Source organism: Bacillus sp. BK450, from assembly GCF_004364885.1.
Classification (GTDB): domain Bacteria; phylum Bacillota; class Bacilli; order Bacillales; family Bacillaceae; genus Bacillus; species Bacillus safensis.
The window spans coordinates 57,672-173,014 of record NZ_SOBQ01000002.1 but is presented as its reverse complement, the minus strand read 5'-3'; the positions used below and the strand labels follow the sequence as shown (position 1 = coordinate 173,014).

115 protein-coding genes and 1 other RNA gene (1 of these 116 only partly in view) are annotated in these 115,343 nt (G+C 41.6%); 82 read left to right on the top strand and 34 right to left on the bottom strand.

Annotated features, from left to right (window positions below):
• Window positions 1-211 precede the first annotated feature (211 nt).
• On the bottom strand, window positions 212-1,120 hold the full coding sequence (gene metA / locus EV579_RS05935; protein ID WP_024428133.1) for a homoserine O-acetyltransferase MetA: 909 nt from the start codon (window positions 1,118-1,120) through the stop codon (window positions 212-214).
• 138 nt (window positions 1,121-1,258) lie between these two features.
• Here metA and EV579_RS05930 point away from each other — a divergent pair, with 138 nt between their 5' ends.
• The 12 genes from EV579_RS05930 to EV579_RS05875 all read left to right on the top strand — a co-directional run bounded on the left by EV579_RS05930 (window position 1,259) and on the right by EV579_RS05875 (window position 12,130).
• A complete protein-coding gene (locus EV579_RS05930; protein ID WP_133744127.1) occupies window positions 1,259-2,941 on the top strand; it encodes a formate--tetrahydrofolate ligase in 1,683 nt (560 codons plus the stop codon).
• A gap of 74 nt (window positions 2,942-3,015) precedes the next feature.
• Window positions 3,016-3,498, top strand: a complete 483-nt coding sequence (locus EV579_RS05925; RefSeq protein ID WP_103132017.1) for a glutathione peroxidase — start codon at window positions 3,016-3,018, stop codon at window positions 3,496-3,498.
• 13 nt (window positions 3,499-3,511) lie between these two features.
• Window positions 3,512-4,123, top strand: coding sequence for an HD domain-containing protein (locus EV579_RS05920; RefSeq protein ID WP_225315528.1), 612 nt, complete (start codon window positions 3,512-3,514; stop codon window positions 4,121-4,123).
• Between the two features lie 30 nt (window positions 4,124-4,153).
• Window positions 4,154-5,290 carry a conserved virulence factor C family protein gene (locus EV579_RS05915; RefSeq protein WP_122631014.1) on the top strand — a complete coding sequence of 379 codons (1,137 nt, stop codon included), beginning with the start codon at window positions 4,154-4,156 and terminating at the stop codon, window positions 5,288-5,290.
• Between the two features lie 306 nt (window positions 5,291-5,596).
• A complete protein-coding gene (ilvD, locus tag EV579_RS05910) occupies window positions 5,597-7,273 on the top strand; it encodes a dihydroxy-acid dehydratase (RefSeq protein ID WP_024422739.1) in 1,677 nt (558 codons plus the stop codon).
• 82 nt (window positions 7,274-7,355) lie between these two features.
• Window positions 7,356-7,790, top strand: coding sequence for a BrxA/BrxB family bacilliredoxin (locus EV579_RS05905; RefSeq protein WP_133744126.1), 435 nt, complete (start codon window positions 7,356-7,358; stop codon window positions 7,788-7,790).
• A gap of 66 nt (window positions 7,791-7,856) precedes the next feature.
• Window positions 7,857-8,645, top strand: a complete 789-nt coding sequence (locus tag EV579_RS05900) for a class I SAM-dependent methyltransferase (protein ID WP_133744125.1) — start codon at window positions 7,857-7,859, stop codon at window positions 8,643-8,645.
• A 298-nt stretch (window positions 8,646-8,943) separates the two neighbouring features.
• Window positions 8,944-9,561 carry a YpjP family protein gene (locus tag EV579_RS05895; protein WP_122631012.1) on the top strand — a complete coding sequence of 206 codons (618 nt, stop codon included), beginning with the start codon at window positions 8,944-8,946 and terminating at the stop codon, window positions 9,559-9,561.
• An 18-nt stretch (window positions 9,562-9,579) separates the two neighbouring features.
• Window positions 9,580-10,107, top strand: coding sequence for a phosphatidylglycerophosphatase A family protein (locus EV579_RS05890; RefSeq protein ID WP_024428140.1), 528 nt, complete (start codon window positions 9,580-9,582; stop codon window positions 10,105-10,107).
• Between the two features lie 103 nt (window positions 10,108-10,210).
• The gene (locus EV579_RS05885) at window positions 10,211-11,005 is read left to right on the top strand and encodes a thymidylate synthase (RefSeq protein WP_024422734.1); all 795 of its coding nucleotides are present in this window, start codon (window positions 10,211-10,213) and stop codon (window positions 11,003-11,005) included.
• Window positions 11,002-11,487 (top strand): dihydrofolate reductase, encoded by a 486-nt coding sequence (locus EV579_RS05880; RefSeq protein ID WP_133744124.1) that lies wholly within the window; start codon window positions 11,002-11,004, stop codon window positions 11,485-11,487. Before EV579_RS05885 ends, EV579_RS05880 begins: the two co-directional genes overlap by 4 nt.
• Window positions 11,488-11,506: 19 nt before the next feature.
• Window positions 11,507-12,130 carry a lysophospholipid acyltransferase family protein gene (locus tag EV579_RS05875; protein ID WP_133744123.1) on the top strand — a complete coding sequence of 208 codons (624 nt, stop codon included), beginning with the start codon at window positions 11,507-11,509 and terminating at the stop codon, window positions 12,128-12,130.
• Between the two features lie 37 nt (window positions 12,131-12,167).
• On the opposite strand, the gene trhA is transcribed toward EV579_RS05875, so the two are convergent.
• On the bottom strand, window positions 12,168-12,806 hold the full coding sequence (gene trhA / locus EV579_RS05870; protein WP_133744122.1) for a PAQR family membrane homeostasis protein TrhA: 639 nt from the start codon (window positions 12,804-12,806) through the stop codon (window positions 12,168-12,170).
• Window positions 12,807-12,820: 14 nt separating this feature from the next.
• A complete protein-coding gene (locus EV579_RS05865) occupies window positions 12,821-13,789 on the bottom strand; it encodes an AAA-type ATPase lid domain-containing protein (RefSeq protein ID WP_133744121.1) in 969 nt (322 codons plus the stop codon).
• A 181-nt stretch (window positions 13,790-13,970) separates the two neighbouring features.
• Between EV579_RS05865 and ilvA the strand changes: the two genes are divergently transcribed.
• The 7 genes from ilvA (at window position 13,971) to ypmT (ending at window position 18,801) form a co-directional block, all read left to right on the top strand.
• A complete protein-coding gene (gene ilvA / locus EV579_RS05860; protein ID WP_044335204.1) occupies window positions 13,971-15,239 on the top strand; it encodes a threonine ammonia-lyase IlvA in 1,269 nt (422 codons plus the stop codon).
• Between the two features lie 36 nt (window positions 15,240-15,275).
• Window positions 15,276-15,527: a YpmP family protein gene (locus EV579_RS05855; protein ID WP_024422728.1), complete on the top strand. Its 252-nt coding sequence runs from the start codon at window positions 15,276-15,278 to the stop codon at window positions 15,525-15,527.
• Between the two features lie 187 nt (window positions 15,528-15,714).
• Window positions 15,715-16,557: a DegV family protein gene (locus EV579_RS05850; protein ID WP_044335180.1), complete on the top strand. Its 843-nt coding sequence runs from the start codon at window positions 15,715-15,717 to the stop codon at window positions 16,555-16,557.
• A 23-nt stretch (window positions 16,558-16,580) separates the two neighbouring features.
• A complete protein-coding gene (locus EV579_RS05845; protein WP_044335178.1) occupies window positions 16,581-17,171 on the top strand; it encodes an SCO family protein in 591 nt (196 codons plus the stop codon).
• A gap of 69 nt (window positions 17,172-17,240) precedes the next feature.
• A complete protein-coding gene (locus tag EV579_RS05840) occupies window positions 17,241-18,002 on the top strand; it encodes an SGNH/GDSL hydrolase family protein (RefSeq protein ID WP_024422725.1) in 762 nt (253 codons plus the stop codon).
• 10 nt (window positions 18,003-18,012) lie between these two features.
• Complete coding sequence (locus EV579_RS05835; protein WP_024422724.1) at window positions 18,013-18,579, top strand: YpmS family protein; 567 nt, start codon at window positions 18,013-18,015, stop codon at window positions 18,577-18,579.
• 24 nt (window positions 18,580-18,603) lie between these two features.
• The gene (gene ypmT / locus EV579_RS05830; RefSeq protein WP_024422723.1) at window positions 18,604-18,801 is read left to right on the top strand and encodes a protein YpmT; all 198 of its coding nucleotides are present in this window, start codon (window positions 18,604-18,606) and stop codon (window positions 18,799-18,801) included.
• 32 nt (window positions 18,802-18,833) lie between these two features.
• Here ypmT and EV579_RS05825 read toward each other — a convergent pair whose 3' ends face one another.
• The 3 genes from EV579_RS05825 to EV579_RS05815 form a co-directional block, all read right to left on the bottom strand.
• Window positions 18,834-19,550, bottom strand: coding sequence for a DUF4397 domain-containing protein (locus EV579_RS05825; protein WP_235356883.1), 717 nt, complete (start codon window positions 19,548-19,550; stop codon window positions 18,834-18,836).
• 69 nt (window positions 19,551-19,619) lie between these two features.
• The gene (locus tag EV579_RS05820) at window positions 19,620-19,880 is read right to left on the bottom strand and encodes a hypothetical protein (protein WP_024422721.1); all 261 of its coding nucleotides are present in this window, start codon (window positions 19,878-19,880) and stop codon (window positions 19,620-19,622) included.
• 55 nt (window positions 19,881-19,935) lie between these two features.
• Window positions 19,936-20,367, bottom strand: coding sequence for a MarR family transcriptional regulator (locus EV579_RS05815; RefSeq protein ID WP_007500780.1), 432 nt, complete (start codon window positions 20,365-20,367; stop codon window positions 19,936-19,938).
• Window positions 20,368-20,504: 137 nt separating this feature from the next.
• Between EV579_RS05815 and msrA the strand changes: the two genes are divergently transcribed.
• Together msrA and msrB are read left to right on the top strand one after the other, a co-directional pair.
• The gene (msrA, locus tag EV579_RS05810) at window positions 20,505-21,038 is read left to right on the top strand and encodes a peptide-methionine (S)-S-oxide reductase MsrA (protein ID WP_024422720.1); all 534 of its coding nucleotides are present in this window, start codon (window positions 20,505-20,507) and stop codon (window positions 21,036-21,038) included.
• Window positions 21,038-21,469, top strand: a complete 432-nt coding sequence (gene msrB, locus EV579_RS05805; RefSeq protein ID WP_073205983.1) for a peptide-methionine (R)-S-oxide reductase MsrB — start codon at window positions 21,038-21,040, stop codon at window positions 21,467-21,469. The genes msrA and msrB overlap by 1 nt, the downstream gene beginning before the upstream one ends.
• Window positions 21,470-21,520: 51 nt before the next feature.
• Here msrB and EV579_RS05800 read toward each other — a convergent pair whose 3' ends face one another.
• Window positions 21,521-22,549 carry an SDR family NAD(P)-dependent oxidoreductase gene (locus EV579_RS05800; protein WP_034623517.1) on the bottom strand — a complete coding sequence of 343 codons (1,029 nt, stop codon included), beginning with the start codon at window positions 22,547-22,549 and terminating at the stop codon, window positions 21,521-21,523.
• A gap of 250 nt (window positions 22,550-22,799) precedes the next feature.
• Between EV579_RS05800 and EV579_RS05795 the strand changes: the two genes are divergently transcribed.
• Entirely contained in the window at window positions 22,800-23,522 is a 723-nt protein-coding gene (locus EV579_RS05795) for an acylneuraminate cytidylyltransferase family protein (protein WP_073205981.1), read from the top strand.
• Window positions 23,523-23,551: 29 nt separating this feature from the next.
• On the opposite strand, the gene EV579_RS05790 is transcribed toward EV579_RS05795, so the two are convergent.
• Both EV579_RS05790 and EV579_RS05785 read right to left on the bottom strand, forming a co-directional pair.
• A complete protein-coding gene (locus EV579_RS05790) occupies window positions 23,552-24,514 on the bottom strand; it encodes a CgeB family protein (RefSeq protein WP_073205979.1) in 963 nt (320 codons plus the stop codon).
• A gap of 15 nt (window positions 24,515-24,529) precedes the next feature.
• Entirely contained in the window at window positions 24,530-24,931 is a 402-nt protein-coding gene (locus EV579_RS05785; RefSeq protein ID WP_024422714.1) for a hypothetical protein, read from the bottom strand.
• Window positions 24,932-25,137: 206 nt separating this feature from the next.
• Between EV579_RS05785 and cgeC the strand changes: the two genes are divergently transcribed.
• From cgeC to EV579_RS05725, 12 genes are all read left to right on the top strand, one after another.
• Complete coding sequence (gene cgeC, locus EV579_RS05780) at window positions 25,138-25,458, top strand: spore maturation protein CgeC (protein WP_024422713.1); 321 nt, start codon at window positions 25,138-25,140, stop codon at window positions 25,456-25,458.
• Window positions 25,459-25,475: 17 nt separating this feature from the next.
• On the top strand, window positions 25,476-26,771 hold the full coding sequence (locus EV579_RS05775) for a glycosyltransferase family 2 protein (protein WP_073205976.1): 1,296 nt from the start codon (window positions 25,476-25,478) through the stop codon (window positions 26,769-26,771).
• Window positions 26,772-26,917: 146 nt separating this feature from the next.
• The gene (locus EV579_RS05770) at window positions 26,918-28,294 is read left to right on the top strand and encodes a sigma-54 interaction domain-containing protein (protein ID WP_073205973.1); all 1,377 of its coding nucleotides are present in this window, start codon (window positions 26,918-26,920) and stop codon (window positions 28,292-28,294) included.
• A 118-nt stretch (window positions 28,295-28,412) separates the two neighbouring features.
• The gene (gene kamA / locus EV579_RS05765) at window positions 28,413-29,813 is read left to right on the top strand and encodes a lysine 2,3-aminomutase (protein ID WP_024428317.1); all 1,401 of its coding nucleotides are present in this window, start codon (window positions 28,413-28,415) and stop codon (window positions 29,811-29,813) included.
• 2 nt (window positions 29,814-29,815) lie between these two features.
• Window positions 29,816-30,097, top strand: coding sequence for a YokU family protein (locus EV579_RS05760; RefSeq protein ID WP_024422710.1), 282 nt, complete (start codon window positions 29,816-29,818; stop codon window positions 30,095-30,097).
• Window positions 30,098-30,176: 79 nt separating this feature from the next.
• Window positions 30,177-30,401: a YozE family protein gene (locus EV579_RS05755; RefSeq protein ID WP_024422709.1), complete on the top strand. Its 225-nt coding sequence runs from the start codon at window positions 30,177-30,179 to the stop codon at window positions 30,399-30,401.
• Window positions 30,402-30,543: 142 nt separating this feature from the next.
• Window positions 30,544-31,224, top strand: a complete 681-nt coding sequence (locus tag EV579_RS05750) for a hypothetical protein (protein ID WP_024422708.1) — start codon at window positions 30,544-30,546, stop codon at window positions 31,222-31,224.
• A 250-nt stretch (window positions 31,225-31,474) separates the two neighbouring features.
• Window positions 31,475-31,645, top strand: a complete 171-nt coding sequence (locus EV579_RS05745) for a YozD family protein (RefSeq protein WP_065214722.1) — start codon at window positions 31,475-31,477, stop codon at window positions 31,643-31,645.
• A gap of 50 nt (window positions 31,646-31,695) precedes the next feature.
• Entirely contained in the window at window positions 31,696-32,304 is a 609-nt protein-coding gene (locus EV579_RS05740) for a phosphatase PAP2 family protein (protein WP_073205971.1), read from the top strand.
• Window positions 32,305-32,358: 54 nt separating this feature from the next.
• Window positions 32,359-32,676, top strand: coding sequence for a hypothetical protein (locus tag EV579_RS05735; RefSeq protein ID WP_024422706.1), 318 nt, complete (start codon window positions 32,359-32,361; stop codon window positions 32,674-32,676).
• Between the two features lie 112 nt (window positions 32,677-32,788).
• Window positions 32,789-33,484 (top strand): purine-nucleoside phosphorylase, encoded by a 696-nt coding sequence (gene deoD, locus EV579_RS05730; protein ID WP_012010274.1) that lies wholly within the window; start codon window positions 32,789-32,791, stop codon window positions 33,482-33,484.
• A 68-nt stretch (window positions 33,485-33,552) separates the two neighbouring features.
• On the top strand, window positions 33,553-34,383 hold the full coding sequence (locus EV579_RS05725; protein WP_024422705.1) for a M15 family metallopeptidase: 831 nt from the start codon (window positions 33,553-33,555) through the stop codon (window positions 34,381-34,383).
• 50 nt (window positions 34,384-34,433) lie between these two features.
• Here the strand turns inward: EV579_RS05725 and EV579_RS05720 are convergent, their stop codons facing one another.
• Both EV579_RS05720 and EV579_RS05715 read right to left on the bottom strand, forming a co-directional pair.
• Window positions 34,434-34,685, bottom strand: coding sequence for a hypothetical protein (locus tag EV579_RS05720; protein ID WP_024422704.1), 252 nt, complete (start codon window positions 34,683-34,685; stop codon window positions 34,434-34,436).
• A 93-nt stretch (window positions 34,686-34,778) separates the two neighbouring features.
• Complete coding sequence (locus EV579_RS05715; RefSeq protein ID WP_073205969.1) at window positions 34,779-35,477, bottom strand: class I SAM-dependent methyltransferase; 699 nt, start codon at window positions 35,475-35,477, stop codon at window positions 34,779-34,781.
• Window positions 35,478-35,627: 150 nt separating this feature from the next.
• On the opposite strand from EV579_RS05715, the gene EV579_RS05710 reads away from it, so the two are divergent.
• On the top strand, window positions 35,628-37,013 hold the full coding sequence (locus EV579_RS05710; protein WP_073205967.1) for a S41 family peptidase: 1,386 nt from the start codon (window positions 35,628-35,630) through the stop codon (window positions 37,011-37,013).
• A gap of 39 nt (window positions 37,014-37,052) precedes the next feature.
• Here EV579_RS05710 and EV579_RS05705 read toward each other — a convergent pair whose 3' ends face one another.
• The 3 genes from EV579_RS05705 to EV579_RS05695 form a co-directional block, all read right to left on the bottom strand.
• Entirely contained in the window at window positions 37,053-38,546 is a 1,494-nt protein-coding gene (locus EV579_RS05705; protein WP_133744120.1) for a sodium:solute symporter family protein, read from the bottom strand.
• Window positions 38,546-38,749, bottom strand: coding sequence for a DUF3311 domain-containing protein (locus EV579_RS05700; RefSeq protein ID WP_024422700.1), 204 nt, complete (start codon window positions 38,747-38,749; stop codon window positions 38,546-38,548). The genes EV579_RS05705 and EV579_RS05700 overlap by 1 nt, the downstream gene beginning before the upstream one ends.
• 238 nt (window positions 38,750-38,987) lie before the next feature.
• Entirely contained in the window at window positions 38,988-39,605 is a 618-nt protein-coding gene (locus EV579_RS05695) for a nitroreductase family protein (RefSeq protein WP_024428323.1), read from the bottom strand.
• 138 nt (window positions 39,606-39,743) lie between these two features.
• Here EV579_RS05695 and EV579_RS05690 point away from each other — a divergent pair, with 138 nt between their 5' ends.
• Together EV579_RS05690 and EV579_RS05685 are read left to right on the top strand one after the other, a co-directional pair.
• Window positions 39,744-40,076, top strand: coding sequence for a winged helix-turn-helix transcriptional regulator (locus tag EV579_RS05690; RefSeq protein ID WP_024428324.1), 333 nt, complete (start codon window positions 39,744-39,746; stop codon window positions 40,074-40,076).
• Between the two features lie 75 nt (window positions 40,077-40,151).
• The gene (locus EV579_RS05685; RefSeq protein WP_024422697.1) at window positions 40,152-40,370 is read left to right on the top strand and encodes a hypothetical protein; all 219 of its coding nucleotides are present in this window, start codon (window positions 40,152-40,154) and stop codon (window positions 40,368-40,370) included.
• Window positions 40,371-40,411: 41 nt separating this feature from the next.
• Here EV579_RS05685 and EV579_RS05680 read toward each other — a convergent pair whose 3' ends face one another.
• Window positions 40,412-40,885: an Hsp20/alpha crystallin family protein gene (locus EV579_RS05680; RefSeq protein ID WP_076841072.1), complete on the bottom strand. Its 474-nt coding sequence runs from the start codon at window positions 40,883-40,885 to the stop codon at window positions 40,412-40,414.
• An 86-nt stretch (window positions 40,886-40,971) separates the two neighbouring features.
• On the opposite strand from EV579_RS05680, the gene rarD reads away from it, so the two are divergent.
• The 4 genes from rarD to bshB2 all read left to right on the top strand — a co-directional run bounded on the left by rarD (window position 40,972) and on the right by bshB2 (window position 43,274).
• Complete coding sequence (rarD, locus tag EV579_RS05675; RefSeq protein ID WP_048239421.1) at window positions 40,972-41,883, top strand: EamA family transporter RarD; 912 nt, start codon at window positions 40,972-40,974, stop codon at window positions 41,881-41,883.
• A 78-nt stretch (window positions 41,884-41,961) separates the two neighbouring features.
• Window positions 41,962-42,243, top strand: coding sequence for a hypothetical protein (locus EV579_RS05670; RefSeq protein ID WP_133744119.1), 282 nt, complete (start codon window positions 41,962-41,964; stop codon window positions 42,241-42,243).
• Window positions 42,240-42,590, top strand: coding sequence for a YojF family protein (locus EV579_RS05665; RefSeq protein ID WP_008359999.1), 351 nt, complete (start codon window positions 42,240-42,242; stop codon window positions 42,588-42,590). Before EV579_RS05670 ends, EV579_RS05665 begins: the two co-directional genes overlap by 4 nt.
• Before the next feature lie 18 nt (window positions 42,591-42,608).
• Entirely contained in the window at window positions 42,609-43,274 is a 666-nt protein-coding gene (gene bshB2, locus EV579_RS05660; RefSeq protein ID WP_024422693.1) for a bacillithiol biosynthesis deacetylase BshB2, read from the top strand.
• Window positions 43,275-43,318: 44 nt separating this feature from the next.
• On the opposite strand, the gene EV579_RS05655 is transcribed toward bshB2, so the two are convergent.
• Complete coding sequence (locus tag EV579_RS05655; protein WP_024422692.1) at window positions 43,319-44,680, bottom strand: MATE family efflux transporter; 1,362 nt, start codon at window positions 44,678-44,680, stop codon at window positions 43,319-43,321.
• 59 nt (window positions 44,681-44,739) lie between these two features.
• Window positions 44,740-44,865 carry a hypothetical protein gene (locus EV579_RS19255; protein WP_008359993.1) on the bottom strand — a complete coding sequence of 42 codons (126 nt, stop codon included), beginning with the start codon at window positions 44,863-44,865 and terminating at the stop codon, window positions 44,740-44,742.
• 82 nt (window positions 44,866-44,947) lie between these two features.
• Here EV579_RS19255 and cdaS point away from each other — a divergent pair, with 82 nt between their 5' ends.
• From cdaS to odhB, 7 genes are all read left to right on the top strand, one after another.
• The gene (gene cdaS / locus EV579_RS05650) at window positions 44,948-45,574 is read left to right on the top strand and encodes a sporulation-specific diadenylate cyclase CdaS (protein ID WP_024422691.1); all 627 of its coding nucleotides are present in this window, start codon (window positions 44,948-44,950) and stop codon (window positions 45,572-45,574) included.
• Between the two features lie 404 nt (window positions 45,575-45,978).
• A complete protein-coding gene (locus EV579_RS05645) occupies window positions 45,979-47,304 on the top strand; it encodes a C40 family peptidase (protein ID WP_133744118.1) in 1,326 nt (441 codons plus the stop codon).
• Between the two features lie 78 nt (window positions 47,305-47,382).
• A complete protein-coding gene (locus tag EV579_RS05640) occupies window positions 47,383-47,961 on the top strand; it encodes a superoxide dismutase family protein (protein WP_122631000.1) in 579 nt (192 codons plus the stop codon).
• A gap of 89 nt (window positions 47,962-48,050) precedes the next feature.
• Entirely contained in the window at window positions 48,051-48,929 is an 879-nt protein-coding gene (locus EV579_RS05635) for an ATP-binding protein (RefSeq protein ID WP_044332903.1), read from the top strand.
• An 11-nt stretch (window positions 48,930-48,940) separates the two neighbouring features.
• On the top strand, window positions 48,941-50,857 hold the full coding sequence (locus EV579_RS05630) for a vWA domain-containing protein (RefSeq protein ID WP_133744117.1): 1,917 nt from the start codon (window positions 48,941-48,943) through the stop codon (window positions 50,855-50,857).
• Window positions 50,858-51,081: 224 nt separating this feature from the next.
• Window positions 51,082-53,916, top strand: coding sequence for a 2-oxoglutarate dehydrogenase E1 component (gene sucA / locus EV579_RS05625; RefSeq protein WP_034280582.1), 2,835 nt, complete (start codon window positions 51,082-51,084; stop codon window positions 53,914-53,916).
• A gap of 14 nt (window positions 53,917-53,930) precedes the next feature.
• Window positions 53,931-55,187, top strand: a complete 1,257-nt coding sequence (gene odhB, locus EV579_RS05620; protein WP_024422686.1) for a 2-oxoglutarate dehydrogenase complex dihydrolipoyllysine-residue succinyltransferase — start codon at window positions 53,931-53,933, stop codon at window positions 55,185-55,187.
• Between the two features lie 35 nt (window positions 55,188-55,222).
• Here the strand turns inward: odhB and EV579_RS05615 are convergent, their stop codons facing one another.
• The 4 genes from EV579_RS05615 to EV579_RS05595 all read right to left on the bottom strand — a co-directional run bounded on the left by EV579_RS05615 (window position 55,223) and on the right by EV579_RS05595 (window position 60,795).
• The gene (locus EV579_RS05615; RefSeq protein ID WP_024422685.1) at window positions 55,223-56,173 is read right to left on the bottom strand and encodes a bile acid:sodium symporter family protein; all 951 of its coding nucleotides are present in this window, start codon (window positions 56,171-56,173) and stop codon (window positions 55,223-55,225) included.
• Between the two features lie 149 nt (window positions 56,174-56,322).
• Complete coding sequence (locus tag EV579_RS05610; protein ID WP_025093123.1) at window positions 56,323-57,144, bottom strand: superoxide dismutase; 822 nt, start codon at window positions 57,142-57,144, stop codon at window positions 56,323-56,325.
• Window positions 57,137-59,011, bottom strand: a complete 1,875-nt coding sequence (locus EV579_RS05605; RefSeq protein WP_133744116.1) for a terpene cyclase/mutase family protein — start codon at window positions 59,009-59,011, stop codon at window positions 57,137-57,139. The genes EV579_RS05610 and EV579_RS05605 overlap by 8 nt, the downstream gene beginning before the upstream one ends.
• 299 nt (window positions 59,012-59,310) lie before the next feature.
• Window positions 59,311-60,795, bottom strand: coding sequence for an aldehyde dehydrogenase family protein (locus tag EV579_RS05595; protein WP_133744115.1), 1,485 nt, complete (start codon window positions 60,793-60,795; stop codon window positions 59,311-59,313).
• 213 nt (window positions 60,796-61,008) lie between these two features.
• Between EV579_RS05595 and EV579_RS05590 the strand changes: the two genes are divergently transcribed.
• The 8 genes from EV579_RS05590 (at window position 61,009) to EV579_RS05550 (ending at window position 66,750) form a co-directional block, all read left to right on the top strand.
• Entirely contained in the window at window positions 61,009-61,221 is a 213-nt protein-coding gene (locus EV579_RS05590) for a DUF6501 family protein (RefSeq protein ID WP_024422683.1), read from the top strand.
• A gap of 49 nt (window positions 61,222-61,270) precedes the next feature.
• Complete coding sequence (locus tag EV579_RS05585; RefSeq protein WP_075611524.1) at window positions 61,271-61,408, top strand: DUF4025 domain-containing protein; 138 nt, start codon at window positions 61,271-61,273, stop codon at window positions 61,406-61,408.
• 278 nt (window positions 61,409-61,686) lie between these two features.
• Window positions 61,687-62,025 carry a PH domain-containing protein gene (locus EV579_RS05580; RefSeq protein WP_024422682.1) on the top strand — a complete coding sequence of 113 codons (339 nt, stop codon included), beginning with the start codon at window positions 61,687-61,689 and terminating at the stop codon, window positions 62,023-62,025.
• Window positions 62,026-62,200: 175 nt separating this feature from the next.
• Window positions 62,201-62,848 (top strand): SDR family oxidoreductase, encoded by a 648-nt coding sequence (locus tag EV579_RS05575; RefSeq protein WP_041109476.1) that lies wholly within the window; start codon window positions 62,201-62,203, stop codon window positions 62,846-62,848.
• A 91-nt stretch (window positions 62,849-62,939) separates the two neighbouring features.
• Complete coding sequence (locus tag EV579_RS05570) at window positions 62,940-63,440, top strand: TraR/DksA family transcriptional regulator (protein WP_024422680.1); 501 nt, start codon at window positions 62,940-62,942, stop codon at window positions 63,438-63,440.
• A gap of 132 nt (window positions 63,441-63,572) precedes the next feature.
• A non-coding RNA gene (ssrS, locus tag EV579_RS05565) (6S RNA) lies at window positions 63,573-63,758 on the top strand.
• Window positions 63,759-63,891: 133 nt separating this feature from the next.
• A complete protein-coding gene (gene recQ, locus EV579_RS05560; RefSeq protein ID WP_133744114.1) occupies window positions 63,892-65,694 on the top strand; it encodes a DNA helicase RecQ in 1,803 nt (600 codons plus the stop codon).
• 234 nt (window positions 65,695-65,928) lie between these two features.
• Window positions 65,929-66,750, top strand: a complete 822-nt coding sequence (locus EV579_RS05550) for a LysM peptidoglycan-binding and 3D domain-containing protein (protein WP_024422678.1) — start codon at window positions 65,929-65,931, stop codon at window positions 66,748-66,750.
• Window positions 66,751-66,903: 153 nt separating this feature from the next.
• Here the strand turns inward: EV579_RS05550 and EV579_RS05545 are convergent, their stop codons facing one another.
• Window positions 66,904-67,416 carry a GNAT family N-acetyltransferase gene (locus EV579_RS05545; RefSeq protein WP_243837392.1) on the bottom strand — a complete coding sequence of 171 codons (513 nt, stop codon included), beginning with the start codon at window positions 67,414-67,416 and terminating at the stop codon, window positions 66,904-66,906.
• A 198-nt stretch (window positions 67,417-67,614) separates the two neighbouring features.
• On the opposite strand from EV579_RS05545, the gene EV579_RS05540 reads away from it, so the two are divergent.
• From EV579_RS05540 to prpB, 4 genes are all read left to right on the top strand, one after another.
• The gene (locus EV579_RS05540; RefSeq protein WP_024422676.1) at window positions 67,615-68,154 is read left to right on the top strand and encodes a DUF420 domain-containing protein; all 540 of its coding nucleotides are present in this window, start codon (window positions 67,615-67,617) and stop codon (window positions 68,152-68,154) included.
• 168 nt (window positions 68,155-68,322) lie between these two features.
• The gene (mmgD, locus tag EV579_RS05535; RefSeq protein ID WP_073205944.1) at window positions 68,323-69,465 is read left to right on the top strand and encodes a citrate synthase; all 1,143 of its coding nucleotides are present in this window, start codon (window positions 68,323-68,325) and stop codon (window positions 69,463-69,465) included.
• A gap of 2 nt (window positions 69,466-69,467) precedes the next feature.
• Complete coding sequence (locus EV579_RS05530; RefSeq protein WP_133744111.1) at window positions 69,468-70,904, top strand: bifunctional 2-methylcitrate dehydratase/aconitate hydratase; 1,437 nt, start codon at window positions 69,468-69,470, stop codon at window positions 70,902-70,904.
• 12 nt (window positions 70,905-70,916) lie between these two features.
• Window positions 70,917-71,834, top strand: a complete 918-nt coding sequence (gene prpB / locus EV579_RS05525) for a methylisocitrate lyase (protein ID WP_044332931.1) — start codon at window positions 70,917-70,919, stop codon at window positions 71,832-71,834.
• Between the two features lie 34 nt (window positions 71,835-71,868).
• On the opposite strand, the gene EV579_RS05520 is transcribed toward prpB, so the two are convergent.
• Both EV579_RS05520 and EV579_RS05515 read right to left on the bottom strand, forming a co-directional pair.
• The gene (locus tag EV579_RS05520; protein WP_024422672.1) at window positions 71,869-72,531 is read right to left on the bottom strand and encodes a lysozyme family protein; all 663 of its coding nucleotides are present in this window, start codon (window positions 72,529-72,531) and stop codon (window positions 71,869-71,871) included.
• Window positions 72,532-72,628: 97 nt separating this feature from the next.
• Window positions 72,629-73,954, bottom strand: coding sequence for an APC family permease (locus EV579_RS05515; protein WP_073208355.1), 1,326 nt, complete (start codon window positions 73,952-73,954; stop codon window positions 72,629-72,631).
• 184 nt (window positions 73,955-74,138) lie between these two features.
• Between EV579_RS05515 and czrA the strand changes: the two genes are divergently transcribed.
• Window positions 74,139-74,468, top strand: a complete 330-nt coding sequence (gene czrA, locus EV579_RS05510; protein WP_024422670.1) for a Zn(II)-responsive metalloregulatory transcriptional repressor CzrA — start codon at window positions 74,139-74,141, stop codon at window positions 74,466-74,468.
• 31 nt (window positions 74,469-74,499) lie between these two features.
• On the opposite strand, the gene EV579_RS05505 is transcribed toward czrA, so the two are convergent.
• The gene (locus tag EV579_RS05505; protein ID WP_024428348.1) at window positions 74,500-75,024 is read right to left on the bottom strand and encodes a CcdC protein domain-containing protein; all 525 of its coding nucleotides are present in this window, start codon (window positions 75,022-75,024) and stop codon (window positions 74,500-74,502) included.
• Window positions 75,025-75,141: 117 nt separating this feature from the next.
• On the opposite strand from EV579_RS05505, the gene EV579_RS05500 reads away from it, so the two are divergent.
• The 7 genes from EV579_RS05500 (at window position 75,142) to EV579_RS05470 (ending at window position 81,152) form a co-directional block, all read left to right on the top strand.
• A complete protein-coding gene (locus tag EV579_RS05500) occupies window positions 75,142-76,074 on the top strand; it encodes a helix-turn-helix transcriptional regulator (RefSeq protein ID WP_133744110.1) in 933 nt (310 codons plus the stop codon).
• Window positions 76,075-76,128: 54 nt separating this feature from the next.
• On the top strand, window positions 76,129-76,602 hold the full coding sequence (locus tag EV579_RS05495; protein WP_073205936.1) for a GyrI-like domain-containing protein: 474 nt from the start codon (window positions 76,129-76,131) through the stop codon (window positions 76,600-76,602).
• Between the two features lie 36 nt (window positions 76,603-76,638).
• Window positions 76,639-77,358 carry an MBL fold metallo-hydrolase gene (locus tag EV579_RS05490; RefSeq protein WP_024422666.1) on the top strand — a complete coding sequence of 240 codons (720 nt, stop codon included), beginning with the start codon at window positions 76,639-76,641 and terminating at the stop codon, window positions 77,356-77,358.
• 3 nt (window positions 77,359-77,361) lie between these two features.
• A complete protein-coding gene (locus tag EV579_RS05485) occupies window positions 77,362-77,934 on the top strand; it encodes a TetR/AcrR family transcriptional regulator (protein ID WP_024422665.1) in 573 nt (190 codons plus the stop codon).
• Window positions 77,935-78,081: 147 nt separating this feature from the next.
• Window positions 78,082-78,963 (top strand): hypothetical protein, encoded by an 882-nt coding sequence (locus EV579_RS05480; RefSeq protein WP_073205933.1) that lies wholly within the window; start codon window positions 78,082-78,084, stop codon window positions 78,961-78,963.
• Window positions 78,926-79,534, top strand: a complete 609-nt coding sequence (locus EV579_RS05475) for a DUF4166 domain-containing protein (RefSeq protein WP_073205930.1) — start codon at window positions 78,926-78,928, stop codon at window positions 79,532-79,534. Before EV579_RS05480 ends, EV579_RS05475 begins: the two co-directional genes overlap by 38 nt.
• The gene (locus tag EV579_RS05470) at window positions 79,527-81,152 is read left to right on the top strand and encodes a YndJ family transporter (protein ID WP_133744344.1); all 1,626 of its coding nucleotides are present in this window, start codon (window positions 79,527-79,529) and stop codon (window positions 81,150-81,152) included. The genes EV579_RS05475 and EV579_RS05470 overlap by 8 nt, the downstream gene beginning before the upstream one ends.
• Here the strand turns inward: EV579_RS05470 and EV579_RS05465 are convergent.
• Window positions 81,149-81,628 carry a hypothetical protein gene (locus EV579_RS05465; RefSeq protein WP_024422662.1) on the bottom strand — a complete coding sequence of 160 codons (480 nt, stop codon included), beginning with the start codon at window positions 81,626-81,628 and terminating at the stop codon, window positions 81,149-81,151. The two genes, EV579_RS05470 and EV579_RS05465, sit on opposite strands and share 4 nt — an antisense overlap.
• Before the next feature lie 246 nt (window positions 81,629-81,874).
• Between EV579_RS05465 and csaA the strand changes: the two genes are divergently transcribed.
• The 3 genes from csaA to EV579_RS05450 all read left to right on the top strand — a co-directional run bounded on the left by csaA (window position 81,875) and on the right by EV579_RS05450 (window position 85,744).
• Entirely contained in the window at window positions 81,875-82,207 is a 333-nt protein-coding gene (gene csaA, locus EV579_RS05460) for a chaperone CsaA (RefSeq protein ID WP_034621362.1), read from the top strand.
• Between the two features lie 513 nt (window positions 82,208-82,720).
• Window positions 82,721-84,112 carry an MFS transporter gene (locus EV579_RS05455; protein ID WP_133744109.1) on the top strand — a complete coding sequence of 464 codons (1,392 nt, stop codon included), beginning with the start codon at window positions 82,721-82,723 and terminating at the stop codon, window positions 84,110-84,112.
• 24 nt (window positions 84,113-84,136) lie between these two features.
• Entirely contained in the window at window positions 84,137-85,744 is a 1,608-nt protein-coding gene (locus EV579_RS05450) for a glycoside hydrolase family 43 protein (RefSeq protein ID WP_133744108.1), read from the top strand.
• A gap of 46 nt (window positions 85,745-85,790) precedes the next feature.
• Here the strand turns inward: EV579_RS05450 and xylR are convergent, their stop codons facing one another.
• Window positions 85,791-86,951, bottom strand: a complete 1,161-nt coding sequence (gene xylR, locus EV579_RS05445) for a transcriptional repressor XylR (RefSeq protein WP_133744107.1) — start codon at window positions 86,949-86,951, stop codon at window positions 85,791-85,793.
• 210 nt (window positions 86,952-87,161) lie between these two features.
• On the opposite strand from xylR, the gene xylA reads away from it, so the two are divergent.
• The 3 genes from xylA to EV579_RS05430 all read left to right on the top strand — a co-directional run bounded on the left by xylA (window position 87,162) and on the right by EV579_RS05430 (window position 90,805).
• The gene (gene xylA / locus EV579_RS05440) at window positions 87,162-88,499 is read left to right on the top strand and encodes a xylose isomerase (RefSeq protein ID WP_024422658.1); all 1,338 of its coding nucleotides are present in this window, start codon (window positions 87,162-87,164) and stop codon (window positions 88,497-88,499) included.
• Between the two features lie 35 nt (window positions 88,500-88,534).
• A complete protein-coding gene (xylB, locus tag EV579_RS05435; protein ID WP_024422657.1) occupies window positions 88,535-90,034 on the top strand; it encodes a xylulokinase in 1,500 nt (499 codons plus the stop codon).
• Window positions 90,035-90,121: 87 nt separating this feature from the next.
• On the top strand, window positions 90,122-90,805 hold the full coding sequence (locus tag EV579_RS05430; RefSeq protein ID WP_024422656.1) for a glycoside hydrolase family 11 protein: 684 nt from the start codon (window positions 90,122-90,124) through the stop codon (window positions 90,803-90,805).
• A 41-nt stretch (window positions 90,806-90,846) separates the two neighbouring features.
• Here EV579_RS05430 and EV579_RS05425 read toward each other — a convergent pair whose 3' ends face one another.
• Both EV579_RS05425 and EV579_RS05420 read right to left on the bottom strand, forming a co-directional pair.
• Window positions 90,847-92,889, bottom strand: coding sequence for a molybdopterin oxidoreductase family protein (locus EV579_RS05425; RefSeq protein ID WP_133744106.1), 2,043 nt, complete (start codon window positions 92,887-92,889; stop codon window positions 90,847-90,849).
• A 130-nt stretch (window positions 92,890-93,019) separates the two neighbouring features.
• Complete coding sequence (locus EV579_RS05420; RefSeq protein ID WP_133744105.1) at window positions 93,020-94,216, bottom strand: cytochrome P450; 1,197 nt, start codon at window positions 94,214-94,216, stop codon at window positions 93,020-93,022.
• 470 nt (window positions 94,217-94,686) lie between these two features.
• On the opposite strand from EV579_RS05420, the gene proC reads away from it, so the two are divergent.
• Genes proC through EV579_RS05405 form a run of 3 tightly spaced genes read left to right on the top strand, consistent with a single transcriptional unit; the run spans window position 94,687 to window position 97,917 of the window.
• Window positions 94,687-95,484, top strand: a complete 798-nt coding sequence (proC, locus tag EV579_RS05415; protein ID WP_243837390.1) for a pyrroline-5-carboxylate reductase — start codon at window positions 94,687-94,689, stop codon at window positions 95,482-95,484.
• A gap of 27 nt (window positions 95,485-95,511) precedes the next feature.
• Window positions 95,512-96,630 (top strand): glutamate 5-kinase, encoded by a 1,119-nt coding sequence (gene proB / locus EV579_RS05410; RefSeq protein WP_133744103.1) that lies wholly within the window; start codon window positions 95,512-95,514, stop codon window positions 96,628-96,630.
• Between the two features lie 18 nt (window positions 96,631-96,648).
• Window positions 96,649-97,917, top strand: a complete 1,269-nt coding sequence (locus EV579_RS05405) for a glutamate-5-semialdehyde dehydrogenase (protein ID WP_133744102.1) — start codon at window positions 96,649-96,651, stop codon at window positions 97,915-97,917.
• A gap of 67 nt (window positions 97,918-97,984) precedes the next feature.
• Here the strand turns inward: EV579_RS05405 and EV579_RS05400 are convergent, their stop codons facing one another.
• Window positions 97,985-98,557: a GNAT family N-acetyltransferase gene (locus EV579_RS05400; RefSeq protein ID WP_133744101.1), complete on the bottom strand. Its 573-nt coding sequence runs from the start codon at window positions 98,555-98,557 to the stop codon at window positions 97,985-97,987.
• Between the two features lie 87 nt (window positions 98,558-98,644).
• Here EV579_RS05400 and EV579_RS05395 point away from each other — a divergent pair, with 87 nt between their 5' ends.
• The gene (locus tag EV579_RS05395) at window positions 98,645-99,472 is read left to right on the top strand and encodes a MerR family transcriptional regulator (RefSeq protein ID WP_133744100.1); all 828 of its coding nucleotides are present in this window, start codon (window positions 98,645-98,647) and stop codon (window positions 99,470-99,472) included.
• Window positions 99,473-99,522: 50 nt separating this feature from the next.
• Here the strand turns inward: EV579_RS05395 and EV579_RS05390 are convergent, their stop codons facing one another.
• From EV579_RS05390 to gltC, 3 genes are all read right to left on the bottom strand, one after another.
• Window positions 99,523-101,352, bottom strand: coding sequence for an ABC transporter ATP-binding protein (locus tag EV579_RS05390; protein WP_025093146.1), 1,830 nt, complete (start codon window positions 101,350-101,352; stop codon window positions 99,523-99,525).
• On the bottom strand, window positions 101,345-103,081 hold the full coding sequence (locus EV579_RS05385; protein WP_133744099.1) for an ABC transporter ATP-binding protein: 1,737 nt from the start codon (window positions 103,079-103,081) through the stop codon (window positions 101,345-101,347). Before EV579_RS05385 ends, EV579_RS05390 begins: the two co-directional genes overlap by 8 nt.
• A 94-nt stretch (window positions 103,082-103,175) precedes the next feature.
• The gene (gene gltC / locus EV579_RS05380; protein ID WP_133744098.1) at window positions 103,176-104,078 is read right to left on the bottom strand and encodes a glutamate biosynthesis transcriptional regulator GltC; all 903 of its coding nucleotides are present in this window, start codon (window positions 104,076-104,078) and stop codon (window positions 103,176-103,178) included.
• Between the two features lie 153 nt (window positions 104,079-104,231).
• On the opposite strand from gltC, the gene gltB reads away from it, so the two are divergent.
• Together gltB and gltD are read left to right on the top strand one after the other, a co-directional pair.
• Window positions 104,232-108,803: a glutamate synthase large subunit gene (gene gltB / locus EV579_RS05375; RefSeq protein WP_133744097.1), complete on the top strand. Its 4,572-nt coding sequence runs from the start codon at window positions 104,232-104,234 to the stop codon at window positions 108,801-108,803.
• 16 nt (window positions 108,804-108,819) lie between these two features.
• Window positions 108,820-110,304 carry a glutamate synthase small subunit gene (gene gltD / locus EV579_RS05370; protein ID WP_024428371.1) on the top strand — a complete coding sequence of 495 codons (1,485 nt, stop codon included), beginning with the start codon at window positions 108,820-108,822 and terminating at the stop codon, window positions 110,302-110,304.
• Between the two features lie 60 nt (window positions 110,305-110,364).
• On the opposite strand, the gene EV579_RS05365 is transcribed toward gltD, so the two are convergent.
• Window positions 110,365-111,567, bottom strand: a complete 1,203-nt coding sequence (locus tag EV579_RS05365) for a nitrate/nitrite transporter (RefSeq protein WP_034621383.1) — start codon at window positions 111,565-111,567, stop codon at window positions 110,365-110,367.
• A 170-nt stretch (window positions 111,568-111,737) separates the two neighbouring features.
• Between EV579_RS05365 and EV579_RS05360 the strand changes: the two genes are divergently transcribed.
• Both EV579_RS05360 and nasC read left to right on the top strand, forming a co-directional pair.
• Entirely contained in the window at window positions 111,738-113,987 is a 2,250-nt protein-coding gene (locus EV579_RS05360) for an FAD-dependent oxidoreductase (RefSeq protein WP_133744096.1), read from the top strand.
• Window positions 113,984-115,343, top strand: partial view of an assimilatory nitrate reductase catalytic subunit NasC gene (gene nasC / locus EV579_RS05355; protein ID WP_044332985.1) — the 5' portion only. 800 nt of this gene lie beyond the right edge of the window; 1,360 of the gene's 2,160 nt are visible here — the first part of the coding sequence; the start codon lies at window positions 113,984-113,986; the stop codon falls past the right edge of the window. The genes EV579_RS05360 and nasC overlap by 4 nt, the downstream gene beginning before the upstream one ends.

Genomic DNA, 115,343 nt, shown 5'->3' with positions numbered 1-115,343 from the left:
GTAATCAACAACAACAAAACTTCGTACGAAAACTATTAATCTCATAGGTCTACATATACATAAAGATAACATATAAACAGTTAGAGCATATCATTCGTTACGAAAGAATTAAACTAATTTTAAAAAACAAACAGGTTCAATTGATAATGGAAGACAGAGCCATTTGTATTTTAACACATTTTGACGATTTATCATCAGACCACAGTCTATTTTATTCCCAAACGTATGGTGTTTCTTGATAAACATAATAATTAAGCCAATTCATAAACAATAAGGTTGCATGGGCTTTCCAGCGATTTACTGGGATTAATGTGTCACCATCTTCTATAAAATAGTGGACAGGTTTTTGGACTGTATCATGTTTCAACAAATCTCTTTCATATTCCTGCATCAATGTATCTGTATCATATTCAGGATGTCCAGTTAAAAATACTTGTTTATCATCATCTGAAACAATTAAACAAACACCCGCTTCTTCAGACATACTCAAGACTTTCAAATTCGGCGTGTTTTTTAATTGTTCTGTATTAATATCTGTATGCCTAGAATGTGGGACATAGTATACTTCATCAAAACCTCTGACTAATCTTTCTTTTTTCTCTTTCACAATATGCTCAAATACGCCAAATTTTTTCTCGGGAAGCTTGATTTTTTCAATCCCGTAATGGTGATATAAACCTGCCTGTGCACCCCAGCAAATATGAAGGGTAGACGTCACATTGGTTTTACTCCAGTCCAAAATGTCCTGCAGCTCTTTCCAATAAGAGACTTCTTCAAAAGGTAAGTGCTCGATTGGTGCGCCAGTGATGATCATTCCATCAAATTTTTTATGGCGAATCGATTCAAAGGTCGTATAAAATTCATCTAGATGCTCTCTCGACGTATTCTTCGGTGTATGTGTACTTGGAATCAAAAACGTAAAGTACACTTGTAAAGGAGAATTTCCGAGCATTCTCAGCAGCTGCGTTTCAGTTTGTATTTTTTTTGGCATTAAATTTAAGATCACGATATTCAAAGGACGGATATCTTGCTTGAATGCCCTTGTCTCATCCATGACGAAAATATTTTCGCTCTCTAGTATTTGTTTTGCCGGCAGATGAACTGGTATGTTAATAGGCAACTCGCCACCCCCTGAACCAAAGCTAATTTCACTTCATTATAGGAACTTTCTGGCGATATTTCAATGTTTCAATTATGTTACAATGAAAAATAGAGCAAAAAAAATGCTGTTTCTGTAAAAAAAGGAGGCCATTTTGTTATGATCACAAAGCATTTATCAGATATTGACATTGCCCAAAAGGCTAAGCTGAGACCGATTCAAGACATCGCAGCAAAGCTGCAAATACATGACGAAGAATTAGAATGCTATGGTTTCACAAAAGCGAAAATATCTTTGACTATTTTTGACCGTTTAAAGAAACAAAAAGAAGGACACGTGATTCTTGTCACTTCGATTAACCCTACGCCAGCAGGTGAGGGGAAATCCACCGTAACTGTCGGCCTTGGTCAAGCCTTCGAAAAAATTGGCAAAAAAGCGATCATTGCGATGCGTGAGCCATCATTAGGTCCTACAATGGGGATTAAAGGCGGAGCAGCGGGCGGAGGATATTCACAGGTGCTGCCAATGGAAGAAATCAATCTTCATTTCACAGGAGATTTTCATGCCATTACATCTGCACATAACGCCTTATCTGCATTTATTGATAACCATATCCATCACGGAAATGAACTCGGCATCGACACGCGGCGCATTGTGTGGAAGCGGGTGCTTGATTTAAACGATCGTGCATTACGACAGGTCGTTGTCGGACTTGGCGGTCAGTTAAATGGGTATCCTAGAGAAGACGGATTTGATATTACAGTGGCTTCCGAAATGATGGCGATCCTCTGTTTAGCAGAAGACTTAAACGACTTAAAAAAACGTCTTTCTTCTATTGTTGTTGCCTATAATCAAGAAGGCGAGCCAGTCACAGTGGGAGCACTTGGATATGAAGGTGTTCTGACGCTACTTTTAAAAGACGCACTCAAACCGAACCTTGTTCAAACGATTGAAGGAACCCCAGCCCTTGTCCATGGCGGTCCTTTTGCTAATATTGCACATGGATGCAATAGTTTAATTGCAACCAAAATGGCAGCAAAATTAGCTGATTATGTCGTTACAGAAGCTGGATTTGGTGCAGACCTTGGAGCAGAAAAGTTCCTGCACATTAAAACAAGAGCTGGTGATTTCAAACCTAGTGCAGTTGTCATTGTCGCAACAGTGAGAGCATTAAAGATGCATGGCGGAATGAAGAAAACCGAACTCAAAGAAGAGAATGCACACGCCGTATTAGAAGGTATACATAATTTAGAAAAGCATATTGAAACCGTGCAAGCTTTTGGTCTTCCATATATTGTGGCGGTAAACCGGTTTATAACGGATACAAAAGAAGAGATTCAAGCGATAGAAGATTGGTGCGGCAAACATGGCCATCCAGTCAAAGCCGTGAATGTATGGGAAGAAGGAGGAGATGGCGGGACAGCTCTTGCCGAGGAACTAGCAGCACTCATTGAAAAGAAAAAGAACAACTTTACCTATTTGTATGAAGAGAACGATTCCATCGAAGAAAAGTTATCTAAAGTGGCCAAAGTGGTTTACGGGGCAGATGGGGTCACGCTCACAACTAAAGCAAGAAAGCAGCTGGCTGCCATTGAGGAAAACGGCTGGGCTCAATTGCCGGTTTGTATGGCAAAAACACAATATTCTCTTTCAGATGATCCAGCTTTAATCGGCAGACCTAAAGGCTTTACCATTACGATTCGAGAGTTAAAGCCATCTGTAGGAGCAGGGTTTATTGTAGCCTTAACCGGAAGCATTTTGACAATGCCTGGCTTACCTAAAAAACCTGCGGCTCTCGAAATGGATTTATTAGAAGACGGCAGTGTGACAGGACTCTTTTAAACGGGAGCATAAAAAGCGATTTTCTAAAAGAAGCATGTTACGATAGGAAAAAGTGAATCCTAGGAGGCTATGAGATGTCAATTTATGATATTCAGGTCAAGACCATTAACGGTCAGGAAAAATCGATGGCAGATTACAAAGGAAAAGTGCTCATTATTGTAAACACAGCAAGCAAATGTGGACTGACTCCTCAATTTAAACAATTACAAGAGCTATATGATCAATATCATGAAAAGGGCCTTGAAATTTTAGGATTTCCGTGTAACCAATTTATGAACCAAGAGCCAGAAGGAGAAGAAGCCATTCAAGAGTTCTGTTCTTTGAATTATGGAGTGACCTTTCCTATGTTTGCGAAAGTAGATGTCAATGGCGAAGAGGCGCACCCGCTGTTCAAACATTTAACAAGTGAAGCGAAAGGTGTGCTTGGGACAAAAACAGTGAAATGGAATTTCACCAAATTTATCGTGGACCAAAACGGAGAAGTCACTGAACGTTTCTCTCCGAAAACACCACCAAAAGAATTAGAAAGCTCAATCATCACTCTGCTTAACAAATAAGATGGTGACAGTCATGCAGCGAAAACAATTGGAGGCAGCAGCCTCCTTTGTTTCAGACAGGCTGAAGAATGAACCGACTGGACACGATGCGGCTCATGTTTCTCGTGTGCGCCAGCTTGCCGTTCGTATTGCAAATCAGGAAGGCGGCTCTCTTTTTATCATCGAAATGGCGGCGATTGTACATGATGTCATTGATGAAAAGCTGTCAAGTGAATGGAAGGTCACTGAAAAGCAGCTTGAGCATCAGCTCCTTTTGTGGGAATTGGACACGCGGGATATCCGCTATATCATGGACATTATTACAACGATGTCTTTTCGACATCGGCATAAGCAGTTTAGGCCAATGACGTTAGAAGGGGCCATTGTTCAAGATGCGGATAGGCTGGATGCGATAGGAGCAAGCGGTATCGCTAGAGTGTTTACGTATGCTGGCGCTACAGGTGAGCCCCATTATACAGAGGACACGCAGCAGGGCTCTGTGCTAAAGCATATGGAAGAAAAACTGCTCAAATTAAAAGACTTGATGAACTCTCATGCAGGAAAGCAGCTTGCTGATGAGCGGCATGAATTGATGAGTTTATTTATCAAGAAGTGGAAAGAAGAATGCGGCCTTACAGATGAGTAGGGTCTTTATGTGTGTAAGGAGGATATATCAATGAAAATAACAGCAATAGAACCAACGCCAAGTCCGAATACCATGAAGGTGATTTTGACAGAAGCACTTGCCGGCGGTAAAAGCAACAACTACAAAAAGGAACAAAAAGACGAAGCGCCAGAAATGATCAAGCGTATTTTAAGCATTGAAGGTGTAAAAGGGGTTTATCATGTTGCAGATTTCTTAGCGGTTGAGCGAAATGCAAAGTTTGACTGGCAGGGTATTTTACAACAGGTCAGAGAAGCCTTTGGGCAAGAAACAGAAGGTCTTCAGGAAGGATCTCAGTCAGGCGATGACACATTTGGGGAAGTGAAAGTGTTTGTCCAAATGTTTAATGGGATTCCAATGCAGGTCAAACTGTCAGACGGTGAAAGAGAAGAACGGTTTGGCATGCCTGAACGTTTTCAAGCTGCCATTTTAAAGCTTAGAAGCAGCTCAGACAATGTCGTGTTTGAACGTGTGTGGAAAGAACACGGCGTTCGTTTTGGAGAATTTGCTGATATCGGTCAGGAAGTCACAGAGGAGCTGCAAGCAGCCTATGATGACGAGCGTTTAGCCCGATTAACAGAGGCGGTTAAAGAAGGTCAGGAAGCTGTAGATAGACAGGTGAACCGAAAGGCATATGATGTAACAGAAGAGATGCTGCAAGAGGAAGATTGGAAAAAACGTTTTGCCCATTTAGAGCAAATGCAGCCAGAGCTAAAGGACATACCTGTTTTAATGAAAGCAATGGAGGATCCAAAAACGTCTATTCGCAGACAAGCCGTTGTGAATGCTGGCATGATTGAAGATCCTGCCATTCTGCCTATTTTATATAAGGGGCTCGAAGACAAAACAGTGACGGTCCGCAGAACGGCTGGCGACTGTATTTCTGACCTTGGTGACCCAAGTGCTATCGAAGCCATGATCGCAGCACTAAAGGACCCGAGTAAGCTCGTTCGCTGGCGTGCAGCTATGTTCCTTTATGAAGAAGGGGACGAAACGGCACTTGAAGCATTAAAAGAAGCAGAGCAAGACCCTGAGTTTGAAGTCAGTCTTCAAGTCAAAATGGCGATTGAACGCATTGAGCATGGAGAAGAAGCAAAAGGCTCAGTATGGAAGCAAATGACAGAAAGTAGAAAGAATGCATCAGAATGATGAGAAAGATGAACAAGCTGCCAATGAAAGCAGCTTGTTTTTCTAAAAACGATAGACAGAAAAATTTTTTTAGAAAAATTATTTTGAATATTGTTGAAATATGAGAAAAAACTCTATATAGTAGTACCAATATAGAATATTGGAGGTCAGATTTTATGACACGAACCTTGCTGAGCGCTTGCTTCAGCAGCCATGTTAGTCATCAGTCATTCATAGGTGGCTAAATAAACAGAAAATTTGTAAAATAAAATCAACTCAAAATCATGCAGTCAACAAGACTTGTAGTATAGGAGGCTTTTTAAACAGATGGCAGAACTACGCAGTAATATGATTAAACAAGGAATCGACAGAGCACCTCACCGAAGCTTACTAAGAGCGGCGGGGGTAAAGGATGAGGATTTCGGCAAGCCATTTATTGCCGTATGTAATTCCTATATTGATATTGTCCCAGGACATGTCCATCTTCAGGAATTCGGGAAGATTGTGAAGGAAGCCATTCGTGAAGCTGGCGGGGTTCCATTTGAATTCAATACGATTGGCGTCGATGATGGAATTGCCATGGGTCATATCGGGATGAGATATTCATTGCCAAGCCGTGAAATCATTGCGGACTCTGTGGAAACCGTTGTATCTGCTCATTGGTTTGATGGAATGGTTTGTATTCCTAACTGCGATAAAATCACACCAGGAATGATGATGGCAGCGATGCGCGTGAATATCCCGACTGTCTTTGTGAGCGGGGGACCGATGGAAGCGGGTAGAACAAGTGATGGCAGAAAAATTTCTCTTTCTTCTGTATTTGAAGGCGTTGGTGCATACCAGTCAGGTAAAATCAATGAAGAGGAATTAAATGAATTAGAGCAGTTTGGCTGTCCAACCTGCGGATCTTGTTCAGGAATGTTTACAGCTAACTCAATGAACTGTTTAGCGGAAGCACTCGGGATCGCTCTTCCTGGAAATGGAACGATTTTGGCGACATCACCAGAACGAAGAGAATTTGCGAAGAAGTCTGCAAAACAACTCATGGAGCTCATCAAAAAAGATATTAAACCACGGGATATTGTCACTGAAAAAGCAATTGATAATGCATTTGCATTAGATATGGCACTTGGTGGTTCAACCAATACCGTTCTTCACACATTGGCGATTGCGAATGAAGCAGGTGTTGAATATTCACTTGAACGTATCAATGAAGTAGCAGAACGTGTGCCTCATTTATCAAAACTTGCTCCAGCTTCAGACGTTTATATTGAGGATTTACATGAAGCAGGCGGCGTTACAGCAGCACTAAATGAATTGTCTAAAAAAGAAGGAGCTCTTCATTTAGATACAATGACTGTCACTGCGAAAACGCTTGGCGAGAACATTGCGGGGCATGAGGTAAAAGATTATAACGTCATTTATCCAATTGACAAGCCATTTACTGAAAAAGGCGGCTTAGCCGTTTTATTTGGAAACCTTGCGCCAGATGGAGCCATCATTAAAACGGGCGGGGTACAAGACGGGATCACACGCCACGAGGGACCTGCCATCGTATTTGAATCCCAAGAAGAAGCCCTTGAAGGTATCATTAATAGAAAAGTAGAAGCAGGACATGTTGTCATCATTCGCTACGAAGGACCTAAGGGCGGACCTGGCATGCCTGAAATGCTTGCACCTACTTCACAAATCGTCGGCATGGGACTTGGACCAAAGGTTGCTTTAATTACAGACGGACGTTTTTCCGGCGCTTCTCGCGGATTGTCTATTGGACACGTCTCTCCAGAGGCAGCTGAGGGCGGCCCGCTTGCCTTTGTTGAAAATGGTGACCATGTCGTTGTCGATATCGAGCAGCGCATTTTAAGCGTAGATGTTCCAGAGGAAGAATGGGAAAGAAGAAAAGCAAACTGGAAAGGCTTTGAGCCAAAAGTAAAAACGGGTTATCTTGCTAGATATTCAAAACTTGTGACATCAGCCAATACAGGCGGCATCATGAAAATTTAATCTGATATCGAACATTTGAAAATTGGCTCTCTCTATAGTATCCTTTATTCACAACATAAGGATTATAGAGGGGGGCTTTTTTATGTCAATGGCATATGAAGAATATATGCGCCAGCTCGTTGTACCGATGCGTCAAGAGCTGACAAGTGCAGGATTTCAAGAACTAACAACGGAAGAAGAAGTAAAACAAACGATGCAAGAAGCAGAAGGAACGACATTTGTCGTTGTCAATTCTGTATGCGGGTGCGCTGCCGGCTTAGCACGCCCAGCTGCTACACAAGCTGTGATGAAGGCAGAAAAAACACCAGATCGAATTGTCACAGTTTTTGCTGGTCAGGACAGGGAAGCAACGGCAAAAATGAGAGAATACTTCACAGGGGAAGAGCCATCGTCTCCATCTATGGCACTTTTAAAAGGAAATGAACTCGTTCATTTTATTCCGCGTGACGAAATTGAAGGTCATGAAATGGAAGACATCATGAACAACGTCTTATCTGCATTCGAAAAACATTGCTAATACACATGTTGAAATGTCCTGTAAACAAATCAGGGCATTTTTTCTTGATCATGATGGAGGAACCGCATGCTTATCACAACAAGCTTTAGAGCAAATGAACAAACAATTGAAATAGCAAAAGCCCTTGCAGAGGATTTACATGGTGAGTATGTAGAAAGGCGCAAACAATCCGTCAAGCAGCTTGCGATGAAACGAGGAGACGTCCTTGTTGTGGGGAAGGAAAGATTCGAATGGTATCAGCCAAATGGTGAAAAGTTCTTCTTCCATCCAAGCTCAGCGATGTTCAGGGTGAAGCGGCTCATGCGCGGAGAAAAGGATCCTTTAATCGAAGCCACGGAGCTTCGGCCAGGCGATTCCTTTTTAGATTGTACGCTTGGCCTAGGATCAGATGCCATTACAGCCAGCATGCGAGTAGGTCCGAATGGAAAGGTCATTGGAATCGAAAAGAATCCCATGACAGCATTGCTAGTCCGAGAAGGATTAAACACATGGGAGACAGGGGTAAGAGAGGCAGATGAAGCGATGAAACGGATATCTGTTGTAAGTGGAGACAGTATCGAGCAACTAAAAAAGCTCTCTGATGAATCAATTGATGTCGTCTATTTTGACCCGATGTTTGAGGAGACGATTCAAGAATCTGCAAGTATCGCCCCGCTCCGTCATGCGGCAGAGCACTACTTTGACCACGAAACAGCCGTCCAAGAAGCGCTGAGAGTGGCGAGAAAAAGAGTGGTTTTAAAAGATCATTGGAAAAGCACCCGATTTCTAGCAGACTCTTATCAATTTCACGTTTTAAAACGAAAAACAGCCCAATTTCATTATGGATATATTGAGAAAGAAAAAAGCCCTCGCTAAAGGTTCAGCTATGCAGACAATTCTTTTTAATTCCTTGTCGAGCAACTAAAAAAGCCCTTATTCAGGGCTTTTAATCTGTAATCTCCATATAGACAAAATAAAATAATGTCAGCAAGGAAGCCGTAATAAAAAAACCTTCAAGCATACCCATTCCTCCCAAATTTTAGTCGCCTTTACTGCCATTGTAAACGTTTTATTATAAAAAAGAAAGTCTTAAATCGGTGACCAAATTGAATGACTGAAAATTCATTATATGCTAGAATAGCAGTATGATAACTTATGGAAGGAATTAGATATCATGAAGATGTGGATGAGAAAAACGCTTGTTGTGCTCTTTACGATTGCAACTTTTGGTTTAGTCTCTCCTCCGCCGGCTTTGATGACAGACAAGCCCTCTGAACTTTCTTCATCTGATAAAACGCCTTATACAGCTGTTTATGATACATCAGATGAATTGCGCAGCTGGGAACTAACGCAAGAGGAAAGCAAAGAGCAGATAGACTCCTTTGAGCAATATAAGCAAGAGGTGCTGTCAAGTGCAGAAAATCAATCCTTTCTCAAATTTGGCCGTAAAATCACACCTGTCATTGAGGACGAGTACAGAGAAGAAATTCAGCCGAAGATTGAACAAGTGTTAACCGACTATTTAACAAATTTCAAAGATGACGAAAAATTTCAAGATGTTGTGATAACTGATCAGCCTTCAAGCGGAAATGGCGAAAAAATCTTCCACATTTACAACCGCAAGACCGGAGAAGATTTGCTCCGTTTTCATGTCAGAAGAGATCAGCCGCCTCACAGCGGATATTGGTTTAACTTTCATTACCATACAGCAGAAGATGGATTCCAGACGCATCATGAACTCGGTAATATTTACTGGGATAAAAACACCCCGCCGAGCTGGATGAGCCACTAGAAGGAGATGTCATGCCAATTGAAAAAATATACAATGAACGAAATGGTGCAGATTACAAAACAAATGTTAAACGATCGCGGAGTGAAAATTGAAGATATCGCACACATTGTGCTGAAGCTCCAAGAAAAATATCATCCAAACCTTCCACTTAGTGTCTGTATTGAAAATGTTGAAAAAGTGCTGAATAAAAGAGAAATTGTCCATGCAGTTTTAACAGGACTTGCCCTTGATCAGCTTGCAGAAAAAAAGCTTTTGCCAGAACCTTTACAGCACTTAGTTGAAACAGATGAGCCGCTATATGGAATTGATGAGATTATTCCGCTTTCCATTGTCAATGTATATGGATCAATCGGTTTGACCAACTTCGGTTATTTAGATAAAGAGAAATTTGGTATTATTCGTGAATTAGATGAAGGCCGTCCAGGTGAAGTGCATACTTTCCTTGATGACCTAGTCGCTGCACTTGCCGCAGCAGCTGCAAGCCGCATTGCTCACTCACACCAAGATATTAAGGATGAAGAGCAGGAACGAGTGAATCAAGCATAAAAAGAAAAACATGTCTGCTCATCATGCAGGCGTGTTTTTTTGGTTTCAAGAAATGCTGAAATAAGGTAAACTACAACAAGAACATAAATAAAGGATGAAAAAAATGAAACAATACAAAGAGTTATGCCGTCATGTATTACAGCACGGGGATGAAAAAGGTGACAGAACGGGTACAGGTACAATCAGCACGTTCGGTTATCAGATGAGATTTGATTTACAGGAAGGGTTTCCTCTTTTAACCACAAAGAAATTACACCTGAAATCAATCATTCATGAGTTGCTTTGGTTTTTAAAAGGTGATACAAATGTCAAATATCTTCAAGAAAATGGTGTCCGGATTTGGAACGAATGGGCAGATGAAAATGGAGAGCTGGGCCGTGTGTACGGTGCACAGTGGAGATCATGGGCGAGCGGAGACGGCGAGACAGTGGATCAGATCGCAAAGCTGATTCATGATATTGAGCACAACCCGAATTCAAGACGACTGATCGTCAGTGCTTGGAACCCGGGGGAAATTGATCAAATGGCGCTGCCTCCTTGTCATTGTCTGTTTCAATTTTACGTATCAAACGGGAAGCTTTCCTGTCAGCTATATCAAAGATCGGCAGATATCTTTTTAGGCGTGCCATTTAATATCGCTTCATATGCTCTTCTAACGATGATGATTGCCAAAGTCACAAATCTTGAGCCAGGAGAGTTTATTCATACACTCGGAGATGCTCATATTTACCAAAATCATCTTCCACAGGTGAAAATGCAGCTAGAGCGCGAGGAACGCACGCTTCCTACACTTCGTATTACAAGAGATGTAAAGAGCATTTTTGATTTTACGTTCGATGATTTTGTGCTTGAGAACTATGATCCGCATCCGCATATTAAAGGAGAAGTCAGTGTATGATTTCCATGATTGTGGCGACAGGTAAAGATAGAGTCATTGGTCAAGATAATCAAATGCCTTGGCATTTACCAGCAGATTTAGCGTATTTTAAAAAAGTCACAGGCGGTCATACGATTGTCATGGGCAGAAAAACCTTTGAATCGATTGGACGAGCGCTGCCTAACCGCCGAAACATTGTGCTGACCACAAGTTCTTCTTTTAAAGCAGAAGGATGCGAGGTTGTTCATTCAATTGCTGACATTTTGGCAATTGCGGAAAGTGAGGCAGAGCTATTTATCATTGGCGGGTCTAAGCTGTATGAAGAAATGATGTCATATGCGGATCGTCTCTATATCACGCACATTCACCATGCGTTTGAAGGAGACCGCTATTTCCCGTATTACAATGAAGATGAATGGACGATTGTATCACGCGTAAAAGGCCATCGTGACGAAAAGAACCCCTACAATTATGAATTTGTCGTCTATGACAAAAAAGGATAAGTGAGTAGGAGGAGTACGGTTGTTTCGTTATTGGTTTTTAACGATTTATGTTGTTGTATCCTTTTTAAAAAGTATGAGGCATTTGTACGATCATGAATTAACGGATCCACGCATTTCCTATACGAAACGAATGCATCTCATTCATGAGCATGCAAAAAGGTTTGCCCGGGGATGTATTGATCAATCAGGATCAGTCATGACCATTCATCAGCAAAAGAAGCTGCCAGATGGCCCGGTTATTTATGTCACAAAAGAGCTGAATCCAGTCACGACGACATTATTGATCGGCCACCTTGAGAAGCCATTTGCTTTTATGGCAAAGCCGAAGCTCTTTCGGTATCCGATTTTAAAACAATGGCTCAAAAAAATGGCGGTCATTCATCAGAATCAAACGGATGAGGCCTTATTAGAAGAAGCAAAGGAAAGAATCATGTCTGGGCAGAGTCTATTGCTCTCAGAAGCGTATCGTCATATTGCAGAGGCGCTTGCTGAAGAATACGATTGTCCGCTTGTACCAATTGAAACAAGCGGAACGGATCGTCTTTTAACGGGGAAGTTCGTGAAAAGACTGCGTCCTGTTAATGTCGATATTCATATTAAAGCACCTGTCATGATCAGTGATTACGCACAAAAACGTGCATAGAAAAAACCAGCATCCAAATAGTGGATGCTGGTTTTTTTCATGCAGCAGGAATGTTTACGCAATAGAATAAAATACAGAAGAACATCGATGCACTGCCGCCGAGAACAAAGCTGTGCCAAATCGCATGATGATAAGGGATTTTCCGCCAAATATAAAAGATGGTTCCGACCGAATATAATATACCGCCTAACAGCAAGAGTCCAAATCCTGCACCTGTTAATTGGATATAAAGCGGTTTGATGGCAATGATGATCATCCAGCCCATTAATAAATAGACAAGGGTAGATACGATAATAAAGCGTTTGACGAAAAAGATTTTAAAGACAATCCCACCAGCAGCAAGCGCCCATACAATCACAAGGAGTGTATAACCCAGTGCACCTTTTAGTGGTCCAAGTAAAAAGGGTGTATATGTACCAGCAATCAATACATAAATAGCCGAATGGTCGAGAATTTCAAAAATATCTTTTGTTTTTTTGTGCCGAATGCTATGAAGCAGGGTTGAGCTTAAATAGAGCAGCAGCATGGATGCACCAAATATCGAAAAGCTGATAATGTCTGTGACGGTGCCGTATTGAACAGCGAATAAGACGAGAAACACAATAGCTGGGATGGATAAAATAACACCAATGCCATGTGTAATGGCGTTTGCAATTTCTTCTTTTACAGTAAACAATGGATGTCCTCCTTTTATTGAACCGGTATATAACCATCAAGCGACTTCAGGAATGAAAGACCTTCAAGTGTAATCTTCGTTCCGGCCCTGCCTTTTCCTTTTGTCACGTATGCTTTTTTCTCAAGATCATCTAAGCGGTTTCTCACCTGCTGAGGGGTCAGCGGGATGTCTCCTTGTTTGCTTAATTCAGACAAGATGCGCCTGCTGGCTGCTTCTCCTTTTTCATTGAGAGATTTAATGGCTTCCAGCAAGAAAACAAACTCTTGTTTTTCCATTAGTGTGAGCTGGTGCTCTTCCTTTTTTCCTTTTACGGCTGAGGGAAGAGGTGCTAACACAAAGGGCGGTAAATGATGTAAAAATACCGTTTGGCCCTCGAGTATGGACGCAGCGTAATGAACAATATTTTTGAGTTCTTGGACATTTCCTTCAAATGGATACTGCTGCAAGGCTTCCCAAACACTTGGATCAATATCAGGTGCCATGTTCAGCTTTTGAAAGAAAGCATTTGTTAACACAGGAATATCTGTTTTTCGTTCGGCTAGAGCTGGAAGGGCCAAATGAAGAACATTCAGACGATAAAACAGCTCGGGTAAAAAGGTAGAAGAAACCCTGAGTGCCTCTATTGATAAAGACGAAGAAGCGATTACTTTTGTTGCAGGTGACGTTTCTAGAAAGTGAATGACCTGGTGCTGCATAGAAATACTTAATGCACCGATTTCATCTAAATAAAGAATATGATTGTTTTTTTCTGTGAAGGCTTTCTGTAAGGTTTCTTCATTCAAGATGGGGCAATACATGTGTGTCAGTGATGCGTGTGGAACAGATACGTTCGCCATTTCTTGGGCGAATAGCGTTTTGCCTGTGCCGATGTCTCCTGTTATCAAGACCGGCTGTTCGTTTTTCGAAAATTGTTTTGCCAGATGAATTGCATGCTTGATATCTTGATGATCTCCATAGATAGATGCGAATGATTGAGTGGCCATTGGGTGATTCCTTTCTTTGTGGTTCTAATTGGTTCAATTGTAACACCCAATTAAAACAAATGTACAGGAAAACGAAAAAGTTTATAAAATTTATGATGGATCGGTGATCTATTGGTTTATTTTTTGAATATTCATGTTATAATGACAAATTAAATAAGGTTAAAGAGAAAGGATCTTGTACATGAAACCGTTGCTCAAAGAAAATACGCTAATTCAAGTGAAAGACATCTTAAAAGCCCATCAAAATTTGAAGGATGTAGTCATTCATACACCACTTCAAAAAAATGAGCGACTTTCTGAACGATATGAATGCAATGTCTACTTAAAAAGAGAGGATCTTCAAGTAGTTCGTTCCTTTAAATTAAGAGGCGCTTTTAATAAAATGAGCCAGCTTCCAAAAGATAAACTAGAAAATGGCATTGTCTGTGCAAGTGCTGGAAATCACGCGCAGGGTGTTGCCTATTCTTGTAAATATTTAGGCATCCACGGGAAAATCTTTATGCCTGCTACGACGCCAAGGCAAAAAGTATCACAAGTGGAGCTGTTCGGAAAAGAATATGTTGAAATTATCTTAACCGGAGATACGTTTGATGATTCGTATCATGAAGCCGTAAAATGCGGAGATGAAGAGAAGCGCGAATTTATCCATCCGTTTGATGATCTGGATGTGATGGCAGGACAAGGAACGACTGCTGTCGAAATCTTAAATGATATCGAGGTGGAGCCTCACTTTTTATTTGCAAGTGTCGGAGGTGGAGGTCTGTTATCTGGTGTTGGTACATATATCAAAAATATCTCACCAGAAACCGAAATCATTGCAGTCGAACCGCTTGGCGCAGCTTCACTGCATGCCTCGCATGAGAAGGGCGAGGTTGTGACACTTGATTCGATTGATAAGTTTGTAGACGGAGCAGCGGTTCAGCGGATTGGCGAAAAGACGTTTACATCGCTTCAGTCTGTTGTCGATAAAATCAGTCTTGTACCAGAAGGGAAAGTATGTACAACGATTTTAGAGCTGTATAATCAATGTGCGATTGTAGCAGAACCGGCTGGCGCATTGCCGATCGCAGCATTAGATGCTCATCGCGAGGAGATCAAAGGGAAAAATGTTGTCTGTATTGTCAGTGGAGGAAATAATGACATCGGCAGAATGCAGGAAATCAAAGAACGCTCGATGATCTATGAAGGGCTTCAACATTACTTTATTGTCAATTTTCCGCAAAGAGCAGGAGCGCTTCGTGAATTTTTAGATGAAGTGTTAGGGCCAAATGATGATATCTCACGCTTTGAATATACGAAAAAGAATAACCGAAGCAAAGGTCCTGCGCTAGTCGGCATCGAATTGAAAGAAAAAGATGACTATGCAGCGCTGATTGAGCGGATGGATAAAAAAGGCTTCCACTATGTTGAAGTGAATAAAGATCAAGATTTATTCCACCTATTTATTTAGGCTTAACAGATAATTGGAAAAGAGGATTGATCGTTTGTGCTGCTCAAAACAATATGTTTTAGACGGATGGATGGAGCTCAGATCAAGGTAACAGAAGTCCCTGTTCTAAAGGGAGATGAGACGTATCGTTTCATGCTCACCTTTAGACTTGAAGCTTTCTTGAAAAAAGTCTATGTATCTAAAGGAAAGAGAGCTGTGTACTCTTTCAGAGAGGATGTGAAACGTAACGTCAAGTGGAGCACATATGAACAGATCTATCAGGAGCCTACACTGAAACACAATGCGTAAGCAGAAATCTTTGTCAAAAGGGGGAGGTAGCCATTTTGAAATGGCAGCTGCTCAGTTTGGCAAGGATTTTTTTCATGACAAGAAGAAAATGTGACAATTTCAAAAACGTTAGGTCAGTTGTTTTCAAGTGTGCAGGAAATAAGGTAATATCATAAGTAAAGACTAAGACAGCAAGGATGAGACGATAGTGAAACAAATTAAAATTGTAACAGATTCAACTGTGGACCTTCCGCAAGAAAAAATCAATGATCTTTCCATTCACGTGATTCCGCTCAATATCTCCATTTCTGGAGTTGATTATATTGACCGAGTGAATATACAGCCAGATGAATTTATTGAAAAAATGGAGGCCGCTGAGGAACTGCCGAAAACGTCTCAACCTGCGATCGGTCAATTCGTCGAATTATATGAAAAGCTGACGGTAGATGGAAGTGAAGTGATCAGTATCCATTTAACTGGTGGAATGAGTGGTACTGTTCAAACTGCTGAAAGCGCTTCGAAAATGGTAGATGGAAATATCACGGTAATTGATTCGAATTTTATTTCCTATGGATTAGGATTTCAAGTCATCAAAGCAGCAGAACTAGCCAAAAAGGGTGCAAGCCGTGAAGATATTATCACAGAATTAGATAAAATCCGTCATCAAACAAAGCTATATGTCACGATCGATACATTAGAAAATCTCGTCAAAGGCGGCAGAATTGGAAGAGGAAAGGCGCTCATCGGCTCACTTCTTCACATCAAACCTATTGCCAGCTTAACAGACGGGGTATATACGCCAGAAGCGAATGTGAGAAGCTACTCTGCGCTTGTCCGCCATCTGACAAAACAGTATGTACAGGCGGTGAAGGGAAAAACAGTTCAAGCCATTGGGATCGCACATGCAGATGCATTAGAACTCGCTGAAAAGCTAAAAAAAGCGCTGCTTGATCACACACCTGAAGCACTGATTGACATCGCCTACACAACACCGATTATTTCGTGTCATACTGGAAAGGGCGCAATAGGCTTTACTTTTTATACCGATTGATAGAAAAAGGGGATGGACATATCATGTATAGAAAAAGGGGAGCCTTACTTGGTGCGCTTATGATGGTAAGCGTGCTTCTTTTAGTCTCATGTTCAAATGGACAAATCAAGGATGCTTTAAATTATCAAATAGAGCCGTTTGAGTTTGAAAACCAAGATGGCCAAAAGGTGTCATTGGATGATTTGAAGGGGAAAGTATGGGTCGCTGATTTTATTTTCACAAGCTGTGAAACGATTTGTCCGCCGATGACTGCTCATATGACAGAGCTGCAAAAACGGTTAAAAGAAGAAAAATTGGAAGCGCATATCATTTCCTTTAGCGTGGACCCAGAGGTCGATTCACCGAAAAAGCTAAAGGAATTTGCAAAAGCCTATCCATTGTCCTTTAAAAATTGGGATTTTCTCACTGGGTATTCACAGTCAGAAATTGAAAAATTCGCAATGAAAAGTTTTAAAACCATTGTAAAAAAACCTGAAGATGAAGACCAAGTGATTCATCAGTCCCTGTTTTTCCTTGTCAATCAAGATGGGAAAGTGATGAAAAACTATGATGGGGTGCAAAACACACCTTATGATGACATCATCAAGGACATCAAAACGCTGAACCGAAGCTAGCATAAGGATGTTCAAATGGGCGAAAACATGATACACTTTTTTAATCAGAAAAAGGAGGGACATCATCGTTTGAAGGCTCGTTTGATTTTGATTGTGATGTCTCTAGCTTTTGTTCTTTCTGCATGTTCCGCGCAAGAGGCTGGCATAAAGGATAAACTAGAAGACACACCAAAAGTAAAAGAACATATTACCATCGCAGCGGTTGGAGATTCCTTAACAGAAGGAATCGGAGATCAAGATAAAAAAGGCTATGCAGGTATGACCCGTGACAAGATAGAAGCAGTGGACGGCGTGCAGTCTGTCACATTAAAAAACTATGCCATTAAAGGCAGTAGAACAGTAGATTTATTAAAAAGATTAAAAGAAAAAAAGGTGCAGGACGGACTGAAAGACGCTGACTATATTTTCTTTACGATCGGCGGGAATGATCTCATGCATGTTGTCCGTCAAAATGTGCTTAATTTGACGTTTGCTCCTTTTCAAAAAGAGCAGGGTCCTTTTGAAGAGCGCTTTAAAACCATTCTTGCTCAACTGAGAGAACAGAATGACCATGCGAAAATCATGTATGTCAGCATGTACAATCCTTTTAAATTCAGTTTGTCTGAGCTGCGAGATATTGATGAAGTCGTTCAAGACTGGAATGCCGCTGCCAAAAAGGAACTCAAAAAAGACGGCAATGCGGATATGGTCAATGTAGCAGATTTATTTGAAGAAGGTTCTGATGAAAAATTACTGGCAGAAGATGATTTCCACCCAAACCAAAAGGGGTACTCTCTTATGGCAAATCGTTTATTCTCCGAAGTGAAAAAAGAAGGACTGCCGAAGGAATAGGGTGAAACAGATGAAAAAATGGAAAAGCTTATTTTTTATTTTACTTGCAATCAATCTATTGATTGTGATTGGCTGCGGTATTTTGATGCTGCTGCCAGGCGGTCAATCCGCTTCAACCAAAGAAGTGAAAAGCGAATATGCTTTTAATATATCCAGCTCAAAGGAATCACTCACCAGCTTTGTGAATGATTATTTGAAAAATCAAGGATCAAATGATATGCCAGACTTTCATGTAGCAATCGATCAAGATGTGAAAGTAACAGGCGCAATTAAAGCTTTCTCTTCAACGATTGATGCAAACGTCTCATTTACGCCAACTGTTGAAGATAATGGTGATGTGCTTTTGAAAGTGGATGACTTTTCAATTGGACAATTGAGCATTCCGATTAGTTTTGTTTTAAGCTACATGGGTCAGTTCTATGAGCTGCCAGAGTTCGTTCATGTAAAACCGGATCAAAAAACGGTTGAAGTGCGTCTTTCAGAAATGCCGCTGACGAATGATATGTATGTGAAAGCAAACAAAATTGATCTACAGAACGATGAAATTGAATTTTCATATTATCATCCAAAGCAATAGAACGTGTGAGTCAGGAGTGTTATCATGAAGCGAGTCTATCAATATTTTAGTTTACTGTCGTTTTTATTTGCTGCGTACTTCGGCATAACAGCTGCCAATGCTTTAAAAGCAGAAAATATCGATCAGTTTTACTTAAATATTGCCTACTGTGCATTATTTCTTGGCACGATGATTCTTGCTTTTGATTTTCAAAAGCAAGAAAAAGCTGAAGATGTCTCGTAAGGAGCCTTTTCCATTTTAGGAAAGGCTCTTTTTTATAGTTGCCGAGACAAGACCACCTTTGCCATAAGTTCAGGTTCTCCGTTAGCAAAACCATGAAGCAGAATCAGGTATGCACGCTTTGTTTGCAGATGAACTTTTGGTATATCAAGCAGTACACTTTGAGTGCCGGCGGCTTTCAATTCAAAATGATATTTATTTGGAGAGAAATGTTGAATGTGGGTGCTGTTTACATAATCAAGCTCCTTCGATATGATCCCTTGGTCTCGTTCATATATATCTATAGAAGGAAGGTCCGGAGACAGCTGCACAAATGTAAGTGCTGACAGGTCTTCTTGTTTGATCAAAGGAGTCTGCTGCTCAGTCAGCAGTGCAAAGCCTGCACGGGCACCTGTGATACATAATGTGTAGACCTCGCCGCTCTTAAATCGAATGCGGGAATGAAGAATTCTCTCATTTGTAGCCAGTTTGAACACTTCTATTTCATACATTCCCTCATCCCACTCCATATAAGCGGTCAAATGGCTGTAAGGCATTGGTTTCATTACCTGCTTCCGGTTCACATAAACAGCAAGCTCACTGAGATCTGGTGCAGCGTGAAATAATCGAATAAAGGCTTTTGATGAAGGGCTGCTTTGAAGATGCTCGTAGGTGTCAGCGAATGGCCGATATGGAAAGTCATGATAAAAGAGCTGCTGCATGTCATCAATCCCTTCTTTCTCATGCAATGGTGTTTTTTGTAGCGTATGCATGAAAAAGACGATCTGTATAGGCAAAAGAAGCATAGAAAAAAGCCTGACGTATTCCGTCAGGCCGGCATGTTAAGAAGGAGAAGAATATTGATGATATTCAGCTAGTTTAATGAACGTTTTTTCATCCTCAATTAAACCACAAACACCGCACTGGACTTTCATTTGAGGACCTTGATAGCTCAAGTGAAAAGGAGACAGCTGTTCTCCTTCGTATCTTTCGACAACTGCTCCTGTTGCTGGATCTAGCTTGACAGGTTCTGAAAGCTGCTCAATGAGATTAAAGCGCGTTCTGTTTGTTTTACAGTTTGGACAAAGGTAAGGGCTTGTCATGGTTCATTTCCACCTCTTTTTATCCGTAGCATGTCCTGAGCGCTAAAATCTATGCTTAATCCTTTTGACTTTTATCCAGCTTTTTAAATAATTTGATCATGGTTTTTAGTTCTTCGTCATCAAATGATTCAAATCGCTCCATAAAGTATTCCGTTTTCTTTTTCTCAAAATGCTCAGTAATTTCCTTACCCTTATCGGTTAAGTGGATTTTGATGATGCGGCGGTCCTCTTTTGAGCGGATACGGGTGATCCAGCCTTTTTCTACGAGTGTGTCAGTCACAGCGGTAATATGACTTGCTGACACTCCAAGAATGGAAGCGAATTCCGTTACTTTTTTTGCACCTTGCTCACGCAGCAGATTTAAAATAAGAAATTCATTCCGAGATAATTCGTTTTCGAGCAGGCTGTTAATTTCATAACGGATCTGCTTAAATACGGTTCTCAGTAAAGTGTCCATTTCGTACATCATTTGTTTTCTTTGTTCCAATCATTAAACCCCCATTATATTTTAAAGATACGACGTAATGCTTTCTTTTATTTTGGTATACAAGTCGTATCATTTTCATTATTTTTTATCATGTTATAATATGATGATACCATTTTTTAAATGAAGGGGGCACTAATATGTCTGAAAAACAAGAATTAGCCACATTTGCAGGAGGATGCTTCTGGTGTATGGTTAAACCTTTTGATGAACAGCCGGGCATTATCAAAGTTGAATCAGGGTATACTGGCGGACATACAGTGAATCCGACCTATGAGGAAGTATGTACAAATACAACGGGTCATAGAGAAGCGGTTCAAATTACGTTTGACCCTGACGTGTTCCCATATGAGAAGCTGCTAGAGCTGTATTGGCAGCAAATAGACCCAACAGACGATGGCGGGCAATTTGGCGATAGAGGGGAATCTTACCGTACAGGTATTTATGTTCATCATGACGAGCAGCGAAAGCTAGCTGAAGCATCGAAAGAGCAGCTGAGCCAAAGCGGGATTTTCAAAAAGCCAATCGTTACAGAAATTTTAGACGCAGGTCCTTTTTATCCAGCAGAGGAATATCATCAGCATTATTATAAGAAAAACAAAATGCACTACGAACGATATCATGTCGGTTCGGGCAGAGCCGGTTTTATTGAGTCCCATTGGAGTGATAAATAATGGCAAATGAAAAAGAAAAGCGTATAAAAGAATTAAATCACATGCAGTACGAAGTCACGCAAAATAATGGCACAGAGCCGCCATTTCAAAATGAATTTTGGGATCATAAAGAAGAAGGTATCTATGTGGATATCATTTCAGGAAAGCCGCTTTTTTCTTCTTTAGATAAGTTTGATGCCCACTGCGGATGGCCAAGTTTTACAAAACCGCTTGAAGAGGAAGAAGTAGCAGAGAAGGTTGATACGAGTCATGGAATGGTGCGGACAGAGGTTCGCAGTAAAACTGCTGATTCTCATCTAGGTCATGTTTTTCCTGATGGACCAGGGCCAAACGGTCTTCGGTATTGTATTAACTCAGCTGCTTTAAAGTTTATCCCAAAGGATGATCTTGAAAAAGAAGGCTACGGGGATTTGAAACATCTATTTGATTGATCCATTTAAAAATCGTCACATGGAAAGCAGCTGCTTCCGTGTGACGATTTTTTATTTTTTATGATGTGTATGATGTAATTGTTCGATGATGTGGAACAGCTTTTCTTTTGTAATGAGCGGTGCTTCTTTTGAGGTGTAATTCGTTAAGTCGACTTTTTGAAAGGCAGGGTGCAAATGTGGTCTCGGTAAAATGGCATAAAATTGTTCATGTTCAAACAGTGCATCTGCTTCGTGCGGAAATGTGAGCTCCTCGTGAAGCTTTTCGCCAGGTCTTTTTCCGACTACAAGAATATCCGGAGATTTAGCATTGATTTGAGCGGCATATTCATGAAACGCTTTTAGGAGATCGGCAAGCTGTAAGGACTCCATCTTGAGAATGAAGGTTTCGCCGCCTTTCATCATGATTGCTGCTTGAAGTGTGAGGGAAACAGCCTCTTCAATGGACATAAAAAAACGTGTCATATGAGGATCAGTCACGGTCAAAGGTTTTTCATTTAATAGCTGCTGGAGCATGATCGGAATAACGGAACCTCTAGATCCAAGCACATTGCCAAAGCGTACAGAGCAAAACCTCGTTTTTTGATTCGGAATACTTTCGTTTGCTTGGAAAAATAGTTTTTCTGAAATCAATTTTGTTGCACCCATGGCATTCGTTGGAGAAACCGCTTTGTCAGTTGAAATGTTGACGACATGACTCACTTCATGTTCGAGAGCGGCTTCAATGACGTGCTGCCCGCCGATGATATTCGTTTGAACAGCTTCGAACGGATTATCTTCACAAGTAGGTACTTGTTTTAAGGCCGCTGCATGGAAAATGATATCCACACCCTTGACGAGCTGTCTCACGCGGCTTGCATCCCGGACATCTCCTAAAGCGAATACGACCTCTTGATGATCTGCGTACTCATTTTTCATCATGTATTGTTTGCTGTCATCTTTACTGAAGACGATTATCTTCTTTGGAGAGCAACTTGTTAATTTATTCACGATTTGCCGGCCGATTGACCCCGTACCGCCTGTAACCAATATCGTTTTGTCACGAAAAAAGGTCTTCAAAGTCGTTTCTATCTGTTTGGACATATCTAATCCCCCAACTCTCATTTCTCTACTTTGCATCATATGTGAAAGAGCGGCATTCGTTTGAGGAAAAGAACCACTTCATGTATAAATTAGGTGAACAAATTATAACCATCTGCTTGTCGTCTTAATAGAATATGGAGAGATAAGAGATCAACTAGAAAAACGAGAGACCTGAATACTTCAGTACTGCGGTCAGCTCGGGCAGAGAAGAAAATTGTAGGGAGCTGTGCGCGAGGGGAGAAGAGAAGACATGTATAGGGGAAATCGTATTTTAGCCATGATACCTGCATTTAGAAGTCACGACGGCCGGCATGATGAACACATACGCATATTGGCTGAGAGGCCGCTTATCTATTGGACCATTCAGCCGTTACTGCAAATGATTGAATTAGATGAAGTCATCGTCTCCTCAGAGGATGTCAATACGCAAATCATTTCATCTCACTACGGAGCAAATGTGATTGAACTGCCAAGCACACATGTGACAGATCAAACGCCGTCACTGTTAGCTGTGAAGCATGCGCTTGCATATTTAGAGCGGGAGGGGAAAACCTTTGATATTGTGCTGTATCTGCATCCATCGTCTCCTCTAAGACAGCCGGCAGATATCGAGAAGTGCTTGCAGCTTTTAGTGGAGGGGGGATATGACTGCACCGCATCTTTTACAGAGGCGTTAGAAAACCCAAATGAAACTTGGACACTGCATGAAAACAATGAAGCTACTTTATATAAGGACAATCATTACTTTTTCATGCCAAAGCATGAGCAGCCATATACGTATGGCCGGCTAAATGGTGCAATATATGCTTTTCATGCTCATTATGCCAAAGAATGCATTCATTCCTTTTTAGAAGGATCTGTCGGAGCATATATGATGGATCACACGCAGTCGCTTGTGGTGAAACAGGAGGCAGACCGGAAAGAGGCAGAGAAAATCTTATTAGCTCGCCGAGATGCGGAAGATCATGCATAAGCTGGCATTCAACGAGAAAAAGCGCCCAGTCATAGGGCGCTTTTTACGATCTCATAAAGCCTTTTTGGCATCGTATCAAATGTATTCCAGCGAACGGCTTGCTCATAGTTGTTCAGTGCGGCCGCCTTTCTTTCACCTGCATTTGATCCATAGTATTCCACCTGTTTTATCAAATCATCCTCATCTTTGTAAAAAGCAAAGCTTGAAAAAGCAGGCGGTGGATGTAGATCTGTCAATTGAAAACTTCCAGTTGCAGCAATGTCAAATGCTCTGTTATTGAGGCTCATATTTTGAATCATGGCTTTGTTTTTGTTATACGCAAATTGAGCCGGCCTATGCGGATTCAGGACAATGGCTGTCTGCTGATAGATGTCCGCCATTTGCTGAGGACTCAGCCAATTCGTTATCAGTGTGAAATCACGATAATGTCTCCGTGATTTATTTAAGTGACGGTGCCATTCCTTACCTGCAACGAGAATACGCCATTTGTTTTGCTGCAAGAGTGTATCGATGGCTTTGATGCGGTTGGGATAAGGGTAGCCAATGAGAGCAATGTCATACGTGCACATCTCTTCTGGCGATTCATTTTTCTGAAAGACACGTGTATTTGCCGGAATGGGAAAGTAGTGCGTATTTAGAGCGCCTAATTGTTTATAAAATGGCAAAACCCCTTCATCAATCGTTAATATAAGCTGAGCTTCATGTGCGCAAGCAGCTGACACATCTGTATAAAAGGGATCTTCTGTCATCCAAAGAACAATCGGGATTTTTTCTTGTTTGAATTGATGAAGCACATCTTTCGGAACATGATCACCGATCATCATCAAAACAAAATCCGGAGAAAATGTCCGGATTTTGTGCATGTTAGTGGGTAGAGATTCTCTATCAATCTTTACACATGAAAAGGGGGAATCAATGAAGCTTTCTTCTACCCATTGATCAAACATGTGATAGATTCCGCCGTAGCCAGAACTGATATAAAGAAGCTTCATGATGATCCTCTCACATTAAGATGTGAATGTAACACTTTCAACTTTATCTACATCTAATAGAGTCGTTGCTGAGCCTGTAGGTGTGACAGAGCTTTCTTGTGTAACAAATACAACACCTGTTGAAGCATCGAATGATACAAATTGAACTGGCCCAATTAAATCTCCTGAGTCAGTGACAATGCTAATGACTGTTCCTGGTGCAAGTCTTGCAAAGATCCATCTTGCTGGCTGAGATACATCGAGTGTTGTAGCAGAATCTGAAGGTGATGCCTCAGCTGCCACTTCACTTAATAAATCGTTCAATTTTTCTTCCATTTGAACTCCTCCTTCTTCGAGATTAGCTGTTAATGCATGAGTAATTGGTTTGAAAAACACTTTCAATAGTTCCTTTTTTAATTCAGCACGCTTTTCGCTCATTTTTTCCCCATCCTTTCTTCATCAATTCAAACTCACCCCTATGTATATGCCGTTCATTTTTTTTGGCATAAGCAGAACGCTGATTCCTGATCTTTTTTTCATTTAATCACTTCACACATTTTTAAAAATGTTTTCAAATGCTGAGGCTAAATGAAGTGACGCTCATACTCTAGTAAAGATTAAATGTGAAGAGAGAGGGATTATGAATGGAATTTGAACAATTATTAGATGGTTGGAACGAAGAATTACTAGAGTCGGAAGGAGTGCTTGAAGTCATCTTGATTTTACTTCTTCTTCGTCTTTTAGAAGAAAGTGGGGAAGAGAATGTGTCAGACATCAAAGAATTACTTCGTCCATGGCTTGAGCTTGGCATTCCAGTGCCGCGTGTTCATTTAGTCAATGGAGATGTACTTCAAAACGTGGTTGTCGTGCAATTGTTTGATACAGTTGCAGTCTTTAAAAACGCGACAAATCAGCTAAGAGTGAGTGTTCCTTATGTGAACATTGTCAGCTGGGGGGCTTTTTAATCTAATCAAAAAGGATAATGATCATGAAAGTATCGGTGATTTTAACAAGCTACAATAAACCAGATTTCATTGATCGTGTGCTAAAGAGTATGGTAGATCAAACATATCCGCATTGGGAGCTTTTGATTATGGATGATGGCTCAGAAGAGGGCACCATTCAAAAGATCCAGCCCTATTTAAGTGATGAACGCATTCAGCTGTATTCGCACACAGTTCATCCGGCAAAACGGCTGTTAACCGCACGATATGCGACGCTTATTAATGAAGCATTAAACCATATAACAGGTGAGCTCATTTGTTATTTAACCGATGATACCGTGTACCATAAAGATCGTTTGCTTAAAATGGTGGATGTTTTTCGGTCGAAGCCTCACATAGATATTGTGTATTCCTCGCAGCGGGTCGTGCATGTTGATCAGCATTTAGTGGAAACGATGAGTTTTATTCGAGAAGCAGATCAAATCTTAGAGCATGCGTCCTTTCAAGTGGACCATTGTTCGGTCATGCACAGAAGCTGCTTGCTTCCACTGATTTATGAAAAATACGGACAATATTGGGACGATGAGCCAAAGCACTGGCATCATGCAGATTCTGTATTTTGGATGAGGCTGAATCACTTCGCTGCGTTTTTTCCATTAAAAGATGTACTGGATACAACGTATAAAACGCCTCATTCCTTTCACCATCTGTTTTCGAGTATGCCGTATGATTTAATTGACGGAACGGTCATTGAAAAAGAAGGAGATTATTATCAAATCGCAGACGGGAAACTTCATGGAATTGAAAAACGCTGGATCAATGAAAAGAACAGGCGTGCGATCCGTGTTCCGCTGTTATGTGAGATGAAATATGAAATGAAAGAGAAGCTGGCAGTACCCAATTATACAGTTGTCACCGCAGATTATGGGAAAACGTTCTTTTATATTGAAGATCAGAAAAAAAGACGGTTTGCTTCAAAACGTGACGTGCAATATTTTCAGTTTCACCCAAAGGAGATCTATACGATTTCAAATGATCAGCTCCAGGCATTTGAGGATGGCAGCATCATTCAAGCTTCTCCAGTTTTCAGTCCGCCAAACAGGCGGCTGTTTAAATGGAAACAAGATGTTTATTTACTTGTGCATCATACCTTTTGCCGAATTGATCCTGTGGTCGTGAAGCGATTTGCTTTTTATCATCAGCCGATTAAGCTGTACCCATCCCAATTTGCGTTTTTTCAGGAAGGAAAGCCGATTGTGCCGCTGTATAGGGAATCGCTGCAAGAATTCGATATGTCTCTTTATCAAACATCCGGACGAAAGCACTCCTCATAAGAGGGGTGCTTTTTTCGCAATGATTGCAGGAAGTAGAAAGGAAAAAGCGAAACATGAAAAGGACAGGAACCTTTAAGAAATGATCAAGCCGCTGAAAACTTGGCAATTGATGCCGGTTTTTTGGCACTGAAAGTGAGGGGGAAAGAATGGGGAAGGTTGTCGAAAGAGCAGATTGGTTTGAATTGATTTTAGAAGCCATTGATGAAGCCATCCACGTTGTAGATGATCGAGGGATGACGATTTTTTACAATCATAATGCCGCTAAGTTTGACTCTTTACAAAAAGAAGAGGTGATTGGCAAGTACATCCTTGATGTGTATCCCTCTTTAACAGAAAAAACAAGTACGCTTATGCATGTGTTGCGAACAGGAAAGCCCATTTATCATTCGCTGCAAACCTATTTGAATAAAAATGGAGAAAGGATTGAAACAGTGAACACGACATTGCCTATTATCGAAGATAACGAGTTAATAGGCGCGGTCGAAGTCGCAAAAGATGTTTCAAAGCTGTCAGCCCTTTCCAATCGTTTAGGTCAAAAAAAGCGGACACAAGATGCGGCTGAGGCCGTACAAATGCATGATTTTGCTTCATTTTTAACAAATGATCCGCTTTTAAAAGAAATGCTTGAAAGGGCAAAAAAAGCAGCTGTTTACCCATCATCAGTTGTTGTCTATGGGGAAACAGGGACAGGAAAAGAAGTGCTCGTTCAAGCCATTGTCCATGAATCTGATCGAAAAAATCAAGTGTTCATTCCGCAAAACTGCGCAGCACTCCCAGAATCATTACTTGAAAGTTTATTGTTCGGATCTGTCAAAGGGAGCTATACGGGCGCACTTGATCGCAAGGGACTTTTCGAATTAGCTGATGGGGGCACACTTTTTCTTGATGAGCTGCAAGCGATGCCGCTCACGCTGCAGACGAAATTATTACGTGTGTTAGAGGATGGCGTTGTCCGCCGCATCGGTGATGCAAAGTCCATTCAAGTGGATGTTCGGCTCATTACTGCGCTCAATATGGACCCATTCGAAGCAGTGAAAAAGCAAATTTTAAGAGAAGATTTATTTTATAGACTGCATGTATCATCTTTTCATATCCCGCCGCTTCGTGAAAGAAAGCAAGATATCACGCTGCTATCCCGCCACTTCATTCAAACCTATCATCAGCAGTTTTCAAAAAACGTTACACGCCTTTCTGAAGAAACGGAACGATTGTTTATGGCGCACCACTGGCCTGGGAATGTCAGAGAATTAAAACATACAATAGAACATGCTGTGTTGATGATGCCAAAGGAAGCGGAAGAGATCATCCCTCTATACCTTCCGGCTCATTTACGTGAGCAAAAGCTGGAAAAAGAAACATCTGAATCCTCCTTAAAAAATCAAGTGTCTTCATTTGAACAAACATTGATTCAAGAAGCTTTACATCAGCATAATGGGAATATTAAAAAAACCGCCGCTGCTTTAAAAATCCCTCGACAAACGCTGCAATATAAATTAAAGAAATATGCAGATGCCGAAATATAGGCACAACATCCAATTGAATATGACGGGTAAAAGCTCCTTTTGTAAAGAATAGGGGCATTTTCCCATGTTGGCACATAACTTGCATAGTATAAAGTGAATGCTGATAGGGGGAATGGATATGAATCAGAAATTGTATGAACCGGCACGTCACTGGAAGGACATTGAGCTTTGGAAGGATGTACCTGAGGAAAAGTGGAACGACTGGATTTGGCAGCTGACGCATACCGTGAAAACGCTTGAGGATTTAGAAAAAATCGTAAACTTAACAGAAGAGGAACGAGAAGGGGTGAAGATTTCCACCAAAACCATTCCACTCAACATTACACCCTACTATGCCTCACTGATGAATCCAGACGATCCAAGATGTCCAATACGTATGCAATCTGTGCCAATTGCAGAAGAGCTTCATAAAACAAAATATGATCTGGAAGACCCGCTACATGAAGATGAGGACTCACCTGTCCCAGGGCTCACGCACCGATATCCAGATCGTGTGCTGTTTCTTGTGACAAATCAGTGCTCCATGTACTGCCGTTATTGTACGAGAAGACGTTTTTCCGGCCAGATTGGTATGGGTGTGCCGAAAAAGCAGTTAGATGCTGCAATTGGATATATTAGAGAAACACCTGAGGTGCGGGACGTGTTAATTTCTGGCGGAGATGGGCTGTTAATCAATGATCAAGTGCTTGAATACATTTTGAAAAACTTACGAGATATTCCGCACGTTGAGATCATTCGGATTGGAACCCGCGCGCCGGTTGTCTTTCCGCAGCGTATTACAGATGAGCTGTGCGAGATTTTGAAAAAATATCACCCAGTTTGGCTGAACACCCATTTCAATACAAGTATTGAAATCACAAAAGAAGCAAAAGAAGCGTGCGAACGTCTTGTGAATGCCGGCGTGCCTGTAGGGAATCAGGCCGTCATCCTTGCAGGTATTAACGACAGTGTGCCGATTATGAAGAAGCTGATGCACGATCTTGTGAAGATTCGGGTCAGACCATATTATATTTATCAATGTGACTTATCTGAGGGTATTGGCCACTTTAGAACGCCGGTATCAAAAGGGCTTGAAATCATTGAGGGCTTAAGAGGACATACGAGTGGTTACGCAGTACCAAGCTTTGTTGTAGATGCGCCAGGAGGCGGAGGGAAAATTGCCTTACAGCCAAATTATTTATTATCGCAAAGCCCTGACAAAGTCGTCCTTCGTAACTTTGAAGGTGTCATCACCTCTTATCCAGAACCAGAGCATTACGTCGCAGGCCAGGCAGATGCGTATTTTAATGAAATTTATGAAGAGAAACAAGAACCGGCAATTGGTATTACCGCACTATTTGAGGATGAAGCGAGATCGTTTACGCCTGAGAATTTAAGCCGAATGAAACGTAGAGAAGCATATGAGACAAATCCTGAGCACGACACACTTAAAAACAAACGTGAAAAACGAGATGAGTTAAAAGAGAAGAAATATCAAGCGCAGCTCAAAAAAGAACAAACCGTAAAGGAGGAGAAATAGCCTTGCTGACATGTGATTGGTGTGAGGAAAACAAAGCAAATGCGGAGCAGACAACAGTCTATTGGGAACTGATCACGGGCACACAATCAATTGAAATAATCGAAACGCCGTCCATTTCCTGCACGCACTGCGGGATGATCTATCAAAAGGATGAGACGGTCAAAGAGATTGAAGATCAATTAATTTTAGTGGATCAGACAAAACTTCCAGAAAAAATCTCCTACGAGGAATTAATGAGCATGGAGCGGTTATTAAAGCGAAATTACTTTGACTTTTCCTCATAAGTTGTACCTCCGCCTATACAAGTCATCAAATTGCTGTATAATATAACAACAAAATAGTGTGTCGCGGAGGGAAAAACAGGTGAAGTCGTTTTACCATTATTTAATGAAGTTCAGACATCCAAAACCGAAAGATGAAATCAGCCATTTCGCAAATGCTGCGTATGAGGATCACAGCTTTCCTAAAGCTTCCACAGATTATCATGAGCTGTGCGCTTATTTAGAATTAAATGGTGATTATTTAAGCTCAATGACAACATTTGACGAAGCGTTTGAGCAATACGAAGTAGAAGTCAAAAAAAAATAACACACAACCGCTTATCCGAATGGAGAAGCGGTTTTTTCATGAGAAATAAAATGGCGTTTTGCATGGTGTGGTTGCCCATGCAGAATTCCTTGCGCCGGCATACGATACGTTAAGACCAAAAGTCGGGCAAGGGGGAGACAGAATGAAGGCGAAAGCACCAAAATATCAAGTAGGGGATATTGTCGTCGTTGTCATGTACGGCACAGTCGGAACGATTACAAAAGTCCATCAAATTGACCAGCACTATTTATATGAGGTCAATCATAATGAGGTGCTTTATTTTGAAACATCACTTCAGCTTTACGATGAGTATAGCGGAGTGATTGTCGATACAGAAAAGCTGGACATTGAATATGAGTTCCTCATTGGCGATGTTGTATATGTAAAAGATTACGGAAAAGAGCTATTTAAAATCATTGGTCATCGGACTGAAATTTGGCGCTACCTTGAAGATGGCTGGGAAGATGTCATTTACGAACTCACGAGGCTGAAAGACGGAGAGTGGCTGGAAACAGAAGAGGAAGATTTAACGCTTGTCCTAAGAAAATATGAGATGGACCAGTTTGTTCATCAGCTTCTTTTTGTGCATTACGTCGGAGAAACCTCAAAAGAGTTAGAAGAAGATATGGTTCAAACGGCTCTATTGCAGCTAGAAGAGAAACAAGAAAGCGAATCTTCACTTGAATTTCTGGCTGTATCTATAGTGGATGAGCTTCTTGATATTTATAACGATTATAAAATTCTCTATGAATTTTTCAAAGATCCAGAATATAAGGATATGATGGATTTTATTTTGGAAAGTTTACACGAACATTTTGGTTAAAGAAAGACTTGTCCTAACACGAATAAAAAATAAGGCACACAGAAAAATGCAATCACATAAAACCATCCCCTCAAGATACGGCCCATCACCTGATCAAAAGTTTCTCCATCTAATATGCTTAACCATTTCATTCTTTCAAGCCCCATTTCTTTTTGTTTACTGCATTTATATGTATGGAATGAGCCATTATGACAAACTGTAATAAAAAACAGCCGGCGTTCATACATCATAAAAAAGGAGGCGGAATGCAATGAAAGAAGCAGATTTGGTGATTGATACAGAGGAAATTGCGGAGTTCTTCTACGTGGAGCTGATCAAAAGAGGGTACATACCTGCTGAGCTTGAAACATTTGAGCTGGCTGACATTACATTTGAATATATGCTGAAAAAAGCAATGATAGTTGAAGAAGAGGCGTGGTAGGCACTATACTTTGAAGAGATTCTGAAGAGAGAGGGAGGGGAATCCTTCGCGTGTACATCCTATTTCTTTTCATTTTATTTGGCGCCATTGCTGCGCTCATGGCATCTGGGGCTTTTCAAGACTTGGACAACCAGATCATCCTATGGTTTGAAAGCATCAGACTCCCTTTTTTAAATGATGTCATGCTGGCTTTGACGGACTTAGGCATCAGCACGCTGCTCGTTCCAATCATGCTCATTTTTAGTGTGGTCTTGTTTATGTATAAGCGCTACTACTCTATCATGATGCTTTTTCTACTATATCTCACAGAAAAAACAATCAATCATGAATTAAAGGGGCTGTTTGCTAGAGAGCGTCCGGCCTTTGATCACCTTGTAGTTGAAACGTATTACAGCTTTCCGAGCGGACATTCGATGAATGCAGCCACCATCTACCCTTTTATTGCTTATCTATTAGTTGAAATGATCCCATGGCTGAAAGAAAGACAAAAAATCGTCTATTTGATCACAGGGCTTTGCGTTCTGGCCATTGGCATCAGCCGGATGTATATCGGGGTGCATTATTTGACAGATGTTGCAGGAGGCTTTGCGATAGGACTCGCTCTATTTCTCATTTGTAAAAAGATTGACGAAAGATTGCCTGTCATTCGACAAAAATAGAAGAAGGAAATGGACAGATCCCAGCCAATTTTATATAAAAGGGGAGGGATTTGAATGCAATTGACGTTGAGATTTTTTCAAAAGAAACCTTCAGCATTTCACTTAACCATTTATCAGACACCTGAATATGGCGCTGCAAGCGGGCATCAGCCTGTGTACCGGACAAAGATTGGCGGCAGAACACACCTTGATGTACTGGAAAAAGCATTCTCGACATTTAATGTACATGATACAGTCCCTAATGATTACAATGCGCGGTTTATCACAACAGGTGATATTGTTGTGATTGATGATAAGAAAAAGGGGAAGTGCTATTATCAGCTCTCTCCGGCAGGGTGGAAACGCAGTGAACGACTAATGACGATAGGTTAAATAGATAATGAATGATGCCAGCTGGAGATCCAGCTGGTATTTTCTTTTTTAAGCTCGATCGTTTATAATAAATAGGATAAAATACATAGTAAACGTAAGTGGAGGCTAAAAAATGAGTGTACATATTGGAGCAGAAAAAGGACAAATTGCAGAAACGGTATTGCTACCAGGCGATCCGCTTCGTGCGAAATATATTGCAGATACATATTTAGAAGATGTTGAGTGCTATAACGAAGTGCGCGGAATGTATGGCTATACTGGAACCTATAAAGGGAAACGTGTTTCTGTACAGGGCACTGGAATGGGCGTACCGTCTATTTCAATTTATGTGAATGAACTCATTCAAAGCTATGATGTTCAAAACTTAATTCGCGTTGGATCTTGCGGAGCCATCAAAAGAGATGTCAATGTACGTGACGTCATTTTAGCCCAGACATCATCAACAGATTCACAAATGAATCGTGTGGCTTTTGGACCGATTGATTATGCGCCATGCGCTGATTTTGGCCTGCTCAAGAAAGCCTACGACACAGCAGAAGCAAAAAATGTCGCTGTACGTGTCGGAAATGTATTTACAGCAGACCAATTTTACAATGAAAAACCACTTGAGCTCATGGCTCAATATGGTATCCTAGCGATCGAAATGGAGACAACCGCTCTTTATTCTCTTGCAGCAAAATTTGATCGAAAAGCGTTATCCATTTTGACTGTGAGTGACCACGTTCTAACAGGAGAAGAAACAACGGCTGAAGAGCGTCAAACAACGTTTGATGAAATGATCTTAATTGCGCTAGACTCCGTTTTATAATAGTATAAAGGGTGTGCTACAATGTAGCGCATCTTTATTTTTTTAGAAGAGCAAAAGGAAGGTATGTCATGAAGAAAAGCTACAAAATACTCTCAATCGCATCGATTCTTGGTTTGACAGCCGCGCTATCAGGCTGCCAGTTGCTGGATCAAAAAAGCGGTACATCTGAATCAAACAAAACAAACGAACAAAAAAACGCAGCAAGTTCATCTCCCCAGCACAACTCAAACGATAAGGCAGATTCATCGAATCAAGAGCTGACGTTAAAGAGTGAATATTTCAATGACATCAAGGTTGTGAGCGGTCTGAAAACCATTCAAAATCCTGAAAATGTGCTAGCACTTGTCAACAAAGAATATGCATTACCAGGAACCTATAAACCTTCTGATCTTGTTGTACCAAAAGTAGAATTCTCTTTTTCGGAAGATATTGAAAAGCGATATATCCGCAAAGAAGCAGCGGAAGCGCTTGAGAAGTTATTCAAAGGTGCAAAAAAGGAAAACTTCGAGCTTGCTGCAGTATCTGGCTATCGCTCCTATGACCGTCAAAAAGTCATTTTTGATAGTGAGGTCAAATTAAAAGGCAAAGAAAAAGCACAAGAAGCAGTCGCTTTACCGGGCGAAAGTGAACATCAAACAGGTTTAGCCATGGACATTTCCTCAAAGAGTGCCGGTTTTGAGATCTCTGAAAAGTTTGGTGAAACACCAGATGGCAAATGGGTGGCTAAAAACGCCTATAAATATGGCTTTATCATCCGTTATCCAAAAGGAAAAGAAGACATTACGAAATACGAATATGAGCCGTGGCATCTGCGCTATGTGGGAAAAGAAGCCGCAAAAGCGATGCATGATCATGATTTAACATTTGAAGAATACATGAACAAAGTAAAGAAAATCTAAACAAGTTAAAGGCCTCCCAGCTATTCGGGAGGCCTTCTCTTATTCTTCTTTTAAAAAAAGAACAATCCTGCTAATGCGAAGCCGGTAATGAAACCGAGGCCGATGCCATACGCTGCACCCCAGCCATAATATCCGCCCCAATAGCCAAAGCCAAAGCCTCCGCGAGACCCGCCGACTGGACGAATATAAACTTTGCGGTTTGTCACACGCTCAATGCGTCCGACGTGTACTCTGCCATTACGGTCAGTAATTCTAGCGACTTTCCCCATATGCTGCTGACAAAGCTTGTAGTAGCGCTCCATGTTTTTCCTCCTTATGACAAAACTCTATTCACTCTTATCCTATGCCAGAGACTTCATAGAGTTTGGACAAAACATATAGGAGATTCGCTCATTTTATACGGTGCATTCAAATAGAATGTGACTTAACTGCTTTCGGTGTTCTTGAATGAGATCGTAGTGTGTTTGCAGTGTCTCGTAAAGAGAAGGCGGTATGTGTTCAGATAATTCCATCTCTGTCGGTTCCTCCTGCACCATATGTTCATCGAATGAAAGAATCTGAATGTCACGGAAGCCTGCTGCTGTTAACTGCTCCTTCCATTCTTCAAGCGACAAGAGCGAGTGAAAGCCGTAAAAATTTCGAACAGCTGCCAGCTCTTCAGGGGTAAGAGGGGCTTTTAACACAGCTTCATTTGCAATCAATTGACTGCCAGGAGCAAGCACTCGTTTGATTTCAGCTAGTGCATCAGGCAGCTTGGTAAAGCTTAAAACAGATTCACTGATGAGTAGAGAGAACGCTTGATCTGGAAAGGGCAGCTGCTCAATAGATGCCTCTAAAGCACGGATCGGCAGTTCCTCCCGTTTGAATCGCAGGTTCGCCTTTTCAATCATCAATGGATGCGTATCAATGGCCTCCACCTGATAACCTATATTTCCTAAATAGGCGGCGGTCTGTCCTGTACCGCATCCAGCGTCCAGTATTCGTGCATGAGGCGGCAGTTTTATATGCTCAATCATCGTTTTTGTTAACTCAATTCCGCCAGGATGGGCACCTGATACGCCAAAATAAGCAAGCATTTCTACATAATCACTCATATAATCCCTTCTTTCTTTATCCTGTTCCTCTCTAAAGATTATGCAATAGAGAGGCAAATGGCTTATCTTTTCAAATAGAAGTTGATCCTTTGGTTGACGGATGAAGCATCGTCCTTGATAATAATGAAAGGAGATAAAGGTGGTGTTTTTTTGAAAAAACAAATGAAGTTCGTGGTAGCCATTCTGGTGACTGCTGCACTGTCCTCAGCGATTACATTTGTGATCACAAAACAAGGTGCTGTCAGCGTCTCAGGAGACGAGAAGTTTAGTAAACTCATGGCTGCGTATACGAAGGTAAAGGATGAGTATTACGAAAAAACGGATGATCAAAAACTAGTAGATGGTGCGATCCAAGGAATGATTGCATCACTTGATGATCCATACTCTACATATATGGATCAGGAGGAAGCCGAAGGATTTAACAATACCATTTCTTCTTCATTTGAAGGAATTGGTGCACAAGTTGAAGAGAAGGATGGACAAATTTTAATTGTCGCGCCGATTAAAGGCTCTCCTGCTGAAAAAGCTGGTTTGAAACCTCATGATCATATTTTAAAAGTGGATGGAAAAAGCACCAAAGGAATGTCGGTCAATAAAGCAGTCTCTCTCATTAGAGGGAAAAAAGGAACGGATGTTAAGCTGCATCTTAACCGTCAAGGAGTCGGCAATGTAGATGTGACCATCACAAGAGACACGATTCCGCTTGAAACGGTGTATGCAAAACTCACAAAAGACAAAATAGGAGAAATCCAAATTACGTCCTTTGCTGAAACCACATCGAAAGAGCTGGATAAAGCAATTGATGACCTCGAGAAAAAAGGGGCAAAAGGTTTTGTCATTGACCTAAGAGATAATCCAGGCGGCATCATGACAGAAGCCATTGAAATGAGCAATGACTTTATTGATAAAGGGAAAGTCATCATGCAGGTTGAAGAAAAAGGGAAGAAACAAGTGTACAAGGCTGAAAAAGAACGCAAAGTCCATCAGCCGGCAGTTGTCCTTGTAAATGGCGGTTCAGCCAGCGCTGCTGAAATCATGGCGGCGGCTCTGCACCAATCTTCAGGCATTCAAATTGTGGGTGAAAAGACGTTTGGCAAAGGAACTGTTCAAAATGCGCAAAACTACAATGATGGTTCTAGTGTCAAGTTAACCATTGCAAAATGGCTGACACCAGACGGTTCTTGGATTCACAAAAAAGGTATCGAACCACAGGTGAAAGCAGCTCTCCCAAGTTATGCAAAGCTGCCGTACTTAAGCCCGAAAAAATCATATGAGCTAAATGACAATGGAGATGAAGTCAAAGCAGCTCAAAAAATGTTCCAAGCGCTCGGCTACAAAGCAAAAGCAAACGGTGAGTACGATCAAGCATTCCAGACTATCGTCAAAAGCTTCCAAACAGACAACGATCTCAAGGCAGACGGTATTCTGACAGGAGATACAACGACCGTTCTGATGACAAAGATCCAAGATAAGCTAAAGAACAACGATACACAAATGAAAAAAGCCATTGAAGTCTTGAAAAAAGAAATGAAATAAAAAAAGCAGTCCTCATCAGGGGACTGCTTTTTCTTATCCTTACACTTCGTTTGTGATTGCTTCTGTTTTTTCATCATCCTTTTCAAATAGATCATTCATGACAGAATTGGATGTGACTTTCTTTTGGAAGAATGGATTCAAAATCAAGATGACGACGACGTTTGCTAGTAAACCAAGAAAACCTTCATAAAGGCCGAACGTAACTTGTGAGATATTCGCTGTAAAGGTAACGATGATTCCAACGACTAAACCGGCAATCGTTGCTTCTCTCGATTGTTTTTTCCAGAATAAGCTGATGGCAATAGCTGGGAAGATTTGAACCATTCCTGAAACACCAATGAGCTGAAGCGTGACAAGTGCAGTTGGGAACAGCATCCCGAATAAAAGAGCGAGCCCGATGACGATAAACACCATCGAACGTGTAATGATGGTCAATCTTTTAGGTGACACATTCGGATGAATTAAGTCACGGTATAAATTATTGGCAAATAAATTCGATGCGCCAATGGCCATGATGGAGCATGGAATGAGGGAAGCCAGTGCAATCGTTGAATAAGCGAGCCCCTGCATCACGCCGCCATATGATGTTTGAATTAAATGAAGAAGAGCAAATCTTGGATTTGTATCTTCTGGTAAGACTAAAAAAGCAATAAATCCAAGGAAGATGACCAAAATCAATACAATATTATAAAGAGGCAAAAACATGCTGTTTTTGCGGATGGCATCTGCGCTTTTGGCTGTAAAAACCCCAGTTGCTGCGTGTGCCCACATAAACAAAGCAAGGGCAGAAACGCCTGAAGCAGTAATGAACCATAAAATGCCCTTAGGACCGCCTTCAGGGATCGTTAGAAGCTGAGGCGCTTCTTTGGCTAACGTGTTCATCATCGGTGTCCAGCCGTTAAAATGAATAATTGGCAGTGAAACGACCATAAACAGCATGATCACCCAAACAAGAATATCTTTAATAATGGCTGTATATGTAGGACCTTTAATACCACTGAAAAATGTATAAAGTGCGACTAAAATAAATGAAATAATAACTACTGCATTCACATTAATATAATTAGTTCCAGCGACAGTTAACGTATCTTGAATTCCGCTCAGCTGAAGACAAATATAAGGAATCAGCATAAGTACTCCAACAATCGCAATCAAACTGGATAACAGTTTGCTGTCAAACCGCTCACGTGCATAATCGGCAAGTGTTGTAAGGTTGTGATTTTTCGCAACCGTCCATAGTTTCGGTAAAAAGAAATAAGCAATAAAATAAGCTAGGACTGAATAAGGAATAGCGAAAAAAGCGACGCTTCCAGCTGTATAAGCTGTACTTGTAAGCCCTAAAAAAGTATACGCTGTATATAAGTCTGCCCCAACGAGGAACCATACGAGCAGTCCGCCAAATTTTCTTCCGCCGACAGACCATTCTTCAACTGACTGTCTTGATGATTTGTCACGACCAGCGGCAAATCCGATGACCACGACGATGAAAATAATACTTGCAGTAATCAATAAAGCTGTTAAATTTCCTTGCATTAGTCAGTTCCTCCATTTGAATGTTGCATCTTATAAATGATAAATGTGCAAATTGGTGTGAGTACAATCCATAGCAAGAGCCAGAAGTGGAAAAAGGGCAGGCCGATGACAAATGGATGAATGCGGTTCGCAAAAGGCAGCAATGCGAGCTGTCCGATGAATGGAATCGCGATTAGTAGTGCCAGCATCAATTTTTTGTTCATGATTTCCTCCTGAATATTTTGTAATTTCATAATAATAGCAGTTGTCAGATTAGATCACAAGACCATTTTCAGAAAAAACAATCATTTTAGTGAATATCATACTAATATAACGCTTTCATTCTTGAAAAAGGAGAAAGAGTGAAGTTGTAAAGAGGAGGAAGGTGAAAGAAAGTATGTAGAAATAATATTTAAAGCCAATAAAAAAGCCCCAGCATAAAGGCTGAGGCTTTGCCAATTTTTAAAGGAAATCAGATACTTCTTCGATGTCGAAACGGTTGCTTTTATGAGCTTCTTTCGCTGCTTTACCAACTGAAATCAGCATAACCGGCTCGTAGCGGCCGCTTACATTGAATTCTTTGATGTACGCGTCTTTACTGAAACCACCCATTGCACATGTATCATAGCCCATTGCTTTGGCCGCAATCATTAATTGCATAGCAGCTAATGAAGCATTTGAATACGCTGCTTCGCGTGCATATTGCTCGCTTTGGTATGCGCCATTGATTTGAGTCATCAATGTTTCTTTAATGTCTTCTGTAATGAAACCTTGTTCTGCCAGCTCACTGTAGATTTTTTCGCCATTTTGGTTAGCTTCAAGGTCACCTAGAACTGCAATAACAGCTGATGCCTGTGATACTTGCTTTTGGTTGTAAGCGATTGGAAGTAATTTTGCTTTTGCTTCAGCACTATGGAAAACAGTGAAATGCCAATGCTGAAGGTTCCAAGCAGATGGTGCTTTTGTTGTGATTTCAAGAAGCTCTGTTAACTCTTCTTTTGTCATTTCATGAGAAGTATCATACTCTTTTACTGAAGCTCTTTGTTTTAAGATGTCAATTGTTTTTTGATCGGTCGCCATATGGATATTTCCTCCCGTTTTTGCAAATAATATGGTACAATAACTAAAAAGTGAGAAACTTACTTATTGTAACTAGAGTTATTTTAAATTGTACACCGTTAGTTTGTCAAACAATCATGAAAAGAAAGGCTGAAATTTATGGAATTCCAATTATGTCCACACATTCAGCAAGCTTTTTTACTCCTAGGCAAAAGGTGGAACGGTCTCATTATACATGTATTGCTTGATGGACCAAAGCGTTTTAAAGACCTCACAGACACGATCCCGTCGATCAGTCAAAAAATGCTCGCAGAGCGTTTAAAAGAGCTCGAGCAAGAAGGGATTATAGAGCGGACTGTCCTGCCTGAGACGCCTGTCAAAGTCATTTACAGTTTAACTGAAAAAGGGAATGCGTTACATGATGTGTTTCATGAGGTATCTCGGTGGGCAGGGGAGTATACAGACTCACACGGGAAAAAGGAGCAAGCCTAGTTTCAGGTTTGCCCAAACATTTTGACTCCTGATGAATATGCTGATGTTAGGCACATGACAAAGGAGGAGAAATGCATGTACCCTCATACTCCGTATTTTCGAGGCGGCGCCCCTGGCATTCCGCCATATGAATCCAGAGTCCCTTTGTTTTTTGGTTTTGGCGCTCCTTTAGTCGGCGGACTGCTTGGCGGATTTCTAGGAAGTGCGATTTTTAATTATCCCCGTCCATATTACCCGCCGCCACCACCGCCTGCTCCACCACCTTATGGCGGCGGATATCCACCATATTATTAAGAAAAAAGAGTAAGCCTGCTTCCGTTCTTAAAGCAGGCTTTTTATAATGGAATATCAATTTCAGAAATTCCTGGATCATCATGCTTTAAAAACATAATTTCCAAAATGCCGTCTTGATATGACGCCTTCGTTCCTTTTCGTTTCACAGCAGCAGGGAGAACGACTTTCTTCTGCGTTCCTTCTTCAGGAAAATGATCAATAAACAGCAGATTGGCTGTATGTTTGATTTTGACTTTTTCTGTGTTTGGACGAGCAAGTTCAATTTTGACAAACACATGATCAGTCGTCTCGAACACTTCGACTTCTGGCTCTTTTTCTTTTTCGACATCAGTTTCTCTCGTTTTTTGATTTTGAGAAAGGGGGTCCTGAAATGGGAACTGAGCAGGATAATTGGAGCCGAATACACTTTCCATGACTTGATTGACATACTGCTCAACGTCTTTAGGATCTGAATTCTTTAAGGCTTCTTTTGAGAACTGCTTTTGAAAAGGGAATAATCGGTTCCAGTCGAACATGTGAATCATCCTTTCTAAATGCCCTGAATTAGTATATGCCCATTCGCCTGCGTGCGTGCTATAATATAGGTTAGATTTAGAAAGGGATGGTTACATTGAACGAACAGCAATCAAAAGGTGTTCTCTACACGGCAGCATCTTTTACACTCTGGGGTTTATTCCCGTTATATTGGAAGCTGATGGAGCATATTTCGTCAGGCGAAATTTTAGCGCATAGAATTTTATGGTCATTTGTGTTTATGTGCGGTATTCTTTTGTATTTAAAACAAGTCCGCCCGGCAATGCAGACAGTGAAGGGTCTCATACTGGATGGTAAAGCATTTTTTTCATTACTTTTATCTGCTATTTTAATTTCGGTCAACTGGTATGTTTACATTTGGGCAGTCAATCATGGTCTTATGCTAGAAGCAAGTTTAGGGTACTATATTAATCCGCTTGTATCCGTTCTATTAGGCATTATTTTCTTAAAAGAACGACTAAATAAATTGCAAACCATTGCCATCCTCATTGCCGCATTTGGGGTGATCCTTTCAACAGTTCAATACGGGTCATTTCCTGTCGTTGCTTTCTTATTAGCCCTTAGCTTCGGCTTTTATGGTTTGATTAAAAAAAGGATGAGCTTCACGAGCGCGATTGGTTTGACGATTGAAACGCTGCTTCTCGCACCGGCTGCACTTGTGTATTTATTATTTTTCTTAAAAGAACCTGTCGTGACTATGAATCCTAACAGCTTCGGGTCGCTCGGTCTCTTATTTTTTGCAGGCGTTTTTACAGCCGTGCCGCTTCTTTTATTCTCAGAAGGCGCAAAAAGAATTCCTCTTTATCAAGTGGGCATTTTGCAATACATTGCACCGACAATTACGCTGTTTTTAGGGCTGTTTGTCTATCACGAACACTTATCCGCAGCTAAAATTGTGACATTCCTTTGTATTTGGGTGGCGATTTTACTGTTTACCACCTCTCAATTACGCATGAAAAAAACAGCGAATTCTCATTAAGCCAAACGAGCAGTTTGCTTTTTTTTGCAGGCGGATCATGTCATAATAAGTTGTTACCAAAACTGTAGAGGTGATCATATGTCGTCAGCTCATGAGCTTGCAGCCGCCTATCAATCTTTATGGAAAAATCGTCAGCTTGATGTTGATGATATGTCTTCTTTACACGAGGCCATATGTGATGATTTACTTGATGCACGAACTCATCCGAGAGTGAGGAAATCATTACACCAAAAGTATGTGCTTGCTGTGGAGAGAATTTTAGAAAGTGAGCTTAAGCATGATCATCAGCTGCAGCTGATCAGCTTACATACGAAAAAGCTGCGAGAATTAATTCAAAATGAAGGAAGGAACCACTCATGAAACCAATTCAAACGGAAGATGTCACAGCACATCTTGAATCGTTTTTAAATCGTCCAGTCTTCGTTCATCTTGAAACGACAACTGGTTCTTATTCAGCTCATGTAAATGAACAAAATATGACGGTTGTTGCGTATATCCGCAACGCGAAAGTCGTCTATTCACAGGCGAAAATAAAAGGACAAGGTCCATACCGTGTTGGAATGAAAACAGAAGATGGCTGGATTTACGCAGAAGGATTAACCGATTATGTGTTTGATGACCAAGGCCGCCTGCTATTAGCTGGACACTTGCCAGACGGCAAACTAGCGATCTCATTACAAATTAGTGAAACACCATTTCAGGTGTAGAAGAAAGGGTGACAAGTCATGAACGAACATGTACTAGTGATGCTGCCTCACCCCGATGATGAATCTTTTGGGGTTGCTGGTCTCATTGCACAAAGCAGAAAACGCGGAATTCCCGTCACATATGCATGCGGGACACTTGGAGAAATGGGCAGAAATATGGGAAGCCCAACATATGCGAACCGTGAAACACTTCCTGAATTAAGAAAACAGGAATTAATCAATGCCTGCAAAGAAATGGATATCACAGACTTACGTATGCTTGGCCTGCGTGATAAAACATTGGAATTTGAAGACGACGAGTATTTGGCAGATGTGATGGAAACCATCATTGATGAAGTCAAACCGACACTCATTGTGACGTTTTATCCAGGACACGGTGTACATCCTGATCATGATGCGACAGGTGAAGCTGTGATTCGTGCTCTTTACCGCAAGAAAAAAGAAGACCGTCCTGTCACATACTGCATGGCCATTACGAAGAATAGAGAAGAAGTCCTTGGACATGCGGATATTGTGATTGATATTACAGATGTTGCAGATATCAAATTAAATGCACTGAGAGCGCATAGAACGCAAACAGAGGGCATGCTGAGAGAGCTTGAACAAAAGCTGAAAAACAAAGAACCAGTTGTCCAAAAATGGTTTGATGAAGAAATTTTCTGGACGTATCAATGGAATGACTAAACAAAAAGCAGCTGATCTATGTCAGCTGCTTTTTTGTGTTGGATTTAGTGATTCGATACATGCCTGAGTTGACGTTTTTGAATCAATCTGAGACGGATAAAGAGGACGATGGCGCCTGCGGCAAGCCCGGCAATCAGTCCGATCCAATAACCAAACGCCCCAAAGGAGGTATATGTGCCAATGAGATAACCGGCAGGAAGACCGATGACCCAGTAAGAGACAAAAGCAGCAATCAGCGTATAATTCACATCTTTATAGCCGCGCAGAGCCCCTTGAATAGGTGCAGCAATCGCATCTGACAGCTGGAAAAAGATCGCGTAAATCAAAAAGTGCTGTGTCATTTGTAAAACAGCTGATTCTGCTGTATATAAACCAGCGATCTCTGGTCTGAATAGCAAGATGAGGGCGGCCGTACATAATGAGAATAATACCGCCGTTCCAATGCCGATATAGCTGTAGCTTTGCGCGTCTTTATACCTCTTAGCCCCCGCTTCAAACCCAACAACGATCGTTAACGCCATTGAGATACTAAGCGGTAAAATATAAAGAATAGAAGCAAAGTTCATCGCTGCTTGGTGACTGGCGATAGTAATGGTATCAAAGTGCCCCATTAATAGGGTCACTGCTGCAAAGATACTCGTTTCAAAAAAGATCGCAAACCCGATAGGAAGGCCAATTTTCAGTATTTGCCCTATACGGGAGATATTCATTCGAGGCAGTTTTTGAAACAAACGAAATGAGGCAAATGGTTCTGCTTTAATGACAATACAAATACTCATGATGAAAATCGCCCAATACGTCATTGCAGATGCAAGACCGGCACCCGCGCCCCCAAGCTTTGGAAAGCCAAAATTCCCAAAAATAAATACGTAATTTAAAACAAAGTTAATAGGAAGTGCTGTGAGCGTGATGAACATTGTCACACGTGTTTTCCCTAATGCATCAATAAATGACCTTAGCACCGAATAACCAAACAGCGGAATGATGCCAAAAGCAAGAAAGCTGAGGAAATGCCGGGCAATATCCTCTACAGAGTGCTCGAGTCCAAGTCCTCCGAGTATGTAAGGAACGCTGATCGTACCAATGACAATTACAGCGATACTTAAAAGAAAGGACAAATAGATCGCCTGAAAGACAGCCCGGGGAACATCATCTTTATGCCCAGCGCCCATCAGCTGAGCCACAATCGGAGTAACGGCCATCAAAATCCCGGCAAGTCCCGTATAAACAGGTGTCCAAATACTAGAACCGATCGCAACACCCGCAAGGTCTTCTGCACTCACTTTTCCAGACATCACCGTATCTAAAAAGGTAATAAGCGAAAGACCTGCTTGGGTGATTAAAATCGGAATCAAAATGGTTAAAAATAGTGTCAGCTTTGCTCGAATGCTATTCGTTTCTCTCATCATAAGTTCCTCTCTGAACAGAAATAACGAGAGGAATTATATCATGCTATGTAAAAAAATCAATTCTCCGTCGGATTATTTTTCTTAGATGGCTTCGTTTTTTTAAACATTTGGGCATAAATAAAAGAAAGACTGACAACACCTAAAATGCTGCAAGCATATTGGATGATTTTCTGAATGGTCATATTAAGCTCACCTCCATACAAATAGAATGTGCACAATTTGCTATTTTATAACAACAAGCGAAAGAAGGGGGGAAAAGATCAGATGATCCATCGGACGAACGAAGAAGTGATATTTAAAGCCGGGATGAGAACACATTTAATGAACATTATGAAGGATGCAAGTGACATCATTGATTCTCTTGATGAAACAGAGCAGTGTTTACTTTGTGATCTCGAAGCATTGCATGATCAGTTTAATGAAATGCATGCAGAGGCCTCGTCGTTTTATTTACAAGCGTATATGGAAGAATTCACACCAGGATTTGCTCAATTTTCTTTAGCCATTGAGAATTTATCAAAACAAAAGCATGGAGCACTCATTGTGATCCAAAGACGCGATGAGGTTGAGGATTTTATTCAAAAAGGGACAAACCTTCATGCGAAAATTAGCGCTTCCTTAATAGAAAGCATTTTCTATCCGGGAAATCCACTGCATGATGGTGCTCTTTTAGTCAAAGAAAATACACTTGTTTCTGCTGCAAATGTGCTGCCACTTACATCGAAAAAAGTGAGCCCGTCGCTCGGCACAAGGCATAGAGCAGCGATCGGACTCTCTGGTATGACCGATGCACTTGTTCTTGTCGTATCAGAAGAAACGGGAAAAATGTCGTTTGCGAAAGAAGGCGTGCTTTACCCGCTTACCGTAAAAGATCCGGAAATAAGAAAATAAAAACGAACGCTGCATTCTTCATTCGGAAGGATGCTTTTTTATTTGCGGAGAAAAATCGACCAATTAAGTAAAAAGTCATTTGATACAGAAAAATTTGTCATGTAGAATAGAACTATGAAACTAGCAGTGTGCTTGTTTTGACAAATTTCTAAACGTCAACTTAAAAATTCCTTAAAAAATGTTTATAAATACAACAAACAGCCGATAGAAACGATATGGCTTTGTTTTTTAGCATTTTGAGTTGGCTGCTTTAGCCTATTTGTTATTGCCCAACGTCTTCATGTCGAGTAATATAATAGAAATAAAGATAAAATAGTGCAAGAGAAGCAGAACCATTAAATGCTAAACTCGAAACTAGTACATAAGTCTTAATGGACCAAATTACGAAAGGCGGAGATTTCTTTATGAAGAAAAAAGTAGTAACCGGCCTCACAGTTTCAGCGATCGCTGGCTCAGCTGTGTTTGCTGCACCGGCAGAAGCACAGACGATCAAGGTGAAAAGCGGTGACTCACTTTGGAAGATTGCCGAACAGTACAATACAAGTATTTCGGAGCTTCAATCTCTTAATCAATTAAAAACGACAATGATTTTTGCAGGACAAAGCTTGAAAATTCCTGGCGAAAAAAGCAAGAAATCCAGTTCATCAACAGGATCAAAAGCAACGAAGAAATCAAGTGCTTCAACGACTTCCAGCTACACTGTAAAGCTTGGAGATTCTTTATGGCTGATTGCAAAAAATCATAAAATGTCAGTTGCGAGCTTAAAAAGCCTAAACAGCTTAAACAGCGACTTGATTCGTCCTGGTCAAAAGCTAAAGGTATCTGGCAGCACGAAGACGAGCGGAAGCCAGTCATCAAATTCAAACTCATCTTCAAACTCCAGCTCAAGCAATAAAACAACGAACTCAAATAGTTCATCGTCTTCAAGTACATACAAGGTCAAATTAGGGGATTCTCTTTGGAAAATTGCGAATTCGCTAAATATGTCGATTGGTGAAATCAAAACATTGAACGGATTAAAATCTGATATGATTTATCCGAATCAAGTATTGAAAGTAAAAGGGACGGCTGCATCAAAACCAAGTCAGTCAAAACCTACTAAACCAAGCAATTCAAATAGTAACCAGTCTTCTAGCGGGAAAACAACCTCTTATACTGTAAAATCAGGCGATTCGTTATGGAAAATTGCGAATCAATTCAAAGTACAGGTTCAATCCATCCGCACAGCCAACAGCTTGAAAAGTGATGTGCTTAGAATTGGACAAGTATTAAAAATTAATGGTGCAGCTTCCGGCTCAACTGGATCGAATGGCTCTACGTCTAACGGTTCAACAAAGCCAGTCGACAATAACAAAAATGATGTACCAATGAATGCAAAGATCACGACAATGATTCAAGAGGGGAAAAAGCTGACAGGGGTTCCTTACAGATGGGGCGGTAATACACCAGCAGGATTTGACTGCAGCGGCTTTGTTTACTATCTCATTAACAAGGTTTCATCTGTATCCAGATTAAGCACAGCTGGCTACTGGAATATGATGACTCCTGTAAGCACACCACAAGTTGGAGATTTTGTTTATTTTACAACGTACAAAGCAGGCCCTTCTCATATGGGACTATACCTTGGCGGAGGAGATTTCCTTCATGCAAGTGACAATGGAGTAGGAATTTCGAACTTAAGTAACCCATATTGGAAAAAAGCCTACTTAGGTGCAAAACGTTTCTTCTAAAAAAAGCCGATTTTCGGCTTTTTTTGTTTGCCCGCTGCTGTGATTGTCCATACTGATAACAAAAGGGGGCAGTCATAAATGAAAAAGTCAGTGTGGATGATCATGATATGTTTGATCTTTACCGCATCAGCATGTCATGCACCGCCGAAAAAAGAAACGACAGAAGAAACAAGCGAAGTTTCAGCACCTAAACAAGCACCAGTCACGACGTCACTCATAAACGCAAGCGGGCAAAAAATAGGAAGCATTGAAATAAGAGAGTCCTCAGAAAATGGGCTGGATCTGCATGTGAAAGCGAAAGGGCTGCCGCCAGGTCCTCACGGTTTTCACATTCATGAAACAGGAATATGTGAAACGCCAGATTTTGAAACGGCAGGAGCTCACTTTAATCCAACCCATAGAGAGCATGGTTTTGACAATCCAAAGGGGCACCATGCTGGAGATATGCCTAATTTAGAGGTAGGAGCAGATGGACAAATTGATGTGGTTGTGAACGTACCGGATGTGACGTTAAAGGGAGGCCCGAATCAATTAATCGATCAAAATGGGCGAAGCTTTATCATTCATGCAGAAGCAGATGATTATTTAAGTAACCCTTCTGGAAATTCAGGGAAACGCATTGCTTGCGGATCGATCACAAAAGAAATGGTAAAATAACAGAAGTCTAACCTTTATGTATTGAGTGCATAAAGGTTTTTTTAGTATACTTGGTGAGGAAAATGATCGAAGAGAGGAATTAATCATACATGTTTAACGAACAATCACTCCCAGAAGAAATTCAAGAAATGATTGAAGCAAAAGCAAAAGTGCTGGAAGAAGAATTTCGTCCACTTATTGGAACAGGCGGCTATGAATCACAGGATACTTCTATCATTCAAGATGCCATGATTGCATTAGCACTAGGAAAAAACGTTCTTTTAAAGGGGCCGACCGGCTCAGGTAAAACAAAACTAGCAGAAACATTATCCGCTTTCTTTCAGCAGCCGATGCACAGTGTGAACTGCTCGGTTGATCTTGATGCTGAAAGCTTGATTGGCTATAAAACCATTCACAATGATGGTCAGGTGGCTTCGATTGAATTCATTGAAGGGCCTGTGACAAAAGCAATGAAAAAAGGCCATCTTTTATATATTGATGAAATCAACATGGCGAAGCCAGAAACACTTCCTATTTTAAATGGTGTACTCGACTACAGAAAAATGATGACAAACCCATTTACAGGTGAGGTTGTTCGAGCAGAAGAAGGCTTTGGCGTCATTGCGGCAATCAATGAAGGATATGTCGGCACAGTACCTCTAAATGAAGCGTTAAAAAACCGTTTTGTTGTCATTGACGTTCCATATATCGGCGGCGGTATCCTGAAAGATGTACTGCAATCTCAATCTGTTTTAAAGGATGAGCGGTTAATTGATCAATTCGTTCAGCTCTCATCAGACCTCATTACACAAGCTCATAACGGACAGGTGAGTGAAGAAGCAGCATCCATCCGTGCACTCCTAGATACTTGTGATCTTGCGCAGTACATCCCGCCGCTTCGTGCCGTTGAACGAGGCATTGTTGAAAAGCTGGAAGATGACCGGGAAAAAGCAGCGGTAAGAAATATCGCTCAAACATTATTCGAGTGAGGTTCTGACTTTTGAAATTCATTAAATTTAATGACAGCAGAATCGATTCATTTTTATTTATGGAATTAACGGATTTAGCCAAAACGTTAGCAAAAAGTGATGATGTCGAGCTTGAATACGGTGTACAGTCCTACTATGAACCGTTTGAAAAGAAAATTTTCATCAGTCATTTTTGGGATGATCGTAAACAAGAAGATATGCTAGCAGGGCTGAAAAGTGATGTGTTCCTTCGTGCAGTAGGCACGGTTTATAGTGATCTTACGGTATTTCAGGAGATCATTCGCTTTGCTCATACATTATCCATTCCTGATGTATGTAAACAATTGTTTATGCTGTTTGAAGATATCCGGATTGAAGAGCGGATTAAACATGACCGCCCAGGAACAAAAAAGGTATTTAAACGAAGAAGAGAGCTGTACCGGCGTCACTTTAAGACACAATTAACGATTAACCAAGAACGAAGTATTTTAACAGATGCACTCTTTTGTGCGATTTATGTGAAGCTGACAGCTGATTCTCCGCTCGAAGAGATTCCGCCTCTTCATGAGCAGATCAACCCAATGATTCCGTTTATTGAGTCAAGTCTTGAACGTGTGTATGATGCGGGTTCAACATCAGACATCGCAGCTATTGTCAAAGAATTGATGGAAGGCTTCGATGAACTGCTTGAAAAGGATATGCTGAATACGTACTTTTTCTTCCCTGAATTGGACTATGAACAAGCGGCAAAAGAACCGCTGTTCCATGATTTAAAAAGAAAACCTAAATTAAGTGAGGACATTAAAGTCGACCGTGAAAAAGAAGGCGATGAAGACATTCACCAAGAGTATATGGAAGTGTGGCATCGAGAAACCGAAGCGCCATCCAAAAGCTTCCTTCAATTTGATTTAGAGCACGGCGGTAAAAGTGATCTTGGTAAGGATGCGGCAAGAGAAGGTGATGACGGAGATCAGGCACTCGGAACTGTCCAGGGCTCTGCAAAGCAAACACACCGAAAAGATTATTCAAAGCTTGAAGCGCTGGAAGAGGCTGAAGGTGAAGAAAGCGGGTCAGATGGTTATGAGAATGGAAAAGAAAACAAATATGCGTTTCCAGTCATGATTTCACCAGATCCTCCTAAGCCAGAACAAATCGATGCATACAAGCAGCATGCGAAGGAAATTGAGCCTTATCAGAAACGCTTAAAACAAATGATCCAAAAAACACTTGAACATAAAAAATCATGGCCTAAAACAGACCTTCATGCAGGACGTCTCAGTAAAAAGCTGATTCGCTACTTTACAGAGTCTAACCCGCGTCTTTTCTATAAAAAACAGGCACCGTCTTCTCAGATTGATGCTGTTTTCACCTTATTAGTAGACTGTTCAGCGAGTATGTTTGACAAGATGGATGAGACGAAAAAGGGCATTGTTCTCTTTCATGAAGCGTTAAAATCCGTGCAAGTCCCACATCAAATTGTTGGGTTTTGGGAAGATACAAACGATGCAACAGAAACGAGTCAGCCAAACTACTTCAACACAGTTGTGTCGTTTAAAGATTCTCTATTTGACGCAGGGCCTTCTATTATGTCTCTTGAGCCAGAAGAGGATAACCGGGATGGCTATGCGATCCGCCAAATGACAAAGATGATTTTAAAACGAAGAGAAGAACAAAAGTTTCTGATTGTCTTTTCAGACGGAGAACCAGCTGCGTTCAGCTACGAACAAAATGGGATTGTCGATACGCATGAAGCAGTTCTTGAAGCGAGGAAAAAGGGCATTGAGGTGATCAATGTGTTTTTATCCAATTCGCCGATAGAAGAAGCACAGATGAAAACCATTCAAGATATGTATGGCAAGTTCAGCATTTTTGTACCAGATGTCGATACATTGCCAGATGTTTTATATCCATTACTGAAGAAACTGCTGCATAAAAGCATTGGGGCATAAGCTTTTGCCCCTTTCTTCAAATTATTTTTCGGAATGATTTAAATTTTTTGTTTTTCTGTGAATTTTTTATCTTTAATTGAACAAAGAATGTAGAAAGTAATCCAAAACAGTGGTAGAATATTATTGGAAGCGTTTTATTACATAAATTTGGTCATTGTGTTCTGGAAGTTATATCGAGATAGTGTTCAATCACTTGATGATCAAAGTTGGGGGTAGTGTTCAAAATGTTTCAAAATGATGTGAAACAACCGTTGAGTTGGGAAGAATTTCATGGTCCGAACCTCGGCTATGTGCTCGAGCTCTACGATCAGTATGTCCAGGATCCTACTAGTGTTGATGAAGATCTAAGAGGCATATTTGATGAACTTGGTGCACCACCGAGTGAAATGAAGGAGGAAATTGGGAAAAAAGAAAATAGCGTAGTTACTTCTGAACAAATCCAAAAGATAGCATCAGTCGTTAAACTGGCAGAAGACATCAGAACGTATGGCCATTTAAATGCTTCCGTCAATCCTCTTCGCAAAGAAAAGGAATTACAAGAGCTGTTTCCTTTAAAGGAGTACGGTTTAACAGAAGAAGATGTCAAGAATATTCCGATTTCTATTATTAGTCCGGATGCACCAAAACACATTTCAAACGGCATAGAAGCCATTAACCATTTGAGAAATACGTATAAACGTACCATTTCATTTGAGTTTGATCACGTGCATGACTTCGAAGAGCGAAACTGGCTTTCAAAATCAATCGAATCTGGTGAACTATTTAAGAAAAAACCAGCAGATAAACTAGTTTCTGTATTCAAGAGATTAACAGAAGTTGAGCAGTTCGAGCAGTTTCTTCATAAAACATTTGTTGGGCAAAAGCGCTTCTCTATAGAAGGTTTAGACGCACTTGTCCCAGTACTTGATGAAATTATTTCAGAGTCTGTTACACAAGGGACTTCAAATATTAACATTGGAATGGCACACAGAGGCCGTTTAAATGTATTAGCACATGTGTTAGGAAAGCCATATGAGATCATTTTCTCAGAATTCCAGCATGCGCCAAATAAAGAGCTCGTTCCATCAGAAGGCTCTATTGGCATCAGCTACGGATGGACAGGGGATGTTAAGTACCATCTTGGAGCTGACCGTCAAATTAAAGACGAAGATACAAAGAGTGCAAGAGTCACGCTTGCTAATAACCCAAGCCACTTGGAGTTCATTGATCCAATCATTGAAGGAAGCACGCGTGCTGCTCAGGAATCACGTACTCAAAAAGGCTATCCAGTTCAAGACGTTGAAAAAGCGTTAGCCATCTTAATTCATGGGGATGCAGCATTCCCTGGAGAAGGAATTGTGGCAGAAACATTAAATTTAAGCCAACTTGTAGGCTATCAAGTGGGCGGCACCATCCATATTATTGCCAACAATATGATCGGGTTTACAACGGAAAGCAATGAATCTCGCTCGACGAAATATGCGAGTGACCTTGCAAAAGGATTTGAGATTCCTATTGTTCACGTCAATGCAGATGATCCAGAAGCGTGTTTAGCGGCTGTTCAGCTAGCAGTAGAATACCGCAAACGCTTCAAGAAGGATTTCCTTATTGACTTGATCGGTTACCGCAGATACGGTCATAACGAAATGGATGAGCCTTCTACAACTCAGCCAATGCTGTACGATGCGGTCAGAAAGCACAAAACGGTCAAGAATATCTTTGCAGATAAACTTGTCTCAGAAGGTCTTTTGACAAAAGAGCAGCGTGAAGAAATCGAGCAGGCTGTGACAGCAAAAATAGAAGAAGCTTATAAAAAGGTGCCTTCAAAGAAAGAGCATACGATTCAAGAAATCGAACTGCCAGAGCCTGTATCAAACGGCTTCCCAGCAGTGGATACATCAGTAGAATTTGATGTATTGCGAAAGCTGAATGAAGAATTGATCAGCTGGCCGAATGATTTCCAAGTATTTGGTAAGCTGAAGCGGATCCTTGAAAAACGTGCAAAAGTGTTTACAGATGACCGTAAAGTAGAATGGTCACTTGGAGAAGCACTCGCATTTGCATCTATATTAAAAGACGGTACGCCAATTCGAATGACCGGACAGGATTCAGAGCGTGGTACTTTTGCTCAAAGAAACCTTGTTCTTCACGACAGTCAAACGGGAGATGAATTTATTGCTCTTCATGAACTAAGTGATGCAAATGCTTCGTTTACAGTTCATAACAGTCCACTGTCAGAAGGCTCAGTCATCGGGTTTGAATATGGTTATAATGTCTATTCTCCTGAAACGTTAGTGATTTGGGAAGCTCAATTCGGAGACTTCGCAAATGCGGCTCAAGTGTATTTCGATCAATTTATCTCAGCTGGCCGTGCAAAATGGGGACAAAAATCAGGTTTAGTCATGTTGCTGCCGCATGGATATGAAGGACAAGGTCCTGAGCATTCAAGTGGAAGAACAGAGCGCTTCCTGCAATCAGCTGCTGAGAATAACTGGACAGTTGCGAACCTGACAAGTGCAGCGCAATATTTCCATATTCTTAGAAGACAGGCGAAAATGCTGCTTCGTGAAGAGATTCGTCCGCTTGTCATTATGACACCGAAGAGTCTGCTTCGTAACCCGAACACATTGTCTGAAGTCCAAGAATTAACAGATGGACAGTTCCGTCCAGTTCTTGAACAGCCAGGTCTTGTACATGATCACGAAAAAGTATCGCGTCTCGTGCTATCTAGCGGGAAGGTATCCATTGATATTAGTGATCGTTTTACTCAAATGGAAGAGCCGAAGGATTGGCTTCACGTTGCAAGAGTGGAACAGCTATATCCGTTCCCAGCCAAAGATATTAAAGGAATTTTAACAAAGTTGACAAACTTAGAAGAAATCGTATGGGTGCAAGAAGAACCACAAAATATGGGAGCTTGGGGATACATTGAGCCATATTTACGTGAAATTGCGCCTGAAAAAGTAAAAGTACGTTACATCGGCCGAAGAAGACGTTCAAGTACGGCTGAGGGTGATCCAACTGTGCATAAAAAAGAACAAGAACGAATTGTATCTGATAGCTTGACTCGCAAAAACTAAGGGGGAAATGAAAAATGGCGGAAATTAAAGTACCTGAATTAGCGGAATCAATCTCGGAAGGAACGATTGCTCAATGGCTAAAGCAGCCGGGCGATTATGTGGAGCAGGGGGAGTACCTGCTAGAACTTGAAACAGATAAAGTCAATGTCGAACTGACTGCTGAAGAATCTGGTGTATTAAAAGAAGTGCTGAAAGATTCTGGTGACACTGTACAAGTTGGAGAGGTCATCGGAACGATTGCAGCAGGTGAAGCTGGCGGAAGCGAGTCCGCAGCTCCAGCACCTGAGCAAGCTTCTGCACCAGCTTCGAAAGAAGAACCGGCAGCTGCTCAAAAAGAAGAAGCAGTGAAAGAAGAGCCGAAAGCTGGTAATGGCAGAACCATCGCTTCTCCTGCAGCTAGAAAATTAGCGAGAGAGAAGGGATTAGACTTATCTGAGATTCCAACCGTAGATCCGCTGGGCAGGGTACGAAAGCAGGATGTCGCTTCTTATCAAAAGAATGAAGCACCTGCAAGTGCACCGAAAGCCGCGCCAAAAGCAAATGCTGCGGTGCAAACTGAACAACCAGGAAAGCCTATTGAACGTGAAAGAATGTCACGCCGCAGACAAACAATTGCAAAACGTTTAGTTGAAGTTCAACAAACGGCTGCGATGCTGACGACATTTAATGAAGTCGATATGACAGCGGTAATGGATTTAAGAAAGCGTCGTAAAGATGCCTTCCTAGAACAAAATGATGTCAAGCTTGGCTTCATGTCCTTCTTTACAAAAGCAGTTGTAGCAGCACTGAAGAAATATCCGCTGCTTAACGCAGAAATTCAAGGTGATGAGCTTGTCTTGAAAAAATTCTATGACATCGGCATCGCTGTTGCTGCAAACGAAGGACTTGTTGTACCGGTTGTCCGTGATGCAGACAGATTGTCATTTGCGGGGATTGAAAAAGAAATTGGTCATCTTGCGAAAAAAGCAAGAGATAACAAATTGTCTCTTAATGAGTTACAAGGTGGATCATTCACGATCACAAACGGCGGAACATTTGGTTCTCTGCTTTCAACTCCGATTTTAAACAGCCCGCAAGTTGGAATTTTAGGGATGCATAAAATTCAGCTTCGTCCGGTAGCGATTGATGAAGAACGTTTTGAGAACCGTCCGATGATGTATTTAGCTCTTTCTTATGACCACCGCATTGTCGATGGTAAAGAAGCAGTTGGATTCCTCGTTACGATTAAAAATCTGCTTGAAGATCCTGAGCAGCTATTACTTGAAGGATAATCTTCAATTATAAAAAACTAGCACCTGTTAAGGTGCTAGCTTTTTTTCTTTTCACTGTCATGTTGTCCTCGTTTTGACCAATACGTCGCAAGCCAGGAACCAGATAAATTATGCCACACACTAAAAATGGCACTTGGTACGGCTGCGAGCGGTGAGAAGTGTGCTGTTGCTAGCGCTGCACCGAGGCCGGAGTTTTGCATGCCTACTTCGATCGAGATCGCTCTACGAGAAGGGATATCCATTCTGCACCACTTTGCGATCAGGTAACCAAATAAGAGACCAAGTGCATTATGTAATATAACAACGGCAAATATCAGCAATCCAGTTTGAAGAATCTGCTCTTTATTTGCACTGACAACCGCTGCAATGATCAACACAATTCCAGCAACAGATACAAGCGGCAATGCTTGAACTGCATAGTTTACTTGTTTTTTGAAAAATACCTTAACGATAACCCCTAAGATAATAGGAATAAGTACAACTTGGACAATCGACAAAAATAATGCCTCCGGTGATACAGGTAACCATGATCTTGCAAAAATATAGATAAAGAGAGGCGTTAAAAAGGGAGCAAGAAGGGTCGATATCGTTGTGACCGCTACGGATAATGCCATATTGCCTTTTGCCAAGAAAGTCATAACATTGGAAGCTGTACCGCCTGGGCAGCAGCCCACAAGAATAACGCCTACTGCAATTTCAGACGGCAGCCGTAATCCGTAAGCTAATAAAAAGGCGATCAGCGGCATGAGTGTGTACTGCGCCAAAACCCCAATTAACACATAGAGAGGTTTACGAAAAAGCTCCTTAAAATCTTCACCAGATAACGTAAGCCCCATCCCAAACATAATGACACCTAGTAAAAAAGGGATATACGGTCCAATCTGAGAAAATACGTCAGGAAAAGCAAATCCAAGACATGCAAAGATAATGACCCAGATTGCAAAGGTTCTTCCTGCAAATTGACTAATGGTTAAAAGAATGTTCATTCATTGCTTCATCTCACTTTCCTCACATATCTTTCCTATTTTAAACGAATTTTCTGAAAAAACAACCCATTCTTTATAAAGGTGTTAATAATAAAATTATGTAAACTAAAAATACCCCATATAAGCATTAGCCTATATGGAGCATCGTTTTAAAAAGGTGTCCATCTCACTTGCTGTGCTTGCTTAAGCCTAGCTTCTGGCTCACGCCAGTCGACTACATTCCACCAACGATCTACGTATTTCGCTTTTTCATTCAGATATTGAAGGTAGTAGGCGTGCTCCCATACATCAAGGGCTAGAAGGGGGATCACGTCCCATTGTGACAAAAATTGATGGCGTTCTGCTTGTAAAATCTCTAATCGCTGAGATCTGGGCGCCCATACGAGAATGGCCCAGCCAACACCCTCTACTTGTTTGGCCGCTGCTGAAAATTGAGATTTAAATGCATCATAGCTGTCAAACGATTGTTCAATGAGACGAAGCATTTGTCCAGTAGGCTTTCGTTTTCCTGAAGGACTCATGGAAAACCAAAAAATACAATGTAAATAGTGCCCCGCACCATTGAAGGCAAGCTCCCGTTCCCAATGTTTGATCATTTTAAAATCATTGGTTCTTCTTGCATTTTTTAATGCAAGCTCAGCTTGGTTCAAACCATCTACATATGATTGATGATGCTTCTGGTGATGCAAATACATAATTTCTTTTGATATAAACGGTTCTAGTGCATCATACCGGTAAGGGAGAGGAGGTAACTTGTGACTTCCAGCTGCTACCTCTCGCATGTCTTCTTGTGGGTTCATGTCCTCAGCAATACGTTCTGCCAGTTCGTACCACTCTTGTTCACTGGAATGTTCATCATCCATTGAAAACCATAAATGGTCTACTTTCTGACGGATGTTGTCATCTTGAATCGCGGGTTGAATGGAGCTAAGCCACTCTTTAAGCTGCAAACGGTACTCTTCCTTATTCATTCTTACGCCTCATTTCTTCTAAAAATGTGGAACAAGCCATCATCGGAAAGACAAATGGGTAGCTATGATAAGTGATGTAAAATTGCTTTGGCAGGCCAATGCCTACTGGATAGTGCAAGGCTTCACTCGTGTGCTGATGATGGGTCAAAAATGAGATGGCTTTTAAAATCGTTTTGTCATCTGGCTTCTCATATTGTAAAAGTGCCTCTGCTGCCCAAGCCGTCTGAACCACTGTGCCAAACGGAAGAGGGACATACGTTTTTATCTCTGCACTTTTACACGATTCTCCGAAGCTGCCATCTTCTCGTTGAATCTGCTTTAAAAATCGGCATGCTTTTTGGACAGCAGGATGGGTGGAGGGGATGCCGGCAGCTTTTAGACCTGTTAATGCTGCCCACGTTCCATAAATATAGCAAACACCCCACCTGCCAAACCATGAACCATTTTTCTCTTGATGATCTAGGAGCCATTTGACACAATGATCTTTTTGCCTCTGAATAGGCGGTGACATGTTTTTCTCTTCAAGACCAATGAGATGAAGCACACGGCCTGTAATATCGGGAGTCGATGGATCAATTGCTGCATCCTCCGCAGATTCAAGCGGCAGATGTCGAAGCAGGAAGTGATCTTGATTTTTTTCAAAAGCAGAGAATCCGCCATCACGGTTTTGCATGGAAAGAAGCCAATGAAATCCTCGCTTCCACTGAACTGGTGCGTATGTTTTCGGAATGGCTTTTAATACAATTTGCGTATCATCACAATCAGGGTTATTCGTATTGATATCTGAAAAACCAAAGCCTCCCGGAGCAGCATGCCGGTTATGAATCGCCCAATCTGCTTTCTTCATTTGCTGACGGTTCAATAAATATGAGAAAGACTTTGTGATGACTGGGTCTTCTTGTTTTTTGCCAGCTTTTTGAGAAGCATAACTGACAAGCGCTGTATCCCAAACTGTGGATGTGGAATTTTCTGCATACATTCTGCCCTGACAGTCAGTGACTAGCTTTTTCATGCCTTTGATTGCTTTTAATATAAGATGATGTCCCGGCGAGTACCCAAGACTCATAAGTGCATAGACCATAAAAATACTTGCACTTAAATAGCTGTATAGTGTGCCATCTTTTTCGAGGCGGTCAAACATATATCGCTTTGCTGCTTCATATCCGAAAAAGTCCAGCCGGCTGTCAAGTGCTGTATACGATCGCATGTAAGTCAGAAAGTGATGAGTGGAACGTTCTTCTTTTGCCATAAACCAGTCAAATGGATTTTTAGTCATGTTTGCATCAAGGTGTGCTAGGCTTGGGAATTTCTCATGAGAGGTATATCGTTTGTTGAGTGCAATCATCATTGGCACAAAGTGAATTCTTGCATATGCACTAAGATGATAGAAGTGCAGCGGAAAGTATGTAGGGATGAGTAAAAAGGAAAGTGGTGCATAGAAATACGGCCAAGGGTGCATGCCGTTGACGGCGAGCATCCACTTTGTCATAAAGTGAACGTTCTTTAATCCGCCTTTTGATCGAATATATTGCGCTGCTTTTTCCATATGAGGCTCATCTTGTTGAAACCTGCCTGAAACAAGCATTCCGCAATAGCCCTGCACAGTGGCTGTTACATGTCCCGTTTGATCATGATACAAAGAAAAAGACCCATCCTCATTTTGTTTTTCGCGTATCGCTTCTGCTAATTGATGAACCAAAGCCTGATCCGAATCGCCGACAGCCTTTAACAGCATAATCAAAAAAGCATTTGTCATCATAGGACCTTCAAAGCAGAAAACAAAGGCACCATCTTCTCGTTGTCTTCGCTGCATTTGCATGTGCAATTCTTCAATAAATTCGTTTACTTTCAATTTAAAATCTTGCATATGCGGCCATGCTCCTTTCCTTTCATACTATATTCAGGAGCCGGCCTGTCACATGCAAACACAAAAAAAGCCGATGACAGGGTCACCGGCTCAGCGTGTAGACAAACCCTCGCATTCGGTGTCAGGTCTGCGCGCTGGTGCTCACGAATGTCAATTCGCTCCGCAAAAGTAGCTGTCCTTCCTAGACTGCAAAGGTTTTCTATCACGCTGAAAAGAAGACAAAGTGCTAAAATAAAAATCATTTTAGCACTTTGTCAACGATCTGAGCCGATGACAGGGTCACGGCTTTCTTGGCGTCATTAGTCTTGGAGATTAATCCATACACTTTTGACTTCTGTATAGTTGTTAAGGGCATATGATCCCATCTCTCTTCCAAGACCTGATTGCTTATATCCGCCAAACGGGGAAGCGGCATCAAAAACATTATAGCAGTTGACCCAAATCGTTCCTGCTTCAAGACGTGCAGCGATATCATGGGCATGCTTTAAGTTTTCTGTCCAAAGTCCTGCTGCTAATCCATATTCAGACTGGTTGGCTCGTTCGACCACTTCATCAATGGAATCGTAAGGAATGGCAGATAAGACAGGTCCGAAGATTTCTTCTTTGGCAATGGTCATTTCATCTTCTACATCTTTAAAAATAGTAGGGGAGACAAAATAACCAGCCTCATAAGGGCAATCGCCACCGACAACGGCTGTTGCCCCTTCAGATTTACCTTTTTCAATATAGCCTAACACGCGTTCGTGCTGTTCTTTACTTACAAGAGGTCCAATTTGCGTATCTTGATGAAGACCAGCACCTTGTCTGAGTGATCCTGCATATTTGGCCATTTGATCGACCACTTCATCATATTGGCTCCGGTGAACAAAGACTCTGGAGCCTGCGCAGCATACTTGGCCTTGGTTAAACATGACGCCATTTAAAGCACCTGGAATGGCTTTCTTTAAATCTGCATCTGGCAAAATAATATTCGGTGATTTTCCGCCAAGCTCTAATGTGACTCTCTTAATGGTTTTAGCAGCTTTCTCCATAATTAATTTCCCAACACTTGTTGACCCTGTGAAGGCAAGCTTGTTCACGTCATGATGATCAGTTAAGGCTTCTCCGGCTGTTTCGCCAAATCCAGGAACGATGTTAATCACGCCTTCTGGGAAGCCGGCTTTGTCCACTAATTCTGCTAAGTAAAGAGCAGAGAGTGGAGTTTGTTCGGCTGGCTTTAAAACGATGGTGCACCCTGTTGCAAGTGCGGCGCCCATTTTCCACATAGCCATGAGCAGCGGGAAGTTCCATGGGATGATTTGTCCTACAACCCCAACCGGCTCATGGCGGGTATAATTAAAATATCCTTGACTGACAGGAATGGTTTGTCCATTCATTTTTGTCGTCCAGCCCGCATAATAGCGCATGTGCTCAATAGCGAGGGGGATATCTGCATTTGTTGTTTCATTAATTGGTTTTCCGTTATCTAAAGTTTCTAGCTGGGCAAGCTCTTCCTGATTTTCCTCCATTAAATCAGCAAGCTTGAACATGAGGCGGGCGCGTTCAGCGGCAGACATTGAGCGCCAAGGACCATGAAAGGCTTTTTTTGCAGCTTTTACGGCCTCATCAATATCTTTTGCACCTGCTTCATAAACATCAATAAGGGTTTCGCCTGTGGCTGGGTTAGGAGTAGCAAAGGTTTTGTTATCGTGACTTGTGACAAACTGACCATTAATGTAGAGTTTTTTCGTCCCTTGGAGAAAAGATTCGAGTTTTGAACTAATTTGAAGTGTTGTAGAGCTCATAAATAAACAAACCTCCTTAAAGATATGGATTGTTTTCTGCGAGTTCTAGGTGGGAAAAGCGGACATGCAACTTAAATTGTATACGCACAAAGATGTAAACGTATACAATTATCATATTACACGACCTGTTTGAAAGCAATCCATAACACTCATTGCATTTCGCGAAAATTTGGCTACAATAAATGTATAGATGAAAAAAGGAGTTTTTAAATCATGATCCATCAAAACTGGCAAACGGCTCAAACGTTAAAACAAGTAAAATGTGTACATACAAATGCGAAAAAATATATGGTCGACCGGGCATTAACGGTTGGAAGCACATATGAAGTGAAAAATGAAACAGAAGAATTCCTGTTTGTCGTAGACAATACGGGAAAAGTAGGCGGGTATTACAAGGAGTATTTCGAAGATATTTCAGCTGAATGATTTTGAGGGTCATCACTCATACTAAGAAAAACAGTAAAGGGTGATGATGATGAAAAAGCAGCAAAATGACGAGCAGAAAAATCAAAATGCATGGCATGAACACGAGGACGCTGATATGGCGATTACGCTTGAACAGATTTCTGATGTGTATGCCGAGGGAACGATTGATACACCAAAAGACGAATAGTTATTTAAAAACAGTGATTTGGCATAATCACTGTTTTTTTATTGGAATGATTCAGCATTTTTCTCGAAAAGAACTGAAACTTTTTTCCTGGTTTAACTGTCTAAATAAGTAGAGGAAAGAGCATCGGATCAAAAAGAAAAAGTTAAATGAAATTTAATCTATTCGTAATGGAATAACAACCATTTATAGCGTATTCTATAAGTGAGAATAAAACGTACCCACAGAGCCGTGTGGCCGTTTTGTCATAAAGGAATTTGATGCAGGAAGAGGGGGTTTACGTGGGTATTTTTTCTGTCAGTAAACAAAATGATAAGAAATTCGAATCCTTATTGATTGAAGGGGAAAGAATTGAGGCTGTTTACAGACTGCGTCACGACCAAATTTGCTTTACCAATAAACGACTGATCTTTGGCGATAACCGCGTATTTTCTAAGAAGAAAGTCAGGGTCTCCTTGCCGTATCGATCAATTGAAAGTTTTGCCATACAAGAAGCTGGCGTGTTTGATCAGGACACAGGTATGCTGCTTGTCACAAGCTCAAAAGTATTTGAACTCGACTTTTCCAAAGAGACGGATTTGAGTGATGTGCAAGCCATTTTGACAAAACATCTTTGCTGATCAATCTTGCGATTACATAGATCATATGCACTTTTCTCATTCTTCGTTCTTATTTTTATAGATCGCACATTGCTAAGTCCTTCCCATCTGATGAGAAGGGCTTTTTTCTGCTTAAGTGTTTGAATGATAGCAAAAAAGGATAAAGATGAAACAGATACAGAAAGGAGAATGAACAATGAAAGTATTAGTTGCAGGAGCAAATGGACATACAGGCAGACTTGTCGTTCGTTATTTAAAAGAAAAAGGACATGAGCCGCTTGCTCTCATTCGAGATGAAAAACAAGCTGATGCACTAAAAGAACTTGGTGCAGCACCTGTCATCGGTGATCTTGAAAAAGATGTGACAGATGCTGTGAAACAAGCAGACGCTGTCATCTTTGCAGCTGGTTCAGGCTCAAAAACAGGTGCAGATAAGACCATTGCGGTCGATCAAGAAGGGGCAAAACGCCTCGTTGATACAGCGAAAAAAGAAAACATACAGCATTTTGTTATGCTTAGTGCCTATAATGCAGATGATCCGAATCAAGGAAAAGGGCAAGGAAGTATGGAAACTTATTATGAAGCAAAAAGAAAAGCTGATGAGCACTTAAAACAGTCTGGTCTTTCCTATACGATTGTCCGCCCAGGTGCCCTGCTACATGAGGAGAAGACAGGAAAGATTGAAGCTGCCGAACATATTCCAGATGATCAAAACATCGAGATTTCAAGAGAGGACGTAGCCATTGTTCTTGTGGAGAGCTTAACAGAATCCAATGTGAAAAATAAGTCCTTTGACTTGATGAAAGGCGAAAAATCAGTAGAAGAAGCACTTCGTCATCTGTAAGAAAAGAAAGCTGCTGCCAAAGAGGCGGCGGCTTTTTTGATGTTTTCTTTTCTCTTTCAGCGGGAAGGTAATGAGAAAGGAGTGATTGACCGTGGGCTTAACGAAAGAACAACAAGCTGATTTATACGAAAGATTGATTCAATTAAAAGAAGATGTGAAGGGATCAAAAAAGAAAGAAGAATCGATGCTCGTTGAATCGAGTGAGATTTCAAATGGTGTTGGGAATCATATCGCTGATCATGGGAGCATCTATTTAGACCGTATGACAGAACAAACGCTGGATCAGGTCGATGATCAGCTTGAAGGTGAAATCGATGCAGCACTGAAACGAATGGAAGACGGAACATATGGGATATGTGAGAAAACGGGAAAAGAGATTCCATACGAGCGTTTAAAAGCAGTTCCATATACACGTTATTCAATAGATGCAAAGAAAAATGAAGAAACCACTCAAGATCCAAACGAATTTGACCGTTCATTCTCCGATCAAATGCGCGATTTAACAAATAGAGAAACAATGGATCAGATGCATTCAGATACGTATGAAAGATTAGAGGAAGAGCAAGATGCTGATGTAGATGAGGAAAAATAGGATCATAAGCAAAGGTTAAATTTTTTCAGAATAATTTTTTCTTATGTACACATGAACAAATAACTTGTATACATGAGTATTTCATAGAAAAAAGATCTCTTGAAATTTAATAAACTTTCGTGTAATATAGTTTAAAGGCTGCGATGCGCGTAATGTTAATTAAGTTTTAACCTTTAAGCTGTAATAGGGAGTTTTATATTGAAGCCGGAATGTCATGCCTCCTTAGCGAGGAAGACAGGAACGTTTCTGCAAACACCCACTTTGAGGAGTGGTGGTTTAAAACTTTCTTACTTAGATTACGGCATCCGCAGCTTTTCCTAGGATGATTCAAGCCATTTTCCATTTCGGAAAATGGCTTTTTATTTTGTGAAAAAACGAAATTGCACAGTCAGCCGGAAGAGGCATGAATGTATGTTAAAATAGACAAAACAAAAGACGGAGAGGGAATTGGATGTTAGAACAAGCAGAAGCACTCCTGAAACAATACTTTGGCTTTGACGCCTTTAGGCAGGGACAGAAACAAGCCATTGAATCGATTGTAAACAAACAGAAGGATACCGTCTGTATTATGCCGACAGGCGGGGGGAAATCGGTTTGCTACCAGATTCCTGCCCTGATGATGGAAGGAACAACGATCGTTGTATCCCCGCTAATTTCTTTAATGAAAGATCAAGTCGATGCACTAAATGAGATGGGCATACGATCGTCCTTTTTAAACAGCACACTTTCCGCAGCTGAAATGAATAAAAGGCTGAAAAAATGTGAAGATGGGGAATATCAGCTGCTTTATATCACACCTGAACGTTTACAAAATGAACGTTTTTTTCAGCTGCTTGATCGGTTAACGATCCCTTTAATTGCAATTGATGAAGCACACTGTATATCTGAGTGGGGGCATGATTTTAGGCCGAGCTACCGCTTTATTCAAGAATGCTTAAATCGGCTGACAAAAAGGCCAGTGATTGTCGCATTAACTGCTACAGCCACGAAAAAGGTTCACCGAGATATATGTGAACAGCTTGGCATGAACGAAGAAGAAACCATTTTTACTGGGTTTGCTAGAGAAAATTTATCTTTTCAGGTGGTCAAAGGAGAAAATAGTGACCGCTTTATCACACATTATATGAAGAAAAATAAGCTTGAGTCAGGCATTATCTATACTGCTACAAGAAAAGAAGCCGAAAATATTTACAATCGGCTAAAGAAACAAAAGATCAAAGCGGGCATTTATCATGGCGGGTTAGATGACGATATGAGAGAAGAGCAGCAAAACCTGTTTTTAAACGATGACATCCAGGTCATGGTCGCTACATCTGCATTTGGCATGGGAATTAATAAGTCAAATGTCCGTTTTGTGATACATCATCAAATTCCAAGGGATATTGAAAGCTACTATCAAGAGGCTGGACGCGCCGGCAGAGACGGGCTCCAAAGTGAATGCATTTTACTGTTTTCGCCGCAGGGCGTACGAATGCAGCGATTCCTCATTGAACAGTCAACAGAAGATGAAGTGCGCTTTCAGCATGAGCTGCTTAAACTTAGACAAATGGTCGATTACTGTCACACTGAGCAATGTCTGCAGCAATTTGTGATGGACTACTTTGATCAATCAGCAAGTGTCCCTTGCCAAAAATGCAGTAATTGCCTTGATGAAAGAGAGCGTGAAGAGGTCACTCGAGAAGCGCAAATGGTTTTATCGTGTACGGTTAGAATGAACGAGCGCTTTGGAAAAATGATGATTGCTCAAGTACTGGCAGGCTCCAAAAATAAAAAAGTGCTTGACCTCGGTTTCGACCGTCTTCCTACATACGCTTTAATGAAGCCGCAATCAGCCCAGCAAATCAGTGATTTCATCGAATTTTTAATTACAGAAGAGTATTTGCACATGTCTGAAGGAGCTTATCCAACATTAAAAGTGACACATAAAGGAAAGAAAGTGTTAGTCGGGCAAGAGGCTGTGTATAAAAAGCAGGCAGTTAAAAGAGAGGCGATTCAAGAAAACGATGCATTATTTGAGCAGCTGAGAGCGGTGAGAATGAAGCTGGCGAGAGAGCAGGGCGTTCCGCCATTTGTTGTATTTTCTGATCAAACCTTGAAGGAAATGTCAGCCGTTCAGCCTAAAACAGAAGAAGAACTTCTCCATATTAAGGGAATAGGCGCTCAAAAAAGAGAGAAATACGGGGATGTTTTTTTAGAAGAAATCCGTTTATTTATAGAAAAAGAGAAAAATAAAAAGGTTGAAGAAGAAAAATAAATTTTTTTCGCTGCGTTTGGACACGTTGTCAACAGGAGGTTTCTGATCCTTTCAAAACCTTGATATGGCGGGTAATCGAGCTGTTTTGTGGTCTGATTTACCAATGGAGAGAGATGTTTCATGTAAAGGAACTGTAATCTAAAACATATCGTTTTGTTATTGAATTGACATTTACATATGTTACGATAGCACTCGTTAGCCGCCATAAAAAGCTAACAAGGGAGGATTTACTTTATGAAGAAGACTATTATGTCCTTGGTTGCTGTTGCAGCAATCTCTACAACAGCATTTGGAGCACAGCAAGCTTCTGCAAAGGAAATCACTGTGAAGAAAGGTGATACACTTTGGGGAATCTCTCAAAAAAATGATGTGTCTCTAAAGGACCTAAAGGGTTGGAACAATTTATCTACAGACATGATTTATGTAGGTGATAAATTGACAATCTCTTCAAAAGAGAAAACTCAGGAGCAGTATAAAGTCCAGAAGGGGGACAGCCTCTGGAAAATCGCTCAAAAATTCAATGTGTCAATTAGCGATATTAAGTCTTGGAATAACTTAAACTCAGATATAATTATGATTGGTTCAACACTAAGTGTTGCTGGTCAAAGCTCAGCTCCGGTAAGCTCAGAGCCTGTACAAAAACAGGAGCCTGTCCAAAAAGAGCAAACAACACAAAAAGCTGCTCCTAAACAGGAAGCACCAAAAAAAGCTGCTCCTAAACAGGAAACAGCTAAAGCAGAATCATCTTCTGCTAGTCAAAGTGTACAAAAAGAAATGACTGTAACGGCTACGGCTTATACAGCAAATGATGGTGGCATCTCAGGGATCACTGCAACAGGGGTAAACTTAAACAAAAACCCAAATGCGAAAGTGATTGCAGTAGATCCTAATGTCATTCCATTAGGAAGTAAGGTTTATGTTGAAGGCTACGGTGAAGCCATCGCAGCAGATACTGGCGGCGCAATTAAAGGTAACAAAATTGATGTTCATGTACCAAGCAAATCCCAAGCAAAAAATTGGGGCGTAAAATCAGTCAAAGTGAAAGTACTTAACTAGTAACTTATTGTTTTTTGGAAGAAAGCATCAGGTGGCGGCCTGATGCTTTTATTGTACCCTTTTTTTGGTCAAAAAAACACACATTTTTCAGAAAAATTTGCATTTTCGACAAAAAACAGCGTATATTCCATCATACACGCTGTTTTTTTGTCGTTAGCTGTCCACCCAATAAATTTCTCCGCTTTGTTCTTTCCAATTGATTTGGACATCAAATTGGTGCTTTTCATAAAAGTGAATCAATCGGTCCACGTGATTCCAATCTCTTTTGACGAGGTCACCTGTGATGACGGGGATGTTCTGCTCTCTTGCGATTTCTTTTAAATGCTTCATACAGATTGAGCCGTACCCATTATCGGGAGGGCCTTTAATATCAGCAATATGAATCTTTCCTTCTTCAGGATATTCCGCAATTAAGGAAAAATCAGATTGTCCGCGAAAAGCTTTTTCACAATCGCTGAGCATGATTTTACATGTATCAGCATTTTCAATGGCAGAGACAATCATCCATTCATCTTCTTTCGCCTGATCAATGCCAATGATCTTTGCTTTTTTCGAAATATCTTTCATATTTTCTTGCATTCGATACATTTGAAACTGCAATTGCTGTAATTCTTGCTCTAACGCCTTCACATCTTTGGGTGTTTCCTGTAAGATTGACAAGTCCATTACTCCTTTCATATAAGAAATGATAAAAATCACATAAATTCCAATTTTAAAGGAAGTGGATGAATCTTTCAACCCGTTAGAACGCCAGTAAACGGCAAGTTTGTCTAAAATTCGACGAAGACAGCGAATTCATTGACTTTATAGAGAAAGTTAAATAACATACTCTTAGTCGGAACTAATAAAGAGAGGTTTTCAAACATGAACGAACAGAATCAAAAACCGAAAAATTTCACCGGCATTGTTGTCATTTTAACAATTGCCATAAACGGATTAATCGCTTTATTATTTTTAATGCCAAAAACAGATAAATTTAGTCATCTGGATATTACATTTCTGCCGTTACTGAATGCCGTGATGAACAGCTTTACGTTTATCTTCTTACTTTCAGCACTCATTATGATTAAACAAAAGAACATTAAAGCACATAGACGATTTATTTTTGCTGCATTTTCAACAACACTTGTCTTTTTAATTTCCTATGTGACATATCATTCAATGGCAGCTGATACTCATTTCGGAGGAGAAGGGATCATCCGTCCGATTTATTTCTTTATTTTGATTACACATATAGTGCTCTCAGCTATTATTGTACCGCTTGCACTGATTACACTATTTAGAGGCGCACAGATGCAGGTCGAGCGTCACCGTAAAATTGCCCGCTGGACGATGCCGCTTTGGCTCTATGTTAGTCTCACTGGCGTCATTGTCTATATCATGATTTCTCCATATTACAGCTAACGTATGTCCAACTGGACATACGTTCTTTTATTTACAAGATGAAGTGCTTTGGATAGAATGGAAATTGGATATCCGACTAGCACGGTATCTTCCCATCTATAGATTCACATCATTTCTGGCCGTTTGCTCGTTTGGAGATCAACAATTGGACGAAACGGGGGTTATATGATGACTGAACAATTGCAGTATAAACCGGGGCTTGAAGACATTGTGGCAAGCGAAACGTCCATATCATACTTAGATGTGGAGCAAGAGGAAATTGTGATTCGCGGGTACGACCTCATTGAGCTGGCACAAAACAAGACATATTTAGAAACAGCCTATCTGCTTATTTATGGAAGATTACCAGATAAGATGGAATATCATCAATTTCAGCAAGATATATCCTCACAAACGAGCTTACATCCAACCATTCAAACCATTTTAACCAAGCTGCCAAAATCCACTCACCCTATGGATGCGATGAGAACGTGTTTATCTGCTCTTGCAGGGTATGATGACGCATTACATGATCGATCTGAAGCGTGCCAAAAGAGGCGTGCAGTTCGATTACTAGGACAGCTGCCGGCCATTGTTGCTGGAAGCTATTATATTCTCACAAAAGACGCCGCTATTTCTCCAGATCAGACCAAATCCTACACTGAAAACTTTTTATCCATGCTAACTGGACGCACCCCGACACAAGACGAAATTACTGCTTTTGACCAAACACTCACATTATATAGCGAACATGAGCTGCCGAATTCAACGTTTGCGGCTAGAGTGATTGCATCCACGCATTCTGACATGTATGGTGCTTTTACTGGAGCGATCTCTTCATTAAAAGGTGACCTCCACGGAGGAGCAAATGAAGCTGTCATGCACATGCTTCTTGAAGGAAAAACAACAGAAGGATTTCTTGCGCTCATTGAACGAAAATTAGCCGCAAAAGAAAAAATGATGGGCTTTGGTCACAGAGTATACATGAGAAAAATGGACCCGCGAGCCGCTCTTTTAAAACGTTCATTGAAAACGCTTACCGAATCAAAAGGCGATACAACACTATATGACATGTGTGTAGCAGGAGAGGCATACATGAAAGAGCAGAAAAACCTTTATCCAAATCTTGATTATTATGCTGCACCTATTTATTACGTACTCGGAATCCCTATTTCACTTTATACACCCATTTTCTTTGCTGCAAGAGCTAGTGGATTAGCCGCACATGTCATTGAACAGCATTTGCATAATCGCATTTTTAGACCGAGAGTCCGGTATTTAGGGCCAAGAGGATTAAAGGTTTCAAATGATGATGGAAAAACGGGGGAATGAACATGAACAAAACAGCAGTCGCCAATCAAACAGATCAGCTATTAGAAGAAATTGCTGCCTATGCAGTAGACGGAGAAATTACGAGCAAAGAGGCCATTGAAACCGCGCGTTATGTGCTCATAGACACGCTCGGGTGCGGAATGCTGGCTCTTAATTTTCCAGAATGTACGAAGCACCTTGGTCCCATCGTACCTGGAACAGTCGTACCTAACGGAGCAAGAGTTCCCGGCACTTCGTTTGTGCTAGATCCTGTTCAAGCGGCTTTTAATATCGGCTGTATGATCCGCTGGTTAGATTATAATGACACATGGCTTGCACAGGAGTGGGGCCATCCGTCAGATAACTTAGGCGGAATATTAGCTGTAAGTGATTATATCAGCAGAACACGCCTTGCAAACGGAGAAGAGCCGCTAACGATGAATGATGTACTGCATGCAATCGTCAAGGCACATGAAATTCAAGGTGTCCTTGCTTTAGAAAATTGTCTAAATCGAAATGGATTGGACCATGTGTTATTTGTCAAAGTGGCAACAAGTGCAGTTGTGTGTGCAATGCTTGGCGGAACAAAGGAAGAGGTCCAGCATGTTTTATCACAAGCGTTTGTTGATAATTCCCCGCTTAGGACGTATCGCCACGCCCCAAACACAGGATCGAGGAAATCATGGGCAGCGGGGGATGCAACAAGCCGCGGAGTGAGGCTGGCAATGATGACACGTAAAGGGGAAATGGGTTATCAAACGCCCCTCAGTGCAGAGAAGTGGGGCTTTGAAGATGTTCTGATGAAAGGAAAACCACTTACGCTCGCCCAGCCCCTTGGATCATACGTCATAGAAAATGTTCTTTTCAAAATTGCTTATCCTGCTGAGTTCCATGCGCAGACTGCTGCAGAGGCGGCTGTGATGCTGCATGACGCTGTAAAAGATCGTTTAGATGAAATTGACCGGGTAGAGATTACGACACATGAGTCAGCGATTCGGATTATTGATAAGAAAGGACCGCTTTATAATCCGGCAGACCGTGATCATTGCTTGCAGTATATTACAGCCATTGGACTGATCTATGGTGAACTAACAGCTGACCATTATGAAGAAGAAACGGCGCAAAATCCAGCCATTGATCGTCTTCGTGATCGAATGATTGTGAAAGAGGATAAACGTTACACAGAGGATTATTTAGATCCGAAAAAGAGATCGATTGCAAACTGTGTACAAATTTTCTTTAAAGACGGGACGATGACAGACCGAATTGAAATTGAATACCCGCTCGGTCATCGCAGAAGAAGACAGGAAGGCATTCCGCTGCTTGAAAAGAAATGGCTCTATCATTTAAAGACAAGATTTCCACAAAAGCAAGTGGATCAAATTGTGTCACTCTGCCAAAATCCAAATCAATTAAAAACAACAACAGTGCCAGCATTTATGGACTTATTCGTCATATAAGGGGGAGCTAGCGTGTGGATCGTGAATGAAGAAAGAAGTCAGGCTGATTTAGCCGCAGCCTTTAAAGAACAAATGAACAAATCAGCTTTATTTCAAATTCCAGGCGTTCACGATGGAATGTCTGCGCTCTATGCGAAAAAAATGGGCTTTCAAGGACTCTATTTATCAGGTGCCGCTTTTTGTGCCAGCAAAGGACTGCCAGACCTCGGCATGATCCATTCAACAGAAATGGCTGAAAAAGCGAAGGAGATTATTCGAGCTTCCCAGCTGCCGCTTTTGGTCGATATGGATACAGGTTATGGCGGTGTTTTAAATGCAGCAAGAGCGGCAAAAGAAATGGTTGAGAGCAAAGTGGCAGCTGTTCAAATTGAAGATCAGCAAATGCCGAAAAAATGCGGGCATTTAAACGGGAAATCACTCGTTCCAGTAGAAGAAATGGTCGCAAAAATCAAAGCCATCAAACAAGCGGCACCAACGCTTTTGGTGATTGCAAGAACCGATGCAAAGTCCGTAAATGGAATGGAGGATGTCATCCGCCGGGCCAATCTTTACGTAGAAGCAGGAGCTGATGCTATTTTTCCTGAGGCACTCATCACAGCAGAGGACTTCACGCATGCCTCAAACCATATTAAAGGTCCGCTCCTTGCAAACATGACGGAGTTTGGCAAGACGCCTTATTATCATGCAGACGAATTTTCTGTATTTGGCTTTCAAATGGTCATTTACCCTGTGTCATCACTTAGAGTTGCTGCAAAAGCGTATGAGCGTTTATTTACAGAAATCATGGAAAAGGGAACGCAGCAGGGGATACTTGGGGATATGCAAACGAGAAAAGAGCTGTATGAAACGATTCATTATGATGAATATGAGGAAATGGACCAGCATTTAGCAAAAACGATCCTGCCGGAAATTGGGAAAGAACAGCGATAAAATGAAAAGCACTTCCTATACGGAAGTGCTTTTTTTACGATGATGGTGTGGATGAAGAAGCCAATTTCATCTTTTCTTCAACTGTTTTCGTTTTTTCTTTTACTTTTTCAGCGTAAGTGAAGTCACCGTAGCAATACGGATAGCGGAAGTTATCTTTATTGCCGCCGCACGTATAGACCTCGGGGTTTCGTTTCACTTGCTTTTTGGAGTATTGCTTTGCCAGTTTCTCGGAATGTTTTCCCCCGTTTTTTGCAACAAAATCAATATAGCCGATTCCCATGTTATAGCTTTGAATAATGGTTTCCAAATCAACGCCTTTTTTCTTCCCATGCTTGTACATAGTCGAAAAATGATGGACTCCTTGTTTAATGCTTTTCTCAGGGTCATTGATTTCATTTCGTTTCAAACCAAGAGATTCAGAGGCCTGCATTGGATCTCCGCCCCTGCCTTTTGATTCTTGATACATCATACCGAGGATTAACCCGGTATACTGATCTAAATCTTGATCTCTTAACTCTGTTTCTACAAGCGGTTTGTAATCATCCAATCTCGACAAAACAATTGATTCCGTATCAATCGGCAGCTTTTTTAACTCCTTTTGATTAAAGGAGATGGCAATGGCTGCTAATACGAAAACAAAGAGAAAAATCGTGAAACAGCCTGAAATGGCAAAACATCCTGTTTTTTTCTTTTTCAAGGTCAGTTCACCCCTGTTTTGCCCCGCTTTTAAAAGGGAAGTACAGCCTTTTCATTATGCCATATCCTGTGCAGGATACCAAGTGAAAACCTTATAATCAATCATATCCAAATGTAAATTCAGGTCTTGTTTTCAGCCTGAAGCAGAAATAAACAAAACCGATAATCAGCCAAATCATGCCAATGATTAATGCATTTGTACTAATGCTCGTTAACAGCCAAATGCAAAACGCCGTCCCGCATAGAGGGATCACGGCATATCTCAATGTATTCAGAATACCTCTTTGTTTTTGTCTGACGAAAAAGTACGCAAAAACAGACAAATTCACAAAGGTAAATCCAATTAACGCGCCGAAGCTGATAAAGGAATAAATGACTTCAAGTTCGCCAACGACTGCGGTTAAGGAGAAAGCTCCGATTAACAAAATATTAAAAACAGGGGTTTTTAATCTCGGATGAATATACCCAAAGAAACGCTTTGGTAACGATTGATCTCTTCCCATTGCATATAAAAGCCTTGCTGCACTCGCATGTGACGATAAGGAGGAAGAAATGACAGCGACCATTGTGCCGGCTAAAAAGAACGAGTGAAGAAATGCGCCGCCCACAAATTCTGCAATTTCAAGTGAGGCTGCATCAGGATGTTTGAACTGCTGAAAATTTGGAAACACCTGCTGCAAAAAATAAGACGTCAACGTAAACAGTACGCCTCCAATCGCAACTGTTAAGAAAATGGCAAGCGGAATCGTCTTTTTTGGTTTAATGGTTTCCTCAGACATCGTGGAAATGGCATCAAATCCCAGAAAGGAGAAACATAAAATGGTCGCTCCTGAAAAAATAAGCGCTGGATCTAAGCTCGCTGAATAAAAAGGCCGGGCTGACAATAACTCTCCACTGCCAGCGTTTTGCGTGAGCCCATAAATAACAAACCCAACAAAGGTGACGGCGACAATGACCTGAAACGTCACAAACAGCGCCGTAATGTTGGCTGTAAGCCGTATACCGATGACATTGACAGTCGTTATGGCGATAGCAAGTATGATGATCCAAATGTAATGAGGTACATCAGGAAAGGCTGCGGTTAAATAAGCACTTCCGATCGCAAAATTCACCATAGGCAGAAATAAATAATCCAGTAAAAGTGTCCAGCCGACAAGGAAGCCGACATGAGGATGAATACTTTTTTGCGCATATGTATAAGCAGATCCTGCTTTTGGAAAAGCCTTCACCATATTCCCATAGCTAAGCGCTGTCAATAGTAATGCAAGTAACGTAAATATATAAGCTGCAGCGACGTGTCCTTTCGTCAGCTGAGCAACAATGCCGTATGAATCAAATACGACAAGTGGATCCATATAAGCAAGCCCGATCACAACGAGTGGAAAGACAGTCAGGCTGCGTTTTAGTCTTGGCTCTTCAGTCAATTTGCCTATCAGCTCCTCTAAAAATGAATAAATAATGCTCATTTTAAAAAGAATGCTACCAAGTGTCAATGCTATTTGAATAAATCTTTTGTTTAAAGTGTGCCCGCTTTGCACGCCGGACGTTTTAGTATATGATGATACATAGAATAAGTCGTGATTTGACTAACAAGAAAGGTGAAGCGAAATGAAGGAAGAACTGAATACAAATCAAGAACAGGAACGGATGGAGCTGGATGAAGAAAGTTTATTTCTTGTCTCCCAAACGTTTAAAGCCTTATCTGATCCGACACGTATTCGTATTCTGCACCTCTTGTCTCAAGGTGAATACTCGGTAAATGATATCGCAGAAACGCTGAATCTCATGCAATCAACAGTTTCTCATCAGCTGCGTTTTTTAAAAAACCTTCGTCTCGTGAAATCTAGACGAGCAGGGACATCGATCTTTTACAGTCCTGAAGATCAGCATGTGATGGAAGTACTTGAACAAATGATTCATCATGCACAGCATGACTAATAAAAACCTTCCTATATGAGTAGGAAGGTTTTTACGCATGATGCATACGGGTTGATCGTTTACCTGCTTTCATCATTTGATAAGAAAAAACAACATAGTAAGCAGCTAACAGAAAAAAGCTGAGCATGGTCATGGCATCATCACTCACAATATGCTGATACAGTTCAACGACACCAATCTTTGTGAGCGAATGGTTCGTCAGCTCACCCAGCTTAAAACTAAGGCGTGATAAAAATAAGCATAAAATGAAGCTTTCAATCCATTTACTCGTTTTCACATAAAGACGGCCATTTTCTTCTTTCATGCGGATCGTCTCATAGGCATGAACGGCCAGACTGCTTCCAAAGAGCATACCAATAGCGGCATAGATGAAAATGCTGTGATTTTGCCAGCCTTCTAATAAGAGAATAAGGGCAGTGAGTCCAAATACATACATTCTCATCAAAAGACTGATCGGGCGCACAAGCTGATAGCGTCTCATTCGATTCATTCGAAAGATGATGCAGATCAGCATAATGCCCCCAATTATGAATAACTGCCACACGTGATGTGTCATGATGCAACCTCCTCCTGCATGTGCAGGGATGTAAACGAATGCTGGCTGTTCCTTATCTTTACCATTCTTTCATTTTTTATCAAATCAAAACCTACATTTATGAAAAAGAGGAAAAGCATGAAAATCGATCGTATTTTGTCTATTGTGATGCTGCTCATTAGCAAAAAGCAAATACAAGCGAAAGACCTTGCTGAACTTCACGAAGTGAGCGTAAGGACGATTTATCGCGATATTGAGACCATCAATCAAGCTGGGATTCCTATTGTGACAACACAAGGAGCAGGCGGAGGCATTTCACTTGTTGACGACTATCGTTTAGAGAAAAAATTATTTACCGATGATGACATTGAGCTTATTTTAACTGCCCTTGAAAGCATGACGAGTGCATACTCCTTTAAAGAAAGTGAACATGTACTGAAAAAAATCAAATCTCTCATTCCGCCACAAAGCGATGAAAGCGAGAAACAGCACCATGTCTTTATTGATTTAAGCTCATGGGGGAAAGACAGCCAGGCAGAAAAGAAGCTTCAGCTGATCCATACAGCTGCTTCCGCGCATCAATTCATTCAATTCACTTATCGCAACGCAAAAGGTGAAACACTTCCACGTAAAGTGGAGCCTTATACGCTTGTCTTAAAAGGAAGGCATTGGTACTTGTATGCGTTTTGTTGTGTGAAACATGATTTTCGTCTATTCAAGCTGACCAGAATGACAGGCCTCATCACCATTCCAGCATATTTCAGGCCGAAAAGAATCAAAAATGAAGAGAAGCCTTGGAATGACTCTTGGCATGAAGAACCTTCAGTCACAACCCTCACGCTCAGGTTAACGGAAGCATCAGTTGGCAAAGTGAAGGAATGGGTGGATGAGAACGAATTGATCATATGTTTAGACGGAACCTATCTGGCAGCATTGACTGTGCCGCAAGATGATTGGCTGCACAGTTTCCTATTCCATTTAGGACCGGACGTCGACATTCTTTCACCTCAGCACATCAAGGAAGCATTTGATCTCCAATTAAAACAATTTATGAAGCGAATAGAAACTTGACACACTGTTGTCAGGTTTCTTTTTATATGATGGGAGAAAAGGAGATGAGAATGTATGTACGATATCGTCACATTAGAGAAACAATGGGTCAAAGGGTTGTCTGTCCGAACAACAAATGAAATAGAGAAAACAAAAGAGCGTAAGATTGCACCGCTTTGGCAGGATTTTTTTGCGCAGCAGCTACATGGGGGACAAGCTCCAGTCATAGGGCTGTATTCAGATTATGAAAAAGATGAACATGGTTCTTACTTATTTACAGCTGGGCAATTCGCGGATCAGCAGATCGAACATGTAAAAGAGATTCCTGCGTCCACCTACGCAAGATTTCAAACGAGAAAAGGACCGATTGAAGAGGTCGTGCTTGAAACATGGCACAAGATTTGGACGTGGGATCAGCGTCAATACCGCACTTATACAGGTGATTTTGAATGGTATGATGAAAGATCTATTGATCCAAAAGAAGCGCAAATTGATATTTATATTGCGGTTGATGAAAAAATGATTGCTAAAACTAATGCCATTAGTTAATATAAAACTAACGGTATTAGTTTTAGGAGGGCAATCATGAGATTAACAACTTTTGACCGTCTGCACCAGCTTACATTGATGCCGCGATTATTTCCGGTAAATTGCTATGTATTTGAGGAAGAGGAAGGACTCATCTTAATTGATGCTGCTTTAAAAATGGCGGCGAACTCGATCATCGAATTTGCCCGTAAAAAGAACAAACCAATTCATAAGATTATTCTCACTCATAGCCATATGGATCATATCGGCGCATTAGATGAGGTGAAGAAGGCTTTTCCAGAGGCAGTTGTCTATTTATCAAAACGAGATGCACGCCTTTTTGAAGGTGACTTTTCCTTGCTCCCTGATGAACCTCAGCAAAAAATTAAAGGCAGTTTTATGAAAAATATTCATACAAAACCAGATGTGCTTGTCGAAGAAGGAGATGAGATTGGGCCGCTCAAAGTGATTGCAACACCAGGGCATACACCCGGCAGCATTTCTTTATACGATGAAAGGTCAGGAGTTGTCATTGCAGGGGATGCACTTGTGACAAAAGGCGGCTTATCGGTTACGGGTGAGTTTCGGTGGAGCTTCCCGTTCCCGGCATTTGCCACATGGGATGCAGAAACCGCATTAAAAAGCGCTGAAAAATTACTAGCGCTGCGCATATCCTGTCTTGCTGCAGGACATGGTGACCTTATTATAGAGCCTCATGAAAAGCTTCAAGCTGCCGTTAAAAAAAGACAGCACCAGCTAAAAAAAGGAGGGCAGTAAACCGTGTCTCCAAGAATGGGAATTACACAAGAAAAAATTATGGATACAGCGGCTGCATTTGTTGATGAAGAGGGCTTCTCCGCTTTGACTATTGCTACATTGTCTAAAAGACTGAATATCAGGCCGCCTTCTCTTTATAATCATGTATCCGGCCTTCATGAGATTCAGGCAGCACTCGCAGTAAAGGGGCTCTCCATGCTTTGTGAGGAAGGGATGCAAGTCACAGAGGGGCTAGAAAAAGAAGAAGCTGTTTTAGCCTTTGCCAGACAATATGTGCAATTTGTCCGAACACACCCCGGTCTTTATGAAGCTGCCTTTTCACATATGAACGAAAAAGAAGTACGACTTGCAGCAGAGCGCCTTGTTCAGTTTGTTCAATCCATTATGTCACGCTTTGGTGTAAAAGAAGAAGAAATGACGCATGTCGTCAGAGGATTGAGAAGCTTACTGCACGGCTTCGGTGATATTTCTAATAAAAAGGGATTTCAACGAAAAGAACAGCTTGAAGAAAGTGTAAGCTATGCGGTTCGGCTCTATATCACAGGTGTATTGCAAAAAGAAGATCTGTCTATTTGACAGGTCTTTTTTTATAGCAAATCGATATTATAAAGGAGCGTCCGTCTGGCACAATTTTTAGCGAGAAAAACGAATAAAGATTTGACAGTTTTGTGAAACATGGTATGCTTATTATGTGAAATAATTCACATAGAGGAGTAGAGGCAGATGAAAAGAAAGCCTGTTTATGTGGAAACAACCATTCATGCATCTTTAGAGAAAGTATGGGAATATACGCAAAATCCAAAGCTTCATGAACAGTGGGATTTGCGCTTTTCAACCATTTCATTAAATGGACCTCAAGATGAACAGCCCCAAACCTTTTTGTATGAAAAGCATCTTGGGTTTGGTGTAAGTGTCACAGGGACAGGAGCATATCGAACTAGAATGATGGATGAACGGAATGAACGGGCATCCTCGCTTAAATTTAAATCGTCACACCCATTGTCTTTTATCAAAGAAGGCGGCGGTTATTGGAAATATGTGAAAACGAACGATCATATTGTGTTTCAAACGCAATTTGATTATGAACCGAAAGAAGGAAAAGGATGGGCGTGGGCAGATCGATTTCTTTTTCGCCCGATGATGGGGTTTATGACGGCCTTTAGTTTTGGCGCACTAAAGACGTGGCTTGAAAAGGGTACGCACCCTCGGTTGTTACTGGAGAGAACACTTGCCCATTATGGAATTTGTTTGCTGTTTGCCATCGTCTGGCTATGCCAAGCGGTTATCCCTTTTTCACATTCTGCTTTTGATCATAGCACCGGATTTCGGTTGTTTTATGCCCTTATAGGCGTATCATGGCTGATACCTAAGCTATCAAAGAAATATTTGTTCATTCTTCAAAGTGTGTTTCTGCTGCTGATGCTTTGTATCGGGATTCTATCCCCCCAAACGACACTCCATGAGCCGCTTGTGATGAGTGCATTTTTGATCCTATCCATTGCAGGAATGATTAATTTAAAAGATTGTATAGACGTATTTTCGATCAAACGAAAAAGGGGAGGTAGACATGGTCGTTCATCGTCATCAAGTAAAGGATTACGATAAGCTTCATCCAAAATTAAAAGAGAGATACAACCGTGCGTTTACCGCAGAAGGCACTATGGAGGAAATAGGCGGCGGAACGAGGCTCATTCGATTTTTCTTCAAAATTGGTCCACTGTTTCGCTGTTTTTTCCCTGAGAGAGGAAAAAACATTCCTTTCCGGATTGTGAATAAACCCTTTATGACAAATAAGGGAGAGGAAGGCATGCACTGGTTTCGTACGTTTTATTTCCCAAAGAAGGAACGGCACTTTGATGCAGATATGATCATTAATCAGAAGAGTCATAAAGTATTAGACTATTTTGGAAAGCCTAGACTTCTTATGTCAGAGCTTCATTTTACAGTAACAAAGCATGGGTTCCTTCACATTCAGTCCGGCCGGCAGAAGCTGCTCATGTTAGGACGTGAGTGGCCGCTGCCTTCATGGCTTTACGGTGTGTCAGATGTCACAGAAGGCTACGACGAGCACGCGGGTGAGTATACCATTGATGTGCATGTGAAAAATCGACTGTTTGGGACCCTTTTTACATATAAAGGCCGGTTTACTGAAAGGGTGATGTCTCATGATGAATAAATGGCATTTGATATCAAGCCTCGTTTTCATGTGCTGTTTTATCGCCACCCGCTTGATGACAGGTCCGGTAGCAGAGTTATTTGTTCTGATAGCCATTCTGTTTTTCCTTCCTGCAATTTTAGCCTTTTTTGTGAAGGAAGAGAGGGAGAGTAAGCCGGGGATACTGCTCGGCTTTTTAATGAAAGCCTTTCCATTAGCTGCTCTTTGTGCAACGGCTGCATTCATCTATCATTCTGCCTTGTTTGCATCGGGATGGTTTTTGTATACGATTCTTTTGGCGTTATATGGCTTTACTCGTTTGCTGAAAAGGGGAATCTTTCCGCTTCATGAATGGATCATCGATGGTGCATGGATGTATATCGCTTTGGGCGGACTGTGGTTTTGGCTGTACACGGCAGATATACAGGTGATGACCTTTTCACCAATCATCGTGCTTTTGACCGCTATTCATTTTCACTACTCGGCTTTTTTTATCCCGCTTTTCTATGGATTTTTAGGGAGACAGAGAGAAAAAGAGACAGCTTTATACAAAGCGGCAGGCTGGGTGATTTTGCTGTCGCCTGTGATGATTGCTGTTGGGATTAGCTTCTCCCGTCTATTTGATACGTTCAGCGTCACGCTATATGTCATTGCACTCTACTTGTACGGTATTCTTTGTATGAAAACAAGGTTTCGAACGAATGTGGCAAAAGTGCTGATTGTGTTTTCTAGCTGCGTCTTAATGGGAACGATCGTGCTATCTCTTCTTTATTCCGCTGGCATGCTCATGCGCGTGACCTACATCAGCATTGATCAGATGATTTGGTTTCATGGCAGTATTAATGCCTTTTTTGTTATTTTACCAGGTTTGATTGGATGGCTGATCGAAGGGCCAAAGAATCAATTGAAGCAGAAGGACTTTCCGATATCAAAAGTGCATGGCCGTTTTCATTTGATCTCTTTTCAAAAGGAAAGAATGGGTGATCGAGAGAACCTCGGTTTAGTCGATTCACTTGATGATTTAAATGGAACGACATTTTCAGCTGATAGGGTGTCACCTGTGATTCGAAGGTTTTACGAGAATCCGATGGCGTTTACGTTAAAAGCAGCAGTCTGTTTTCATTGGTGGGTGAGGCCATTTGTTTTTTTACTTCAGCCCATTTTTAAGAAAATAGGCCAGCTCTATTTGGGGACATCTCGTATCCCGTATGAAATGAAAGGGCGTCTGACTACATTTCAACATCCTAAAGAAGGGCGAAAGAATGTCAGGGCGTGGATTCGTTATAACGAAAAGGGGGAGCAGGTTTTTTTTGCACTTTATGTTCATCATCACGATGCAGCTGCGGGCTATATGAATATTGCGCTGCCGCTTCCATATTCTCAGATGACCGCCATTTTAAAACCTTTTAATGAAAATGAAGACTTTCTCTTAAAAAGTGCATGTCCAAAAGGCAGTACCGGTGACGAAGGATTGTATTTGCATACACCTTTTATCACCATGAAACTGCCAATGGAAGAAAGCTTTCATATGAAGCCGGAGACAGATAAAAGTCTCACAGCAGTTCATCAAATGAAGCTATTCGGTATTCCCTTTTTAACGATTCATTATCAAATTGACAGCGGGAAGCCATCCTGTTAATCAATGATGTCACATGGTTCACCGTGCCGAATGATGTTCACAATCGCTTGCCCATCACTCGGATGATGATCTGCATACTGGACTGGCAGCAGTGCAAAAAATACATAGTAGACAGAGAAGTAAGCAAATTGATAGAAAAATTGATGTTCTGGCAGGATATCATTGGCGATCATTGTATTCAGTATGAGAACACTGAGCAGGTTGCATAATGATCCGCCTAGGTAGACAAGAATATGCGAGAATCGGTTATTTTTCCTCATTTCTTCATAATGGCAAAATGCATCTAGAAAATAGATTCGTCTAATTTCAACAACACCTATTTTCAATACTTTTTTGCCTCTGCCAAGAGCAAAAGAAACCTTTGCGCCAAACATCCATGCGACCATAATATGGCCAAGCTGATGCAAGATGGCAACGATAGGAAGAATGACGAAAAACGACCAGCAAAATGTCCACATATCTGATAATGTAAACAAGTGTTAACCCCTCCCCAATATATTTGGGAGGAAGCAGTAGGATTATTTGCCATTTTACTGAATTCATTTTCAGGATGCAAATATTTAATACGTGACGATAAAAACATTATGTAAACTAAAGGGTAGTTTTTGCGATGAATCGGCTTTTTGACTCACTTTTTTTACGAAATGAATGTGCTACAATGAAAAAAACAATAGATAACTCTAGTAAATGAACCTACCCTTGAATGAAGAGGAGAGAATCAGATGGCAGATATTGAACAGTTTTTGGCGTTAGATATTCGTGTTGGGACGATCATTGAAGCAGAATTCTTTGCAGAGGCAAGAGTACCTGCATTAAAACTCAAGATTGATTTTGGTGAAGAGGTTGGTCTAAAGCAATCCAGTGCTCAGCTGACAAAACGTTATACGGCTGAGAGTCTTATTGGCAGACAAATCGTAGCAGTCGTCAATTTTCCGCCAAGAAGAATTGCAGGATTCAAATCAGAAGTGCTTGTCTTAGGGGGCATGCCGTCAAAAGAAGACGTGGTTTTACTAGCCACAGATGAGCCTGTCGAAAATGGAACAAAAATAGGGTAATAAAAAAGACATCTTCCTGAGAAGATGTCTTTTGCGTATTGAGGCGGAATAACCACACGCCACATTCGTGTGTGTCTCAAGGAGACATGTTACCCGACTTACACAATTCAGCTCATCGCTTGATTAATATAGCATGAGGTGATCGGAATTGCAACCATTAAATGCTTTACTTCAGTTTTTCACGTCATTTCAGCAGAAAAATGACAAGAAATCAATTATTTGGATTATTTTTTCAAAAAATATTGAAAAGTCAGATCAGATTTTATAAAATGAATTCATCTTAGTTTGTTTAGTCGATAAACTAAGATGAATTCCAAGTGATGATCCGGTCATTAAAGGGGATGATTCCGTCATTCAAATCATTTGCTGTGTATGTGGGCTAAGCTGAAAGGATCAGATGTTCAGCTTCATTTTTACAACAAATTGAAAGCGCTTTATATTCTTTGTATTGACTGCTGCTGCCCTCCATCATCTGTTCATTAGAAGAGGCTAAGAGAAGAAGGGAGAAAGCTCATGGTAAGTGAGAATTTAAAAAAGATTCGTATGTCTGAAAAAGTGGGATATGCTTCAGGAGATTTCGCATGTAACTTAATTTATGCAACTGTCTCTACGTATCTATTATTTTTTTATACAGATGTGTATGGTTTATCAGCGGCGGCAGCAGGAACGATGTTTTTAGTTGTCCGCGCCATTGATGCGCTTGCAGATCCGTTTATTGGTGCATTGGTGGATCGAACGAACAGCCGTTTTGGCAGGTTTAGACCTTACTTGTTATTCGGTGCGTTTCCTTTTGTGGTACTTGCTATCCTTTGCTTTACAACACCTGATCTTTCTGAAATGGGTAAACTCGTTTATGCCTACATCACGTATGTTGGTTTATCGCTTACATACACATTCATCAATGTTCCTTATGGTGCTTTAACATCCGCAATGACAAGAAATAACCAAGAGGTTGTCAGTATTACGTCTGTTCGTATGCTTTTTGCTAATCTCGGAGGTCTAGTTGTTGCTTTTTTTGTTCCTTTTCTTGCGACTTTTTTGAGCGATAAAACAGGAAATACAGCCCTCGGCTGGCAGATGACGATGGCTTTTCTTGGCGTTCTTGGCGGTGCATTACTTATTTTCTGTTTTAAAAGCACGAATGAACGTGTCACACTTCAAAAGCCGGAGGAAAAAATTAAGTTCAGTGATATCTTTGTGCAGTTACGTGTCAATCGTCCGCTTGTTGTATTAAGCATTTTCTTTATTATTATTTTTGGCGTGAACTCGATCAGTAACTCTGTTGGGATCTATTATGTGACGTATAACCTCGGCAGAGAAGATTTAGTGAAATGGTACGGACTCATTGGCAGTCTGCCAGCTTTAATGGTGCTGCCGTTTATTCCAAAACTGCACAAGCTGTTAGGAAAGAAAAAGCTGCTGAATTATTCATTATTGCTGAATATCGTAGGTCTTCTTGCATTACTTGTGATACCGCCGAGTCAAATCACTTTAATACTGATTTTTAGGCTCGTTGCAGCTGCAGGAAGTATTACAGCCGGTGCTTACATGTGGGCACTCATTCCTGAAACCGTTGAATATGGCGAATATAAAACAGGGAAAAGGATGGGTGGACTTATCTATGCCGTCATCGGATTCTTCTTTAAATTTGGGATGGCATTAGGCGGGATTGTGCCAGGGCTTGTACTCGATCGCTTTGGCTATGTTGCGAACCAAATACAATCACCAGAAGCTTTACTTGGCATTTTAATCACGACAACGGTGATTCCTGTATGCTTACTGATTTTAGCGATGGTGGATATTAATTTTTATAACCTTGACGAAGAAAAACATAAAAAAGTCGTACGGGAGCTTGAGAATAGAGACAAAGTGTATATCGATCATATGGACGATTTTAAAATGTAGGTCTCTGAAAGAGGAGGAAGTTCAATGAAGATTACCAATCCAGTGCTCAAAGGGTTTAATCCTGATCCAAGTATTTGCCGTGTAGGAGAAGATTATTATATGGCCGTTTCTACATTTGAATGGTTTCCAGGGGTGCAAATTTATCATTCAAAGGATCTCGTCCATTGGCGTCTTGCGGCGCGTCCATTGCAAAAAACGTCGCAGCTGGATATGAAGGGGAATCCTGACTCTGGCGGGGTATGGGCGCCGTGCTTAAGCTATGCTGATGGGCAGTTTTGGCTTATTTATTCAGATATCAAAGTAGTGGATGGCCCATTTAAAGACGGTCATAATTATTTGGTCACGGCAAGCGAGGTGGACGGCGATTGGAGTGAACCGATCCTGCTCAACAGCTCCGGCTTTGATCCATCTTTATTCCATGATCACAGCGGGAAGAAATACGTCTTAAATATGCTGTGGGATCATAGGGAAAAGCATCATTCCTTTGCAGGTATTGCCTTGCAGGAATATAGTGTGGCTGAAAAGAAGCTCATCGGACAAAGGAAGGTCATTTTTAAAGGCACACCGATTAAATTGACAGAAGCGCCGCATCTGTACCGTATCGGTGACTACTACTATTTATTAACGGCAGAAGGAGGTACCCGGTATGAGCATGCAGCAACGATCGCCCGGTCCTCGCATATTGAAGGGCCATATGAGGTTCATCCTGATAACCCGATTTTAAGTGCCTTCCATGTGCCTGAACATCCGCTTCAAAAATGCGGGCATGCTTCAATCGTTCAAACGCATACAAATGAATGGTATCTCGCTCATCTCACTGGCCGCCCGATTCAATCAAGCAAGGAATCTATTTTTCAACAGAGAGGGTGGTGCCCTTTAGGAAGAGAAACAGCGATACAAAAGCTTCAATGGAAGGATGGATGGCCTTATGTTGTAGGCGGAAAAGAGGGGACGCTAGAGGTTGAAGCGCCAAAGATCGAAGAAAAGGTTTTTGCACCAACCTATCATACAGTCGATGAATTTAAAGAATCAACACTAAATAGACACTTCCAAACATTAAGAATTCCGTTTACCGATCAGATTGGTTCGTTAACGGAGGAACCTCAGCATTTAAGATTATTCGGCCGCGAATCTTTAACGTCTAAGTTTACCCAAGCATTTGTTGCAAGACGCTGGCAAAGCTTTTATTTTGAAGCAGAGACAGCTGTTTCGTTCTTCCCAGAAAACTTTCAGCAAGCCGCAGGTCTTGTGAATTATTATAATACGGAAAACTGGACAGCACTCCAGGTGACATATGATGAGGAACTTGGCCGCACGCTTGAACTATCTGTCTGTCAAAATCTTGCCTTTTCTCAGCCATTGACACATAAAATCATCATTCCTGACGAGGTCACTTATGTCTATTTAAAAGTGACCGTTCGGAAAGAGACATATAAATATTCTTATTCATTTGATCAGAAAGAGTGGAAGGAAATTGATGTACCGTTTGAATCCATCCATTTATCCGATGATTTCATTCGAGGTGGGGGGTTTTTTACAGGGGCATTTGTCGGTATGCAGTGCCAAGATACGAGCGGCGAGCGTCTTCCTGCTGATTTTCACTATTTTCGCTATGAGGAAACAGACGAATAAAAAAGACAACTCGCTACGAGCTGCCTCTTTTTGAAAAATATATAGATCAGGTTGTGAGGGTGGCATTTTGCAGAAAAGCTTCTATGACAAGAGATGTCATCCCCAATACTGGTGCATTGTGTCCTAATGATGAAGGGAGCAGCTCTACATGTGAGCTGAATTGCGTATCCATTCGCGAGGATACCTCCTCCTTAATCACATGTAGAACCGCCTGATGTGATTCGATCACTTTGTTTCTTAAAATAATGGCTTGCGGGTTAAAGGTATGCAGGACATTTGTGAGACCGACACCAAGGTAAAAGCCAAAGTTGCGCAGGGCATTGAGCGTTTTCATATCATTTAACTTGGCCAGCTGTTCCAGATCTTGATGGGAGATGTGCTGATCATCTGTTTGAAGAGATTGAAACAAGGCTTTCTCAGAAGCATACAATTCCCAGCACCCACGGTTCCCGCAGCTGCATGTTGGTCCGTTAAAATCGATCGTCATATGTCCCATTTCACCAGAAAAGCCATACGCTCCTCTGTATAAATGATGATTGATGATGATTCCAATCCCGATGCCAGTGCCGATGCTTGCATAGATCAAATGGTCATAATGTTTAGCGGCACCAAAGATTTTTTCTCCATATGCACCGGCATTTGCTTCATTTTCAATGAAGATCGGTACTTGGAATGTCTCTTGGAGCGTGGTTTTTAGATCAACATTTTTCCATTTTGAATGAGGCGTAAACACGATTTGTTCACCTGCATCCACTAAACCATGTATGCATAGGCCAATGCCAATGAGCCCGTATGGGGAAGAGGGCATTTGTGTGATGAGCTGCTTTATTAATTCAATTAATTTACGTATCGTCACCTCAGGAGAGCTGGGTGGGAGCTTGATCTGCTCTTCGTAAAGAATAGACCCTTCAAGGTCAGTTAATATGCCATTGACGTAATCAATGCCAACATCGATTCCGATGGAACAGCCAGCACGCTTATTAAACATCAGTAAAACCGGTCTTCTCCCGCCGCTAGACTCACCTTGACCGATCTCATAGACAAGATGTTCTTTCATTAACGTACTTACTTGAGAGGAAACAGTCGATTTATTTAATCCAGTGCGTTCAGATAATTTTGCTCTCGAAATGGGCGCATGCTGGAGAATTTCTTTTAATAAAAGTTTTTGATTTATTTTTTTGACAAAGTTCTGATCAGCGATATCCACGTTATCCACTCCATTTGTTTCGTCTTTAGATTAAGTTGAGAAGAGCTGCTTTTTTCCGCATGTATTCGATAAGAAAGATGATTTTAACTTTATTATAACGAAAATATTTTTAAAAAACTAAAAAATATGGAAAATTCAAAGTGATTTTTTCATAGATTGATCATTAGTTTGTTGTATCAACTTATAAAGTGTACTCAGGAGGAATGAAGAATGGCCAAATCAAATATGAAAACATTATACAGTCTAGAAGGAATCGGCAAAATTCAATATGAAGGAAAACAATCAAAAAATCCACTCGCTTTTCAATACTATAATCCAAGCGAAGTGATTGGCGGAAAAACAATGAAAGACCACCTGCGTTTTTCAGTTGCTTATTGGCATACATTGACGGCTGATGGAACAGACATGTTTGGAACTGGCACGATGCAAAGAGCATGGGACACCTATAGCGGAATGGATTTAGCAAAAGCTAGATTGGAAGTCGCTTTTCAGCTTTTTGACCTATTGGATGTTCCGTATTTTTCATTCCATGACCGTGACATTGCGCCAGAGGGAGAGACGCTTCAAGAGACGAATCAACAATTAGACATCATTTTAGAAAGAATGAAAGAATACATGAAGCAAAGCGGAGTAAAGCTGCTGTGGAACACAGCTAATATGTTTAAGCACCCTAGATTTGTTCACGGCGCTGCGACATCTTGTCATGCAGATGTCTTTGCCTACGCAGCCGCACAGGTTAAAAAAGGCATCGAAACCGCCAAAGAACTTGGTGCAGAAAATTATGTTTTCTGGGGTGGACGAGAAGGGTACGATACGCTGCTCAATACAGATATGAAAAGAGAGCTTGATCATATGGCGGCTTTCTTGCATATGGCTGTTGATTATGCAAAAGAAATTGGGTACACTGGCCAATTTTTAATCGAACCAAAGCCAAAGGAGCCAACCACTCATCAATACGACACAGATGCAGCGACATCCATCGCCTTTTTAAAACAATACGGATTAGATTCCCATTTTAAATTAAATATTGAGGCCAATCATGCGACACTGGCCGGTCATACGTTTGAGCATGAATTACGTGTCGCAAGAATTCATGGGCTGCTCGGTTCTGTTGATGCAAACCAGGGCAATTCGCTTCTTGGATGGGACACAGATGAATTTCCAACCGATCTGTATGCGACAACTCTTGCCATGTATGAAATTTTGCAAAATGGCGGGCTAGGGGCAGGCGGTCTTAATTTTGATGCAAAAGTGAGAAGAGCTTCCTTTGAACTTGAAGATATTTTATATGCTCATATTGCTGGGATGGATGCATTCGCAAAAGGACTGCGGGTCGCTCATAGACTCATAGAAGACCGTGTGTTTGAGGATGTTATAAAGCACCGGTATCGCAGCTTTTCTGAAGGAATTGGACGTGACATTTCAGAAGGGAAGGCAAACTTTCATACATTAGAAGAATATGCGCTGAAACATCCTTTGATTAGAAACGAATCGGGAAGAGAGGAACAGCTGAAAGCCCGTTTAAATCAATACTTGTTAGAAGATTAATTGAAGGGGCTGACCTGTTTTGAAGGAGTGAAAACATGAAATATGTGATGGGAATTGATCTTGGCACGAGCGGGGTCAAGGCGATATTAGTGGATGAGAGCGGGAAGGTATGCTGTGAAGCCTCTAAGCCGTACCGCCTCATTCAAGAGAAGCCTGGATACTGTGAGCAGCACCCCGAGGATTGGGTAAACCAGACAATGGCTGTGATGAAAGAACTGATGGCAAAGCAGCCTGTTCATTCAAGACAAGTTGAAGGCATCAGCTTTTCCGGCCAGATGCATGGATTAGTTCTATTAAATGAATCTCGCGAAGTGCTCCGCCCTGCAATTTTATGGAATGATACACGAACGACAGCACAATGTGCACACATCACAAAAAAGCTGGGAGACCGGCTGCAAAAGATCACAAAAAACCAGGCGTTAGAAGGATTCACACTGCCAAAATTATTATGGGTAAAGGAACATGAACCACATATTGATCAGCAAATCGACATGTTTTTACTCCCAAAAGATTATGTCAGATTTCGTTTAACTGGCGCTGTCCATATGGATTATTCTGATGCGGCTGGCACTTTGCTGTTAAATATCGGTGAACAGACGTGGAGTGAGGAGATTTGTCAGGCATTTGATATTTCTCCTCATATTTGCCCGCCGCTTGTCACATCAGAGGCGGAGGTTGGTACACTTTTGCCGCACATTGCACGTGATGTTGGGATGAAAGACGGCGCGAAGGTTTTTGCCGGCGGGGCAGATAATGCTTGCGGAGCAATTGGTGCTGGCATCTTGTCCTCTGACCGCACGTTATGCAGCATCGGCACATCTGGGGTGATTCTCTCCTACGAAGAGGATCATGAAAGGGAGCTTCAAGGGAATTTACATTTGTTTCATCATGCAAAAAAAGACGCTTTTTACACAATGGGTGTCACCCTCTCAGCAGGATATAGCCTTAACTGGGCAAAACACTTACTGGCTCCTGAGGAATCGTTTCAATCACTTTTAGAAGGTGCGGCTCATGTAGCGCCAGGAGCGAAAGGATTGCTTTTTACTCCCTATTTAGTCGGGGAAAGAACACCTCATGCGGATTCGATCATTCGCGGCAGCTTGATTGGATTAGACAGCAGGCATGAAAGGGCACATGTTGTCAGAGCTGTGTTAGAGGGAATTACCTTTTCGCTAAATGAATCTATCGCATTATTCCGGCAGGCAGGAAAAAACATAGATTCTATTGTGTCCATTGGCGGCGGTGCGAGAAGCCGGACTTGGCTTCAAATGCAAGCAGACATTTTTCAGGCTGAAGTCATCCAGTTAGACAATGAACAAGGGCCTGCTTTAGGTGCAGCCATGCTTGCTGCGGTTGGCTGCGGATGGTATCCGTCACTTGAAGTATGTGCTAATCAATTGATCCATCAAGCCGCTGTTTATGAGCCAGAGCAGCAGCATGCGGAAGTATATGCTGATCTATTTCATTTGTATCAAAGGATTTATACACAAACAAGAGACATCCATGCCGGGTTAAAGCAGTATCGTTCCATCTAACAGAGAAGGCTGCATGAAAGGAGGTGATGGGTTTTTCATCTTAGGGATGACAGAACAATACGGATGAAAAAAGGAGAGGGATGGAAAATGAATTTGAAAAGATTGAGGCTGTTGTTTGTGATGTGTATTGGATTTGTGCTGACACTGACTGCTGTGCCGGCTCATGCGGAAACGATTTATGATAATAGGATAGGGACACACAGCGGATACGATTTTGAATTATGGAAGGATTATGGAAATACCTCGATGACACTCAATAACGGCGGGGCATTTAGTGCAAGCTGGAACAATATTGGAAATGCCTTATTTCGAAAAGGAAAGAAGTTTGATTCCACTAAAACTCATCATCAACTTGGCAACATCTCCATCAACTACAACGCAGCCTTTAACCCGGGCGGGAATTCCTATTTATGTGTCTATGGCTGGACACAATCTCCATTAGCTGAATACTACATTGTTGAGTCATGGGGCACATATCGTCCAACAGGAACGTATAAAGGATCATTCTATGCCGATGGAGGCACATATGACATATATGAAACGCTCCGTGTCAATCAGCCTTCTATCATTGGAGACGCTACCTTCAAACAATATTGGAGTGTACGTCAAACAAAACGCACAAGCGGAACTGTCTCCGTCAGTGAGCATTTTAAAAAATGGGAAAGCTTAGGCATGCCAATGGGAAAAATGTATGAAACAGCATTAACTGTAGAAGGCTACCGAAGCAACGGAAGTGCGAATGTCATGACGAATCAGCTGATGATTCGATAAAAGCATATGAAAAAAGCCAGCAAAAAATGGCTGGCTTTTTTCTATGATAATTTTTCAACTTCCACTCTGCCAGAAAAGAACGTCGCGCCGCCGCCCATATCTGCCAATCGATCAGGTGTTAATCCATTCACTAAATGCTTTTTGCCTTTTTGGTCTGCCCATAATCCTTGACTGACCACAACACCAGATAATACATTTTGACCGACTGACACGACAAGCTCACACTCTCCTCGATCGTTCAGCACACGCACCATGTCACCATCTTTGATCTTTCTTTCCTTTGCATCTTGTTCATTCATGTGAAGCTTCGGAAATTTCTCAAGCTTTTGATGCTTTTCATGAAGTGAGAAGGTAGAATTCAGAAAGTTATGGTTCGGTCCCGGTATAAAGGTAAGCGGATAATCGCTTTCCTGATAAAGGGGCACATAGGTTGGAAGTGCTGGATACCCGTCTTTTTTCATTTGTTCAGAATAAAGCTCAATTTTCCCGCTTGGGGTTTGAAGCTTTAATTCCTCGAAAGATCCACGTTTCGCTTTGATCCATTTCTTTTCTTTTAATGCCTCGTATGAAATGTCCTCATAATGCGGATTTTCTGGATGTTGAAGAGCTTGTTTCATCAGTTCAGCATCTGTCTCGCGGAAGGCTTCATCTTCAAAACCCATCGCATGGGCAAGCAGGCGGAATACTTCAGTATTGGATTTGCTTTCTCCGTAGCGTTCTATCACTGGTTCCTGAATTTGAATATAATGATGCCAGTATGACGTATAGAAATCCTCGTTTTCAAAGGCTGATGTCGCCGGCAGGACAATGTCTGCATACGTCGCTGTTTCTGTCAGGAATAAATCATGAACCACTGTAAATAAATCCTCTCTCAGCAAACCTTCTCTGACTTTATTCGCTTCAGGTGTCACAACTGCTGGGTTGCACGAGTAGATAAAGAGAGAATCAACGGAAGGCTCTGCGCTTGTCAGCACGCTGCCCAGCTGATTCATATTAAATGATCTAGGCGTGCGTTCTTTTAATAAATCCGGCCGCTGAAGAGCTGTTTCATTATAGCTGAGAAAAGAAGAGTTTGATTTCATCGCGCCGCCGCCCTTGTGCAGCCATTGACCAGTCAGGGCAGGGAGGCAGGAAATGGTTCTAATACTCATCCCGCCATTATCATGGTGCTGTAAACCATTCCCAATCCGAATGAGAGAGGGTGATGTCTCAGCGTACATTCTCGCAAGTGTAATAATGTCTCCTTTAGGGACACCCGTGATTCGCTCAACTGTGTCTGGATCATACTGCTTTACATGCTCGCGCAGTTCTTTATGACCGACCGTGTAAGTCTCTAAAAAGGCTTCATCTGTACGTTCTTCTTTAAAAAGGACGTGCATGATGCCAAGTGCAAGCGCACTGTCAGTACCAGGCCGAAGCGGAATGAACCAATCTGCCATCCGGCCGGTTTGGTTCTTGTGAACATCAATTACGACAATCTTCGCTCCTTGCTTTCGCGCCTTTTGTGCCAAAGTAATTTGGTGCATATTGGTCGACACGGCGTTGATGCCCCAAAAGATGAATAGTTTCGTATGAATGGTGTCTTCAGGATCTGTCCCAATGCTTGCGCCCATTGTATATTTATAGCCAGTCGTTCCCGCAGACTGACAGATCGTTCGGTCTAACTGACTTGAACCAAGACGATAAAAAAAGCGGCGGTCCATTCCTTCTGCGTTGAGATTGCCCATGTTTCCATAAAAGCTGTAAGGCAGAATGCTTTCTGGTCCTTTTTCTTCGATCAGCTTTGTCCATTTTTGACGAATGGTTTCAATGGCTTCTTCCCATGTAATCGGCGCAAACTGACCTTCGCCTTTTTGGCCAACACGTTTTAAAGGAGTGGTCAGCCTTTTTTCATCATATAAACGGGCTGTGACATTACGCACTTTGTTGCATATGTTTCCTTGTGTGACAGGGTGGTCCGGATCTCCCTGCACTTTCACGATCTTTCCATTTTCTTTATGTATTAAAAGACCGCACTGATCCGGGCAATCTAAGGAACAAACTGATTTGAATATTCCGTCTTTCATCGCTGTATAATCGGTCATGAGTTTTCGGCTTCCTTTCTGCATTCCGTTATCACTTTGTATGGATTTTATTTTAGCATGTTCGGAGGAGGAAGGTAAGAAAGAGATGATGAATTGAAGAAAATGAAAAAAAGCCCCTGAAAAGGGACTTTTAAAAACGGGTGACTTGTACAGGAAATTCTTTTACCCCAAAAACAAACGTGCTTTGTATAGGTTTTAGCTGATCTGCAATACAGGTGATGTCTTGAAACGTATGGAGTAAAACGTCAAGCGCAATGTTGCTTTCAAGCCGGGCAAGCGGAGCACCGAGACAAAAGTGAATGCCAAACCCAAAGCTCATATGTGGATTTGATTTTCGGTCAAGCCGGAACGTATCTGGATCTTCAAACTTCTGTTCATCCCGATTTGCTGAAGCAACCCAGCTGATGAGATAGTCTCCTTTTTCAATGCGCGCACCTGCAATTTCAACATCTTCTGCAGCGATTCGGCCAATGGCTTGGACAGGCGGATAATACCGCAGCGTTTCCTCAGTCAATTGAGGAATAAGAGAGGGGTCCTGCCGAACAGATTCAGCGATATGCGGCTGCTCTGTCAGCAGTCGTACGGCATTGGTTATTAAATTGGTCGTTGTCTCATTGCCTGCAACGAGTAGTAGAATACAAAAGCCAAGCAGTTCATTTTCCGTTAAACGCTCTCCATCAATTTCTGCTTGAATGAGAAGCGAGATCAAGTCATCGGCTGGTGTTTCTTTTCGTTTTTTGATCAAATGAGCAAAATAAACGGACAGCTCCTCTTCAGCGCGTTTCTGCATATCTACAACAGCCTGAATGGCTTCTTTTGATTCATCCTTAGCACCTGCCACAAGGGCATCAGAATGTTTTTTAATCAGCTCTCTATCCTGCACCTCTGCACCGAGAAGCTCAGCGATGATCATCACTGGCAGGGGAGCTGCTAAATCTTGCACAATATCAAACGTACGTTGATCCTTGACTTGATTTAATAGATCATGTGTCAAGTCTTTGATCTTATCTTCTAATTGTTTGATCGCTTTTGGGGTGAACGCTTTATTCACAAGCGCTCTCATCTTTGTATGTTTTGGAGGATCCATCGTTAAAATACTTGTTTTAGACGTGCTTCTTCCTCGCTGTGAAGAGAATACTTTAGGCTGCTTTAGAACAGATTGGATATCCGCATATCGAAAAAGATCCCAGCACTTTCTTGTCTCATCATATCTAATATCACTTTCTGCACGCAGCTCATTGTAAATAGGGAATGGGAAAAGAAGGTCATCGGTAGAACGAATTTCTTTCATTGGAATCACATTGACATAGTTTTCTTTCACTTTCATTATGAACGCTCCTTTTTCACATGATTTCTCTTTCACGGTATCACCAGTAAAATATCATTTCAACGGACATGTTTTCTAAAATATGTCAATAGTCTAATCGAAAGATTCAAGCACATTCACTATATAGGAAAATAGAAAGTCATTAAAATGAGAGCGCTTTCGGATAAATAGAATTGAAGTCACCGAAACCAAAAATAAAATGGTGAATCTAGTCGAACGAAAGGGCCCTATGATTCAAATGATCATAGTTCTTTTGATCTAAATTACTGTATTTGAAAAACACGGCTAACTTACTTGCAGCAAGCTGCCGGCCATGCATTCGGGACTTTTGAAAAGCGCTGGCTCTTTCTTGACACGATTTCTCATCATGTTACGATTACTAACGTGCGAAAAACACGAACAAAAAGCGAACAAGGGAGAGGATCAATATCATTGATCAAAAGAAAGTTGCTTTCATTGGAGCAGGCTCTATGGCGGAAGGAATGATTGCAGGGATTGTGCGAGCAGGACAGATGCCGCTAGGCCAAATTTACGCAACAAACAGACAAAATCAACTTCGATTGAATGAACTAACGAAACGATACGGAATCCAAACAGCCGCAATGGATTCATTTCCTTTTGAAGAAATGGATATGTTGATTCTGGCCATGAAGCCAAAGGATGCTGAAGCAGCCCTTGAATCATTAAAACCTCGTATTCAGCCAGATCAGCTCATCATGTCTGTCCTTGCAGGTGTGAAGCTATCGTATATTGAAGACATGCTGCATGAAGGCCAGCCTGTTATGAGGGTCATGCCAAATACATCAAGTACGATCGGGGCATCAGCGACTGCTTTATCTGCTGGACGTTACGTGAAAAACGACCATATGAGCATAAGTCAGGCTCTTTTATCTGAAATGGGCGAAGTCTATACCATTCAGGAAGAGCAAATGGATATTTTCACTGGAATTGCTGGAAGCGGGCCCGCCTACTTTTATTTCTTAATGGAAAGAATCGAAGAAGCAGGAGAAGAGGCAGGTTTATCAAAGGAATTGTCTCGCCAAATTGGCGCACAGACACTTCTCGGTGCGGCAAAAATGCTGCAAGAAACAGAGGAAAATCCATCTGTCCTAAGAGAGAAAATTACGTCACCAAATGGAACAACTGCTGCAGGACTCAATGCATTAGATGATTTTGGCGGAGGAGAAGCGATCAAGCAGGCTATCAAACATGCTGCCAATCGATCAAAAGAGATAAGCAATCAGCAAAAACAAAAAGTATCTATATAAATATAGCTCAGGTACAGGAGTGATTAGGTGTACGCAGATAAAGAGAGAAAACGAATTGTTGTGAAAATCGGAAGCAGCTCTCTTACTAGCTTTCAAGGTGAGATTAGTTTAAAAAAACTAGAAAACCTCGTCAATCAAATTGTGAAACTCAAAGATGAAGGACACGAAGTCATTTTGGTTTCATCTGGTGCGGTTGCAGCTGGTTACCGAAAACTAGGATTTATCGATAGACCCAAAACACTGCCGGAAAAGCAGGCATCTGCCTCAATTGGGCAAGGGCTTTTAATGGAATCATATTCTACTTTATTTTTATCACACGGTTATATTGCCTCACAGCTCTTAATCACAAGAAGTGATTTTTCTGATGAAACGCGCTATCAAAATGTGCGTAACACAATGAACGTGTTATTAGATCGAGGCATCATCCCAATTATTAATGAAAATGATACAGTGACAATCAATCGGTTGAAGTTTGGAGACAACGATACATTGTCTGCAAAAGTAGCTGGACTCATTGATGCGGATTTCCTTGCCATTTTATCTGACATTGATGGCTTGTATGAAGATAATCCTCATACAAATCCAAATGCAAAGAGAATTCTCGAAGTGACAGACATCACAGAAGACATCGAAGCAGCTGCTGGAGACGCAGGCAGCAACGTAGGTACAGGCGGAATGAAATCAAAGCTCGATGCGTTTAAAATATCAATGGCCGCAGGGATCAACGGCTTTTTAGGAAAAGCAGATACGCCTGACATTTTAGACAAAGCGATCAATGGGACAGAGGACGGCACTTATTTTACCGCTGACGAAAATGTAGCGCCGCTCAATTATAAGAAGCAGTGGATTGCCTTTCATTCTGGACCAAAGGGTGAGATCGTGGTTCAAGAGAAAACACAGGAATTCCTCATGCACCGAGAGGGAAGCCTTGATTCTGATGGGATTGTCAACGTGAAAGGTTCGTTTAAAAAAGGCGATGTGGTCCGTATTCTAGATCAAGATGGAAGAGAAATAGGTCTTGGCATTGTGAATTATGCGTCAGATGAACTCGCACGTAAGAGTGATTTGTTACAAGATGAAATCGTGCATGTCGTCGATCTTGAAGCATTTGTTTGTCATTTAGATTTATCGATTCCAGTTTGTTAACCAAAAGGGAGGAATTCCATGACACTGACAGCTGAAGTTGTCACATCGGTCAAAGAAAAAGCGAAAAAAGCAAAGCATGTTTCAAAAAAACTAAGTTTACTTCAAACAGAGGAAAAGAATAACGCGCTTCTTAAAATGGCAGAAGCATTAGAGCAAAACAGCCGCTTTATTTTACAGGAGAATCAAAAAGATTTAAATGCCGGGAAAGAAAAAGGCTTCTCAGAGGCACTCTTGGATCGATTAATGTTAAATGAAGAAAGAATTCATGAGTTTGCTGAAAGTTTGCGGCTCGTGACGAGATTAACAGATCCTGTTGGAGAAATATTGGATGAATGGACTCTTGATAACGGCTTACACGTAAAAAGCCGAAGAGTACCGCTCGGCGTGATCGGGATGATCTATGAAGCGAGACCGAACGTCACTGTCGATGCAGCAGGCCTTGCCTTAAAGGCAGGCAACTCAGTGATTTTAAAAGGCGGTTCCTCCGCTATTTCTTCCAACAAAGCCATTGTCAGCGTGATCCATGAAGCATTGGATCAAACAAAGATTCCTCGTGATGCGGTGCAATTAATTGAACAAACAGATCGTTCATCGGTTCAGGCGATGTTTCAACTAAAAGAGTGGATCGATGTTTTAATTCCGCGAGGCGGAGCCTCTTTAATCAAAACAGTGGTAGAAGAATCCACTATCCCAGTGCTTGAAACAGGGACAGGAAACTGTCATGTCTTTATTGATCAAACCGCGAATGTGAAAAAAGCCATTGAAATCGTGATCAATGCAAAAACGAATCGTCCGGCTGTATGTAATGCACTTGAGACGCTGATCATTCATCGCGAATGGCTGAAAGAGAATGCAGCCTCATTAAATGAAGCTTTGCAGGAGCATCGTGTCACTGTACATGGCGACCAGGCAGCAGAGTCTTACTTTTCAAACGCGGTTCCTGCTGGAGAAGTGGATTGGACAGATGAGTATTTAAGTCTGGATCTTGCAGTAAAGGTAGTCGATTCAATTGACGAAGCAATCAGCCATATCGATCAGTATGGCACAAAACATTCAGAAGCGATCGTGACAGAAGATGAAAAAAATGCACTCACGTTTCTAAACGAAGTAGATGCGGCGGCTGTTTATCATAACGCATCGACTCGCTTTACAGACGGCGGTGCACTTGGCTATGGAGCTGAAATCGGCATCTCCACGCAAAAGCTGCACGCCAGAGGGCCGATGGGACTTCCTGCACTCACGACAACTAAGCTGCTTCTGTGTGGTGACGGTCAGATTAGAAGCTAGAAAGATTCAAGAAACACTACCTTTTTTATGAGGTAGTGTTTTTAACTTTATTTAAAAGAAATACACGTTATCCTACGTTTGCACAATTTTTCTTCATGACCTTCTCAAATTTAAAAAATTCAAATTCCTCTGGTGCTAAAGGTTCATTGCCTTGATGTGCTTCATGAGGTGCGTTTGGATCTGGATGGTGTAAGTGATAAAATTCAACTATTTGAAAGCCGCATTTATTGACATAAAAATGAATGTTGCGTTTTTCAAAGTATGGAGTCACAACCTCCCATACAATCGTTTCTGGATATTGCGCCTCGATGGCTTTCCATGCTGCCTGACCAATGCCCCGGCTGTGAAAGGATGATGAAATGTATAGCAAATCAACCGAGTTGTGATGTGTCTCTTGGTTGATTTTGATCACAACGCCGCCTGCCTTTTCACCATTTAGCATAATATGATAAACAATGTGTTCAATTGAATGAAAGGATTCATCAATCACTTCATCTGGAGGAATTGGTCCACCATGCGCATCGCCAAATGCATCGATCACGCCAGCTGTAAAAGCTTTCTGGAGCTCTTTTTTCATTGAAGGGAAGTCCTCTTTATTTGCTTGTGCTAATGTTACTTCATGTTGAGTTATTTTGTTCATTTTTTTATCCTTTCCATGCGTAGTGATGTTTCTGGATGTTATAATAAAGGATGGAGTTACTCCATAGTCAAGAAAGGAGCCTTCATCATGATCAATGATGTGCAAAAAACGTTTTTTACTGGAGAATTTGCCAAGCTATTTGATGTCAAAAAAGATACGCTTCTGTATTATGATAAAATCGATTTATTTAAGCCGGCTGGTGTTCACGAAAATGGATACCGTTACTATACACTTGAGCAATTTGACCATTTTATTGCGATTCAATCCTTGCGGGCTGTTCAATTTCCGATCAAAGAGTTAAAACAATATTTCACAGAACCTTCCCGCGAGAGACTGCAAAGCCTTGCGGCCGACCAAATAAAAAAAGTCAAACAAGAGATTGAAAAACTTCAAGACATCCAGGCTTTTCTTATGCGGGTGATGGAGACGACACATGAATTAGCAACTGTGAAAATAGGGGAGGTCCTGTTTCAAGAGCTGCCAGAAGAACCCGTTGTACTAAGTGCATCAAACCCGATCGATTTCAATACACCTGTAGAAGAAATATCACGTATTGTAGGGGAATTTTTAAAGGAAGTTGGCATAAAAGGGGCTGCGGCAAATGGTTCTGTCTTAAAAAAGGAGCAGTTCCGTAAACGGCACTATCATCAGTCAGATCAGCTGTTCTGCCGAATGGATGGCCCGGGGGCAGTCAAAAAACCAGGCGGGCTCTATGCGGTGATGTATGATCAAGGAACATTTGATGAGATCGAATCTGCTTATTCGCATTTGTTAGATGAAATCGAGAAAGAGGGCATGATGCTGGATGGAGATGTATATGAGGAGTATTTACTTCATTCGCTCATGTCTAAAGATGAAGCAGAGTATATAACGAAGCTCAGTGTAAAAGTGAAGAAGCGAGCAGATGACAATTGAAAAGAGGATAGACAGCATGTGACATGCGTGTCTATCCTCTTTTTTTGATGTTATCCCACTTGATTTTCGGCAAATTGACTCATATATAAGTCTGCATAGAAGCCTTTTTGTTTTAAAAGTTCGCTGTGCGATCCTTTTTCAATGATGCTTCCATCCTTCATGACTAAAATAAGGTCTGCATCCTTAATCGTTGAAAGTCTGTGTGCAATCACGAAGCTCGTTCTGCCTTTCATCAATTCATTCATTGCTTTTTGAATATGCATCTCTGTCCGTGTATCCACACTGCTTGTTGCTTCATCTAATATCAAGATCTTTGGATCAGATAAAATGGCACGGGCGATGGTTAACAGCTGGCGCTGACCTTGAGACAGGTTGCCTGCATCTTCTGTTAACAGTGTGTCATATCCATCTGGTAGCGTGCGGATGAAATCATCTGCATAGGCATGTTTGGCGGCTTTGATGACATCCTCTTTGGAAACGTGCTGCCTGCCATAGGCAATGTTGTCATAAATCGTTCCTTCAAAGAGCCATGTATCTTGAAGAACCATCGCAAATAATTCTCGTACTTGCTGACGGCTGAGGTCAGTTGTTTTGACACCGCCAATGCGTATGGAGCCCTGATCTAATTCGTAAAAACGCATTAAAAGATTAATGATGGTCGTTTTTCCCGCGCCTGTTGGTCCGACAATGGCAACCGTCTGTCCTTCTTGCACATCTAAATTCAAATCTTTAATAATCGGATGATCTTTTTCATATCCGAATTGAACTTGTTCAAAGCTCACATCGCCTGAGAGTGATGCAAGATCAATTGCCGCATCTTCTTCGGTACTTTCTTCTTCCTCATCAAGAATTTCAAAGACCCTTTCAGCAGAAGCGATCGCTGATTGAACTAAGTTTGCGACGCTTGATGCTTGCACAAGCGGCTGAGACATTTGCTGTGTGTATTGGATAAACGCCTGCACATCCCCGACACGAATATTCCCGTTAATGACTAGAATCCCGCCGGCTACACTGACTGCCACATAGCCAAGGTTCCCGATAAAGGTCATCATTGGCATCATTAAACCAGAAATGAACTGCGCTTTCCTTGATGATTCATACAGCTTTTCATTTAATTCATCAAATGTATCGATTGCTTTCTTTTCGTAGCCATACGCACGAACTGTCTGATGTCCTGTGAACATCTCATTGATATGTCCATTGATCGTGCCAAGCTCTTTTTGCTGCGCTTTAAAATGCTTTTGAGAAAATGACGTAATACCGCGAATCGCAAACAGGCTGAGTGGCAGCGTCAAACAAACAAGCAATGTAAGCAGCGGACTGATGAAGAGCATCATGACGACAATCCCAATGACTGTAATCACAGATGTAATCACTTGGGTGAGCGCCTGCTGAAGCGATGTATTAATATTATCGATATCATTCATCACACGGCTTAGCGTGTCCCCATGGGTTGTTTTATCAAAATAACGCAGGGGGAGACGTGTGAGCTTGTCATTTGCTTCCTGCCGTAATTCAGCAATGGTCTGTTGAGAGACACCAGCCATGACATATTGCTGAACGAATGAAAAGAGGGAGGCAACGACGTACAGCACGACAAGCAGTAAAAGAATTCGTGAAATGACGTCAAATTGAACGGCTGTTCCATTCGTAAAGCTGTCAAATAGGGAAGAGGTGGCATCCCCAAGCAGCTTTGGACTAATGACGTTAAAGACAGTTGAACCAATTGCTGCAATAAAGACGATGATCAGCTGAAATTTCCTTGGTTTTAAGTAGCCTGTCAAACGTAGCAGTGTTTTCTTAAATTCCTTCGGTTTTGCGGCTGGCCCTTTAGGGTGGCCGCCTTTATGCCCCATGCCAGAAGACATTTTCTTACTCATTCTCGCTCACCTCCTGACCTTCCTGAGATGCGACAATCTCTTGGTATACAAGATTATCCTTTATTAATTGTTCATGTGTTCCGATACCTGCGATTTTACCTTCATCAAGTACAATGATTTTATCACTATGCTTCACTGTGCTGATTCGTTGAGCCACAATGATGAGGGCTGCATGTGCTTTTTCTGCTTCTAATGATGCCCGCAGCTTTGCATCTGTTTTGTAATCAAGTGCTGAAAAGCTATCGTCAAACAGATAGAATGATGGTTTTCGCACTAGCGCCCTTGCAATGGAAAGCCGCTGCTTTTGGCCGCCGGATAGGTTAGAACCACCCTGATCAATTTCTGCATCAATTCCGCCATCTTTTTGCAAAACAAATTCTTCGGCCTGCGCAGTTCGCAGCGCCTGCCAGACGTCTTCATCGCTTGCATCCTGCTTGCCAAAGCGCACATTCTCGGCAATGGTTCCACTGAATAAAACAGCTTTTTGAGAGACATAGCCCATCTGGTTTCTCAGTTTCTCTTGAGGCAGCTCTCTAATGTCTACACCATCTAGTGTAATCCGGCCTTCTGTCACTTCATAAAAGCGCGTCATCAGCTGGAGAAGCGTTGTTTTCCCAGAACCTGTACTTCCGATGATGGCTGTCGTTTCACCAGTTTTGGCTTCAAACGTGATACCTTGAACGGCCGGTTTCTCAGCATTTGAGTAATAAAATGACACATCCTCAAAGCGAATGGATTGAGCGGGCTTGTGAAGGTCAGTCATAGACTCTTCTTTGTCTTGAATTTTTGGTTCCATGTTTAACACTTCATTCATGCGTTTAGCTGACGCTTGTGCTCTTGGGACCATAATAAAGCTCATCGACAGCATAATCAGTGCCATTAAAATCATCATCGCATATTGAATGAAGGCAATGAGATTCCCAACTTCCATTTCTCCGGCATCAATTCGGTTTGCACCAAGCCAGACAATGCCGATATTCGTGAAGTTCATGATGATTAGCATAAATGGAAACAAGTAAGCCATTAATCGGTTGACTCTAAGACCAGTATCCTTATAAGACGTGTTGGCTTCTTGGAATCGCTCCTTTTCATCATCCACACGGTTAAAAGCACGAATGACGCGGATGCCTGAAAGAGATTCTCGCATAATTAAATTCAGCCGGTCTGTTTTTTTCTGAAGCTGGCCAAATAGAGGGATGGCTTTTCTTGACACCAAATAGATGAATCCGCCAAGAAGGGGGAGGGCCGCTAAAAAGATAAGAGACAGGACAGCATCCCTGGAAACAGCCAAAATAATTCCGCCCACAAGCATGAGCGGGGCCCGCGTCATCATTTGTAAAATCATAATCGTCACATCTTGGACTTGTTTCACATCATTTGTTGATCTTGTAATAAAGGAAGATGTGCCGATCTTTTGAAATTCTTCTAATGAAAATTGTTCGACATGCACAAACAGCTGTCTTCTCATATCACGGCCGAAGCCAAGTGCTGTCTTTGATGACAAGTAAGACTTCCAAATGGTGAGCAAAATGGCGAGTAAAGAACAAGCCACCATCCAGCCACCAACCTTCCATATGTAAGCAATATCTCCCTGGACGATACCGACATCAACGATATCTGCTGTTAACGTCGGTAAATACAGCTGGAGCATACTGCTTAAAAAGGTGAGAATGACAATGGACACAACGGACAGCCGATACGGCTTTAAAAACGATAAAATTGATTTCATACGAATACCTTTCTTCCATATAGTCTTTTGTTCTGTAACCCATCATATACAAAGAGGGATTATTTCTACAAATGAAATGTCTTCTTTTAATGAATTATTTATATTGTTCAATTTTAGAAAAGAAATCCTTCACAAACACATAAAAATCATGGGCAGAAGGAGACATTTCGCGCGTTTTAGATGCAATAATTCCAACCGTTCGTCTCACTTGAGGAAAATCGATCGGAATTTTCACTGTAAATCGCGGTGTTGTTTCATAAAAGGCGCTTTCGGGTAATAAGGTAACACCCATACCTGCCGATACGAGACCTTTAATCGCATCCAAATCTTCTCCTTCAGATGAAATGGTAGGCTCATAGCCTGCCTGCTTGCAAGCATCAACCGCAATTTGTCTCAGCACATACCCTTCAGGAAATAACACGAAATGATCCCTTCTTAAATCACTTAAATGAATACTCCTTTGTCCGCTAAAGGGGTGGCTAACTGGTAAAAGGGCATAAATGCTTTCGGAAAACAAAATATTTCCTTCTATTTGAGAATCGTTTGTCGGTACGGGTCCTAAAAAGGCGAGATCGATATCTCGATTTTTGACCGCTTCAATGAGAAATTTATAGGATCCTTGACGAAGTAAAAAATCGACCTCTGGATATTCCTGCTTAAAGGCGGAGATGACAGAAGGGAGTACTTGGCTTGCTAGACTTGTAGGAAAGCCAATATTCACCGTTCCTTTGTGCGGGTCTAAGTATTCATCAATTTGCTCTTTCGCATAATCAATGGCTTTGAGTGCAGTTCTGACATGATCTAAAAATTGTCTGCCGATCTTCGTTAATTTGATATTTCGTCCTTCTCGTTCGAATAAGACCACTCCAAGTTCTTCTTCTAAATTCGCAATCTGCCGGCTGATGGCAGATTGGGCAACATGTAAGTTTTCAGCCGCTTCTGACACGTGTTCACGGTCTGCGACTTCTACAAAATAACGTAACTGACGAAGCTCCATTTTTGCACTTCACACCCATCTATCTCAAAAAGAGATTGTTTTGATCTAAATTATATATTGTTTATATCAATTTGAAAACTTAAAATAAGTTACAGAGTTTGTGAGATTTTATTACTGTGAAAAAACGGATCTTTTAAACGGGGGAGAGAAACGATGACTTATAATCAACTACCACAACCACAAGGTCTCTACCGTCCTGAATTTGAACATGATGCATGTGGAATCGGACTGTACGCTCATTTAAAAGGGGAGGCGACACATAGCATCGTCAAAAAGGGATTACAAATGCTGTGCCAGCTTGATCATCGCGGCGGGCAAGGCAGTGATCCGTATACAGGTGATGGTGCCGGTTTAATGGTACAGCTGCCAGACGCTTTCTTTAGAAAGAACTGCAAAGAATTTGCACTTCCTGAAAAAGGCCGTTACGGGGTAGGAATGGTCTTCTTTTCAAAAGATGATGACGAAAAAACGCGTCAAGCCATCGAACAGAAAATCAACGGGTTCATTAAACAAGAAGGCCAAACGTTAATTGGCTGGAGAACGGTTCCTGTCGATCCAGGAAAAATTGGTACTGTCGCAGCGAAGAGCTGTCCGGTTGTGAGACAGGTCTTTATCGGAGCAAACGACAACATCACAGATCGTTTGTCATTTGAACGAAAATTATATGTCATCCGTAAGCAGGCTGAGAACTGGGGAACAAGAGAGGAAAAGCAATTTTACTTTGTCAGCCTGTCGAGTCAAACCATCGTATACAAGGGGCTTTTAACATCAGATCAAGTCGATGCTTTTTATCTTGATCTACAGGATGAAACATTTGTTTCTGCATTTTCACTTGTTCATTCAAGATTTAGTACAAATACATTTCCTACATGGGAAAGAGCCCATCCAAACCGTTACTTAATTCACAACGGGGAAATCAACACATTAAGAGGAAACATCAATTGGATGAGAGCAAGAGAACAACAATTCGTATCTGAAGCCTTCGGAGACGATTTAGACAAGATTTTGCCTGTGCTGAATGCAGACGGAAGTGATTCATCCATTTTAGACAATGCCTTTGAATTCTTTGTGCTTGCAGGCCGTACACCTGCTCATACAGCAATGATGCTGATTCCTGAGCCTTGGACGGAAAACACGCACATGTCGAAAGAGAAACGGGCATTTTATGAATACCATAGTTCTCTCATGGAGCCGTGGGATGGACCAACAGCCATTTCCTTTACGGACGGGAAACAAATCGGGGCCATCTTAGACCGAAACGGATTGAGACCGGCAAGATATTATGTCACGAATGATGATCATATCATTTTCTCTTCTGAGGTTGGCGTAATTGACACAAATGAAGAAGATGTGAAGTATAAAGATCGTCTTGAGCCTGGTAAAATGCTGCTCATTGATCTAGAAGAAGGACGAATTATTTCTGACGAAGAAGTGAAATCGACCATTGCGAATGAACTGCCTTATCAAAAATGGCTCGATGAAGAAATGGTCCACGTCAATCGATCGGAAGAAAATTCAGAAAATTCTAGTATAATGGATGATTTATTGACGCGTCAGCGTGCGTTCCATTATACGTATGAAGACATTCAAAAGTATTTAATTCCTTTACTAGAGGAAGGCAAGGATCCAATCGGTTCAATGGGAAGTGACACACCGCTTGCTGTGTTATCAGATCGTGCGCAGTCTCTTTTTCATTATTTTAAGCAGCTGTTTGCACAAGTCACGAACCCGCCGATTGATGCCATTCGTGAGCAGCTCGTGACATCAACCATGACTTGGTTAGGTGCCGAAGGCGATATTTTACATCCGAATGAATATTCATGCCGAAGAATTAAACTTTATACACCGGTCTTAACGAGCGGACAATTTAACGGCTTGAAAACGATTGTTCATAATGCCTTTAAAAGCAAAACCATTCATACACTTTTCACCGATGATTTAAAGCGCGGACTGGATGCGATGTTTGAAGAGGCGGAAAAAGCGATCAGAGAAGGTGTCTCTTTATTAATCCTTTCAGATCGTGAAATGACAGCACATAAAGTACCGATTCCACCACTTCTTGCGCTAAGTGCACTTCATCAGCATCTTGTGCGTCAAGGTCTACGGACAAAGGTCAGTCTGATCGTTGAATCTGGAGAGGTGAGAGAGGTCCATCATTTTGCCGCACTAATTGGCTACGGCGCAGATGCGATTCACCCTTACCTTGTCTATGAAACGTACAAACAGCTGATTAAAGATGAAGCGATTTCGATCAGCTTTGATGAAGCTGTTACAAAGTTTGGTAAAAGCGTGACAGAAGGTGTCGTCAAAGTCATGTCCAAAGTGGGAATTTCCACTGTGCAAAGCTATAGAGGCGCGCAAATCTTTGAAGCAGTCGGGATTAGTGAAGACGTCATTCAAGCGTATTTCACAGGAACAGCTTCTCAGCTTGGCGGGATTGATCTTGACACCATTGCTCATGAGGCAAAACTCCGCCATGAAGCAGGGTATCAAGCTGCAACTGACCAGACACTTGAATCAGGCAGTGAATTCCAGTGGAGAAAAAATGGAGAGCATCATGCTTTTAACCCAAAAACGATCCATACGCTCCAGTGGGCATGCCGTAATGAAGATTACGATCTATTTAAACAATATACAAAAGCAGCGGATGAAGAAAGAATCGGCTTCCTCAGAAACTTGTTTGCATTTCAGCCAAAACAAAAGCCGGTTCGTCTGGAAGAGGTTGAATCTGCTGAATCCATCGTGCGCCGCTTTAAGACAGGTGCCATGTCATTTGGGTCTTTAAGTAAAGAAGCGCATGAGGCACTTGCGATTGCGATGAACCGAATTGGCGGTAAAAGTAACAGCGGAGAAGGCGGAGAAGATCCTGCCCGCTTTACAGTAGATGAACACGGTGATGACCGCAGAAGTGCGATTAAACAAATCGCTTCTGGCCGATTTGGTGTGAAAAGTCATTACTTGGTCAATGCAGATGAACTGCAAATTAAAATGGCGCAAGGAGCAAAACCTGGAGAAGGCGGACAGCTGCCAGGAAATAAAGTGTATCCTTGGGTGGCCGATGTACGTGGTTCTACGCCAGGTGTCGGATTGATTTCACCACCGCCGCATCATGATATTTATTCCATTGAGGATTTGGCCCAGCTGATTCATGATTTGAAAAACGCGAACCGTGATGCACGCATCAGTGTCAAGCTTGTATCTAAAGCCGGCGTTGGCACGATTGCAGCAGGTGTAGCAAAAGGAACTGCGGACGTCATTGTCATCAGTGGTTATGATGGCGGTACAGGAGCTTCACCGAAAACGAGTATTAAACACACAGGGCTTCCATGGGAGCTTGGATTGGCAGAGGCGCATCAAACCCTTGTGTTAAATGGTCTTCGCGAGAGAGTCGTTCTTGAAACAGACGGAAAGTTAATGACTGGCCGTGACGTTGTGATGGCTGCGATTTTAGGAGCAGAAGAATACGGCTTTGCGACAGCTCCACTTGTCGTGCTGGGCTGCGTGATGATGAGAGCATGTCATTTAGATACTTGCCCAGTCGGTGTTGCCACACAAAATCCAGAGCTTCGCAAAAAGTTCATGGGTAACCCTGATCACATTGTGAACTTCATGATGTTTATTGCAGAGGAAGTAAGAGAAATCTTAGCAGAACTTGGCTTTACATCAATGGATGAATTAATCGGACGTACGGACGTCCTAGCGGTCAGTGAACGAGCAAAAGCTCACTGGAAAGCAGGCCAGCTAAACCTTGAAACACTGCTTTATCAGCCAGAAGGAGCGCGGACATTCAGAACACCGCAAAATCATAAAATTGACGAATCGCTGGATATGAATGAAATCCTTCCTTATGTGCAAGAAGCGCTGAATCATCAAACACCGGTTGATCTATCATTGAACATTCGCAATATCAACCGTGTGGCCGGAACCATTACTGGCAGTGAAGTGTCTAAGCGCTACGGGGAAGAAGGCTTGCCAGAGGATACGATCACACTCAGATTCACTGGTTCAGCTGGACAAAGCTTTGGCGCATTTGTGCCAAAGGGCATGTCTCTCTATTTAACAGGTGATTCAAATGACTATATCGGCAAAGGACTCTCAGGAGGCAAAATTGCTGTTAAAACGTCTGATCATTTTGTACAAAATGGACATGAAAACGTCATTGTAGGAAACGTTGCATTTTACGGAGCAACTAGCGGAAAAGCTTATATTAACGGCCGTGCTGGTGAACGATTTGCTGTTCGTAATTCAGGTGTACATGTGGTTGTTGAAGGAATTGGAGATCACGGCTGTGAATACATGACTGGCGGACGTGTCGTTATTTTAGGAGACGTTGGGAAAAACTTTGGTGCAGGTATGTCTGGTGGTGTGGCTTACATCCATACATCGGATGCAAAACAGTTCAAAAGAATGTGCAATATGGAAATGATCATGTTTGAAAAGCTCACAGATCATGAAGAAGAACTAGAAGTAAAGCAAATGATCAAGGAACACCTTGATTATACAAAAAGCTCAAAAGCAGCAGCACTTCTTGAAAACTGGGAGCAAGAAAAGGATCAATTCATCAAAGTCATTCCGAGAAATTACAAAATGATGCTTCAAAGTATTGAAGAACAAAAACAAGCGGGCCTCAGTCATGAAGAAGCGGTGATGTTTGCCTTTGAAGCAAACACAAAACCGAAAAATCAAGAAACGGCAAACGGGCAAAAAGCAGCCCTCGCTCATTAAGAAAGGGGAGAGGACAATGGGCAAAGCAACAGGTTTTATGGATTATAAAAGAGAAAAGCCAAATGAACGTGACCCTCTCACTCGTCAAAATGACTGGAAAGAATATTCAGCTCCTTATACAGATGACGTATTGAAAAAGCAGGGCGCTAGATGTATGGATTGCGGAACACCGTTTTGTCAAATTGGGATGGAGATCAGGGGCGGCGTGTCTGGCTGCCCGATCTACAATTTAATTCCAGAATGGAATGATCTTGTCTATCGCGGGAGATGGAAGGAAGCACTCGAAAGACTGCAAAAAACAAATAATTTCCCAGAGTTTACTGGGAGAGTATGTCCTGCACCTTGTGAAGGGTCATGTACAGTCGCTATCAATGATCCGGCTGTTTCGATTAAAAATATCGAACGCACGATCATTGATAAAGGTTTTGAAAATGGATGGATCACACCAAGAATTCCTTCAAGCCGTACAGGGAAGAAAATTGCCATTGTCGGCTCAGGACCAGCAGGACTTGCAAGTGCTGATCAATTAAACCAAGCAGGGCACGCTGTCACAGTGTTCGAGCGTTCGGACCGTCTTGGCGGACTGCTGACATACGGGATTCCAAATATGAAGCTCGACAAAGAAGTGGTCGAGCGAAGAGTCAAACTTCTAAGACAAGAAGGCATTGACTTTGTGACGAACACAGAAATCGGCGTGGATATTACTGCTGATGAACTGAAAGAGCAGTTTGATGCAGTTATCCTTTGTACAGGTGCACAAAAGCAGCGTGATCTATTGATTGAAGGCCGGGAAGCAAAAGGGATTCACCTTGCGATGGATTATTTAACCCTTGCAACGAAAAGCATGCTTGATTCAGGATTTAAAGACAAAAACTTCATTGATGCAAAAGGAAAAGACGTGATTGTGATTGGCGGAGGAGATACAGGTGCGGACTGCGTGGCAACTGCACTTCGCCAAAAAGCAAAAAGTGTTGTTCAATTCGGGAAGCATCCAAAGCTTCCGGATACACGTGTAGGGGATAACATGTGGCCAGAACAGCCTTATGTCTTCTCGCTGGATTATGCTTATGAAGAAGCACAAGCAAAATTCGGAGAAGATCCGCGTCAATATTCAATTCAAACCACAAAAATTGTGGCAGATAAAAATGGAAAATTAAAAGAGCTTCATACCATTCAAATGGAAAAGGTGAAAAACGAACAAGGGAAGTTTGAATTTCATGAAATTCCAGGGACAGAAAAGGTATGGCCTGCTCAGCTCGTCTTTATTGCAATTGGTTTTGAGGGAACTGAACAGCCGCTTGTGAAACACTTTGGCGTGGACAGCAAAAACAATCGCATTGACGCAAAATATGGGGAATATACAACAAATGTAGAAGGCGTATTTGCAGCGGGAGATGCAAGACGCGGGCAAAGCTTGATTGTCTGGGCAATTAATGAAGGCAGACAAGTGGCGCACGAGGTAGACCGTTATTTAATGGGGAGTTCGGTTCTGCCAAAATAGGTCAAACAAAGGGTGTTACAATATAAAGAAAAGCCATGACCAACGTGTGGTCATGGCTTTTTATGATTCAGAAATGGTATGGTTGATTAACACTTTTTTACGTTTAAGCTGCGATACGACTAAACAGAGGAAGACAATCAGAACAAAAAGGGAAATGGTCAAAAAGCCAAACGTATATGAGCCAGTCAATTCTTTTAAACTGCCAAGAATATTAGGTAAAAAGAATCCGCCAATGCCTCCAGCAGCCCCAACAATTCCGGTCACAATCCCAATTTCTTTATGAAATACTTGAGGCACCAGCTGAAAAACAGCGCCATTTCCCATCCCAAGGCACATCATCCCTACAAATAAAAGCGCAATGACCACAGGTAAAGCTGGAAGACTGCTCACGCCTCCTAAGCAGATGCCGATGATTCCGAATAATCCAAGCAGTACTTTCATTCCGCCTATTTTATCGGCAATGAGACCGCCCACAGGCCGAAAGAAGCTGCCTGCCGCCACACAAAGTGTCACAAAATCACCAGCATGAATCTTCGAAACCCCATATTGATCCACAAAGAAAATACTGAGGAAACTGGAAAGCCCGACAAACCCTCCGAATGTGATCGCATAAAGCAAACAGAAAAACCAAGTCGATTTCACTTGAAATACTGAAAAGTACGACCGAATCGGCTGAGGAGCGGGCTGATTTGGTGCATCTTTTGCAGTGAAAATAAAAAACAAAAAGACAAGACTTAACGGAATCAAAGCGAGCCCCATTACGGCATGCCACCCGTAAATCTCCGCAAGTCTTGGACCAAATAAGGTGGAGATTAGTGTTCCACTATTCCCGGCGCCTGCAATCCCCATGGCTACTCCTTGTAAGTGAGGAGGATACCAGCGGCTTGCCATTGGCAAAGCAACAGCAAAACTTGCTCCTGCTACTCCAAGCAAAATCCCAATCAGTACGAGCTCTGAAAGGGTTGTACCAGCGATAAACCCCCAAATAAGCGGAATCGTCGTTAAAAGCATTCCTATCACTGCGGTCTTTTTAGGTCCTATTCGATCGGTGAATAAACCAAGCACAATCCGAAAAAAAGAACCAGATAGAATTGGAATGGCCACAATCATGCCTTTCTCTACGGTTGATAAAGCAAAATCTTGTGCAATAAAAGCACCCAGCGCCCCTAACAAAACCCAAATCATAAAGCTCACATCAAAATATAAAAAGGAACCAAACAATGTTTTAGGATGACCACTTGATTTTAATTCTGAGAGTTTCATAAAACGCCTCCTCTATTTTGAATTTTCTGACTTAAAGATAGCGAGTTCACTTATGTAATGAAAGTATTATGTGAGAAAAATTGACATGAATAAACACTTTTTTACAAGTGTGTGCCATAATCAATCCATACAATGTGCTCGAGCAAGAGGCTTAGAAAGGTTGATTTCAGATGGCAAAACGCAAACTTGTGTTTATCGGAAACGGCATGGCGAGTATGAAATGTATCGAAGAGATCATTCAAAAGCAGCCAGAACTTTATGCCATAACAGTCATTGGAAAAGAGAAGCACTCTGCCTACAATCGAATAAAACTTTCGTCGATTTTACAAAAAAGCGAATCATTCGCTGAAATTCAACTAAAGGAAAAAGAATGGTACACCGCGCATGACATCACATTGTACAAAGGAGAATCAGTTGTACATATCGATACAAATCGAAAGTGTGTCATGACAGATGCGCGCCGGGCAATTCCCTATGACAAGCTCGTCATTGCAACGGGTTCATCGCCGAATTTTCTTCCTATTCAGGGTCTGTCCAAAAAAGGGATATACGCTTTTCGGACAATTGATGATTATGAGGCCATTTGTGCGGATGCGGTGCATTATCAACAAGCAGCAGTGATCGGAGGCGGCGTGCTTGGTGTGGAGGTAGCAGCTGGTCTGCAGATGGCGGGGCTTGAAACCACCATCATTCATTATACGGAGCGGCTGATGCAGCGCCAATTAGATGAAACAGCAGCCGGATTATTACAGCAAAAATTCATACGAAAAGGCATTCAGGTGAAAACAAATGCCCATACCATTGCATGCTTAGGCGGTGAGAGGGTAGAAGGCGTTCTATTGAAAAATGGCGATATCGTGGATGCTGATCTTGTTGTTTTTACAACAGGTATCCGTCCGAATATACAGCTTGCAGAGAATCATGGCATACACACGAGAAAAGCCATTGTTGTCAATGACGTGATGGAGACAAATATCCCGAATATTTATGCGATTGGAGAATGTGCAGAGCACCAAGGGATGGTGCATGGCCTTGTTCAGCCCATTTATGAACAAGCAAGCGTGCTCGCTAAGCATCTTTTAGGAGAAAAAATCACACATACACCAAAGCCCATTTACTCAACAAAATTAAAAGTACCTGATTTGCCGATTTATTCTGCTGGCTGTATTGAACATCATTCTCCGTTTATGTCAGCTGTGACTTATTTAGATGAAGAGCAAGAGGTGTATAAAAAATTCGTCTTTGAACGTCAGGCGCTGGCAGGTATTTTATTCGTCGGAGAGCTGGGGAATGCCGATCAGCTTTTGCAAGATATAAAAGTGGGACGTGATAAAAGTGTGGTCATGAAAGCCCTTCATGAAAAGCCATCATCCCCACTAGATTCATTAAAAATGGAAGACCTCGTCTGCCAATGTCAAACCGTTACAAAAGGGACGATTTTAAAAAGCATTTCGGTTCATCAGCTGACAAACTTAGACGAGGTGAAAAAACAGACAGGGGCAGCAACTGGGTGCGGCGGCTGTCAAGAGCTCGTCCGTGCTTGCTGCCAGTTACCATCACATGAACAAACGGAATCGCAGGTCTTTTTTTGTCCATGTACAGAAGTAGAGGAGCAGACCATTTTTTCGTTTATTAAAAAGCAGCAGCCGGTGAATGCTGAAGAAATAAAAAGACATTTTCAATGGAAAACGAATCACGGCTGCGGCATCTGCCGGCCGGCCATTCAATACTATCTCGAGCAATTTCAAGGATCGGTGGAAAAAATCGGCGCTGCTGAACAGGAAGACATGTTGATTCCTCAATTATATGGAGGCCGGCTTGATCTGGATTTTTTGAAAATCATTACGTCTTTGTTAGAGAACAGGCTGATTGAGCAGGCAGAGCTGACAAAGCATAAACGAATACGGCTCATCGGTGTGTCAAAACAGGCGGCACAAATTGTCAAAAATCATTGGCCAATTATGCCTAATGAGAAAAGAAGACTATCTCATATCCTTTCATGCGACTGTGACGATCCAGCTGTCACGTCACTTGTGATGGAGCTGGAAAGACAAGTGGAAGATACACTTTTACCAGCTGTCACCTCCATTCATATCACCGGTGCTTCTTGCACGTGTAAACTTGCTCCAATTGATGACATCTGTCTGAAAAAGCAGCTGGGTGAATGGAACATTTATATAGGAGGCCAGCTTTTTTACACCTTGGCTCATTCAAGTGAGCTTATTCCTTTTTTAAAAGCGCTGCTTGAAGAGTATAGAAAAAATGCTTACTTTCAAGAATCTATTGGCGATTGGCTGTCACGGCAAGGAAACATTTCTATTCGAGAAAAGTTACTTGATGAGGAAATAAGAGAAGAGCTCTGTGCGCAATTTGACCAGAGCAGACAAGGAAATGTAAGACATAAGGAAGTGAAGGTATGAGTCAATCTTTTTTACAATATGCCCAGCAAAAATCAAAGCAGGAAGAACAAAAGCGAGTATTCCCAGGCCAATGTCCTTTTTGCAGTATGCAGTGCAAAATGCAATTAATCGAGCAGCATGTGGAAGGGCGAACACGCTACCAAACGATTGGTGTACACAATCCAACTACGCACGGAAGACTTTGTATGAAAGGACAGCATGCCCACCAGCACGCGCTTCATAAAGATCGCCTGAATCACCCGCTGATCAAAAGAAACGGACAATTTGTAAAAGCGACATGGCAGGAGGCTCTCGAAGAAATCAAAACAAACATAGAATCCCTTCAGCTGTCGCATGGCCATGATGTGATCAGTGTGTACGGAAGCGCATCAATTACAAATGAGGAAGCGTACTTACTCGGGAAATTTGCAAGAGTGGCGCTGAAAACGAAATACATCGATTATAACGGCAGACTATGTATGTCTTCGGCAGCAACTGCCGCAAATCAAACATTCGGACTTGACCGTGGCCTGACCTTTCCTTTAAGCGACATCAAGCATGCACGGGTGTTGATATTGGTTGGAACGAATATAGCGGAATGTCAGCCAACCTTCCTGCCCTACATTGAAGAGGCAAAAAACAATGGCGCTTTTCTCATCGTCATTGATCCGCGCAAAACTCCGACAGCCCAATTAGCCGATTTACATGTCAGCCTCAAACCAGGGTCTGATGCCGCACTGGCAAACGGCATATTGCACATCATGCTGCATGAGCATTTAATCGATGAATCATTTATTCATCAACGAACATCAGGTTTCCAAAAACTAAAGGAGCACATCTCACGCATCTCCCTGCCAGACATTGCTGAGCAAACTGGCGTGACGATTGATGTGATGCAGAAAATAGCAAGGAAATTCGCGCAAGAAAAGACAGGTATGATTTTTACAGCAAGAGGCATTGAGCAGCAAATAGACGGTACAGCCTCTGTGCGTAATTTCCTGAATATTCTGCTTGTTACTGGGAAGATCGGCCGCTTTGGATGCGGCTATGGCGCAATAACCGGCCAGGGAAATGGCCAGGGAGCAAGAGAGCATGGGCAAAAAGCAGATCAGCTTCCAGGATATCGAGATATCTCAAACCCTGCTCACAGAAAAGAAATGGCTGAACGATGGAACATTGATGAAAAAGAACTTCCAGGAAAGGGCGTGTCTGCTTTTGAAATGTTTGAAAAAATGCAGGCAGGTGAAATCAAAGCGCTCTTTTTAATGTGCTCAAATCCTGTCCAATCAGGGCCAAACGCGCACTTGATTCAGCAAGCCATCAAGAACTTGTCCTTTTTTGTTGCCGTTGATTTATTTATGTCTGAGACAGCTGCGC

Excerpts from the sequence above, each read along its gene's own strand:
- sucA (WP_034280582.1), top strand. The coding sequence starts at position 51,082 with ATGTTTCAAAATGATGTGAAACAACCGTTGAGTTGGGAAGAATTTCAT.
- EV579_RS05800 (WP_034623517.1), bottom strand. The coding sequence starts at position 22,549 with ATGTCCAAACAGATAGAAACGACTTTGAAGACCTTTTTTCGTGACAAA.
- EV579_RS05695 (WP_024428323.1), bottom strand. The coding sequence starts at position 39,605 with ATGGCGACCGATCAAAAAACAATTGACATCTTAAAACAAAGAGCTTCA.
- EV579_RS05545 (WP_243837392.1), bottom strand. The coding sequence starts at position 67,416 with ATGGACTTGTCAATCTTACAGGAAACACCCAAAGATGTGAAGGCGTTA.
- gltD (WP_024428371.1), top strand. The coding sequence starts at position 108,820 with ATGGGCAAAGCAACAGGTTTTATGGATTATAAAAGAGAAAAGCCAAAT.
- ilvA (WP_044335204.1), top strand. The coding sequence starts at position 13,971 with ATGAAACCGTTGCTCAAAGAAAATACGCTAATTCAAGTGAAAGACATC.
- EV579_RS05845 (WP_044335178.1), top strand. The coding sequence starts at position 16,581 with ATGTATAGAAAAAGGGGAGCCTTACTTGGTGCGCTTATGATGGTAAGC.
- EV579_RS05490 (WP_024422666.1), top strand. The coding sequence starts at position 76,639 with ATGAGATTAACAACTTTTGACCGTCTGCACCAGCTTACATTGATGCCG.
- EV579_RS05425 (WP_133744106.1), bottom strand. The coding sequence starts at position 92,889 with ATGACCGATTATACAGCGATGAAAGACGGAATATTCAAATCAGTTTGT.
- EV579_RS05700 (WP_024422700.1), bottom strand. The coding sequence starts at position 38,749 with ATGAACAAAAAATTGATGCTGGCACTACTAATCGCGATTCCATTCATC.
- kamA (WP_024428317.1), top strand. The coding sequence starts at position 28,413 with ATGAATCAGAAATTGTATGAACCGGCACGTCACTGGAAGGACATTGAG.
- EV579_RS05500 (WP_133744110.1), top strand. The coding sequence starts at position 75,142 with ATGAAAATCGATCGTATTTTGTCTATTGTGATGCTGCTCATTAGCAAA.
- EV579_RS05540 (WP_024422676.1), top strand. The coding sequence starts at position 67,615 with ATGAACGAACAGAATCAAAAACCGAAAAATTTCACCGGCATTGTTGTC.
- EV579_RS05400 (WP_133744101.1), bottom strand. The coding sequence starts at position 98,557 with ATGAACAAAATAACTCAACATGAAGTAACATTAGCACAAGCAAATAAA.
- EV579_RS05645 (WP_133744118.1), top strand. The coding sequence starts at position 45,979 with ATGAAGAAAAAAGTAGTAACCGGCCTCACAGTTTCAGCGATCGCTGGC.
- msrB (WP_073205983.1), top strand. The coding sequence starts at position 21,038 with ATGGCAAATGAAAAAGAAAAGCGTATAAAAGAATTAAATCACATGCAG.
- EV579_RS05655 (WP_024422692.1), bottom strand. The coding sequence starts at position 44,680 with ATGAGAGAAACGAATAGCATTCGAGCAAAGCTGACACTATTTTTAACC.
- EV579_RS05930 (WP_133744127.1), top strand. The coding sequence starts at position 1,259 with ATGATCACAAAGCATTTATCAGATATTGACATTGCCCAAAAGGCTAAG.
- EV579_RS05385 (WP_133744099.1), bottom strand. The coding sequence starts at position 103,081 with ATGAAATCAATTTTATCGTTTTTAAAGCCGTATCGGCTGTCCGTTGTG.
- EV579_RS05640 (WP_122631000.1), top strand. The coding sequence starts at position 47,383 with ATGAAAAAGTCAGTGTGGATGATCATGATATGTTTGATCTTTACCGCA.
- cdaS (WP_024422691.1), top strand. The coding sequence starts at position 44,948 with ATGATCCATCGGACGAACGAAGAAGTGATATTTAAAGCCGGGATGAGA.
- EV579_RS05530 (WP_133744111.1), top strand. The coding sequence starts at position 69,468 with ATGAACAAAACAGCAGTCGCCAATCAAACAGATCAGCTATTAGAAGAA.
- EV579_RS05690 (WP_024428324.1), top strand. The coding sequence starts at position 39,744 with ATGGAATTCCAATTATGTCCACACATTCAGCAAGCTTTTTTACTCCTA.
- EV579_RS05550 (WP_024422678.1), top strand. The coding sequence starts at position 65,929 with ATGAAGAAGACTATTATGTCCTTGGTTGCTGTTGCAGCAATCTCTACA.
- deoD (WP_012010274.1), top strand. The coding sequence starts at position 32,789 with ATGAGTGTACATATTGGAGCAGAAAAAGGACAAATTGCAGAAACGGTA.
- EV579_RS05685 (WP_024422697.1), top strand. The coding sequence starts at position 40,152 with ATGTACCCTCATACTCCGTATTTTCGAGGCGGCGCCCCTGGCATTCCG.
- EV579_RS05605 (WP_133744116.1), bottom strand. The coding sequence starts at position 59,011 with ATGCAAGATTTTAAATTGAAAGTAAACGAATTTATTGAAGAATTGCAC.
- EV579_RS05705 (WP_133744120.1), bottom strand. The coding sequence starts at position 38,546 with ATGCAAGGAAATTTAACAGCTTTATTGATTACTGCAAGTATTATTTTC.
- EV579_RS05390 (WP_025093146.1), bottom strand. The coding sequence starts at position 101,352 with ATGAGTAAGAAAATGTCTTCTGGCATGGGGCATAAAGGCGGCCACCCT.
- EV579_RS05680 (WP_076841072.1), bottom strand. The coding sequence starts at position 40,885 with ATGTTCGACTGGAACCGATTATTCCCTTTTCAAAAGCAGTTCTCAAAA.
- EV579_RS05430 (WP_024422656.1), top strand. The coding sequence starts at position 90,122 with ATGAATTTGAAAAGATTGAGGCTGTTGTTTGTGATGTGTATTGGATTT.
- EV579_RS05475 (WP_073205930.1), top strand. The coding sequence starts at position 78,926 with ATGGTCGTTCATCGTCATCAAGTAAAGGATTACGATAAGCTTCATCCA.
- gltC (WP_133744098.1), bottom strand. The coding sequence starts at position 104,078 with ATGGAGCTTCGTCAGTTACGTTATTTTGTAGAAGTCGCAGACCGTGAA.
- EV579_RS05775 (WP_073205976.1), top strand. The coding sequence starts at position 25,476 with ATGATCATGAAAGTATCGGTGATTTTAACAAGCTACAATAAACCAGAT.
- EV579_RS05735 (WP_024422706.1), top strand. The coding sequence starts at position 32,359 with ATGCAATTGACGTTGAGATTTTTTCAAAAGAAACCTTCAGCATTTCAC.
- EV579_RS05360 (WP_133744096.1), top strand. The coding sequence starts at position 111,738 with ATGGCAAAACGCAAACTTGTGTTTATCGGAAACGGCATGGCGAGTATG.
- proC (WP_243837390.1), top strand. The coding sequence starts at position 94,687 with ATGGCGGAAGGAATGATTGCAGGGATTGTGCGAGCAGGACAGATGCCG.
- EV579_RS05820 (WP_024422721.1), bottom strand. The coding sequence starts at position 19,880 with ATGACAAGCCCTTACCTTTGTCCAAACTGTAAAACAAACAGAACGCGC.
- EV579_RS05480 (WP_073205933.1), top strand. The coding sequence starts at position 78,082 with ATGAAAAGAAAGCCTGTTTATGTGGAAACAACCATTCATGCATCTTTA.
- gltB (WP_133744097.1), top strand. The coding sequence starts at position 104,232 with ATGACTTATAATCAACTACCACAACCACAAGGTCTCTACCGTCCTGAA.
- EV579_RS05915 (WP_122631014.1), top strand. The coding sequence starts at position 4,154 with ATGAAAATAACAGCAATAGAACCAACGCCAAGTCCGAATACCATGAAG.
- EV579_RS05920 (WP_225315528.1), top strand. The coding sequence starts at position 3,512 with ATGCAGCGAAAACAATTGGAGGCAGCAGCCTCCTTTGTTTCAGACAGG.
- EV579_RS05895 (WP_122631012.1), top strand. The coding sequence starts at position 8,944 with ATGAAGATGTGGATGAGAAAAACGCTTGTTGTGCTCTTTACGATTGCA.
- EV579_RS05865 (WP_133744121.1), bottom strand. The coding sequence starts at position 13,789 with ATGGCCACTCAATCATTCGCATCTATCTATGGAGATCATCAAGATATC.
- recQ (WP_133744114.1), top strand. The coding sequence starts at position 63,892 with ATGTTAGAACAAGCAGAAGCACTCCTGAAACAATACTTTGGCTTTGAC.
- EV579_RS05720 (WP_024422704.1), bottom strand. The coding sequence starts at position 34,685 with ATGGAGCGCTACTACAAGCTTTGTCAGCAGCATATGGGGAAAGTCGCT.
- EV579_RS05750 (WP_024422708.1), top strand. The coding sequence starts at position 30,544 with ATGAAGGCGAAAGCACCAAAATATCAAGTAGGGGATATTGTCGTCGTT.
- msrA (WP_024422720.1), top strand. The coding sequence starts at position 20,505 with ATGTCTGAAAAACAAGAATTAGCCACATTTGCAGGAGGATGCTTCTGG.
- EV579_RS05395 (WP_133744100.1), top strand. The coding sequence starts at position 98,645 with ATGATCAATGATGTGCAAAAAACGTTTTTTACTGGAGAATTTGCCAAG.
- EV579_RS05835 (WP_024422724.1), top strand. The coding sequence starts at position 18,013 with ATGAAAAAATGGAAAAGCTTATTTTTTATTTTACTTGCAATCAATCTA.
- ypmT (WP_024422723.1), top strand. The coding sequence starts at position 18,604 with ATGAAGCGAGTCTATCAATATTTTAGTTTACTGTCGTTTTTATTTGCT.
- EV579_RS05715 (WP_073205969.1), bottom strand. The coding sequence starts at position 35,477 with ATGAGTGATTATGTAGAAATGCTTGCTTATTTTGGCGTATCAGGTGCC.
- EV579_RS05575 (WP_041109476.1), top strand. The coding sequence starts at position 62,201 with ATGAAAGTATTAGTTGCAGGAGCAAATGGACATACAGGCAGACTTGTC.
- ilvD (WP_024422739.1), top strand. The coding sequence starts at position 5,597 with ATGGCAGAACTACGCAGTAATATGATTAAACAAGGAATCGACAGAGCA.
- EV579_RS05635 (WP_044332903.1), top strand. The coding sequence starts at position 48,051 with ATGTTTAACGAACAATCACTCCCAGAAGAAATTCAAGAAATGATTGAA.
- EV579_RS05725 (WP_024422705.1), top strand. The coding sequence starts at position 33,553 with ATGAAGAAAAGCTACAAAATACTCTCAATCGCATCGATTCTTGGTTTG.
- EV579_RS05495 (WP_073205936.1), top strand. The coding sequence starts at position 76,129 with ATGTACGATATCGTCACATTAGAGAAACAATGGGTCAAAGGGTTGTCT.
- EV579_RS05405 (WP_133744102.1), top strand. The coding sequence starts at position 96,649 with ATGACACTGACAGCTGAAGTTGTCACATCGGTCAAAGAAAAAGCGAAA.
- cgeC (WP_024422713.1), top strand. The coding sequence starts at position 25,138 with ATGGAATTTGAACAATTATTAGATGGTTGGAACGAAGAATTACTAGAG.
- rarD (WP_048239421.1), top strand. The coding sequence starts at position 40,972 with ATGGTTACATTGAACGAACAGCAATCAAAAGGTGTTCTCTACACGGCA.
- EV579_RS05825 (WP_235356883.1), bottom strand. The coding sequence starts at position 19,550 with ATGCATACGCTACAAAAAACACCATTGCATGAGAAAGAAGGGATTGAT.
- EV579_RS05790 (WP_073205979.1), bottom strand. The coding sequence starts at position 24,514 with ATGAAGCTTCTTTATATCAGTTCTGGCTACGGCGGAATCTATCACATG.
- xylB (WP_024422657.1), top strand. The coding sequence starts at position 88,535 with ATGAAATATGTGATGGGAATTGATCTTGGCACGAGCGGGGTCAAGGCG.
- EV579_RS05905 (WP_133744126.1), top strand. The coding sequence starts at position 7,356 with ATGTCAATGGCATATGAAGAATATATGCGCCAGCTCGTTGTACCGATG.
- EV579_RS05455 (WP_133744109.1), top strand. The coding sequence starts at position 82,721 with ATGGTAAGTGAGAATTTAAAAAAGATTCGTATGTCTGAAAAAGTGGGA.
- EV579_RS05590 (WP_024422683.1), top strand. The coding sequence starts at position 61,009 with ATGATCCATCAAAACTGGCAAACGGCTCAAACGTTAAAACAAGTAAAA.
- csaA (WP_034621362.1), top strand. The coding sequence starts at position 81,875 with ATGGCAGATATTGAACAGTTTTTGGCGTTAGATATTCGTGTTGGGACG.
- EV579_RS05795 (WP_073205981.1), top strand. The coding sequence starts at position 22,800 with ATGTATAGGGGAAATCGTATTTTAGCCATGATACCTGCATTTAGAAGT.
- EV579_RS05770 (WP_073205973.1), top strand. The coding sequence starts at position 26,918 with ATGGGGAAGGTTGTCGAAAGAGCAGATTGGTTTGAATTGATTTTAGAA.
- EV579_RS05880 (WP_133744124.1), top strand. The coding sequence starts at position 11,002 with ATGATTTCCATGATTGTGGCGACAGGTAAAGATAGAGTCATTGGTCAA.
- czrA (WP_024422670.1), top strand. The coding sequence starts at position 74,139 with ATGAAGGAAGAACTGAATACAAATCAAGAACAGGAACGGATGGAGCTG.
- EV579_RS05665 (WP_008359999.1), top strand. The coding sequence starts at position 42,240 with ATGAAACCAATTCAAACGGAAGATGTCACAGCACATCTTGAATCGTTT.
- xylA (WP_024422658.1), top strand. The coding sequence starts at position 87,162 with ATGGCCAAATCAAATATGAAAACATTATACAGTCTAGAAGGAATCGGC.
- EV579_RS05785 (WP_024422714.1), bottom strand. The coding sequence starts at position 24,931 with ATGAGCGAAAAGCGTGCTGAATTAAAAAAGGAACTATTGAAAGTGTTT.
- EV579_RS05420 (WP_133744105.1), bottom strand. The coding sequence starts at position 94,216 with ATGAAAGTGAAAGAAAACTATGTCAATGTGATTCCAATGAAAGAAATT.
- EV579_RS05615 (WP_024422685.1), bottom strand. The coding sequence starts at position 56,173 with ATGAACATTCTTTTAACCATTAGTCAATTTGCAGGAAGAACCTTTGCA.
- EV579_RS05925 (WP_103132017.1), top strand. The coding sequence starts at position 3,016 with ATGTCAATTTATGATATTCAGGTCAAGACCATTAACGGTCAGGAAAAA.
- EV579_RS05505 (WP_024428348.1), bottom strand. The coding sequence starts at position 75,024 with ATGACACATCACGTGTGGCAGTTATTCATAATTGGGGGCATTATGCTG.
- EV579_RS05585 (WP_075611524.1), top strand. The coding sequence starts at position 61,271 with ATGAAAAAGCAGCAAAATGACGAGCAGAAAAATCAAAATGCATGGCAT.
- EV579_RS05365 (WP_034621383.1), bottom strand. The coding sequence starts at position 111,567 with ATGAAACTCTCAGAATTAAAATCAAGTGGTCATCCTAAAACATTGTTT.
- EV579_RS05745 (WP_065214722.1), top strand. The coding sequence starts at position 31,475 with ATGAAAGAAGCAGATTTGGTGATTGATACAGAGGAAATTGCGGAGTTC.
- EV579_RS05595 (WP_133744115.1), bottom strand. The coding sequence starts at position 60,795 with ATGAGCTCTACAACACTTCAAATTAGTTCAAAACTCGAATCTTTTCTC.
- EV579_RS05450 (WP_133744108.1), top strand. The coding sequence starts at position 84,137 with ATGAAGATTACCAATCCAGTGCTCAAAGGGTTTAATCCTGATCCAAGT.
- EV579_RS05670 (WP_133744119.1), top strand. The coding sequence starts at position 41,962 with ATGTCGTCAGCTCATGAGCTTGCAGCCGCCTATCAATCTTTATGGAAA.
- EV579_RS19255 (WP_008359993.1), bottom strand. The coding sequence starts at position 44,865 with ATGACCATTCAGAAAATCATCCAATATGCTTGCAGCATTTTAGGTGTT.
- bshB2 (WP_024422693.1), top strand. The coding sequence starts at position 42,609 with ATGAACGAACATGTACTAGTGATGCTGCCTCACCCCGATGATGAATCT.
- EV579_RS05885 (WP_024422734.1), top strand. The coding sequence starts at position 10,211 with ATGAAACAATACAAAGAGTTATGCCGTCATGTATTACAGCACGGGGAT.
- odhB (WP_024422686.1), top strand. The coding sequence starts at position 53,931 with ATGGCGGAAATTAAAGTACCTGAATTAGCGGAATCAATCTCGGAAGGA.
- EV579_RS05900 (WP_133744125.1), top strand. The coding sequence starts at position 7,857 with ATGCTTATCACAACAAGCTTTAGAGCAAATGAACAAACAATTGAAATA.
- mmgD (WP_073205944.1), top strand. The coding sequence starts at position 68,323 with ATGACTGAACAATTGCAGTATAAACCGGGGCTTGAAGACATTGTGGCA.
- EV579_RS05610 (WP_025093123.1), bottom strand. The coding sequence starts at position 57,144 with ATGAATAAGGAAGAGTACCGTTTGCAGCTTAAAGAGTGGCTTAGCTCC.
- EV579_RS05470 (WP_133744344.1), top strand. The coding sequence starts at position 79,527 with ATGAATAAATGGCATTTGATATCAAGCCTCGTTTTCATGTGCTGTTTT.